Annotated in this window: 112 protein-coding genes, 3 pseudogenes and 1 riboswitch (1 of these 116 cut by a window edge); of the genes and pseudogenes, 55 read left to right on the top strand and 60 right to left on the bottom strand. The window is 54.0% G+C overall.

Translation table 11 applies throughout. The features are described 5' to 3' along the window. Positions 1 to 1,132, bottom strand: partial view of an efflux RND transporter periplasmic adaptor subunit gene (locus tag ACFL9S_RS11700; protein WP_405262072.1) — the 5' portion only. Its footprint begins 215 nt before the window's first position; only the first 1,132 of its 1,347 coding nucleotides appear in the window; its start codon is at positions 1,130 to 1,132; its stop codon lies off the left edge, out of view. A gap of 68 nt (positions 1,133 to 1,200) precedes the next feature. Then, positions 1,201 to 2,583 carry a Cu(I)/Ag(I) efflux RND transporter outer membrane protein gene (locus tag ACFL9S_RS11695; protein ID WP_405262071.1) on the bottom strand — a complete coding sequence of 461 codons (1,383 nt, stop codon included), beginning with the start codon at positions 2,581 to 2,583 and terminating at the stop codon, positions 1,201 to 1,203. Positions 2,584 to 2,765: 182 nt separating this feature from the next. On the opposite strand from ACFL9S_RS11695, the gene ACFL9S_RS11690 reads away from it, so the two are divergent. Together ACFL9S_RS11690 and ACFL9S_RS11685 are read left to right on the top strand one after the other, a co-directional pair. Further along, on the top strand, positions 2,766 to 3,449 hold the full coding sequence (locus tag ACFL9S_RS11690; RefSeq protein WP_405262098.1) for a copper/silver response regulator transcription factor: 684 nt from the start codon (positions 2,766 to 2,768) through the stop codon (positions 3,447 to 3,449). Further along, positions 3,439 to 4,869, top strand: a complete 1,431-nt coding sequence (locus tag ACFL9S_RS11685; protein ID WP_405262070.1) for a Cu(+)/Ag(+) sensor histidine kinase — start codon at positions 3,439 to 3,441, stop codon at positions 4,867 to 4,869. Before ACFL9S_RS11690 ends, ACFL9S_RS11685 begins: the two co-directional genes overlap by 11 nt. 16 nt (positions 4,870 to 4,885) lie before the next feature. Here ACFL9S_RS11685 and ACFL9S_RS11680 read toward each other — a convergent pair whose 3' ends face one another. Both ACFL9S_RS11680 and ACFL9S_RS11675 read right to left on the bottom strand, forming a co-directional pair. After that, the gene (locus ACFL9S_RS11680) at positions 4,886 to 5,203 is read right to left on the bottom strand and encodes a HigA family addiction module antitoxin (protein WP_405262069.1); all 318 of its coding nucleotides are present in this window, start codon (positions 5,201 to 5,203) and stop codon (positions 4,886 to 4,888) included. Further along, positions 5,203 to 5,484, bottom strand: coding sequence for a type II toxin-antitoxin system RelE/ParE family toxin (locus ACFL9S_RS11675; protein WP_405262097.1), 282 nt, complete (start codon positions 5,482 to 5,484; stop codon positions 5,203 to 5,205). The genes ACFL9S_RS11680 and ACFL9S_RS11675 overlap by 1 nt, the downstream gene beginning before the upstream one ends. A 385-nt stretch (positions 5,485 to 5,869) precedes the next feature. On the opposite strand from ACFL9S_RS11675, the gene ACFL9S_RS11670 reads away from it, so the two are divergent. Together ACFL9S_RS11670 and ACFL9S_RS11665 are read left to right on the top strand one after the other, a co-directional pair. Continuing rightward, positions 5,870 to 7,477, top strand: a complete 1,608-nt coding sequence (locus ACFL9S_RS11670; RefSeq protein ID WP_405262068.1) for a methyl-accepting chemotaxis protein — start codon at positions 5,870 to 5,872, stop codon at positions 7,475 to 7,477. A 9-nt stretch (positions 7,478 to 7,486) separates the two neighbouring features. Next, on the top strand, positions 7,487 to 8,488 hold the full coding sequence (locus ACFL9S_RS11665) for a substrate-binding domain-containing protein (RefSeq protein ID WP_405262066.1): 1,002 nt from the start codon (positions 7,487 to 7,489) through the stop codon (positions 8,486 to 8,488). A gap of 54 nt (positions 8,489 to 8,542) precedes the next feature. On the opposite strand, the gene ACFL9S_RS11660 is transcribed toward ACFL9S_RS11665, so the two are convergent. Then, a complete protein-coding gene (locus tag ACFL9S_RS11660) occupies positions 8,543 to 9,613 on the bottom strand; it encodes a LacI family DNA-binding transcriptional regulator (protein WP_405262065.1) in 1,071 nt (356 codons plus the stop codon). 265 nt (positions 9,614 to 9,878) lie between these two features. Between ACFL9S_RS11660 and ACFL9S_RS11655 the strand changes: the two genes are divergently transcribed. Next, positions 9,879 to 11,138: a maltoporin gene (locus ACFL9S_RS11655; protein ID WP_405262064.1), complete on the top strand. Its 1,260-nt coding sequence runs from the start codon at positions 9,879 to 9,881 to the stop codon at positions 11,136 to 11,138. A gap of 80 nt (positions 11,139 to 11,218) precedes the next feature. Here ACFL9S_RS11655 and ACFL9S_RS11650 read toward each other — a convergent pair whose 3' ends face one another. From ACFL9S_RS11650 to ACFL9S_RS11625, 6 genes are read right to left on the bottom strand one after another with little or no spacing between them, the layout of a single operon-like run. Beyond that, positions 11,219 to 11,533 carry a glucose PTS transporter subunit EIIB gene (locus ACFL9S_RS11650; protein WP_405262063.1) on the bottom strand — a complete coding sequence of 105 codons (315 nt, stop codon included), beginning with the start codon at positions 11,531 to 11,533 and terminating at the stop codon, positions 11,219 to 11,221. A 57-nt stretch (positions 11,534 to 11,590) separates the two neighbouring features. Beyond that, positions 11,591 to 13,648, bottom strand: a complete 2,058-nt coding sequence (locus ACFL9S_RS11645; RefSeq protein WP_405262062.1) for a beta-galactosidase — start codon at positions 13,646 to 13,648, stop codon at positions 11,591 to 11,593. Between the two features lie 47 nt (positions 13,649 to 13,695). After that, the gene (locus ACFL9S_RS11640) at positions 13,696 to 14,856 is read right to left on the bottom strand and encodes an arabinogalactan endo-beta-1,4-galactanase (RefSeq protein WP_405262096.1); all 1,161 of its coding nucleotides are present in this window, start codon (positions 14,854 to 14,856) and stop codon (positions 13,696 to 13,698) included. A 36-nt stretch (positions 14,857 to 14,892) separates the two neighbouring features. Beyond that, positions 14,893 to 15,744 carry a sugar ABC transporter permease gene (locus ACFL9S_RS11635; protein WP_405262061.1) on the bottom strand — a complete coding sequence of 284 codons (852 nt, stop codon included), beginning with the start codon at positions 15,742 to 15,744 and terminating at the stop codon, positions 14,893 to 14,895. A 10-nt stretch (positions 15,745 to 15,754) separates the two neighbouring features. Beyond that, positions 15,755 to 17,059 carry an ABC transporter permease subunit gene (locus ACFL9S_RS11630; protein WP_405262095.1) on the bottom strand — a complete coding sequence of 435 codons (1,305 nt, stop codon included), beginning with the start codon at positions 17,057 to 17,059 and terminating at the stop codon, positions 15,755 to 15,757. Positions 17,060 to 17,103: 44 nt separating this feature from the next. After that, entirely contained in the window at positions 17,104 to 18,324 is a 1,221-nt protein-coding gene (locus ACFL9S_RS11625) for an extracellular solute-binding protein (protein ID WP_405262060.1), read from the bottom strand. Positions 18,325 to 18,651: 327 nt separating this feature from the next. Between ACFL9S_RS11625 and ACFL9S_RS11620 the strand changes: the two genes are divergently transcribed. Then, positions 18,652 to 19,779, top strand: a complete 1,128-nt coding sequence (locus ACFL9S_RS11620) for an ABC transporter ATP-binding protein (protein ID WP_405262059.1) — start codon at positions 18,652 to 18,654, stop codon at positions 19,777 to 19,779. Positions 19,780 to 20,106: 327 nt separating this feature from the next. On the opposite strand, the gene ACFL9S_RS11615 is transcribed toward ACFL9S_RS11620, so the two are convergent. The 5 genes from ACFL9S_RS11615 to ACFL9S_RS11595 all read right to left on the bottom strand — a co-directional run bounded on the left by ACFL9S_RS11615 (position 20,107) and on the right by ACFL9S_RS11595 (position 25,120). Then, positions 20,107 to 21,534 carry a carbohydrate porin gene (locus ACFL9S_RS11615; RefSeq protein ID WP_405262058.1) on the bottom strand — a complete coding sequence of 476 codons (1,428 nt, stop codon included), beginning with the start codon at positions 21,532 to 21,534 and terminating at the stop codon, positions 20,107 to 20,109. A 212-nt stretch (positions 21,535 to 21,746) separates the two neighbouring features. Next, the gene (locus tag ACFL9S_RS11610) at positions 21,747 to 22,049 is read right to left on the bottom strand and encodes a PTS lactose/cellobiose transporter subunit IIA (RefSeq protein ID WP_405262057.1); all 303 of its coding nucleotides are present in this window, start codon (positions 22,047 to 22,049) and stop codon (positions 21,747 to 21,749) included. Then, on the bottom strand, positions 22,042 to 23,445 hold the full coding sequence (locus tag ACFL9S_RS11605) for a glycoside hydrolase family 1 protein (protein ID WP_405262056.1): 1,404 nt from the start codon (positions 23,443 to 23,445) through the stop codon (positions 22,042 to 22,044). Before ACFL9S_RS11605 ends, ACFL9S_RS11610 begins: the two co-directional genes overlap by 8 nt. A 20-nt stretch (positions 23,446 to 23,465) precedes the next feature. After that, on the bottom strand, positions 23,466 to 24,794 hold the full coding sequence (locus ACFL9S_RS11600) for a PTS sugar transporter subunit IIC (RefSeq protein WP_405262055.1): 1,329 nt from the start codon (positions 24,792 to 24,794) through the stop codon (positions 23,466 to 23,468). 11 nt (positions 24,795 to 24,805) lie between these two features. Then, positions 24,806 to 25,120: a PTS sugar transporter subunit IIB gene (locus ACFL9S_RS11595; RefSeq protein WP_405262054.1), complete on the bottom strand. Its 315-nt coding sequence runs from the start codon at positions 25,118 to 25,120 to the stop codon at positions 24,806 to 24,808. A 292-nt stretch (positions 25,121 to 25,412) separates the two neighbouring features. Here ACFL9S_RS11595 and ACFL9S_RS11590 point away from each other — a divergent pair, with 292 nt between their 5' ends. Beyond that, on the top strand, positions 25,413 to 26,366 hold the full coding sequence (locus ACFL9S_RS11590) for a LacI family DNA-binding transcriptional regulator (RefSeq protein ID WP_405262053.1): 954 nt from the start codon (positions 25,413 to 25,415) through the stop codon (positions 26,364 to 26,366). A 678-nt stretch (positions 26,367 to 27,044) separates the two neighbouring features. Continuing rightward, positions 27,045 to 28,841 carry a methyl-accepting chemotaxis protein gene (locus tag ACFL9S_RS11585; protein WP_405262051.1) on the top strand — a complete coding sequence of 599 codons (1,797 nt, stop codon included), beginning with the start codon at positions 27,045 to 27,047 and terminating at the stop codon, positions 28,839 to 28,841. Positions 28,842 to 28,911: 70 nt separating this feature from the next. Here the strand turns inward: ACFL9S_RS11585 and ACFL9S_RS11580 are convergent, their stop codons facing one another. Further along, complete coding sequence (locus ACFL9S_RS11580; protein WP_405262050.1) at positions 28,912 to 29,937, bottom strand: LLM class flavin-dependent oxidoreductase; 1,026 nt, start codon at positions 29,935 to 29,937, stop codon at positions 28,912 to 28,914. Positions 29,938 to 30,139: 202 nt separating this feature from the next. Continuing rightward, a riboswitch (TPP riboswitch) is annotated at positions 30,140 to 30,242 on the top strand. 66 nt (positions 30,243 to 30,308) lie between these two features. On the opposite strand from ACFL9S_RS11580, the gene ACFL9S_RS11575 reads away from it, so the two are divergent. The 7 genes and pseudogenes from ACFL9S_RS11575 to ACFL9S_RS11545 all read left to right on the top strand — a co-directional run. Continuing rightward, positions 30,309 to 30,998, top strand: a complete 690-nt coding sequence (locus ACFL9S_RS11575) for a TenA family protein (RefSeq protein ID WP_405262094.1) — start codon at positions 30,309 to 30,311, stop codon at positions 30,996 to 30,998. Beyond that, positions 30,995 to 31,723, top strand: coding sequence for an ABC transporter ATP-binding protein (locus ACFL9S_RS11570; RefSeq protein WP_405262049.1), 729 nt, complete (start codon positions 30,995 to 30,997; stop codon positions 31,721 to 31,723). Before ACFL9S_RS11575 ends, ACFL9S_RS11570 begins: the two co-directional genes overlap by 4 nt. Continuing rightward, positions 31,720 to 32,469, top strand: a complete 750-nt coding sequence (locus tag ACFL9S_RS11565; RefSeq protein ID WP_405262047.1) for an ABC transporter permease — start codon at positions 31,720 to 31,722, stop codon at positions 32,467 to 32,469. Before ACFL9S_RS11570 ends, ACFL9S_RS11565 begins: the two co-directional genes overlap by 4 nt. A gap of 35 nt (positions 32,470 to 32,504) precedes the next feature. Beyond that, on the top strand, positions 32,505 to 33,440 hold the full coding sequence (locus ACFL9S_RS11560; protein ID WP_405262045.1) for an ABC transporter substrate-binding protein: 936 nt from the start codon (positions 32,505 to 32,507) through the stop codon (positions 33,438 to 33,440). Between the two features lie 292 nt (positions 33,441 to 33,732). Beyond that, positions 33,733 to 34,947 (top strand): FAD-dependent oxidoreductase, encoded by a 1,215-nt coding sequence (locus ACFL9S_RS11555; RefSeq protein WP_405262043.1) that lies wholly within the window; start codon positions 33,733 to 33,735, stop codon positions 34,945 to 34,947. Positions 34,948 to 35,064: 117 nt separating this feature from the next. After that, positions 35,065 to 36,186: an ABC transporter substrate-binding protein gene (locus ACFL9S_RS11550; protein ID WP_405262042.1), complete on the top strand. Its 1,122-nt coding sequence runs from the start codon at positions 35,065 to 35,067 to the stop codon at positions 36,184 to 36,186. A gap of 81 nt (positions 36,187 to 36,267) precedes the next feature. Continuing rightward, a pseudogene (locus ACFL9S_RS11545) lies at positions 36,268 to 36,441 on the top strand (DNA-binding protein); the annotation flags it as partial. A gap of 72 nt (positions 36,442 to 36,513) precedes the next feature. Here ACFL9S_RS11545 and ACFL9S_RS11540 read toward each other — a convergent pair. Next, positions 36,514 to 37,416, bottom strand: a complete 903-nt coding sequence (locus ACFL9S_RS11540; protein WP_405262041.1) for a LysR family transcriptional regulator — start codon at positions 37,414 to 37,416, stop codon at positions 36,514 to 36,516. 127 nt (positions 37,417 to 37,543) lie between these two features. On the opposite strand from ACFL9S_RS11540, the gene ACFL9S_RS11535 reads away from it, so the two are divergent. The 3 genes from ACFL9S_RS11535 to ACFL9S_RS11525 all read left to right on the top strand — a co-directional run bounded on the left by ACFL9S_RS11535 (position 37,544) and on the right by ACFL9S_RS11525 (position 38,765). After that, entirely contained in the window at positions 37,544 to 37,807 is a 264-nt protein-coding gene (locus ACFL9S_RS11535; RefSeq protein ID WP_405262040.1) for a DUF2798 domain-containing protein, read from the top strand. 125 nt (positions 37,808 to 37,932) lie between these two features. Beyond that, positions 37,933 to 38,334 (top strand): VOC family protein, encoded by a 402-nt coding sequence (locus ACFL9S_RS11530; RefSeq protein WP_405262038.1) that lies wholly within the window; start codon positions 37,933 to 37,935, stop codon positions 38,332 to 38,334. Positions 38,335 to 38,360: 26 nt separating this feature from the next. Next, positions 38,361 to 38,765: a cell envelope integrity TolA C-terminal domain-containing protein gene (locus tag ACFL9S_RS11525; RefSeq protein WP_405262037.1), complete on the top strand. Its 405-nt coding sequence runs from the start codon at positions 38,361 to 38,363 to the stop codon at positions 38,763 to 38,765. A 185-nt stretch (positions 38,766 to 38,950) separates the two neighbouring features. Here ACFL9S_RS11525 and ACFL9S_RS11520 read toward each other — a convergent pair whose 3' ends face one another. The 6 genes from ACFL9S_RS11520 to ACFL9S_RS11495 form a co-directional block, all read right to left on the bottom strand. Further along, positions 38,951 to 40,120: a DUF6602 domain-containing protein gene (locus tag ACFL9S_RS11520; RefSeq protein ID WP_405262035.1), complete on the bottom strand. Its 1,170-nt coding sequence runs from the start codon at positions 40,118 to 40,120 to the stop codon at positions 38,951 to 38,953. A 392-nt stretch (positions 40,121 to 40,512) separates the two neighbouring features. Beyond that, a complete protein-coding gene (locus ACFL9S_RS11515) occupies positions 40,513 to 40,842 on the bottom strand; it encodes an NIPSNAP family protein (RefSeq protein ID WP_405262034.1) in 330 nt (109 codons plus the stop codon). A 159-nt stretch (positions 40,843 to 41,001) separates the two neighbouring features. Further along, the gene (locus tag ACFL9S_RS11510) at positions 41,002 to 41,475 is read right to left on the bottom strand and encodes an NUDIX hydrolase (protein WP_405262033.1); all 474 of its coding nucleotides are present in this window, start codon (positions 41,473 to 41,475) and stop codon (positions 41,002 to 41,004) included. Between the two features lie 182 nt (positions 41,476 to 41,657). Beyond that, entirely contained in the window at positions 41,658 to 42,185 is a 528-nt protein-coding gene (locus ACFL9S_RS11505; RefSeq protein ID WP_405262032.1) for a rhodanese family protein, read from the bottom strand. Next, complete coding sequence (locus tag ACFL9S_RS11500; RefSeq protein ID WP_405262031.1) at positions 42,182 to 42,499, bottom strand: ArsR/SmtB family transcription factor; 318 nt, start codon at positions 42,497 to 42,499, stop codon at positions 42,182 to 42,184. Before ACFL9S_RS11500 ends, ACFL9S_RS11505 begins: the two co-directional genes overlap by 4 nt. 222 nt (positions 42,500 to 42,721) lie before the next feature. Continuing rightward, a complete protein-coding gene (locus tag ACFL9S_RS11495) occupies positions 42,722 to 43,033 on the bottom strand; it encodes a hypothetical protein (RefSeq protein ID WP_405262029.1) in 312 nt (103 codons plus the stop codon). Between the two features lie 220 nt (positions 43,034 to 43,253). Here ACFL9S_RS11495 and ACFL9S_RS11490 point away from each other — a divergent pair. The 3 genes and pseudogenes from ACFL9S_RS11490 to ACFL9S_RS11480 all read left to right on the top strand — a co-directional run bounded on the left by ACFL9S_RS11490 (position 43,254) and on the right by ACFL9S_RS11480 (position 44,603). Then, positions 43,254 to 43,707 (top strand): annotated as a pseudogene (locus ACFL9S_RS11490) (GNAT family N-acetyltransferase). A 121-nt stretch (positions 43,708 to 43,828) separates the two neighbouring features. After that, a complete protein-coding gene (locus ACFL9S_RS11485; protein ID WP_405262028.1) occupies positions 43,829 to 44,281 on the top strand; it encodes a GNAT family N-acetyltransferase in 453 nt (150 codons plus the stop codon). Positions 44,282 to 44,387: 106 nt separating this feature from the next. Then, positions 44,388 to 44,603, top strand: coding sequence for a DUF6434 domain-containing protein (locus tag ACFL9S_RS11480; protein ID WP_405262027.1), 216 nt, complete (start codon positions 44,388 to 44,390; stop codon positions 44,601 to 44,603). 47 nt (positions 44,604 to 44,650) lie between these two features. Here the strand turns inward: ACFL9S_RS11480 and ACFL9S_RS11475 are convergent, their stop codons facing one another. Next, on the bottom strand, positions 44,651 to 45,061 hold the full coding sequence (locus tag ACFL9S_RS11475; RefSeq protein ID WP_405262026.1) for an ASCH domain-containing protein: 411 nt from the start codon (positions 45,059 to 45,061) through the stop codon (positions 44,651 to 44,653). Positions 45,062 to 45,166: 105 nt separating this feature from the next. Here ACFL9S_RS11475 and ACFL9S_RS11470 point away from each other — a divergent pair, with 105 nt between their 5' ends. After that, a complete protein-coding gene (locus tag ACFL9S_RS11470; RefSeq protein ID WP_405262024.1) occupies positions 45,167 to 45,649 on the top strand; it encodes a GNAT family N-acetyltransferase in 483 nt (160 codons plus the stop codon). Positions 45,650 to 45,730: 81 nt separating this feature from the next. Here the strand turns inward: ACFL9S_RS11470 and ACFL9S_RS11465 are convergent, their stop codons facing one another. From ACFL9S_RS11465 to ACFL9S_RS11440, 6 genes are all read right to left on the bottom strand, one after another. After that, positions 45,731 to 47,137 carry an ABC transporter ATP-binding protein gene (locus ACFL9S_RS11465; RefSeq protein WP_405262023.1) on the bottom strand — a complete coding sequence of 469 codons (1,407 nt, stop codon included), beginning with the start codon at positions 47,135 to 47,137 and terminating at the stop codon, positions 45,731 to 45,733. Then, a complete protein-coding gene (locus ACFL9S_RS11460; protein ID WP_405262093.1) occupies positions 47,134 to 47,934 on the bottom strand; it encodes an ABC transporter permease in 801 nt (266 codons plus the stop codon). The genes ACFL9S_RS11465 and ACFL9S_RS11460 overlap by 4 nt, the downstream gene beginning before the upstream one ends. Next, on the bottom strand, positions 47,934 to 48,869 hold the full coding sequence (locus ACFL9S_RS11455; RefSeq protein ID WP_405262021.1) for an ABC transporter permease: 936 nt from the start codon (positions 48,867 to 48,869) through the stop codon (positions 47,934 to 47,936). Before ACFL9S_RS11455 ends, ACFL9S_RS11460 begins: the two co-directional genes overlap by 1 nt. After that, positions 48,866 to 50,389, bottom strand: a complete 1,524-nt coding sequence (locus ACFL9S_RS11450; protein WP_405262020.1) for an ABC transporter substrate-binding protein — start codon at positions 50,387 to 50,389, stop codon at positions 48,866 to 48,868. Before ACFL9S_RS11450 ends, ACFL9S_RS11455 begins: the two co-directional genes overlap by 4 nt. 764 nt (positions 50,390 to 51,153) lie before the next feature. Next, positions 51,154 to 52,608, bottom strand: coding sequence for a melibiose:sodium transporter MelB (gene melB, locus ACFL9S_RS11445; protein ID WP_405262019.1), 1,455 nt, complete (start codon positions 52,606 to 52,608; stop codon positions 51,154 to 51,156). An 84-nt stretch (positions 52,609 to 52,692) separates the two neighbouring features. After that, complete coding sequence (locus ACFL9S_RS11440) at positions 52,693 to 53,997, bottom strand: alpha-glucosidase/alpha-galactosidase (RefSeq protein ID WP_405262018.1); 1,305 nt, start codon at positions 53,995 to 53,997, stop codon at positions 52,693 to 52,695. 246 nt (positions 53,998 to 54,243) lie between these two features. Here ACFL9S_RS11440 and ACFL9S_RS11435 point away from each other — a divergent pair, with 246 nt between their 5' ends. The 3 genes from ACFL9S_RS11435 to ACFL9S_RS11425 all read left to right on the top strand — a co-directional run bounded on the left by ACFL9S_RS11435 (position 54,244) and on the right by ACFL9S_RS11425 (position 56,735). Then, entirely contained in the window at positions 54,244 to 55,071 is an 828-nt protein-coding gene (locus ACFL9S_RS11435) for an AraC family transcriptional regulator (RefSeq protein WP_405262017.1), read from the top strand. Between the two features lie 76 nt (positions 55,072 to 55,147). Next, entirely contained in the window at positions 55,148 to 55,912 is a 765-nt protein-coding gene (locus tag ACFL9S_RS11430) for a hypothetical protein (RefSeq protein WP_405262016.1), read from the top strand. A gap of 184 nt (positions 55,913 to 56,096) precedes the next feature. After that, on the top strand, positions 56,097 to 56,735 hold the full coding sequence (locus ACFL9S_RS11425) for a TetR/AcrR family transcriptional regulator (RefSeq protein ID WP_405262015.1): 639 nt from the start codon (positions 56,097 to 56,099) through the stop codon (positions 56,733 to 56,735). 82 nt (positions 56,736 to 56,817) lie between these two features. On the opposite strand, the gene phnE (ACFL9S_RS11420) is transcribed toward ACFL9S_RS11425, so the two are convergent. The 4 genes and pseudogenes from phnE (ACFL9S_RS11420) to phnC form a co-directional block, all read right to left on the bottom strand. Then, the gene (phnE, locus tag ACFL9S_RS11420) at positions 56,818 to 57,702 is read right to left on the bottom strand and encodes a phosphonate ABC transporter, permease protein PhnE (RefSeq protein ID WP_405262014.1); all 885 of its coding nucleotides are present in this window, start codon (positions 57,700 to 57,702) and stop codon (positions 56,818 to 56,820) included. Next, a pseudogene (phnE, locus tag ACFL9S_RS11415) lies at positions 57,699 to 58,568 on the bottom strand (phosphonate ABC transporter, permease protein PhnE). The gene phnE (ACFL9S_RS11420) and the pseudogene phnE (ACFL9S_RS11415) overlap by 4 nt, the downstream one beginning before the upstream one ends. A 63-nt stretch (positions 58,569 to 58,631) precedes the next feature. Further along, positions 58,632 to 59,555 carry a phosphonate ABC transporter substrate-binding protein gene (gene phnD, locus ACFL9S_RS11410; protein ID WP_133842968.1) on the bottom strand — a complete coding sequence of 308 codons (924 nt, stop codon included), beginning with the start codon at positions 59,553 to 59,555 and terminating at the stop codon, positions 58,632 to 58,634. 57 nt (positions 59,556 to 59,612) lie between these two features. After that, the gene (gene phnC, locus ACFL9S_RS11405) at positions 59,613 to 60,461 is read right to left on the bottom strand and encodes a phosphonate ABC transporter ATP-binding protein (RefSeq protein WP_405262013.1); all 849 of its coding nucleotides are present in this window, start codon (positions 60,459 to 60,461) and stop codon (positions 59,613 to 59,615) included. A gap of 409 nt (positions 60,462 to 60,870) precedes the next feature. Here phnC and ACFL9S_RS11400 point away from each other — a divergent pair, with 409 nt between their 5' ends. From ACFL9S_RS11400 to ACFL9S_RS11360, 9 genes are all read left to right on the top strand, one after another. Next, positions 60,871 to 61,356: a MarR family winged helix-turn-helix transcriptional regulator gene (locus ACFL9S_RS11400; protein WP_405262012.1), complete on the top strand. Its 486-nt coding sequence runs from the start codon at positions 60,871 to 60,873 to the stop codon at positions 61,354 to 61,356. A gap of 26 nt (positions 61,357 to 61,382) precedes the next feature. Continuing rightward, positions 61,383 to 62,228, top strand: a complete 846-nt coding sequence (locus ACFL9S_RS11395; RefSeq protein ID WP_405262011.1) for a GNAT family N-acetyltransferase — start codon at positions 61,383 to 61,385, stop codon at positions 62,226 to 62,228. A 92-nt stretch (positions 62,229 to 62,320) separates the two neighbouring features. Further along, positions 62,321 to 63,097, top strand: coding sequence for a class I SAM-dependent methyltransferase (locus ACFL9S_RS11390; RefSeq protein ID WP_405262010.1), 777 nt, complete (start codon positions 62,321 to 62,323; stop codon positions 63,095 to 63,097). Further along, positions 63,094 to 64,638: an FAD-binding oxidoreductase gene (locus ACFL9S_RS11385; protein WP_405262009.1), complete on the top strand. Its 1,545-nt coding sequence runs from the start codon at positions 63,094 to 63,096 to the stop codon at positions 64,636 to 64,638. The genes ACFL9S_RS11390 and ACFL9S_RS11385 overlap by 4 nt, the downstream gene beginning before the upstream one ends. Then, positions 64,638 to 65,405 (top strand): DNA alkylation repair protein, encoded by a 768-nt coding sequence (locus ACFL9S_RS11380; RefSeq protein WP_405262008.1) that lies wholly within the window; start codon positions 64,638 to 64,640, stop codon positions 65,403 to 65,405. Before ACFL9S_RS11385 ends, ACFL9S_RS11380 begins: the two co-directional genes overlap by 1 nt. A 12-nt stretch (positions 65,406 to 65,417) precedes the next feature. Then, positions 65,418 to 66,053: a peroxiredoxin-like family protein gene (locus ACFL9S_RS11375; protein ID WP_405262007.1), complete on the top strand. Its 636-nt coding sequence runs from the start codon at positions 65,418 to 65,420 to the stop codon at positions 66,051 to 66,053. A gap of 50 nt (positions 66,054 to 66,103) precedes the next feature. After that, positions 66,104 to 67,804 carry a tryptophan 7-halogenase gene (locus tag ACFL9S_RS11370; RefSeq protein ID WP_405262006.1) on the top strand — a complete coding sequence of 567 codons (1,701 nt, stop codon included), beginning with the start codon at positions 66,104 to 66,106 and terminating at the stop codon, positions 67,802 to 67,804. A gap of 27 nt (positions 67,805 to 67,831) precedes the next feature. Further along, complete coding sequence (locus tag ACFL9S_RS11365) at positions 67,832 to 69,271, top strand: amidase (RefSeq protein ID WP_405262005.1); 1,440 nt, start codon at positions 67,832 to 67,834, stop codon at positions 69,269 to 69,271. A gap of 18 nt (positions 69,272 to 69,289) precedes the next feature. Continuing rightward, positions 69,290 to 70,591, top strand: coding sequence for a cation:proton antiporter (locus tag ACFL9S_RS11360; protein ID WP_405262004.1), 1,302 nt, complete (start codon positions 69,290 to 69,292; stop codon positions 70,589 to 70,591). A 98-nt stretch (positions 70,592 to 70,689) separates the two neighbouring features. Here the strand turns inward: ACFL9S_RS11360 and phnN are convergent, their stop codons facing one another. Genes phnN through phnF form a run of 9 tightly spaced genes read right to left on the bottom strand, consistent with a single transcriptional unit; the run spans position 70,690 to position 77,488 of the window. Next, positions 70,690 to 71,229: a ribose 1,5-bisphosphokinase gene (phnN, locus tag ACFL9S_RS11355; protein ID WP_405262003.1), complete on the bottom strand. Its 540-nt coding sequence runs from the start codon at positions 71,227 to 71,229 to the stop codon at positions 70,690 to 70,692. Beyond that, entirely contained in the window at positions 71,229 to 72,365 is a 1,137-nt protein-coding gene (gene phnM / locus ACFL9S_RS11350; RefSeq protein WP_405262002.1) for an alpha-D-ribose 1-methylphosphonate 5-triphosphate diphosphatase, read from the bottom strand. The genes phnN and phnM overlap by 1 nt, the downstream gene beginning before the upstream one ends. Beyond that, positions 72,362 to 73,066 carry a phosphonate C-P lyase system protein PhnL gene (gene phnL, locus ACFL9S_RS11345; RefSeq protein WP_405262001.1) on the bottom strand — a complete coding sequence of 235 codons (705 nt, stop codon included), beginning with the start codon at positions 73,064 to 73,066 and terminating at the stop codon, positions 72,362 to 72,364. The genes phnM and phnL overlap by 4 nt, the downstream gene beginning before the upstream one ends. Before the next feature lie 20 nt (positions 73,067 to 73,086). Continuing rightward, complete coding sequence (gene phnK / locus ACFL9S_RS11340; protein WP_405262000.1) at positions 73,087 to 73,845, bottom strand: phosphonate C-P lyase system protein PhnK; 759 nt, start codon at positions 73,843 to 73,845, stop codon at positions 73,087 to 73,089. Continuing rightward, positions 73,842 to 74,684, bottom strand: a complete 843-nt coding sequence (locus tag ACFL9S_RS11335) for an alpha-D-ribose 1-methylphosphonate 5-phosphate C-P-lyase PhnJ (RefSeq protein ID WP_405261998.1) — start codon at positions 74,682 to 74,684, stop codon at positions 73,842 to 73,844. Before ACFL9S_RS11335 ends, phnK begins: the two co-directional genes overlap by 4 nt. Beyond that, positions 74,677 to 75,753, bottom strand: a complete 1,077-nt coding sequence (locus tag ACFL9S_RS11330) for a carbon-phosphorus lyase complex subunit PhnI (protein ID WP_405261997.1) — start codon at positions 75,751 to 75,753, stop codon at positions 74,677 to 74,679. The genes ACFL9S_RS11335 and ACFL9S_RS11330 overlap by 8 nt, the downstream gene beginning before the upstream one ends. Continuing rightward, the gene (gene phnH, locus ACFL9S_RS11325; RefSeq protein WP_405261996.1) at positions 75,753 to 76,328 is read right to left on the bottom strand and encodes a phosphonate C-P lyase system protein PhnH; all 576 of its coding nucleotides are present in this window, start codon (positions 76,326 to 76,328) and stop codon (positions 75,753 to 75,755) included. Before phnH ends, ACFL9S_RS11330 begins: the two co-directional genes overlap by 1 nt. Further along, entirely contained in the window at positions 76,325 to 76,768 is a 444-nt protein-coding gene (gene phnG / locus ACFL9S_RS11320; RefSeq protein ID WP_405261995.1) for a phosphonate C-P lyase system protein PhnG, read from the bottom strand. Before phnG ends, phnH begins: the two co-directional genes overlap by 4 nt. After that, positions 76,769 to 77,488: a phosphonate metabolism transcriptional regulator PhnF gene (gene phnF, locus ACFL9S_RS11315; protein ID WP_405261994.1), complete on the bottom strand. Its 720-nt coding sequence runs from the start codon at positions 77,486 to 77,488 to the stop codon at positions 76,769 to 76,771. 182 nt (positions 77,489 to 77,670) lie between these two features. On the opposite strand from phnF, the gene ACFL9S_RS11310 reads away from it, so the two are divergent. The 3 genes from ACFL9S_RS11310 (at position 77,671) to ACFL9S_RS11300 (ending at position 80,272) form a co-directional block, all read left to right on the top strand. After that, positions 77,671 to 78,339: an autoinducer binding domain-containing protein gene (locus ACFL9S_RS11310; protein WP_405261993.1), complete on the top strand. Its 669-nt coding sequence runs from the start codon at positions 77,671 to 77,673 to the stop codon at positions 78,337 to 78,339. A gap of 67 nt (positions 78,340 to 78,406) precedes the next feature. Further along, positions 78,407 to 79,582 (top strand): MFS transporter, encoded by a 1,176-nt coding sequence (locus tag ACFL9S_RS11305; RefSeq protein WP_405261992.1) that lies wholly within the window; start codon positions 78,407 to 78,409, stop codon positions 79,580 to 79,582. A gap of 237 nt (positions 79,583 to 79,819) precedes the next feature. After that, positions 79,820 to 80,272 (top strand): transposase, encoded by a 453-nt coding sequence (locus tag ACFL9S_RS11300; RefSeq protein ID WP_405261991.1) that lies wholly within the window; start codon positions 79,820 to 79,822, stop codon positions 80,270 to 80,272. Positions 80,273 to 80,423: 151 nt separating this feature from the next. On the opposite strand, the gene pepT is transcribed toward ACFL9S_RS11300, so the two are convergent. Continuing rightward, positions 80,424 to 81,662: a peptidase T gene (gene pepT / locus ACFL9S_RS11295; protein WP_405261990.1), complete on the bottom strand. Its 1,239-nt coding sequence runs from the start codon at positions 81,660 to 81,662 to the stop codon at positions 80,424 to 80,426. An 89-nt stretch (positions 81,663 to 81,751) separates the two neighbouring features. After that, positions 81,752 to 82,306 carry a helix-turn-helix domain-containing protein gene (locus ACFL9S_RS11290; protein WP_405261989.1) on the bottom strand — a complete coding sequence of 185 codons (555 nt, stop codon included), beginning with the start codon at positions 82,304 to 82,306 and terminating at the stop codon, positions 81,752 to 81,754. Positions 82,307 to 82,412: 106 nt separating this feature from the next. Between ACFL9S_RS11290 and ACFL9S_RS11285 the strand changes: the two genes are divergently transcribed. Then, a complete protein-coding gene (locus tag ACFL9S_RS11285; protein WP_405261988.1) occupies positions 82,413 to 83,585 on the top strand; it encodes a benzoate/H(+) symporter BenE family transporter in 1,173 nt (390 codons plus the stop codon). Here ACFL9S_RS11285 and cobB read toward each other — a convergent pair. The 4 genes from cobB to lolC all read right to left on the bottom strand — a co-directional run bounded on the left by cobB (position 83,535) and on the right by lolC (position 87,754). Beyond that, a complete protein-coding gene (cobB, locus tag ACFL9S_RS11280; RefSeq protein WP_405262092.1) occupies positions 83,535 to 84,443 on the bottom strand; it encodes a Sir2 family NAD+-dependent deacetylase in 909 nt (302 codons plus the stop codon). The two genes, ACFL9S_RS11285 and cobB, sit on opposite strands and share 51 nt — an antisense overlap. Before the next feature lie 170 nt (positions 84,444 to 84,613). After that, positions 84,614 to 85,858, bottom strand: coding sequence for a lipoprotein-releasing ABC transporter permease subunit LolE (gene lolE, locus ACFL9S_RS11275; protein ID WP_405261987.1), 1,245 nt, complete (start codon positions 85,856 to 85,858; stop codon positions 84,614 to 84,616). Continuing rightward, a complete protein-coding gene (gene lolD, locus ACFL9S_RS11270) occupies positions 85,858 to 86,562 on the bottom strand; it encodes a lipoprotein-releasing ABC transporter ATP-binding protein LolD (RefSeq protein WP_405261986.1) in 705 nt (234 codons plus the stop codon). The genes lolE and lolD overlap by 1 nt, the downstream gene beginning before the upstream one ends. Continuing rightward, a complete protein-coding gene (gene lolC / locus ACFL9S_RS11265; protein ID WP_405261984.1) occupies positions 86,555 to 87,754 on the bottom strand; it encodes a lipoprotein-releasing ABC transporter permease subunit LolC in 1,200 nt (399 codons plus the stop codon). Before lolC ends, lolD begins: the two co-directional genes overlap by 8 nt. A gap of 631 nt (positions 87,755 to 88,385) precedes the next feature. Here lolC and ACFL9S_RS11260 point away from each other — a divergent pair. Beyond that, on the top strand, positions 88,386 to 89,783 hold the full coding sequence (locus tag ACFL9S_RS11260) for a diguanylate cyclase (protein ID WP_405261983.1): 1,398 nt from the start codon (positions 88,386 to 88,388) through the stop codon (positions 89,781 to 89,783). Positions 89,784 to 89,849: 66 nt separating this feature from the next. Here the strand turns inward: ACFL9S_RS11260 and ACFL9S_RS11255 are convergent, their stop codons facing one another. The 7 genes from ACFL9S_RS11255 to ACFL9S_RS11225 form a co-directional block, all read right to left on the bottom strand. After that, entirely contained in the window at positions 89,850 to 90,113 is a 264-nt protein-coding gene (locus ACFL9S_RS11255; RefSeq protein WP_405261982.1) for a hypothetical protein, read from the bottom strand. A 134-nt stretch (positions 90,114 to 90,247) separates the two neighbouring features. Beyond that, entirely contained in the window at positions 90,248 to 91,993 is a 1,746-nt protein-coding gene (locus ACFL9S_RS11250) for an amylovoran biosynthesis protein AmsF (protein WP_405261980.1), read from the bottom strand. Positions 91,994 to 92,261: 268 nt separating this feature from the next. Then, the gene (locus tag ACFL9S_RS11245) at positions 92,262 to 92,564 is read right to left on the bottom strand and encodes a hypothetical protein (RefSeq protein WP_405261979.1); all 303 of its coding nucleotides are present in this window, start codon (positions 92,562 to 92,564) and stop codon (positions 92,262 to 92,264) included. Next, a complete protein-coding gene (locus tag ACFL9S_RS11240) occupies positions 92,561 to 92,884 on the bottom strand; it encodes a hypothetical protein (RefSeq protein WP_405262091.1) in 324 nt (107 codons plus the stop codon). The genes ACFL9S_RS11245 and ACFL9S_RS11240 overlap by 4 nt, the downstream gene beginning before the upstream one ends. Positions 92,885 to 92,904: 20 nt before the next feature. Beyond that, a complete protein-coding gene (locus tag ACFL9S_RS11235; protein ID WP_405261978.1) occupies positions 92,905 to 93,372 on the bottom strand; it encodes a glycoside hydrolase family protein in 468 nt (155 codons plus the stop codon). 235 nt (positions 93,373 to 93,607) lie between these two features. Further along, complete coding sequence (locus ACFL9S_RS11230; RefSeq protein WP_405261977.1) at positions 93,608 to 93,970, bottom strand: antiterminator Q family protein; 363 nt, start codon at positions 93,968 to 93,970, stop codon at positions 93,608 to 93,610. A 45-nt stretch (positions 93,971 to 94,015) separates the two neighbouring features. Next, positions 94,016 to 94,294: a hypothetical protein gene (locus ACFL9S_RS11225; protein WP_405261976.1), complete on the bottom strand. Its 279-nt coding sequence runs from the start codon at positions 94,292 to 94,294 to the stop codon at positions 94,016 to 94,018. A 210-nt stretch (positions 94,295 to 94,504) separates the two neighbouring features. On the opposite strand from ACFL9S_RS11225, the gene ACFL9S_RS11220 reads away from it, so the two are divergent. Further along, positions 94,505 to 95,074 carry a helix-turn-helix domain-containing protein gene (locus ACFL9S_RS11220; protein ID WP_405261975.1) on the top strand — a complete coding sequence of 190 codons (570 nt, stop codon included), beginning with the start codon at positions 94,505 to 94,507 and terminating at the stop codon, positions 95,072 to 95,074. A gap of 706 nt (positions 95,075 to 95,780) precedes the next feature. Here the strand turns inward: ACFL9S_RS11220 and ACFL9S_RS11215 are convergent. The 3 genes from ACFL9S_RS11215 to fliE form a co-directional block, all read right to left on the bottom strand. Continuing rightward, a complete protein-coding gene (locus tag ACFL9S_RS11215) occupies positions 95,781 to 95,969 on the bottom strand; it encodes a hypothetical protein (RefSeq protein ID WP_405261974.1) in 189 nt (62 codons plus the stop codon). 342 nt (positions 95,970 to 96,311) lie between these two features. After that, a complete protein-coding gene (locus ACFL9S_RS11210; RefSeq protein WP_405261973.1) occupies positions 96,312 to 97,268 on the bottom strand; it encodes a chemotaxis protein in 957 nt (318 codons plus the stop codon). 348 nt (positions 97,269 to 97,616) lie between these two features. Continuing rightward, a complete protein-coding gene (gene fliE / locus ACFL9S_RS11205; protein ID WP_405261972.1) occupies positions 97,617 to 97,931 on the bottom strand; it encodes a flagellar hook-basal body complex protein FliE in 315 nt (104 codons plus the stop codon). Between the two features lie 240 nt (positions 97,932 to 98,171). On the opposite strand from fliE, the gene fliF reads away from it, so the two are divergent. The 15 genes from fliF to ACFL9S_RS11130 all read left to right on the top strand — a co-directional run bounded on the left by fliF (position 98,172) and on the right by ACFL9S_RS11130 (position 112,172). After that, complete coding sequence (gene fliF / locus ACFL9S_RS11200; protein WP_405261971.1) at positions 98,172 to 99,923, top strand: flagellar basal-body MS-ring/collar protein FliF; 1,752 nt, start codon at positions 98,172 to 98,174, stop codon at positions 99,921 to 99,923. Beyond that, positions 99,920 to 100,912: a flagellar motor switch protein FliG gene (gene fliG / locus ACFL9S_RS11195; RefSeq protein WP_405261970.1), complete on the top strand. Its 993-nt coding sequence runs from the start codon at positions 99,920 to 99,922 to the stop codon at positions 100,910 to 100,912. Before fliF ends, fliG begins: the two co-directional genes overlap by 4 nt. Continuing rightward, complete coding sequence (gene fliH / locus ACFL9S_RS11190) at positions 100,905 to 101,600, top strand: flagellar assembly protein FliH (protein WP_405261969.1); 696 nt, start codon at positions 100,905 to 100,907, stop codon at positions 101,598 to 101,600. Before fliG ends, fliH begins: the two co-directional genes overlap by 8 nt. Beyond that, the gene (gene fliI / locus ACFL9S_RS11185; RefSeq protein ID WP_405261968.1) at positions 101,600 to 102,961 is read left to right on the top strand and encodes a flagellar protein export ATPase FliI; all 1,362 of its coding nucleotides are present in this window, start codon (positions 101,600 to 101,602) and stop codon (positions 102,959 to 102,961) included. Before fliH ends, fliI begins: the two co-directional genes overlap by 1 nt. A gap of 58 nt (positions 102,962 to 103,019) precedes the next feature. Then, a complete protein-coding gene (fliJ, locus tag ACFL9S_RS11180; protein WP_405261967.1) occupies positions 103,020 to 103,466 on the top strand; it encodes a flagellar export protein FliJ in 447 nt (148 codons plus the stop codon). Further along, positions 103,463 to 104,773: a flagellar hook-length control protein FliK gene (locus ACFL9S_RS11175; protein WP_405261966.1), complete on the top strand. Its 1,311-nt coding sequence runs from the start codon at positions 103,463 to 103,465 to the stop codon at positions 104,771 to 104,773. Before fliJ ends, ACFL9S_RS11175 begins: the two co-directional genes overlap by 4 nt. A gap of 148 nt (positions 104,774 to 104,921) precedes the next feature. Continuing rightward, positions 104,922 to 105,404: a flagellar basal body-associated protein FliL gene (fliL, locus tag ACFL9S_RS11170; protein ID WP_405261965.1), complete on the top strand. Its 483-nt coding sequence runs from the start codon at positions 104,922 to 104,924 to the stop codon at positions 105,402 to 105,404. Positions 105,405 to 105,413: 9 nt separating this feature from the next. Beyond that, positions 105,414 to 106,421, top strand: a complete 1,008-nt coding sequence (fliM, locus tag ACFL9S_RS11165) for a flagellar motor switch protein FliM (RefSeq protein ID WP_405261963.1) — start codon at positions 105,414 to 105,416, stop codon at positions 106,419 to 106,421. Beyond that, the gene (gene fliN, locus ACFL9S_RS11160; RefSeq protein WP_405261962.1) at positions 106,414 to 106,815 is read left to right on the top strand and encodes a flagellar motor switch protein FliN; all 402 of its coding nucleotides are present in this window, start codon (positions 106,414 to 106,416) and stop codon (positions 106,813 to 106,815) included. The genes fliM and fliN overlap by 8 nt, the downstream gene beginning before the upstream one ends. Continuing rightward, positions 106,816 to 107,205: a flagellar biosynthetic protein FliO gene (gene fliO, locus ACFL9S_RS11155; RefSeq protein WP_405261961.1), complete on the top strand. Its 390-nt coding sequence runs from the start codon at positions 106,816 to 106,818 to the stop codon at positions 107,203 to 107,205. Next, positions 107,202 to 107,939, top strand: a complete 738-nt coding sequence (gene fliP / locus ACFL9S_RS11150; protein ID WP_405261960.1) for a flagellar type III secretion system pore protein FliP — start codon at positions 107,202 to 107,204, stop codon at positions 107,937 to 107,939. The genes fliO and fliP overlap by 4 nt, the downstream gene beginning before the upstream one ends. Positions 107,940 to 107,954: 15 nt before the next feature. Further along, positions 107,955 to 108,224 carry a flagellar biosynthesis protein FliQ gene (fliQ, locus tag ACFL9S_RS11145; protein WP_133842882.1) on the top strand — a complete coding sequence of 90 codons (270 nt, stop codon included), beginning with the start codon at positions 107,955 to 107,957 and terminating at the stop codon, positions 108,222 to 108,224. Continuing rightward, positions 108,224 to 109,009, top strand: a complete 786-nt coding sequence (gene fliR, locus ACFL9S_RS11140) for a flagellar biosynthetic protein FliR (RefSeq protein WP_405261958.1) — start codon at positions 108,224 to 108,226, stop codon at positions 109,007 to 109,009. The genes fliQ and fliR overlap by 1 nt, the downstream gene beginning before the upstream one ends. Positions 109,010 to 109,662: 653 nt before the next feature. Then, positions 109,663 to 110,298 carry a transcriptional regulator RcsA gene (gene rcsA / locus ACFL9S_RS11135; protein ID WP_167864396.1) on the top strand — a complete coding sequence of 212 codons (636 nt, stop codon included), beginning with the start codon at positions 109,663 to 109,665 and terminating at the stop codon, positions 110,296 to 110,298. Between the two features lie 167 nt (positions 110,299 to 110,465). Continuing rightward, a complete protein-coding gene (locus ACFL9S_RS11130; RefSeq protein WP_405261957.1) occupies positions 110,466 to 112,172 on the top strand; it encodes a methyl-accepting chemotaxis protein in 1,707 nt (568 codons plus the stop codon). Positions 112,173 to 112,279: the final 107 nt, after the last annotated feature.

Raw genomic sequence — 112,279 nt, 5'->3', positions numbered from 1 at the left:
CAGCCAGGCCTGCGCTGATGCCGGTCTGCTGTTGTGATTCATGCAGTACGCTGACGGTTTTGGGCACAAAGCGCCCCTCGTCATCCACGGTAATCACCCGCTGTTCACTGCCGCTGTCGATCACCGCCTGAGAAGGGATCAACAGCATCGGCTGGCTGCGGGTGGTCAACGTCAGGTAGGCGTTCATCCCCGGCTTGAGTAATGCGGCGTTATTCTCCACCTGTAAACGCACGACGAGCGTGCGCGTGGCCGGGTCAACGCCGGGCAGCACGTTCCATTTTTCGATGGTAAACGGGGTAGCCGGGTAAGCGGGCAGCGCGAGAGTAAACTGCGTCGTCTCCTGCAACAGCCAGGACAGCGAGGCCGGAAGCGCCGCGCCGATCCACACCGGGTCCATCCCCTGAATACGCGCCACCACGCTCTCTTTGGAAATATTCATCCCGCTGCGCAGATCAAACGCGGTGATCACGCCATCAATAGGCGCGGTGATGGTAAAGCGCGTCTGGATCTGGCGGGTCTGGCGTAAACGCTGAATATCCGCTTCCGGCATTCCGCCCAGCCGCAGGCGCTCCAGCACGCCTTTCAGCGCGATGGCCGAACCGCCCGTGGTTGAAAGCAGCAGGTATTCACTTTGCGCCTCAACCCAGTCCGGCAGGGTCACCTCGGCCAGCGGAGTGCCTTTTCTGACGCTATCCCCCACCGTCAGCGGGAACACTTTCTCCACAAAGCCCGCCGTCCGCGCCTGCACAATGACAAACTGGTAGTCGTTAAAGCTGACGGTGGCAGGCAGCGTCTGCGTCCAGGTCAGCGGTGCGCGACGGACTTTTTCCGTTTTCACCCCGAGGTTTTGTACCTGGGTCGGGTCGATTCGGATGCCCGGATGATTGTCCGCGTTCGCGTCATCGGCATATTTCGGCACCAGATCCATCGCCATAAACGGGGAGCGCCCGGGTTTATCGAAGCGGGTATCCGGCTTCATCGGGTCATACCAGTACAGCACCTTGCGCGCGGCGGGCGCGCTATCCGTGGGATGCGCCGCAAAAAACGCCGAGTACACTGCCACGGAGAGCAGCCCGCCCAGCAGCAGGCCAGCCATCACCAGCGCCGTCACTTTCACTTTTACAGAAACCATATGTCCTTCCACTGAACAGAGTGAAACCGGGGAAATGTGGCGGCAACGGCCGTCACAGCGATAACTGTTTACTCGGCCCAGCCACCGCCGAGGGCCGTATACAGCGCGACCTCATTGACGTCACGGGCGTAAATCAGATCCAGCAGGTTTTGCCGCGTGGCAAACAGCGATCGTTGCGCGTCCAGCACCTCGAGATAGCTGCCCGAGCCGCTGGCATATAAGGCGCTGGCCCGACGCTGCGTGATGTTGAGCGAGTCGAGATAACGTTGCTGGGCGATCAGCTGCCCGTTAAGGCTTTCCCGCTGTGCCAGCGCATCCACCACCTGTTTAAACGCGGTCTGAATTTTTTGCTCGTAGGTGACCACCGCCTGCTGCTGGCGCACCTCTGCCAGCTGGAGGTTGGCCTGGTTGCGCCCGGCGTTAAACAACGGAATATCAATCTGGGGGACAAAGCGCCACAGGCCGCTCCCGGCAGTGAACAGGTCTGACAGCGCCGTGCTGGTAGTGGAAAGTCCCCCGGTCAGCGAGATAGAGGGGAAAAAGGCGGCTCTGGCAGCGCCGATGCTGGCCTCTGCCCCCCTGAGCTGGTGTTCAGCCGCCAGAATATCCGGCCGTTGCAGCAGGATGTCCGACGACAGCCCCGCAGGCAGCACCACCGGGTTGAGAACCTTTTCCGCCTCGGCGGCGGCGGGCAGCGCAGCATAGCGACCGACCACTAACTGCAGCGCGCTGTTCGCCAGCGCCTGCTCCCCTTCACGTTTGGCGATTTCTGTCTGAATACTGTTGATGGCGCCCCGCGCCTGTTCCACGGCCAGAAGCGTGGTGCTGCCCGTGACCAGCTGTTGCCCGACAAACGCATACGACTGCTGGTAGTTTTTCAGCGCTTCACGGGCGATACGCAGCTGTCCGTCCGCCAGCCGCTGGCTGAAATAACGCTGTGAGACATCAGCAATCAGCAGAATATGCACCGCCCGCTGCGTTTCTTCGCTGGCAAGCACCGTCTCGCGCTCCGCCTCGCTCATATTTTTCAAGCGGCCAAAAAAGTCCAGATCCACGCTGAGTTCGCTGCCTGCCGTCATCTCGCGGCGGGTATCGCGTGGCGCGCTGGGTCCACCTTGCCAGGTGACGCCAGAAGAAGCGTTCAACTGCGGGTAGCGGTCGGCATCGGTTACGCGGTATCGGGCGCGGGCTTCCTGGAGGTTCAGCGCCGCCATTTTCACATCGCGGTTATAGCGCAGCGCCTCCTCGATCAGGATCTGCACCTGGTGATCGACAAAGAAACGCCGCCAGCCGCTCTCCTGCTCGCCCCCGGTGACCGCCACCAGCGCGTTGTGTGAACGTGAAAACTGCTGCGGCACCGGGCGCTCTGGGCGCGGGTAAACCGGGGCGAGAGAGGAGCACCCCGCCAGAAGAAGCGCGGTGCCAAGCGTGAGCTGTTTTAGGGTCAACATAGTGCTTTGCATCCAGAAAAATCGGCCAGCCAGGGTGACATGAGATAAGGGACAGGTTAACGGAGTGACGCTGTTTGGCGGGTGACCGCTTAATGACAAAACGGTCATTTTGGCGGTAATGCGTTGATCTCCCCTGGCGGGCCACTAGAATGGCAACACTGTTTCGCTGTTCCCGAGGGCGCGTGAAAATACTGATCGTCGAAGATGAGCTGAAAACCGGTGAATATCTGTGTAAGGGATTGACGGAGGCAGGGTTTATCGTCGATCTGGCTGACAATGGGCTGAACGGTTATCACCTGGCGATGACGGCCGATTACGACCTGATTGTGCTGGATATCATGCTGCCCGATATGAACGGCTGGGATATCGTGACGTTGCTGCGGGCCGCCAACAAGGGGATGCCGGTCTTGCTGCTGTCGGCGCTGGGCACTATCGAACAGCGGGTGAAAGGCCTGGAGCTGGGCGCGGATGATTATCTGGTCAAACCCTTCGCTTTTGCGGAGCTGCTGGCCCGGGTGAGAACCCTGCTGCGCCGGGGCACCACGGTGATTGCCGAGAGCCAGTTTCAGGTAGCGGATTTATCGCTGGATCGCGTGTCGCGCCGGGTCAGCCGCCAGGGCAGGCGCATCACACTGACCAGCAAAGAGTTCACCCTGCTGGAGTTCTTTATTCGCCACCGGGGCGAGGTGCTGCCGCGCTCGCTGATTGCCTCGCAGGTGTGGGATATGAACTTCGACAGCGATACCAACGCCATTGATGTGGCGGTGAAGCGCCTGCGCGCCAAAATGGATAACGATTTCGAACCCAAATTGATTCACACCGTGCGCGGCGTCGGCTACGTGCTTGAGGTGCCGGATGAAGATTAGCGGGCAGCACCGCCCTTTTTCGCTGGCCACCCGCCTCACTGTCTTTATCAGTCTGTCGACCACCTTCGCCTTTATCGCCTTTACCTGGATCATGCTGCACTCGGTTGAGCAGCATTTTGCCGAGCAGGACGTCAGCGATCTGCAACAGGTCAGCATGACGCTGGCCAACATCCTGAAAACCCCGGACGAAACCGAGGCGCAAAAAGTCGAACGGCTCAGCAACGCCCTAAAAAGCTACCGGAATATCGGGGTACGGGTGAGAAAACCCGATCGGCAGGTGCTGTACCAGTCACCCAATGGGCCGGACTTACTCAGCGAACCCACCGCTGCGCCTGCGGCAGAAGACCGGGTATTTCTCTGGTCTGACACGCGCGATCATCATGCGGGGCACGACGGAAAACCTGCCAGCTGGCGGCTGATCAACAGCACGGTTACCGGCAGCGAAAGCAGTAATCCGCCCCGCTACCAGTTACAGATCGCCCTCTCCATCGATTTTCATCTGCACTATATCAATCAGCTGAAACGCAATCTGATGCTGACCGCTGCCGCGATCAGCCTGCTGATTATTGTGATTGTGTTATTCGCCGTGCGTAAGGGCCACCAGCCGTTACGCAATGTCAGCCTGAAGATTAAAAATATCACCTCGGACAACCTTGATGTCCGGCTCGACCCGAGGCGGGTGCCGATTGAGCTGGAGCAGCTGGTGATCTCCTTTAATCAGATGATTGAACGCATCGAAGAGGTGTTTACCCGGCAGGCCAATTTTTCCGCCGATATCGCCCATGAGATCAGAACGCCCGTCACCAATCTGGTGACACAGACCGAGATTGTCCTGAGCCAGCACCGTCCGGTCAAAGAGCTGGAGGATGTGCTCTACTCCAATCTGGAGGAGTATCAGCGGATGGCAAACATGGTCAGCGATATGCTGTTCATCGCGCAGGCCGACAATAACCAGCTGATCCCGGAACGGACAGCGCTGGACCCCAGTGCCGAGGCCCTGAAGGTCTTCGAGTTTTTTGAAGCCTGGGCAGAAGAGCAGGAAGTGAGCCTCAGCCTGACGGGCAGCCCGGCGCTGATGGAGGGCGACCCGCTGATGCTGCGGCGGGTGATGAATAATCTGTTGTCCAATGCCATCCGCCACACACCGCGCGGCATGACGGTCAGCGTCCGCGTGGTGCCACGCGATGCATGGGTTGATCTGGTGGTGGCGAATCCCGGCACGCCGATCCCAGCGGAACACCTGCCACGGCTGTTTGACCGTTTCTATCGCATTGACCCGTCACGGCAGAGAAGCAGTGAAGGCAGCGGTATCGGCCTGGCGATTGTGAAATCAATTGTGACGGCACATCAGGGAACCATCAGCGTGGCCTCCGATGCCGAATCAACACGCTTTACGTTGTCGTTTCCACGGCAGCAATAAGGCCGGATTGAGGTCATCACCCACCGTTTTTTACTGGCTGACCCTCCATATCACCGTAACGGGCGGGCACAACCTGCGTAATGTCGATCGTTTCACGAACCCGGCTGATGTCATACGTTGCCTGCATCGACAGCCAGAGACGAGCCGCAATGCCCAGTCCGGCTTCCAGTCGTACCGCCATTTCAGGGGTAATAGCGGTTTTGCCTGCCGCGGCTTTGCTCAAGGCCGAGGGGGATACCCCGAGGTTTCCGGCCAGCGTCCGCAGGCTGACGTTATAGTCCTCAAGATACTCGGTAATCAGGCTGCCCGGATGCGGTGGGGTCATCATAGTCATTAGTGGTAATCCTCCAGATTGAGTATGTAAGCATCACCGTCTCTGAACTCGAAAGTGATACGCCAGTTGGCACGAACAGTAATGGCGTAAAGATACTGCCTGTCGCCTTTCAGCGGATGGAACCTGAAGCCAGGGTAGTTTCTGAATTCGTCTACCGACAGGGCTTCGTCAAGAACCAGCAGACGCGTTCTGATCCGTTCGGCATCTTTGGCCTGCACACCACTGGGATTTCCTGTTTCGAACAGTTTTTGCAATCCCTTATGCTTCCAGCTTTTGATCACGGCTAACACTCCTTGTTTCCTTCCGGGAAACAGTATAACAATTGTTTCCCGAAAGGAAACAACTATCCCGGTTCGACCGCCAGCATTTTATCGCGTGCAAGCCTGGCCATCGCCAGGCTACCGATAAGGCGATTCTCATCACACTTTTCACAAAAAAACCGCCCCGCCTGCGTCGAGCCGTCAAGTTTCCCCCCTGCACGCCGTTAATCCGATCAGAGCTTTAAAGATTCTCCCCACAGTCTGAATGACATCTCACTCACCCTTTATCCGGGATGCCGCCAGATCTGACAGCTGAATCGATTCATTATCATTCTATTTTCTGAACCATTCCGGTTTCCTGGGCAGCTGGCTGACTTTTCGTCGCCATTTTAGGGGTGTACCTTCTATGCAATTCAAAAATACCACTGTTCGAACCCAACTGACGCTGGGGTTCGGCGTGCTCGTTGTGATTGTGCTTGCCGTCGTTATCCTCGCGATGAATTCCCTCAGCAACGCTAACAACCGATTCAAAACCCATGTCCAGCAGGTGGCGGCGCGTGAATCCTCGGTCAACCTTATTCTCAGCGGCGTTAAAGACAGCTCGCTCAGTCTTTACGGTCTGGTACTGGTCAGTGAGGCCGCCGACATTGACGCCGGCAAAAAACAGGTCGCGGCAGCAGAAGAGAAAACGGCTGCAGCGCTGACTCAGCTGCAGGCGGCTATCAAACAGCACGCCGATGTCACAGACCAGGATCGGCAGTTTGTTACCGCCATTGCTAATGCTGAGGAGGGGTATCGCCCCATTGCTCACCACATTGTTGAGTTAGCCCTGGCGGAAAAAAAGGCGGAAGCCATTGACCGCATGAACCGCGAATTACGCCCTCAGCTCACCACGTTATTGACCGCGGCCAATCAGTACCTGAAATACAGTACCGAACGTGCAGCGGAGAGCCTGAGCACCGCCGAAAGCGCCTATCAGCAAACCCGGATTATTTTCATCGTTATCAGCCTGCTGGCGCTGAGCCTGGCGGTCATTCTGGGTGCGATGATTATCCGCTCCCTGTTCCGTGCCTTAGGCGAAGAGCCTGCCGTGTTAGGCCAGGTGGTTCAGCGCATTGCTCAGGGCGACCTGAGCCAGGTCAACGGTGCCGTCACTGCCCCGGCGGGCAGCGTACTGGCCGCACTCGGTGAGATGCAGGAGAAATTGCATCACTTAATCAGCCAGGTGGCGAACTCTGCTGAGAGCATTGTTTCCGCCTCAGGTGAAATTACCCTGGGCAACGAAGATTTAAGCCGCCGCACCGAAGCGCAGGCCTCGTCACTGGAGCAGACCTCTGCCAGCATGGAGCAGTTAACCGCCACCGTGAAACACAACGCCGACAACGCTCATCAGGGCAATCTGATGGCCACCAGCGCCTCTCAGGTCGCACAGCGTGGCGGCAATGTGGTTGAACGCGTGGTCAGCACCATGCATGACATTGCCGGCAGTTCAGGCAAAATCACCCAGATTATTACCGTCATTGAAGGGATTGCTTTCCAGACCAACATTCTGGCGCTTAATGCCGCCGTGGAAGCCGCTCGCGCCGGTGAGCAGGGTCGTGGATTTGCCGTGGTCGCCGGGGAAGTGCGCATCCTTGCCCAACGCAGTGCAACGGCTGCGAGGGAAATCAAAAATCTGATCGATGAGTCAGTAGAACGAATCAATACCGGTTCTAAGCTGGTGGATGAGGCGGGCAGCACCATGCAGGAAGTGGTCAATGCGGTTAAGGGGGTTAACAGCCTGATGGCCGAAATCACCCTCGCCTCCAGCGAGCAGCACACGGGTATCGATCAGGTGAATAAAGCGGTGGTCAATATGGACGAAGCGACGCAGCAAAACGCCGCGCTGGTTGAGGAAAGTGCGGCTGCGGCTGCCAGCCTCAGACAGCAGGCCCACCTGTTGCTGGAAGGTATCTCTGCGTTTGATATCTCACGAGCGGGCCGTCTTAACGATACAACAGCAGCGATTCGCTAAGGGGCTGAGATGAAAATAACCTGTGCTTTTGCTCTCGCCGCGATGGTCAGTTCAGCGGCGTATGCCAGCAACGACAGCATCACCATTGGCCTGATTACCAAAACTGAAACCAACCCCTTTTTCCTGAAGATGAAAGAAGGGGCGATGCTGGGTGCCACCGTGCATGGGGTGAAACTCCTGACTGCGGCAGGCAAAGAAGACGGCGATTATCCGGCGCAAATTCAGGCCATCCAGGAGATGGTGGCCGCAGGGGCCACCACGCTGCTGATCACCCCGAGCGATGCCAAAGCCATTGTGCCCGCTCTGGATGAGGTGCGGGCCAAAGGGGTGCAGGTTATCGCACTGGACTCCCCGACGGATCCGATGACGGCGGTGGATGCGCTGTTTGGTACTGACAACTATAAAGCCGGGCAGCTGATTGGCGAATATGCCAAAGCGGCCATGCCGTTAAAATTTGCCGGACAGCCACTGAAGATTGCCATGCTGGATTTATCGCCCGGACATTTAGTCGGGGCAAGACGCCATAATGGTTTTATGAGCGGGCTGGGATTAGCGGCCGCAGGCGCCGACTCCAGTGAGCTGTCGGTCACCGCTGAAACCGTCTGTGCCGGTTTTTCTCAAGGCGCCGAAAAGGAAGGCTATGAGGTGATGGCCAGCTGCCTGAAAAGCCATCCGGATATCAACCTGGTGTATACCATCAACGAACCGGCTGCTGCCGGGGCATACAAGGCCTTACAGGAAGCCGGTAAAGAGGCGATGATCGTCTCGGTCGATGGCGGCTGTGCCGGGGTGAACAACGTGCGGGCAGGCAAGATTGCGGCCACGGCGCAGCAATATCCCTTAACCATGGCGGCGATGGGCGTTGATGCGGCGGTGGCTTACGCCCGACACGGTAAGAAAGTGTCCGGGTATGTGGATACCGGCGTCACGCTGATCGCAGATAAACCGATGCCCGGCCTGGCAAGTAAGGATACCCAGGCAGGACTGAATGCCTGCTTTGGGGCAAAATAGTGCGATAGCTTCCCGGCGGCCATCGCTCAATGGGAAGCCATCACCGTTCAGCCGTCATCCCAGACGGCTGGCAATCAGGCGCAGCTGTTCGGCAATCTGTTTTAAATCCTGCTGCTGCTGACCTGCCGCTGACGTTGAGCTGCGCACCACCAGACGGGCGGGCAGGATCGAGGATGAGCGGCTGTGGTCATCATCGCTGGCCTGCAAAATACGCTGCACCGCCTCTTTCCCCTGTAAATCCAGATCCAGCGACACCGTGGTCAGCGACGGATGGAAAAACGCGCTCTCATACGTATCATCATAGCCCACCACAGACACCTGCCCCGGCACCGTCACGCCCTGCTGATGCAGCGCACTCAGCACGCCTAAAGCCATCTGATCGTTCCCCACCAGCAGCGCACTGAAGTGCGGGGTTTCACGCAGCAGCTGTAAGATGCCGCTGTAACCGCTTTGCGCATCCCAGTTACCGTGGATGACGCTCACCGGGGCCAGCCGGTAGCTCTCCAGCGTCTCCAGCCAGCTCCTGAGCCGCAGCCGCGCCGAGACGGAATGCTCTGGCCCCGCCAGCAGCGCAAACTCACGGTGCCCCTGCTCGTAGAGGTATTTCACGCTGGCCCGGGTGCCATCCGCCGGGTTAAACGACACGTTAAACACCGAACAGAAAGGGTCGACATCGAGGAACAGACAAATAATGTCCTGGTTCTCTTCGACGATCCGCTCGGCACAGGCGGTATCCAGCGGAACGTTAATAATCACTTTATCGACCAGCTGCGATTTCAGCTCGTTGATCGACTCCTGCAAACTTTGATTGACGTTCTCACCGATCATGGCGATCAGCACCTGATACTCCGCCGCATTGGCGTAGCGCTTAATCGCCGCCGCCACCTGAGAAGGGGCATGGAGGGCCAGGGAAGTGGTCACCAGGCCGAGCGTGGTGCTCTGTTTCCCCACCAGCTGTTGCGCCAGCCGGTTTGGCACATAGCGCAGTTCCTCTATCGCCTTGGTTACCTTGCTGCGCGTCCCTTCCGAAACGTTCGCAGACTTATTCAGCACCCGGGAAACCGTTTGATAAGACACCCCAGCGCGACGGGCGACATCTTCCAAGGTGGCACTCTTTGATTTCATGGCTCACTTTCCTGTTTACAGATGGCCGGATTGTATCACAGTGAAAATGACGTTCAGGTTAAGTCGGTCACACTGTCAAAAACCCACTACAAAGTCAGACGTTCACATTACAAATTCGGTGATCAAGTTCACCAATCGTTACAAATAACGGGCAAATACTTGCACTAAATCACACAATTTCGTTACTCCAATTGCTTCATGTTCACCCCGAGGAGTTTACTGTCGCCATCGTGTGAACGTATGACAAATATAAACAGAGGGTGACATGAACACAAGATTAACAGCGACCGCTGTAGCACTTGCCGCAGCACTGACTTCTCCTGCATTCGCAGCCATCGACAACATTGATTTCCACGGCTATCTGCGCGGCGGTGTGGGTGTTTCACGTGACGGAGGCATCGAAGAGTGGCAAAAAAATAAGATTGGTCGTCTCGGTAACGAAGCTGATACCTACGGTGAAATCGAACTGGGCAGCGAAGTGTACAAAAAAGATGACGTCAGTTTCTATGTCGACTCCATGGTCAGCATGTTTTCTGACGGCTCTAACGATAATGAAACCACCTTCGGCGATGACGCCCAGTTCGGTCTGCGTCAGCTCAACCTGCAAATCAAAGGCCTGATCCCCGGCGATAAAAACGCCGTCATCTGGGGCGGTAAACGCTACTACCAGCGCCATGACCTGCATATCATTGATACCAAATACTGGAATATCTCCGGCTCCGGTGCCGGTATTGAAAACTACACCTTTGGCCCTGGCGCTGTCTCCGTCGCCTGGATACGGGGTGATGCCAACGATGTTGACTACCGCGCCGACGGCGATAACGACGTTAATATCAACTACCTCGACGTGCGTTACGCTGGCTGGAAACCGTGGAGCGGCGCATGGACAGAGTTCGGGGTGGACTACGCCATGCCGAACCCGACCAACAAGCAGGAAGAGTACGGCGGTCTGTATGAAGCAGATAACGGCGTTATGGTCACCGGAGAAGTCAGCCAGGACATGTGGGGCGGCTATCAGAAGCTGGTGCTGCAATATGCCAACAAAGGGCTGGCGCAGAATATGATCTCCCAGGGCGGCGGCTGGTATGACATGTGGAACGATACCCGTGATGCTAAAGGCTATCGCGTGATCAACACCGGCCTGCTGCCGATCACTGACCGCCTGTCGCTGAATCAGGTCGTGACCTGGGGCTCCGCCGATAACATCACCGCGTTCACCGATAAAAGTACCCTGCTCTCCGTGGTCGGGCGCGCTCAGTACCAGTTTACCGACTACGTGCGCGGTATCGGTGAAGCCGGTACGTTTGTACAGAAAGATCAGAACAAAGACGGCAGTGATTACAAACAGGCCGGGCAGAAATATACCCTCGCGCTGGGTCTGGCTGCAGGCCCGGAATTTATGTCACGCCCGGAACTGCGTATCTTCACCTCTTACCTGAACGACTCCGAACAGGGGCACAGCTTCCAGGACGGCACGGCCAGCAACACCTGGAACTTTGGTGTGCAGGTTGAAGCCTGGTGGTAATGTCCTGATCAACGCCTTCATCATCATTGGATAAGCACTGGATCGTTAATTTGGATAACCGTCACCGGTTATCCATTTTTTTATGGCTGACGGAAATAGTGTGCTTCCATCAGCTGACGCAGCCGGTCAGATCGCATGCCAAAAATAGCATGCACCTCATGGCCCAGAATCACCACTCCCGTTGCCCCTGCCTGCTGTAACCCGCTGGCATTCACCGCCGCCACCGACGTTACCGTGACGCGCAACCGTGTGAGGCAGGCATCCACCTGCACGATATTTTCGCGCCCACCAAAGCAGCCCATTAACTGATCCAGCAGCGCACACTCTGCCGCATCGGCTTCCTCCGGGGTTTCCTGCCGGCTGAAGTAATGCTTAAACGATTTCAGACTGACCATATACCTCTCCTTTCAGACATAAAAAAAGCGGGCTTGCGCCCGCTGGTGAACAGCTGTTTACAGCGGCGCGCGCAGCACGCGGCAGCCCCACGGCGGCAGGGTCTGCGCACCGGAGAACGGCGCACCGTCAATCAGATCGCTGATCCCCGCAGGCAGCGTGACCGGCTGCTCCTGCGCCGTGAAGTTTTGCAGGAAGATAAAGCTGAACTCGCCATCAGTGCGGCGATGCGCGGTAACGCCCGGAGGCAGGTCCACCGCCAGCGCGCGTGGCAGCGCCAGCCTGGCGATCAGCGCACCGTAGAAATCCCGATGGAAAGCCTGGTCATTACGTGAAGCAATATACCAGGCCTGCCCTGCGCCCACGGCGTTAACGGTGACCGCCGGTTGACCGGCATAGAAGTCACTGGCGTAAACGGCCAGCGCGGTTGCGCCTTCCAGATGAATACGTTCGCACAGCTCACGGGCCTGATAGCTGCCGCGCAGGCCCAGCATGTTGCCTTCGACAGCGCAGACGCCGTTGGTTTCGTCGTCCGCCAGGCTGTCGATCTCTTCCGCCCAGATCCCCAGCAGCGGCCGCAGCGGCCCAGGGAAACCGCCCAGATGGCAGAGGTCGCTCTCATTGACCACGCCCGTCCAGTAGCTGGCGACAAACTGCCCGCCCTGGCGCAGATGCTGCTCCACGCGGGCGGCAAAGCCGTCGCGCACCATATACAGCATCGGCGCGATCACCAGCGAATAGCCGCTGAGGTCAACATCGGCGTTGATCACGTCCACCGCCACGCCCTGCTCCCAGAACGTGCGGTAGTGTTCGGCTACCGTGCGCTCATAGTGCAGGCCGATATTGCGTGGCCCCTGGGCATTGTCCATCGCCCAGCGGCTTTCCCAGTCGAAAATGATCGCCACTTTCGCTTCAACGCGGCTGCCCTGCACCGGACTCATGGCGGCCATCATCCGGCCCAGCTCGCTGACTTCGCGGCCAATACGCGTATCCAGATGCCCGACGTGGTCAATCACCGCGCCGTGGAATTTCTCCACCGAGCCACGGCTTTTACGCCACTGGAAATACTGCACCGCATCTGCCCCGTGGGCCACGGCCTGCAATGAGGAGAGAATATGCATCCCCGGTTTTTTCAGCTTGCTGGTGGGCTGCCAGTTGGTCGCCCCCGGCGTTGACTCCATCAGTACAAACGGCTGCCCCTGTTTCAGGGTGCGCATCAGGTCGTGATACATGGCGGTATAACAGGCCAGCGTGGTGTCATCCTGCTCGTTATGCCAGGTCGGGTAGCTGTCCCAGGAGATAAAATCGAGCGGCTGCGACAGCTTCCAGTAATCGTAGTCGTAGAAATACTCCATAAAGTTGGTAGTAGCAGGCAGGTCCGGGTTGGCTGCTTTCAGCGGTTTGATCTCTTCGCTACAGAAGTCGGTAACCTGGTCGGTCATAAAGCGCCGCCAGTCGAGGTTCAGCCCGTGAATCGACATTTCACCCTGCGGCGCAGGGGACACCACCTGCGACCAGTCACTGTAGGTATGGCTCCAGAAATCACTCCACCAGGCGAGATTAAGCTGCTCCAGGGTGCCGTAGCGGCGCTGCAACCAGCCACGAAACGCCTGCTGGCACTGTTCGCAGTGGCACTCGCCGCCGTATTCGTTGGAAATATGCCAGCCGATCACCGCCGGATGGTGCGCATAGCGCTCCGCCAGCTGGCTGTTGATCGCCCGCACTTTTTGCCGGTAGAGCGGCGAGGTCATGCAGTGATTATGCCGCCCGCCGTGCAGCGCAGGCACGCGATCGCGCCCGGTGCGCAGCACTTCCGGGTACTTTTGCGACATCCACGCCGGGCGCGCGCCGCTTGGCGTGGCCAGAAACACCCGAATCGAGCGCTGATGCAGTTTTTCAATGACGTTATCCAGCCAGCCGAAGTCATAGCGCCCTTCTTCCGGCTCCAGTTTCGCCCAGCTGAAGATGCCAACCGACATCACATTACAGTTCGCCTGCTGCATCATCTCGACGTCATCATCAATGATGCCCGGGGTATGTTGCCACTGTTCCGGGTTGTAATCCGCGCCGTGCAGCAGCGTGGTGACCCCGGCAAAGAGCGGTGGAAATTTAGTCATTGCGGTTCCTCTGAGGTGTCAGTGACACCGGCCCTCAGGCCTGTAAATTAATGAAATGCCTGAATGGAGGGCAGCACGTTGCCCTGGCAGTCAAACAGCGCCTGGTTTTCACGGGCGTTGCCCTGCTTCCACTCATCGTGGATATACTTCATGCCTTCCGGCGTTGCCCAGGTGTTACCCGGTACGGCAATCCACGTGGGTTCCCAGTAGACCACGCCCTTGCCACGGTGATTCGGCACCGCCAGCACCGCCTGCATCAGGTCGTGCAGGTAGGCCGCCTGCCCCTCAACGGTGGCCGGGTAGCCGCCATCTTTCTCTTCCTTCGCCTGGAAACTGTTTTCGGCGCTGTCGCAGTTTTTCAGCGTGTATGCGTAGGCCGCCTCCACCACCATCACGTCTTTCTGATAGCGCTGGCTGATGTCGTCCATATTGGCTTTCAGGGCGCTGATCGGGCCGTTCCAGTAGGTGTACATCGACAGGCCAATCACATCGAACGGCACCTGACGGCGGGTAATTTCATCGAACCACCAGCGGAACATGTCATTTTTGGTGCCTTCCGCCAGGTGCAACATAATTTTGACCTGGCCCGGATCGCTGAGGTTTTCCCGCAGGCCCGCGATACCCGCTTTCAGCAGGCCCGCCAGACGGTCAAACTCGCCGCCGTTCTGCCCCCAGCTTTTCCCTTCCGGCCACAGCATGCCGCCGTTCAGCTCGTTGCCGATTTGCACGATATCCGGCAGGACGCCCTCAGCTTTAAAGCGGGCAATGGTGTCGCGGGTGTAGTCATGCACGCGTGTTTCCAGCTGCGGGAAGGTCAGTTTTTCCCAGGCTTTCGGTTTGAACTGCTTACCCGGATCGGTCCAGAAATCGCTGTAGTGGAAGTCCAGCAGGATCTGCATCCCGGCGGCTTTGGCACGTTTCGCCAGCGCCAGGGTCGTTGGCAGATCGTTAGTGCCACCGCCGTAGGCTTTACCGTTGCTGTCATACGGGTCAACCCACAGGCGCAGGCGAATGGTGTTGATGCCGTTGGCTTTCAGGATGGCAATCGGGTCCTGTAGCTGGTGCTGAGCGTTGTAAAATTTCACCCCCTGCTTTTCCAGTTCCGGCAGCGTGGAGATATCAGCCCCTTTAACAAAATCGGCCGGCACCGGGCCGATGGGGCGAATAACCGCCGGATTTGCGGCGAACAGAGGCGTCGCCCAGGCCATTGCCAGGGCGAGTAACAGCGTTTTAGGTGTCATGGTTTATCCCTTTGTACTTCCTGAGGTCAGGCCGGAAACGAAGTATTTTTGCAGCGCCAGATAGAGCACGGCGACCGGTACAGCAATCAGCACCGCCCCGGCGGCGTAAGTGGTATAGCTGGCCCCCATTTTCTGCGAGACCAGGTTGTACAGCCCAATGGGCAGCGTGAACTGATCCGGGCTGCGCAGGATGGTGCTGGAAAGAATGAAGTCCCCCAGCGGGCCGGTGAAGGAGAACAGCGCCACCACCGCCAGAATCGGCTTCGACAGCGGCATGATGATCTCGATAAAGATGCGGAAATTCCCTGCCCCGTCCATGCGCGCCGACTCATCCAGGTCCTTTGGAATCGCGTCCAGGTAACCCTTCATCAGATAGGTGTTCATCGGGATCATGCCGCCAACGTAGATCAGCACCAGCGCCAGGTGGCTGTTGATTAAACCCAGCAGCTGCGACAGCACAAAGATGGCAATCAGCGCCGAGAACTGCGGGATCATCTGCAACAGCAGAAACAGCATCAGACCGTTCTGCCGCCCTTTAAAGCGAAAACGCGAGAACGCATACGCGGTGCAGCTCACGCTGACCAGGGTCAGCACCATCGTAAAGAAACTGATTTTCATCGAGTTCCAGTACCACGTCAGGTACGGCACCGTGCCGTTAAACAGATCGCGGTAGTGCTGTAACGATGCGCTCTCAGGAATAATCGAACTGCTCAACAGGCTGTTGCCCGCATTCAGCGACGCCCCGACCGTCCACACCAGCGGGTAGATAATGATGGTCGACACCACCAGTACCACCAGCCAGGTGAGCGACAGACGCAGCCATTTTTCACGTTTAATACTGACTGACTTCGCCATAACGGTTCCCTTACGCCATCTCATCTTGTTTAAACGATTTGGTGGCGCGGAACTGCCACAGCGCCAGACCGACCACAAAGATCGACAGCAAAATCGTAATGGTTGCGGCAATCGCATACTGCGATGACGACATGGTCAGCTTGTAGATCCACGACACCAGAATGTCGGTGCCGCCTGCGTTTGACCCCGCCACCGCCGGACCGCCGTTGTTAAACAGGTAGATAATGTTGAAGTTGTTAAAGTTGAAGGTGTACTGCGTGATGATGATGGGCGCAATGGCGTACATCACCAGCGGCAGCGTGATAGTTTTCAGGCGCGTCCAGGGTCCGGCCCCGTCCATCATCGCCGCTTCATACAGATCGTCCGGGATCGCCTGCAATACGCCGGTCGTCATGGCGAACACAAACGGGAAGCCCAGCCAGGTCTGCATCATAATCAGCGCGGTTTTGGTCCAGAACGGGTCGGTCATCCATGCTTTCGGCGCAATGCCGAAGAAGTCGAGGATCGCATTGTTAATCACGCCAAAACTGTCGTTAAACATGCCCGCAAACACCAGGATAGTGACGAACCCCGGCACCGCCCACGGCAGAATAAAAATAGTGCGGATCAGCGGCTTAAAACGCAGGTCTTTCTGATTCACCAGAATCGCCAGCATCACGCCTACTGAACATTGCAGCGTGGTGGCCAGCAGCGTCCAGACCACGGTCCATTGCAGCACGTCGAAGAAGGTCGATCGCCAGATCGACAGGGTGAAGATATTGACGAAGTTCTTCAGCCCCACCCAATCCACCAGCTTCGCGGGCGGCGTGTGATAGAGGTTATAGTTGGTAAAGGCGATGGCGAACCCAAACAGGATCGGGAACACCACCACAAACACCAGCAGGAAAAATCCCGGCGTGATCATCAGGTACGGGAACCCCTCCCGCAGCAGCAGTTGATACTGCTTACGCACCCCGTGCAGCGGTTTGCCTTCGTCACGACGGCAGCCGTTCAGCCAGGCATCGCGCAGCGACAGCCCCCATATCGTCAGGCCAAAGGCGATAATCAGGACGCTGATAATGCCTTCTGCCAGCAAAAAGATGGAGTTGTCGCGGGGGACTTCTTCCCCCAGCGTTGCCAGCCCCCACAGCCCGTGCTGCAGGAAGTTATGAAACACGCCGTAAAAGCTGGTCAGCAGGATCAGATAACACAGCCCTTTTGCCCACTGGCGATGGTAGAACTGGCCGAAACCGGGTAACAGCGCCAGCAGCACGCCTGCCAGAGCGTGCTGGCGTGGGCGCTTGTGCAGCGTCAGTTGTTCACTGGGGGAAATCATCACAGCCTCTTCCTTATTTATTCAAACCGCCGGGCGGCAGGAGCTTACTGATTGCTGGCCTGCATCGCTTCAATCTGCATAACAATCTGCTTCACCGCATTATCCAGGGCGACCTTTGGTTCCTGCTTGCCCGTCACGCTCAGTTCCAGTGCCGCATTGGCCGGCCCCCACACTTCCTGCATCTCCGGCACGCCCGGCATCGCAACAGCCCGTGCCGCCTGTACCGCCACCGCATTGGCCTTCTCATCGTTTTTAATCAACGGGTCATTCATCAGGGCGATGACCGGCGGAATTTCCTGCGTTTTCTGGAAGCGCTCTTTCACATACTGCGGCTGGTTAATAAACTGGATAAACTGCTGCGCCAGCGTTTTATCTTTGCTCCAGGTGGAAACCACATAGCCTTTTACGCCGAGGAAGGAGCTCATGGGCTTGCCGTTAGGTAGCTCTGGCAATGGCGCGACGCCATAGTTGATGCCTGCCGCCTGGTAAGGCTGGAATGCCCAGGGACCGTTGATCACCGCCGCCGCTTTTTTCTCGGTAAACAGGGAGTCGATGGCGTTCAGACCGTTATCACCCAGGATGCCGGTAGGCAGCAGACCCTGGGTGAAGAAACTCTTGAGGTAGGTGACGGCGGCTACGCTGCCCGGCGTGTTCAGCCCGATGTCGAGGGTGTTAAGCCCGCCCTTGCCGTCCTTGCCAAAGATATAACCGCCCATTGGCGCAATCGCCCCCCAGCTGTAATAAATCTGGTCAAATTTTGCCAGCAGACCATACTGCTTCGCCTCGCGCTGTTTCTGCGAGAAAGCGCGGTACTCATCCAGCGTTTTCAACGGATGCGGCAGCAGATCTTTGTTATAAATCAGCACCAGGGTTTCGACGGCTTTTGGCACGCCATACACCACTTTATTCTGAATAAACGCGGCCATCGCTGATGGGGTATAGGCCGCCTGCTGTGCCGCGTCGACGGACAGCGGTGACAGCAGTCCCTGCACCACCGCACTGCCCAGCTGATCATTCGGGATCACCAGCACATCCGGGCCAATCCCCGCCGGGCCGTCAAGCCGCAGCTTCTCTATCTGCTGGGCAAAGGGCATTTCCTGCACGTTGACTTCAACGTTGTATTGCTTCTGGAAATCGGCAATCGCCGTTTTGATACCTTCGGATTTTTTAATATCTTCCCAGACGGTAAGTTGCTGCGCTGCATGTGCAGCCTGCCCCAGAGCCAGGACAGACAGAAGCAGAGTGATGCCGGTTTTGACTTTCATTGCTGACCTCATGTGAAGGTATAACATTTAACTGATTTTCAATCCGCTGAATTTCTGACCTACACATCGCAAGGCCCATATAACGTAACTTGCAGAAGGGAGAGTGTCACAGCGCGTCGATGTCATACGCTACGCGGAACAGCGTAACTCCTCTACCCTGTTGTCGCTAATATGTGATCAATATTACAGAAATCAAAATCGACTCTAGGGCGCTCTGCATCAGGGGTTTATAGTCACGCCAGACGCCACAAGGGTTAGCGTGTCACAACATAAATTGTAATACGTAATACATTTATGATTTAAATTCCCCTTTCGATGAGGTTCCGCATGTCCAGCATCAGACTGAGAAACGTGTCCAAGCGTTTTGGTAAAACAGAAACGCTCAATAATATTCATCTGGATATTGAAGACGGTGAGTTCACCGTCTTCGTCGGTCCCTCTGGCTGTGGTAAGTCTACCCTTCTGCGGTTGATTGCCGGGCTGGAAGAGGTCAGCGACGGCGAGATCCTGATTGGTGATGAGCTGATGAACGACGTGGCTCCCGCCCATCGCGGTGTGGCGATGGTGTTTCAGTCCTATGCACTTTATCCGCATATGACGGTGGCCGAAAATATGGGTTACGGACTGAAAGTGAACGGGGTGGCGAAAGAGAAGATCCGCCATCAGGTGGAGATGGTGTCGAAAACCCTGCAACTCTCCCATCTGCTTGAACGCAAACCCAAAGAGCTTTCCGGTGGCCAGCGCCAGCGCGTGGCGATTGGACGGGCCATCGTGCGTAATCCGCAGGTCTTTATGTTTGATGAGCCGTTGTCAAACCTGGACGCCGAGCTGCGCGTCGATATGCGTCTGCATATCGCCAAACTGCACCAGGAGCTGAAAACCACCATGGTGTATGTCACCCACGACCAGATTGAGGCGATGACGCTGGCGGATAAAATCGTGGTGATGAACTACGGCAAGCTGGAGCAGGTAGGGTCGCCCATGGAACTTTATTACAACCCGGTGAACCGCTTTGTCGCCGGTTTTATCGGTTCGCCCAAGATGAATTTTTTGCCCGCATGCGTGCAGCACTGTAGCGATCAGGGGCTGATCGTCACGGTGAATGAGGGGGCGAACACGCTGACGCTGCCTGTACCGGCCCGCCAGTTGCAGCCTGGAGAGGAACTGACGCTGGGTATTCGCCCGGAGCATCTGCGTATCAACAGCGATGCGCCGTTACAGCTGGACTTTCATTGTGAGGTGGTTGAACGGCTGGGCAACAATACCTATCTGTTCGGGCAAATTTATGGCTATGACGGCTTTAAGATGCTGCTGCCGGGCGATGTGCATTTCCGCCCTTATCAGATGCTGCGTCCCGCGTTCTATCCGCACCAGTGCATGGTGTTTGATGGCGACGGGCTGCGTATCAGCGCCGATATCCCCTTACCGCAGGACCAGGCGGCTATCGCGGGGTGACCGGAAAAATGAATGGCTGGCAGTCTGGCCCCCTCCCCGCAAAACCGTTGCTCGTTGTGAGTTTTAAAACCCGACGCCATTGCGATCGGGTGTAGGGGGCGATCATCTTTTCCGATCGCCCCGTAACTCCAGGTCGGCACCCTGCTCAACATCACGGGCAGACCGGAAAAAAGGGTCTGCCCCTACGCGCCCTGAGTTGTTTTCGGGTTGGGTGTTGACCTGGCTTTTGACGTTGAGGCGGCATTCAGCATCACTGGTCGACCGCTCGTCATGCCGGTCTTACTTTATCAGTGGCCGACCCTTTGTTCCGGCCTCATCCGCTGACAATCAGAACCAGGCTTCCCACATGGCGCCGACGTTAAAGGAGTCGAGCTGGGTATTATCATCGTTGCCGTTGATCCGTGCGGTACGCTTGTTATCCACTTCGCCACCGGTCACGTAGAAGCGCAGCATCGGACGGAACTCCGGTCCCATATCAATCGACACGTTCTGCGACAGCGTCACCTTCCAGCCGTGGTTATCGCCACCCTGGTCGTAAACCACGCGCTGGTAACCCGCTTCCAGCCAGGTGGAGTGCACATCGTTCCACCAGTACATCGGGCGCACGATGGCGCCGTAGTTGCGGCGGTCGTCGGTGTTATCGGCTTTATTCGCGTAGTCGTGGAAGGCCAGCAGATATTCTACCTGCGCCTGCTGAGTGAACTTGTAGTTCCCTTCAAAGCTGGCATAGATCGCCGTCAGCTCATCGGTTTTGTTAAACACGCTGTTATCAGCGTTGTTGGAGTAGCGGGTGATCACTTTATTCACGCCGTTTTCGCCGGTATGGCTCAGGACGACACCGCCCTGCCAGGCTTTCTGACGCTCTTTACTTTCCACCGCTTTGGAGTCAAAGCCGTAGTTGGCGTACAGCTCCAGATCCAGCGGGCCAACCTTCATGCCGTGGATTTTGGAGGTCACCGCATAGTTACCTTTATCACCGGTGCCCGACCCGCCGGTACAGCTGATGCGTGACGGGTTGCCATCTTCGTCCATCACTTGCGGGTTACAAGATTCCACTGCCGCCACTGTCGCGACATCAAACTTCACGCCGCCGATATCGAAGTTTTTCACCCCGGCGCCCTGCCCGTCATGGTTCATCCAGAAGTAATCGTTAATGCCCTGCTGTGGACGCTGGTGGAAATCACGCCCGGCCCACAGATACGCATTGGGGTTCGACTCGAACAGATTGGTGACGCCCGCATAGGCTTTTTTGAGGTTCACCTCATCGCCCCAGTGATCGATCATCACGTTTACGTCCCAGATCGCACCGTTATCGCCTTTAAAGGCTTTGGAAAGCTGGAACTCGCCGCCATTGCCTTCGTTGCCCAGGCGGCCAATCGCCGAGGAGCCGTTATAGGAACCGTCGACGCCGACAAACTTCTGATCGCCCCCCTGGAACTGCGCACCGTAACGCGCGTAACCGGTGAACTGTATGCCAAACGGGATCGCTTTGTCCGGCGACTGCGCGGCGGTTTGTGGTTCGGTGATCACATCCGCTTTTTTCGCCACGGCGCTGTCGGCTTTGGCCTGTCGCTCCGCCAGGGCTTTATCCACCGCGTGGTCGATCTTGACCTGGCGTTCAGCTAACGCTTTATCCACGGCTTTCGCCACAATGGCATCGAGCTGGGCCTGAGTAAATTCTTGTGCGACGACTGATCCAGAACAAAGGGCTGCCATGACCGCCAGCGTCACTGGCAATTTTTTAAATATTTTCATAATTATCTCAATATTACCCACACATCTTCTTGGCGCGTCACCATGCCGCGCAAAGAAGTGTGCGTGAGCGATGTTATTTTGGATAATAACCGTCTTGTTATGGTTTGCGTAATACCAACCCCATCACCAAAACAAGCGATTCTTTATAATAGACAGAGGTAAAGATGGATTAATATATTCTGGTAATTAACTCCTTCGCTAATATTGATATTCTATCGCTGATAGAGGTGGATAATTTCTTCGGATAATTCGCGGGCCAGTAATGAGGTCATCAGATGATCCTGCGCATGCACCATAATTAAGGTCATCGGCTGCCGGGCTTCCCCGGCATCCTGCTCGATCAGTTTGGTCTGCATCTGATGCGCCTGGCGCGAAAAGCCATCGGCCTCCTGCAACAGGGCTTTTGCCTTAGCCACATCCCCGCCACGCGCCGCGTGCAGGGCTTCAAAGCACAGGCTGCGTGACTGTCCGGCATTGACAATGATCTCCATCACCGCCTCTTCTAATTCAATCATTATTGTCCCCTTGTTGATTAAATCCATTGCTGGCGGCGGTGCGGGCAAACCACTCTCCGCTTTTTTTCACCGTCCGCTGCTGCGTGTCTAAATCGAGCTGTACAAAGCCGTAACGATTTTTATAGCCGTTGCACCACGACCAGTTATCAATAAAGGTCCACATGTGATAACCGAGGCAATGACTTCCTTCACTGATCCCTTTATGCAGCCACTTCAGATGCTCTGAAACAAATTCAATACGGTATTGGTCATTAATCTGGTCATCTTCAACAAAGCGTTGTTCATTTTCCACCCCCATGCCGTTCTCGGAAATAAAGCAGCGCGGGTTATCATAATTCACACGTAAGTTGGTCAGAATGTCGTAAATACCCGGCTCGTAGATTTCCCAGCCGCGATACGGATTCATTTTACGTCCAGGCATCTCGTAATTATCAAATAACCACTCTGGCATAAACGGCGATTGCAGATTCACCGCGCTGTCGCGGCACTTCACCCGACGCGGCTGGTAATAGTTAATCCCCAGCAGGTCGATCTTACCGTCAGCGATTAACGCCCGGTCCTCCGGCTGGCAAACCGGGAGCTGATCGTAGCTTTGCAGCAGCACCATCAGATCGGCCGGATACTCACCGCGCAGCACCGGGTCAAGGAAGCTGCGGTTAAACAGCAGGTCTGCATGGTGCGCCGCTTTCACATCCGCCGGATTCTGCGAGCGCGGATAGGAAGGCGTCAGGTTCAGCACAATGCCGATTTCCCCTTTGTACTGCCCGGCACGAAACGCCCGTACCGCCTGAGCGTGGGCCAGCACCGTGTGGTACGCGGCGGTGGCTGCGCGTTTAAAATCCACCACGTTCGGGTAATGGAAATCGTAAAGATAACCGCCTTCCACCGGGACAATCGGCTCGTTGAAGGTGAACCAGTGCAGCACGCGGTCACCGAACAACTCAAAGCACAGGTTGGCATAGCGGCTAAAGGCAGCCACCACATCACGGCTTTCCCAGCCGCCCTGCTGCTGCATCGCCATCGGCATATCAAAATGGAACAGCGTGATAAACGGCTGGATCCCCTGCGCCAGCAGCTCATCAATCACGTTGTTATAGAACGCCACCGCTTCCGGGTTAACCTCGCCTGTGCCGTCCGGGATCAGGCGGGACCAGCTCAATGAGGTACGGAAACTGTTGTGGTTGAGCTGCTTCAGCAGCGCAATATCGTCACGCCAGTGCTGGTAAAAGGTCGAGGTATCCTGCGGCCCCACCTGCTGGTGAAAGCGCGTCGGCTGCTGACGGTACCAGGCATCCCAGGTGGTTTCCCCACGGGCGCCAGGCTGGCTTTCCCCTTCGGTTTGCAGCGCAGAACTGGCGCTGCCCCACCAGAAGTCTTTGGGAAATTGATATTTCATCGTTGTGTTCTCCATGATGTTCAGTTGCTGCTGACGGTGCCGCTTAACGGTGCGGTGGCCTGGGCTTTCTGCTCTTCGGTTTTCATTAACGAGCGCTCATAGGCACGCAGGAACGGCAGGTACATCAGGGCCGACATCACCATACAAATCAAACACATCACCACCGGACTGAAGGCCCAGTTAGCCGCCCAGGATGCCCCGATTGGCGCGGGTGTGGTCCACGGAGTCAGCGAGACAACCTGCGCCAGCCAGCCCAGTTTGGTGGCACCATACGCCAGGCAGGCATTGATCATCGGCACGCAGATAAACGGCAGGAACAGCATCGGGTTCATGATGATCGGTGCGCCAAACAGGATCGGTTCATTAATATTGAAGAAGCTTGGCACCACGCCCATTTTGCCGATGGTACGCAGATGCGCCACGCGGCTGCGCAACAGCAGGAAAGCCAGAGGCAGGGTTGAACCCACGCCGCCGATCAGCAGATAGTGATCCCAGAAACCCTGTAAATAGATATGCGGTAACGCCGATCCGGCGGCCAGCGCGGCCTGGTTGGCCGACAGGTTTGCCATCCAGAAGGGGTTCATAATGCCGGTGACAATCAGGGCGCCGTGGATCCCGGCGAACCAGAAAATCTGGCACAGCAGCACCGACAGTAAGATCGCAGGCAATGAATCCGATGCCGACACCAGCGGCTCCAGCAAATGCATAATCGCCTGCGGCATGATCATGCCGGTTTGCGCTTCAATAAACAGATTCAGCGGATGCAGCGTGCCCATCACCACCACCACCGGGATGAGGATTTCAAAGGAGCGCGCCACCCCGGTCGGGACCTCTTTCGGCAGACGGATGGTAATATTGTTCTGCTTCAGCCAGGCATACACCCGCGTCGAGTAGATCGCGGTGATCAATGCGGTGAAAATGCCCTGCCCGGAGAGATACTGCGTGGAGATATGGCCATCTGAATAAGGCGCCGCCACCAGCAGAAATGCCATAAACGCCAGCAGACCGGACATCACCGGGTCAAGATTAAACTGCCGCCCGAGGCTGGCACCAATCCCGACAGAGATGAAGAAGGTCATCACTCCCATACTGAGGTTAAACGGCAGCATCAGCTGCTCGCGGTAGGTCAGGGAAAAATCCAGCCAGCCACGGGCAAAACTGTTGGTACTGTCCGCCGAGAACGGCGGGAAGATAAACACCAGCATAAACGAGCCGATGATCATAAACGGCAGCGCGGCGGTAAACCCATCGCGGATGGCGATAACATATTTTTGCTGGCCCAGACGCCCCGCCAGCGGGGTGATGGATTGCTCGATAACGGCAATCATTGACTGATAGAGCGAACTCATAAGAGCACCTTTTAGTGTACCGCGTTAATAAGCGAAATCGCGTAGTCCAGCACCTTGTCACCGCGCTGCATTCCGTAGTCCATCGGATCAATGGCCTGAACGGGAATGCCCTGAGTGGCAGCCTTTTCTGATAATGACTTGAGCATATATTTAACCTGTGGTCCCAACAGCACCACCTGGTAACGGGGAAATTGTGTATCGAATTCAGCCACACCATACGCCTCAATCTCGACGGCGATCCCTCTTTCATTGGCTGCTTCGACCATTTTCCTGACCAGCATGCTGGTCGACATCCCGGCAGAGCAGCACAGCATAATCTTGACCATCGACTGTCGTCCTCAAAATGTAATGAAACGTGAACACGGAAACGATTGGACACCATACGGAAACCGTTTTCCATTTAAGGAAAACAAAAATGTGATACTCATCATAAACGCACGGGTTAAAGGGTTTTTTCCTGGATTAGCGTCACAAAAATCAGGCCGATATGGATACTTTTGAGGTGATATGGAAAATCGGTTTCCATGAAAATGCAAAGCCGCTATACTGGCGATGGCGATTTTCTGCGCCATTATTGGTGATTTTTTGTGGTGCGTTAAGCGGTATCAGGGGAGAGAAATGTCAACAATCAACGATGTATCGCGTTTAGCTGGGGTGTCCAAAGCCACAGTCTCACGGGTGTTGAGTGGATCGCGCGGAGTGAAAGAAGCCAGCCGCCTCGCGGTGCTGAAAGCAGCGGAAGAACTCAGCTACCGGCCGAATGTGATCGCGCAGTCATTACTGTCGCAGTCGACGGGATGCATTGGCGTGATTTGCGCTCAGGAAAATATCAACCAGACCACCGGTTATCTTTATGCCCTGGAAAAACACCTCAGCCAGCATCAGAAGCATCTGCTGTTGCGTTTTGCCAACAGCAAAACGGGCGTGATGAATGCGCTGGACGAACTCTCCTGCGGTCTCTGCGATGATGTGTTGATTATCGGCGCACGCTTCCCGCTGAATATTACGGATGACAACGTGATCCTGATTGACTGCGTTGATGCCGACACGCCAAACAGCATCCAGTTTGATCATGCGTTTGCTGCCGAAACCGCCTGTAATTATCTGATCAGCCAGGGAAGACGCCAGATCGCTCTGATCCACCCGGAAGCGAGCGGTCACACCGACCAGGTGCTGCTGGGCTATAAGCTGGCGCTGGAAAACAACTTTTTGCCGTTTAACCGCAATCTGGTGTTTATGGATTCCACCACCTCATCCGTGGCGGTGCAGGTGCTGCTGAATAACGCCACCACGGTGAATTTCAACGCCCTGCTGGTCGCTGACGAGCAGGAAGCACAGCGGGTGATCGGCCAGTTGCAGGCATTTAATAAAACCGTACCGGGCGACATTATGATCTTCAGCCTCGCCGGTTCGCTGGATCTGCCGGGCATTCCCTCCATTCCCTCCATTGAATACTCTATGGACGCGATGGCGGCACGGATTGTCAGCTGGCTGACGGAGAAAACCCGCGACATGCTCGGTGCCTGCGTGCTGCGCGGGGATTTGATTATTCCGGACGGGCGGAAACGGTGAGTGGCGCTATCCGCTAAAAAGGCAGGAAACAGATGCCCCTGCGGGCATCTGTTATTGATCATTCACCATCGCCTTCCGACTCTTTCGTCATGTCATGCAAGGTTTTGTTATTGTCTCCCACCCTGTGCTGGGCCTGGGTTAACCCTGCCATTGACCTGTTTATATTGCGAGGAATTCCGGAGAAAACCCGCGTCCTGCACAAGCAAAAAACAACACATTAAGACAAGAAAAATAAAAAAAGACATAAATAAGATTGAATATTAAATTATATTCAGCCTCATTAACATAAGTGACAAATGCATTATAAGCACCCAAAAAGAACAAAAAATGCGTTATTTACCCCAATGCAACAGTCATTTTTCAGGTTATTTTTTGCAAAGAAATAGAAAACAACATGAAAAACAACAGAGTACCGAACCGCTCACCTTATTTACTCTTAATTAATGAAAACCCTCGCCTTGCCGATATACATCCTGAAGCAAAATCATTGCCAAAAATAGCAACGATTTCCTTGAATATCATTATTATTTAAAAAACGGACTTAATATGATTAATTTCAAATTCAATGACTTACCTATAGGTAAGAAGCTTTTTTCAGGATTTACACTGTTAATTCTTATCATTATTTTCATATCAGGTTTCAGCATCTATGAGTTAAAAACAATAGAACGAAACTCAGTGAAAACCACACTAACCAGTAATATTGGGAATTTTCTGGATACCGCCAGGCAAAGCAGGCTGATTTATATGCATACCGGTGATGATAAAATATTGCAGAAAAATGACGACGCAATACAGTCAATGCATGCGTTGATCAATGATGCCAGCAAATTTACCTGGCATGGAAAAACCCAGGAAGGATTCGAACAGCTGGTCGTGAGCCTTCAACGCTATGACCAGTTAAGAACGGATTATTACAATAAAAACCGCTACAGCCTTCAACTGGCTAAAAATCTGCACCAGAGCAATGATAAGCATTTCCTGACCGAACTGCATCATGACCTGCTGAATACGATTCCTGATGAGTCGCAGAAACAGATGGTTGATTTACTCTCGTCATTTTTGCGCCTCAGTCGGGCTGGCAGCATGCTGATGACACGCTATACCCCCGAAAATGCGTCAGACTTTGATGCGATATACGGTGAATCTTATTCACTCTATAAAGCCAGCATGGCTCAGTTGCCGGAGGCCGCAAAAGCGTTGTTAATACCTGCCTGGAATCGCTATGAGGATTTTCACGTTAGTGCAGAAAAGTATTTATCTGCCGCCAGGGAAACCCAGTTATCAGCTGACCTCATAAGCGCGGGGGGGGATAGCCTGAAAAAGGCCACCACCAGATTGATAGAGATGCAGGATGAGTATAACAATCAGCTGATTGCCAGCACGATAATGCTGATTAGTGTCCTTTCCTTGCTGGCCGTCATTATCGGCCTGGTGACGGCCTGGACGATTACACGCAAGATTACGCGCCCGGTGAGTGAAAACCTTGCGCTGGCTCAGCGTATCTCCAGTGGCGATCTGACCGCCCATATTACCCCGACCTCAAAAGATGAGCTGGGTGAGCTGACGGAAACCATGGAGGTGATGAACACACAGTTATGCGATATGATCTCTGGCATACGTGAAAGTGTCAGCCACTTAGCCAGTGCTTCCTCACAGATTGCGGCAGGTAATACGGATTTAGCCTCCAGAACGGAGCAACAGTCCGCTGCCGTAGTAGAAACCGCCGCCAGCATGGAAGAACTAACCTCAACGGTGCATCTCAACGCAGAGAATACTTTGCAGGCCAGCAAAATTGCTGCCAGCGCCAGCAATCATGCCAGTAAAGGAGGGCAGATCGTCAGTGAGGTTATCAGCACCATGAATGGTATTGCCGCCAGCTCACAGGAAATTACTGAAATTATCAGTGTGATTAACGGCATTGCTTTCCAGACCAATATCCTGGCGTTGAATGCCGCCGTCGAAGCCGCCAGAGCCGGTGAGCAGGGACGAGGTTTTGCCGTGGTGGCCGGTGAAGTCAGAACGCTGGCGCAGCGCAGTGCGGATGCGGCAAAACAGATAGCATCACTGATCAACGAGTCCGTCACGCGTATCAGCATTGGCACTGATTTGGTCAGCAAAGCGGGTGAAAGCATGGAAGATATCGTCACTTCCGTCAGTCATGTCAGCCAGATTATGGATGAGATTTCTACCGCCTCGAACGAACAACGTCAGGGCATAGAACAGATCAGCGTCGCGATAACAGAGATGGACTCAACCACCCAAAAGAACACCTCTCTGGTTCAGGAATCCTCCGCCGCAGCCCTTTCTCTTGAGCGGCAGGCGCAGAAGCTGAGTGAAATGGTTGCCATCTTTAAGATCAACGCCAGCGCGGTGCATAATGGGCAGGTCGTTGTCGAAACGGAAAGTGAAAGGCACCTCCTCACTCCGGCCAAAAAAACTAAAGCCGCTGAGGAAGAGTGGATAGCGTTTTAACGCTGACTGGCAGAGAGCATAAACAAGGCTCACCCGGATAATGGGTGAGCCTTTTCATTTCATTGCCCGACTATTCGCGCCAGCCCAGGCCCGGTGCTACATGCTTGAGGATCGCCTCAATAGTGTGCGCACAGTAATCCACGCCCAACTGGTTCGGCACGGTTAACACTAGCGTGTCGGCTTCAGCAATCGCTTCATCCTGCGCCAGTTGCTTGATCAGCTGGTCCGGCTCGGCGGCATAGCTGCGGCCAAAGATGGCGCGGGTTTTCTCATCGAGGTAACCCACTTTGTCCCCTTCTTTGCCGCTGTTGCCAAAGTAAGCACGGTCCATATCATTCACCAGCGCAAAAATACTGCGGCTCACCGAAACGCGCGGGGTGCGCGTATGCCCGGCGGCTTTCCAGGCTTCGCGGTAGGCGCGGATCTGAGCCGCCTGCTGGATATGGAAGGGTTCACCGGTTTCATCATCTTTCAGGGTTGAACTTTGCAGGTTCATACCCAGCTTCGCTGCCCAGACGGCGGTGGCATTGGAACCCGCTCCCCACCAGATGCGGTCGCGCAGCCCTTCAGAGAACGGCTCCACGCGCAGCATGCCCGGCGGGTTCGGGAACATCGGCTGCGGGTTCGGTTTGGCAAACCCTTCGCCACGCAGCATATCCAGCAGCACTTCGGTGTGGCGGCGCGCCATATCAGACTCGTTCTCACCTTCCGCTGGCTGGTAGCCAAAATAGCGCCAGCCGTCGATCACCTGCTCAGGGGAACCCCGGCTGATCCCCAGCTGTAAACGCCCACCGGAGATCAGATCCGCAGAACCGGCATCTTCCGCCATATACATCGGGTTCTCGTAGCGCATATCGATCACCCCGGTGCCGATCTCAATACGGCTGGTTTTTGCCCCGACGGCGGCCAGCAGCGGGAACGGTGAGCTTAACTGGCGGGCAAAGTGGTGCACGCGGAAATAGGCACCGTCTGCGCCGAGTTCTTCAGCGGCAACCGCCAGATCAATCGACTGCAACAGCGCATCGGCAGCCGAACGGGTACCGGACTGCGGCGACGGCGTCCAGTGGCCGAAAGAGAGAAATCCAATACTTTTCATGGGGTTTTCCTGTGGGGTGAAACAAATGACGATTGATTAGCAGTATATACCCAAAATAATTCGAGGTGCAGGAAGGCGGCAAGTCCGCAAGTCCCCAGGAGCATAGATGACTATGTGACTGGGGTGAGCGGGTGCAGCCAACGCATCTGCGGCTCGAAGTATGGCGGGTGGATTGTAATGAAAAATGAAATCCCGTATAAAAGAGCCCTCCGAGGGGTGTCCTGTAACGGGCTGAGATGGTGAAAACCGAACCCTTTGAACCTGATCTGGGTCATGCCAGCGAAGGGACGGGTTGGCAGTGACTTCTGCCCTGTTCACACCTCCGCGTGCCCGGATCTCCACTTAAGTGAGGGGATTCAGTGTCTAAAACCATTCAGTCAGTTGATTTCAGCCAGGGTCTGTACGGCCGTTTACGCCAGCAGGCGGGGAACGACTGGCAGGACTATGTTGCGCACCCGTTTATTCAACAACTCTCACGCGGCACATTGCCCGAAAACGCCTTTCGTCGTTATCTGACGCAGGACTATCTGTTCCTGATCCACTTTGCCCGCGCTTATGCGCTGTTGGTAAGCAAGCTGCGCACGCTGCCGGAAATGCGTGCCGCGACCGCCTCGCTGAATGCCATCGTGGCAGAGCTGCCGCTGCATGTCGGTTACTGCGAAAACTGGGGGCTGAGCGAAGCGCAGATGATGCAGGAGCCGGAGGCGGCGGAGACCATGAATTACACCCGTTACGTGCTGGATATCGGTCACTCGGGCGATGCGCTGGATCTGCTGGTGGCGCTGCTGCCGTGCGTGGCGGGTTACGCGGAGATTGGCCTGCGCCTGCTCAATGCCCCTGACACGGTGCTGGAAGGCAGCCCTTACGCGTCGTGGATCCGCAACTACGGCGATCCTGATTATCTGAACGGCGTTCGCGCTGCCCTCAGTTTACTGGAAACCGTCGGTCAGCAGCGCGGTGCCGAAAGCCGCTTCAGCGAACTGTCGGCGATCTTCACCACTGCCACGCGCCTGGAGTCGGCGTTCTGGCAGATGGGGCTGAATGCGGTACAAAGCGCATGAACCCTCCCGGCATTGAGGTGCGCGATCTGACGCTGTGCTTCGGCCCGCGCCAGATTTTCGACCGCCTCAGTTTTGATATCCCGGCCGGGCGCTTTGTTGCCCTGCTGGGGACCAGCGGCAGCGGCAAGACCAGCCTGCTGAAGATTATCGCCGGGCTGGCAGCACCAACGTCCGGCAGCGTCTGCGGCAGCGATGGTCTGCCACTGCCTGGGCGCATCGCCTATATGGGGCAGAAAGACCTGCTCTATCCGTGGCTGTCGATCAGCGACAACATCACGCTGGGGGCGCGTCTGCGCGGGGAGAAGGTGGATGCCGCCTGGGCCGATTATCTGCTGGAACGCGTCGGGCTGCACGGGCACGGCAACGATCGCCCTGCGGCGCTCTCCGGCGGTATGCGCCAGCGTGCAGCCATTGCCCGCACGCTGTATGAAAGACGCCCCATTGTCCTGATGGATGAGCCGTTCTCCGCGCTGGATACGCTGACGCGGGCAAAAATACAGACGCTGGCCGCCGAACTGCTGGCCGATCACACCGTGTTGCTGATCACCCATGACCCGATGGAAGCCTGCCGTCTGAGTCATCACCTGCTGGTGCTGTCGGGTTATCCTGCCGGGATCGATGACAGTCATACGATTGGTGGCCAGCCGCCCCGCGCCCCGGACGATGCCGACCTGCTGAAAAGCCAGGCCGACCTGTTGCAGCAGCTGCTGAGGGCCGCAGGATGAACGGAAAAATAGCCACCAGCCTGCGCGGCGTAATCATTTTTCTCGGGCTGCTGCTGCTGTGGTGGCTGGCGACCCTGAGCAATATTCCCGCTTTTCTGCTGCCGTCACCTGCCGCCGTCGCCCGCGCGCTGTGGGATGGCCGCGACTTCCTCGCATATCACAGCCTGATTACCGCCTCGGAAGTGTTAATCGGGCTGGTGCTGGGCGTATTGCTGGGGTCGCTGCTGGCCATCGCGATGATCTTCTCCCCCCGCCTGCAACGCTGGCTGATGCCGCTGGTGCTGACCAGCCAGGCCATTCCGGTGTTTGCCCTCGCGCCGCTGCTGGTGCTGTGGTTTGGCTTTGGCATCAGCGCCAAAGTGGCAATGGCCGTATTGGTGATTTTCTTCCCGGTCACCTCCGCCTTCTTTGACGGGCTGCGGCGGGTGAATCAGGACTATCTGGACCTTGCCCGCACGATGGGCGCTTCACGCTGGGCGCAGCTGCGCCATATCCGCTTGATGGCGGCGCTGCCCGCTTTTGGCTCCGGCCTGCGTATGGCGGCTGCCGTGGCACCGATTGGCGCGATTATCGGCGAATGGGTGGGATCGGCCGAAGGGCTGGGTTACGTGATGCTGAATGCCAATGCGCGTATGCAAACCGATCAGTGTTTTGCCGCGTTGTTTATCCTGGTGCTGATGACCGTCTTACTCTGGGTGGCGGTCGACGCCCTGCTCCATCGCCTGATCAACTGGGCACCCGAATAATGCTTAATCACGTAAAAAATAAGAAGGAATACAGCATGATGAAGAAAACCTGGGCCGCGCTGCTGTTCAGCGGCGCCTGCTCCACCAGCGCCATCGCCAACGAGCCACTGACGCTGGTGCTCGACTGGTATATCAACCCGGACCACGCACCGATTATGGTCGCGGAGCAGATTGGGGCTTTTAAAGCGGAAGGACTGGACGTGAAGATTGTGCCCCCGTCCGATCCCTCCCTGCCGCCGCGCCTCGTGGCAGCGAAGCAGGCGGATCTCGCCATTACCTATCAGCCGCAGCTGCACTTTTTCGCCGATGAAGGCCTGCCGCTGGTGCGCGTGGGCACGCTGATCAATACCCCGCTGAATACGGTGATAACGCTCGATAAAAGCATCACCTCCCCGATAAAGCTGAAAGGCAAGACGGTGGGATATTCCGTCAGCGGCATTGAACAGGCCACGCTGGCCACCATGCTGAAGCAGCAGAACGGCAGCCTGAAAGAGATTAAGCTGGTCAACGTGAACTTCCAGCTGACCAGCGCCCTGCTGGCCGGGCAGGTGGATGCGGTGATTGGCGGTTACCGCAATATTGAAGCGCAGGAGCTGAAGCTGCAGGGCAAAGATCCGGTGGTGTTCAACGTTGAGGATTATGGCGTTCCGGCCTACGACGAGCTGGTGATTGTGGCGAACCGCGACAGCGTCAATGAGCCGAAAGTGAAGAAATTCCTCGCCGCGCTGAAGAAAGGCAATGACTATTTGCAGGCCCACCCGGAAGAGAGCTGGCAGGCGTTCGCCAAAGCGCACCCGGAGCTGAATACCGAGCTGAACCATGTGGCGTGGCAGAAAACCCTGCCGTTGTTCGCCAACGATCCGGCGGCGCTGGATGTGAAGCGTTACGACGCTTATGAGCAGTTTTTGTTGAAGAATAAGCTGATTAAGAAGATCACGCCGGTTGCGCAGTATGCGGTAGAACTGCACTAGCAGCAGCCCTTCGTCGTACAACACGGGTCGATCGGAAAAGATGATCGCCCCCTACGCGCACGTGGATCAGTCGTGCGCACCATCAGCACGGTTCGACCGAAAAAAAAGGTCGAACCCTACACAGACAGCGATCCGTAGTGGCTGACCTTCTGTTTCGGTCAGCCAGCACAGCCGATCATCTTTTTCGATCGGCCAGTTGCACCAAACCTCACCGAACTCCCCCAAATCACCCCTCGCCAGAGATAATGATAACCATTATCATGAAATCCGCTATCACCCACCCGGAGTCAATATGAACGCAACGTCCCCTGAACGCATCACCACTGACTGCTGCATCGTAGGTGGCGGCCCGGCCGGACTGATGCTGGGTTATCTGCTGGCCCGTGCAGGCGTGCAGGTGACCGTGATTGAAAAGCACGGCGATTTTCTGCGCGACTTCCGGGGTGACACCATTCATCCTTCCACGCTGCAAATCATGCATCATCTTGGTCTGCTGGATGAGTTGCTCAGCCTCCCTCATCAGCGAGCACCGCGTTTACAGGCAGAAGTGGGGGGTGAAGAGGTCACGCTGGCCGATTTTTCCCGCCTGCCGGTGAAATGCCGCTTTATAGCGTTTATGCCACAGTGGGACTTCCTCAATTTCCTGGCGGCGAAAGCCTCTGCCCTGCCCGCCTTTACCCTGCGCCAGTCCACCGCGTTCAGCGAATTACTGTATGACAACGGCAGCGTGTGCGGCGTGCGTGCCACCCGCGGTAACGACACCTTAGAAATCCATGCCCAGCTGGTGATCGGCTGCGACGGACGCCACTCGCAGGTGCGGCAGCAGGCCGGGCTGACCGGGCGCTCATTTGGTACCCCACGCGATGTGCTGTGGTTCCCGCTGGATAAACGCGATGACGATCCCGAATGGAATATGGGCCACAAAGGGCCGAAGCAGAACTTTATCATGCTCGATCGCGGCACTTTCTGGCAGTGCGGCTACTCCATTACCAAAGGTGAGTTCGGGCCGATAAAGGCGGCAGGACTCGAGGCGTTTAAACAGCAGGTTGCCGCCGTGGCACCCTTTCCGGCCGCAAGGCTGGCAGAGATGACAGACTGGCAGCAGGTCCGGCTGCTTGATATCCGCATCGACAGGCTGGATGCGTGGATGAAGCCCGGCGTGCTGTGCATCGGGGATGCCGCCCACGCGATGTCACCTATTGGCGGCGTCGGTGTGAACCTCGCCATTCAGGATGCGGTTGCCAGCGCCAATATCCTGACGCCCGCGTTACTGCGCGGGAACGTCAGCCTGCGTCTGCTGCAAAAAGTGCAGAAACGCCGCCATTTCCCGACCTGCGCCACGCAATTTATCCAGATCAAAATGAGCGGAAAAAAGCGCAAAGAGGGCGAATCCAGCCCGCTGCCGCGCATCATTAAACGCTTCCCCTTCCTGCCTTACGTCTTCGGTTGGATCATCGGGCTGGGATTCCGTCGTGAGAAACCACGCCGCTTTAAAACCCCATCCTGACAAATCCCGTCACGATTTTCTGGTTCGCGGTCTACATACCGTTTAACCTGCGTTTACTATACGGCTAACAATAATGATAACAATTATCATTTCTTAACTGACCGGGATATTTGTACCATGACAACGCTGAAAACCTTACCCGCTCTGCTGTTGGCGACATTGCCTTCACTGGCATTCGCCACCACTTACCCGCTGACCGTGACCGATATGGACGGGCAAAAAGTGGTGATCAACCATGAACCACAGCGGGTGATCCTCCAGGACGGACGTGAAATCCTCAGTCTGGCCTTGCTTGACCGCGACAACCCTTTTCAGCGCGTCGTCTCCTGGAACAACCTGATGAAAAAGCAGGATACCGGTAGCTGGGACCTGCTGAAAAAACGCTGGCCTGAAGCGGAAAAAATTCTCGATATGGGCTTTTCTGACCAGGGTGAGGTTAACCTTGAAACGGTGATCGCCAAAAAACCGGATCTGATGATTGCCCAGCTGCGCGCCAAACCCGCGCTGAAGCAGACCGGCGTCCTGACTCAGCTGAGCGCCCTGAATATTCCGGTGCTGTTTGTTGATGATGAGCTACACCCGGTACAGAACACCGCAGCCAGCGTCACCCTGCTGGGCAAAGTGTTGAATAAAGAAGACAACGCCCACGCCTATACCGATTTTTATACCCAAAAGCTGAATGCCATTCAGGCCACGGTCAAAAACGTCTCCCCCAAACCGACCGTGTTTGTTGAGCCGATTGCCGGGATCGGCGGCGGCGGTGAGTGCTGCTTTACCCACGGCCATAACGGCTGGGGCGCGCTGGTTGAAGCCACCGGCGCTAAAAATATCGGTTCCGATCTGCTGCCCGGCACCAGCGGCACCATCGAGGTGGAAAAAGTCATCAGCCTGAACCCGGATTACTACGTAATGAGTGGTTCAAAACGCGGCGGTAAAAGCAGCCCGGTTATTCCGCTGGGTTACAACACCGACGTGAGCGAGATTAAAGCCAGCTTCGATCATCTGCGTGATCGTACCGGGGTGAAGGATATCCCGGCGGTGAAAGCAGGCAAAGTCGCGGCGGTGTATCACCACTTCTATAACCATCCGTACAACATCATCGGCATTGAGATGCTGGCGAAGGACTTCTACCCGCAGCAGTTCAGCCATGTTGATCCGACCGCTGACTATCACCACATTATCCGCACCTTTACTAAGCTGCCGGATGAGCCGATCAATATCGAATATCACCCGCAGTAAACTGCCTGCTCTGAACACCCAATCGCGCTGAATTTTGGCGCGATTTTTTTTGTTTTTATTTCAATAAAAACAATTATTTACGTGGTCAACGCCCGAGATGGCATCGGTAAAATTGCGGCAAAGTCCGGGCTGTCCCGTGAGCAGCTTTACCGCACGCTTTCCGAAAAAGGGAACCCGACCATCAAAACACTCACAGCGATCACCCGTGCGGCAGACGTGCGTCTGTTTGCCAACGCGGCGGGTCACGCAGGTTAAATCTGAAACCAGGGTGCTCAGCTGCTTATTTCAGGCTAGCGTTACATCGACCTGTTGAATTCATCCATCCCCTTACATCGCATCTTCCAGAAACGCTATAAATGCCCTCACCTTCGCATTCAGTGCCGAACGTTCGTTGACGCAGGCATAAATATTCATCGGTGAAGACGCTATGGTGTTCTCATCACCGTGGTCTGAGCTGAACAAAGGTGTGAGTCGTCCTGTCTCTATCAACGGCTGGGCAATAAAGCTTGCCAGACGGGCAATGCCGCCGCCGTTTTCTGCTATTTTCGCAATGATATCAATATCATCACTGATAAATTCGGGATTAAGCTTCGCGTTAACCGATTGTCCATCGACGATAAACGCCCAGGGGAGAAAACGCCCATCGGTGGGATAGCGGAACACCAGGCAGGCGTGCTGGCTTAGTTCTTCAGGCGTTCGGGGCGTGCCCGCACGCTCAAGATAAGTGGGGGATGCGCAGACTATAAAAGGTAGCGAGGCGATTTTTTTGGCAATTAGCTGATCGTTCAGCTGTGCCTCAATGCGAATACTGACGTCGACGCCTTCCAGTCGATGGTCGACGTTGCGATCGGTACTGATCAGTTCGATATCAATATCGGGGAACGATGCTTTGAACGCGGGCATCAGTGGCGCGATAACGTAGCGGCCAAAGGCGGCCGTGGTCGCGATGCAAAGTGGCCCCTGCGGCCGGGTTTCAATCGCAGCAGCCTGCGAGGCAAGGTCGATATCCTGTGGAATATGACGGACTTTCTCGAAATAACGTTTACCGCTTTCGGTTAAGGTCATGCTCCGCGTGGTGCGCGAGAGCAGACGCACGCCCAGATGCGCCTCCAGCCGGGAAAGGCTCTGGCTCACCGCTGCGGGACTCATCCCTTTAGCGCGTGCCGCCGCGGCGATGCTGCCGTTCTCCACCACGCGGATAAAATTCCCAATCAACCCCAACAGATCCATATTGTCCCCAATGCTCGATTCGTCACTTTTATTTAATAATGATTAAAGCATAACCGCTCTACCGCAGTCCTGATTCGCTTGTTAGGTTAGTGCCCGTTTCGCCACCTGCTAATAAAAGGATAACCTGATGACTGATACTATCGTAAAGACTACCGCACGTAATCGCCTGCCAAAGCGAGCGTCTCCCTACATCTTCGCGCTTTATATGGCGACCATTATGGCGTTTCTGATGAGCCTGGTTATCACTCTGGCGGAATTTGGCATGGGGCCAGATTACATGACAAATGTGATGAATGCCTACAAGGTTACCCTGCCTGCGGCCTTTGTTTGCATACTGGTTGTACGTCCGATTGTTATCCGCCTGGTTGGATTAACGGTTCACGGTCACTGAGTCTTTTATTATCCCCATTTCGTCTTTCCAACAACGGCCAGAGTAAGGAGTGCTCTGGCAATAAGGGATTTCTGTGATAAAAAAGCGTACCGGGCCGCGATGCCTAAAACCTGATGGAGCAGAAAATGAGAACGCAAAAGCGATGCATAGGTTATGTGGCGGTGGCGGTCGACGACTACGACCGTGCGATTGAGTATTACACGGATAAACTGGGCTTTACCCTCGTTGAAGATACGCCACAGCCAGGAAAGCGCTGGGTGGTGGTGACACCGAACCCTGAAAGCGACTGCAATATTCTGCTGGCCCGCGCCTCCAATGAACGTCAGGAAGGCTTTATCGGTAACCAGTGTGGCGGCAGGGTTTTCCTGTTCCTGCAAACCGATGATTTCTGGCGCGACTATAACGCTATGAAGGCAAAAGGCGTGCATTTCTGCCAGGAACCGCGTGAAGAAGAGTATGGGACGGTGGTGGTGTTTGAAGATCTCTACGGCAACCGCTGGGATCTCTACCAGAATACGCAAGACTAAATAAAATGGCTTAAACGGATTTAGAAATGACGAAAATATTGATGATGCTGGTACTTACGACAGCAGTTGCAGGCTGTGCTCCGTTGATACCGAAAGACTGTAAGAAGAATAGCGCCCTTGAATCTTGTACCTACAATCGTTCCGGTAAGGTATCAGATAAAGACATATTTGGTGAGCAGGCCTCATCGATCAAAAAAGCCCTGGATACAGCCTTAACCGAGCCACATGCCTGGGAGGGTAAACGATGCAATGCGCACCTCGATTTCAATATCGATGGTACTTTACAGAATTTCATCATTAAGGGGGGTGATGAAGGTTATTGTCATGCTTTAGCAGAAGCGGCCAAACGTGCTAAATTCCCGCCATTTAAAGATCAGCATGTCTACGACATCATGGGTTCATCACGCTGGGATATGCACGGGCAGCCCTGAGCGGTGAGTGCGGGGGGTTTGTGCTTATACAGTGTGCGCTGTATGACAGAGTTCGTGTTTTGCACTTAGTTGTCTGATCGACTTACAAAGGCTGCTTTGTGCCAAAAGCAGACCTTGGTAACGCCGAAACATTGAGATTTCGGCATTTGTGATTAATAATTTCAACTAGTTGCGCTTGCTAAGTATTAATGTGACATTAGTTCGTTAACTGTGAAATCAGGGTTTTCCTCAAAGTCATCATCAGTAATACTATTACCATCAATGGCATATTTATTTCCGTCTATCTCAATATGAAGTGGCTGAAAGGTATTTACATCACCAATAGGATGTCCATTGTCATCCCTCTGAATTTGTAATGGCGGTTTGTTTTTAGGGTTATATTCATATATATAACTGGATAGATCATATATTTTTCCCGCCCCTGAGGGTAAAACACCAATATGGTTTATAAAGTGCTGTTCAAGTGTAACTATTTTTGAGTTTTTAACGATTTTATTAATGGCTGAAAGTGTAAGGCGCTTAACAGAAGCCTCCTCCTCACCATTAAATTTGACAATTAACTTATCATGTTTTTTTACCTTATATTCACCTACTATCGAAGGCATATCGAAATATGAATGAAGATCGAGTTTTGGCTGGGTTATCGAATTCAACTCATCAAGAAATTGCATATAAAACCGAAGAAGTGTATGTCTACCAGTTGCTCTTGACAATGATAGTTTGTCAGGGTCTGATGGTAGATTATAAGTATTAAAATTATTCCTTATCCGCCCATTAGGACCGATAATTCCCAGCCCAAGAACAACAACAAAATCTGGTCTTAAGTTAATATTAGACATTTTTTTATCTAAGTCATTAACTTGTTTGGCAATCGCCTCAAGACTTCTATTTGTTGCATAAGAAAATATTGCAGTTACAGGGACTACAGGGTTTAATCCCGTACTCATCCCTGGTGTGAGTGAGTTAGTAAAACCTTGCGTAGAAATTATTTTTTTTAAACTAGCAATGTTATTGTACGCATCCTTTAATTCCGCACTATCAAGGTGTGATTTCATGCTAATAGCGCCAAATACGCTTTCTCTTGGATATAAAGAGTGAGAGTCGGATTTTAAAAAAAGAGGGCAATGATCTTTGTCGAAGATGACAATATCCAATTCACCGCTAATTTCATTTTCAGGTGAAATAACCTCACCCCGACCTATGCCATATTTATTTGGCAGATATTCTTTAAGAAAGTCTACGAAAGCATTTTCTCTATTATCTCCTTTCCCACCATTATGTTTTATTTGCATGGTTTTTTGGAATTTTGCCGATAACTCCACACTTATAGCTTCAAATATTTTACGTATATCCACGCTGACCTCTAATGATAATTATCAAGAATTAAGTAATGCTTATTTTAACATAGCCTATCACTAGCTTTAATTTTTTCGAGCATATGTAAATTTGATTTTTTACATTAAAAATAAATATCTTATAACTACCACGCTCAATATAAAACAATGAATAAGGTCGTTTAAAACATATCACCGCACACGAAAAAATAAATATTAGCTATTGTATAGTAGTATATCTCATAATCAGAAAATTGGTTCCAACATTATTTTCTATGTGAGAAGTAATTGTCTACTCCCCGCTCTAAGCTGCCGTTAAGACACCTCATATCACCAGATGAACGGCTCAGGAATACATCAACAGTTCAACTTAAAGATTTTGCTGTGATGGGCAGTCCGCCCACGCTTAACAATCAGCTGGATCTTAAACTCTCGATTGCATTGTTGCTAAGCATGAGCACGGATTTAACACTGACGCTGATTCTATCGATAATGGCCTGCCGGGGTCCAAGACGCCACTCTTCGCTGTTATAAAAAGATTCCTGAGAGAATTTCACCTGAGAGAGGTTGTCATAAGCTCTGATCAAATAGTAAGCATCGTCGTCATGGGCTGATATACCAAAAGAAATAATATCCATGCCTGCTAAACGGTGAAGTGGAGCACTTTCCTCCGTCATTATCCTGTGGAAGTCTTTCCCGGTACCTGGTTTTAGGGTGTACATCAAAAATTCGACTGTTTTCATCTTCTATATCCTGTTCATTTTTATCATCATAGCGAATTATTACACCGTGGAAGCATGAGGCTTACCAGAACTGGCTTAGCGCCCTGATTGATATTAGTTCTTTCCTCACCATGCTGGGCCTGAGCGGCTTCTGAGTGCCAGAATCGAACGTTAAGGATATCATGATTCAGTTAACATCGAAGATGCGGCTGACTTGCTTTCAAGTATGTTAATGATTAAATCGCGTGGAAAAATTGTCTCATCAGTGTGTATCATTTCTTCTATTGTCCACCAATGATGATCGCGAATGACTTCCTTTTCATTGCTACTCCATCCTGAGCGGTCGAAATCTACTGTATTTGCATTAATCATAAAGAAACACTCTTCAGCAAGTACCGTCTCCCCACTTGGTAGCATCATTGTGAAGGTCCGGGACGCTATTTGTGGTCCTGTTAATGTTCTCGTCAAACCCGTTTCTTCAAATAATTCGCGTATAGCGGCCTGCTCGAACGATTCATTTTTTTCAAGCCCTCCGCCCGGATTTGCCCAGTATGTTTTTCCTCTCAGAGCACCATCTTTATGACAGAACCTAAAGAGCAGGACGTGATTTTCAGGCGAAAAAATGATCAATCGAGATAATGGTCGAATCCGCACGTATCCACCTTAAAAAAGCTAAAATACTAATTCTCGATATTTATCTAAATATAAATTGGAGCCTGAATCGGCCTATAGGTCTGCTTTTTCTTACAGCTTTAATCACACTCAACGTCCGCTTTTCGCTCGGAGCGGACATAGCAGCTCTTCCCTAAACTTATCAAATAGATTTCAATTAACATTTATTTATCAGGCCTGTTCCATGGCATTTTTAACAATAAATTCGCAATCCCACATAAACCGCTTACTCCTGCAAAGAGTAATCCTGCACCTACAAAGCCTGAAAGCAAAAAAAACCGGCTATCTGTGGTGTATCCCATTACAACGCCGATAAGAATCAGTGTGCCCGCAACAATCTGAACCTGCCTCATGATAGGCAACGGCCGTTTTTTGTCTTTAATAGTCGGGAGGTTGGCGCTCTTCCATGCGTTTATGCCCCCAGCCATCAGTAAAGTCGGCACAGGGCTTGCTGCTTTCAATAGCGCATTGGCATTCTGAGCCGTGCGGCCCCCTGACAAACAATGAAAAATAACGGGTTGTCTATCTGTACCCTCCACCGTTTTACCTGCCGTAATATCGCTAAGAGGGAGTGAGCGTGCGTTCGGTATATGCTCACGCTGGTATTCAGTGAGGTCTCGAATATCAATGAGCACAGCCCCTTGATCAATAAGTCTTTTGGCTTCTTGCGGTGATACTGATTCTGGCGTCATTTGAAATCCTCCGGACAGTAAATGTCTTTTAACGTGGAAATAACTTTTTTCACCGAGTCGTTTTTGATGAAATAGTTCACTTTTTGCGCCACCCTTTCAGACTCAATCAAACCGTCTTCTTTCATTTTTGACAGGTGCTGAGAGGTTGCTGAAGGCGTTAAGCCGGTCAATTGCCCCAAATCACCTGACGATGTGCCGGGTTTATCAATGAGAATACAGAGGATCAACAGTCGATTGCTGTTGCTCATCGACTTAAGCAGCGTTGTTGCCAACGAGGCACTTTCCTGTAACTGGAACAGATGAGTCTCTTTCATTTTGTTATTTAGCATTTCCTAAATTTAGAAAACTCTAAATTAAATGATACTCACACGCAATCAAAAAAACTCTAAGGGCGGCAGAATGTCTGCTTTTCGCTCATAGCAGACCTTACCGCTTTTCAGCTTCCCGCTCAGTGCCAGGAGCAGACCTTAGCGCGTTGAACAAGTATGGATATTATGCAAAACCCAGGTAACCAACAGGCTACCCGGGAAACGAAGCTAAAGCGGCGCAACGTTTTCCACGACATGCTGGAAAACGTAGGGATCGGAAAGTAGTTCAAATTCTTCGTCATCTGGGTAAGTCACTGCGACTTGATAGCTTTCTCCGGCAAATGTCTTAACCGATTGCAGATCTTGCCAGTAAGTAGCCAGAAAAAAATGCTCCCAGCCACCCTGGGTCTCTCTGCGCACAAAAGCGCCTCTGTTCCCAGATATGCTCTTTGAATGTTCTACACCTGTTTTCTCAAGGTGTTTCGCAAAAGCTTCAGCATGTTTTAGTGGAACACAACCGTGCCAGGTCCTTACAATCATTCGTGTTTCCCCTTTTAGTGGTAAGAATATAACCATAGCATCGGAAGTCACTTTATGGCGTATTTTCCAAATAACATGTCTTGTAACTCAAACACTTATTATTGGTATCAGCCAGCTTCACTTACAACTCCTCCCCCCACTTCCTGAATTTTCCCCCAGCCCTTCCGCCCCATGATAAGGTTGAAATCACGCAAACTGTCACAGGATAAACAGGCAAAAAATGGGCGAAAACGCGATACATGAGTGGCACAGCAACGCTTACCTGATTCAGCACCGACCGTGAAAAGTTAGACACCGTGGCAATACACCAGTATCTGACCCGATCAACATGGGCTGCCGGAATCGATAAGGAAACCGTGATGGCCGCGATCCATCACAGCCTTAACTTTGGCCTTTATCATCACGGGGCACAGGTCGGGTTTGCCCGGCTTATCACGGATTACGCCACCTTTGCCTACCTCTGTGACGTCTACGTGCTGGAAGAACATCAGGGGCAGGGACTGGCAAAATGGCTGATGCAATGCATCCACAATCACCCGGTTTTTGTCCGGCTCCGCAGGATCATGCTGTTCACCACCACTGCGCCCTGGCTGTATGAAAAGTTCGGCTATGAGCCTGTCAATAAACCGAATTATGCATGGGCGATAACCCGGCCTGATATCTATCGTGCTTAACACGTGTTTTCTGCAAAAAAGCGAGTGCATAATCCACTGTATGAACAACGTCCGTAGATGAACGTGATAACCCCTTTAAACCTCGTGACAGAAGAGCAAAAAAGTGCACATTAAAAGGCTTATGGACAACCCTGATTATCTTGCTCAAACCACAGACTTACTGTTTAAGGAGTGGTCCTGCCTGCCTTTATGGTCAGATGCTCAACAAATTCGGGCACGGCTCATTGAGCGTAATTCCGCTGATAACTGGCAGATTACCCTGGTGGTGATTGATGCAGAAAATAATGTTGTCGCGGCAGGTAGCCTGATTTGCTATGAGCTAAATGATAATCCTCAGCGGATGCACTGGCTGGGAGAAGTGATTACCCGGCCTTCACATCGTGGCAAAGGAATAGGAACCACACTGGTTAAACGTTTGATTAAATATGCATATGAGAAAAATATTGCTGAACTGTGGCTTTACACTCCGGACATGCAGCCTTTATATCGCAAACTCGGATGGGTAGATGAAGAGACCCGGATCGTGGCCGAAGAATCTGTTACGGTGATGGTTTTAAATATTAATAATCAATAAATTAACTAAATTTCGCTTGCGTTTGAATTGCCACTGTACGGCAGTCGTCCGTAAAGCCGGATCCCCTGATTCATGAACCTTTATTCATTAATGAGGAGCAGGAAAAATGAAAATCGACTGGCACAGTGCATTACTTTCACGAACGACTGTCGTGGATAAAAATTACAGAAACACGCAAAATGTTCGTCGTTTCATGGCAGAACAGTGCGGGGAGAAATTTCGATTCGACCGTGACTTTATGGCCTGGATACGCAATGAGGTGCCAAAAACCCTGGGCGATGTGGTCGATGAGTGGCAACGCAGGCATTCATCGGCGAAGTGAATGCCGATCGGTTGCCTTCAAACGCGACGTTGCCCAACAACCGTCTGCTACACGGCGTCGACCAGCTCGAACTCTTCCGCAACCAGCTCCATATCCTCCTGGTATGAACCTTCTCTTGAGAAGAAACCTTTATGCTCTTCCCGCCAGTATGTCAGGCTGAGATCCCCTTCACCCTCCTTCCTGGCAAGATCTTCACCGACATCGCAGAAGCGAACGATACGCAGCGAAATTGTCCTGATAACGCATACCGGTTCGCCTTGGCCGTTAAGGATGATGCTGTAACCGCCAATGGTGGGTGATTCCTCTTCATTTTTAAACGACGATAGCGATCCACACGACGCCGTCTTTTTCCCTATGATCACCAACCCGGCAAGCTCATCGGCCATTTCTGGCGAGTCCCCAAATGCCCATGCGGTCGCGCCAGGATACTTAACTTTTAATTCCTCAATCTTGCTCATCACTTCATCCTTTTAAAACAGGTAAATAATATTGGTGCTCCACATTCATTAGCGCTATTAATATCGCTCTATTTTTTAAGTACATCCAGCACTAAGGAGCCGGAGATGATCGCGTTTCGTTCAATGCATGAAGATGAGTATCTGGCTTATCTTGACTATTTTATTCCTGATTATGCCGCAGAGATTGGCTCGAACTACGGGTTAACTCAACAAGATGCTCTGGCAAGAGCAAAGCAGGAAATCTCTGAGTCGCTTCCTGACGGCGTGAACACGCAGGGGCAAGCGTTAATGTGCCTGATGGCACAATCAGGTGAGCGTGACAAACATGTCGGCTATCTCTGGTACAAGCCAGATACGCTGATGCGCACCGTGTTCATCTACGATTTTCATATATTCAGTGCCTGCCAGGGCCAGGGTCTGGGCAAAGAGACGCTCCGCGCATTTGAACACTATGTGCAGGAGAAAGGTTTTGAACAGATCAGACTGCGCGTTGCGGGGGACAATGCCCGTGCACGGCATATCTACGAGAGCAGCGGTTTTGGCGTGACGGGAATCAATATGAGCAAGACGATCAAAGGTTGCTCGTAGCGGCCGACCCTCTGTTTCGGTCGGCCAGCAACACGGGTCGATCGGAAAAGATGATCGACCCCTACGTGACGCAGGCAGGCATTAACCTACAGCGGTGCCCTCCTCGCCAAAACGAATGCGCCGATGGCTGATATGGTCAATCAGCGCCTCATCGTGGCTGACCACCAGCAGCGCACAGTTCTGCTCTGCGGCGACCTCGACCAGCAGCTCAATGGTCTGTTGCTGGGTCAGCAGATCCAGGCGCGAGGTGGGTTCATCGGCAAACAGAAACACCGGGTCCAGCAGCAGCACGCGCAGCAGGGCAAAACGTTGCAGTTCACCGCCGGAAATCTCACCGGGATAGCGATCCAGCAGCAGCGGGCGCAGCTTCAGGCGTGCCATCAAGGGTGCAATGCGTGCGCCGTCCAGGTGATGACGTTTCACCACATCACTTAATGCCTGGCGCAGCGTAACGCGCGGGGCAAAGGCGGACGGCGGGTCCTGGAAAATCTTCTGGTATTTCACTGCGGCTAACTGGCGGTCGCGCACCACGTCCCCGCTGTCGGCGGCCAGCAGCCCGAGCAGGATATCGCCGAAGCTGCTTTTACCGCAGCCGCTGGGACCGGTAATGCCAATCACCTCCCCGGCATGCACCCGCAGCGACTGGCCGCTGAACAGCTGACGGCCACCGCGCGTGATGCTCAGGTTGTGGGCTTCCAGTACCACATCGCGCCCATGCCCGGCAGGCGTTCGGGCGGCCCAGCGTGCAGGATCGGCGGCCAGCAGCGCCCGGGTATAAGGATGCTGCGGCTGCGTCAGTACCTGCTCTGCACTGCCGCGCTCGATGATTTCACCGCGCAGCATCACCGCCACTTCACCGCCGATCTGGCGCGCCAGCTCAATGTCGTGAGTAATAGTGAGCAAACCACCGCCTGCGCGCACTTCCTGCAACAGCAAGGCGATCACTTCATCGCGCCGCGCCACATCCAGCCCTTTGGTCGGTTCATCGGCAACAATAATGTTCGCCCCGCCCGCCCGCGCTGCGGCAAACGCCACGCGCTGAGCCATCCCGCCGGACAATTCCTGGGGCAGGCGGTCGGCGGCAGCGGCCACGCCCAGCGCATCCAGATCGCGCAGGGCAGCCTCACGGGCCGGTTGCGCTTTCATGCCGCGCAGAAAACGGTAGCTCTCGGCGACCTGCTCACCTGCTCGCATGGTCGGGTCGAGCGCCAGCCACGGCTCCTGCGGCAGAATACCCAGCCGATGCCCCCAGAAGGCCCGCGCCGGATGGGATGCCAGCGGCAGCGCCTGGCCATCAACGTGCAGCGTGCCGCTGGCAGTCAGTCCGGCAGGCAATGTGCCGATCACCGCCTGTGCCAGCAGGCTTTTACCCGATCCCGTTTCCCCTAACAGGGTAAACGGCTGTCCGGCACGCAGCGTAAACGACAGCGGCTGCACCGGTAAATCGCCGCCGCTGACGGCCGCCTGTTCAATATCCATCAGGATCATACTTTCTCCCTGCCTGCCAGCAGCAGCAGGCTTAACACCAGTAAAAACACCACCACTACAGGCTGCAACAGCGCATACGGCGCTTCTTCATAATACGGCAGCAGTTCGGTCATCATCAGCCCCAGCTCCGGAGTCGGCGGGCGCACGCCCACGCTAACAAAGCCCAGTGCGGCAATCGCCATAATCGCGCTGGCTGCGCCAAACGCCGCCACGGTCAGCACCACGGGCGCCATCTCCGGCCATAAATGACGGCGGAAAATCAGCCACGGACTCAGGCCCAGCAGGCGCGATGCCTGCACGGCGGGTGAACTCAGCAGCGGGCGCGCAATGGCACGACTGATGCGGAAATACTCCACCCACAGCAGCAGGGAGATGCCGACATACAGCATCATGGCCGAGTCCGGCACCAGCGCGGTGAGCAATAGCACCAGCAGCAGGCCGGGCAGCGCGAGAAACGCATCGGCCAGCAGCGAGACGCCACGATCGACCAGGCCACCCCGCCAGGCTGCCAGCACACCCAGCAGAATGCCGGGGATCATCGCACTCAGCACGCTGACAAAGGCCAGCCCCAGCGACAGGCGGATCGCCGCCGTCAGACGGGCAAACAGCGAGCGCCCCAGATGGTCGTAACCGAAGGGCGCGCTGAGGTCAGGCCATTGCAGTGCCAGCATCAGCTTCTGCCGCACCGGATCCTGCGGCCACAGCAGCGGCAGCACAAATGCAAACACCACCAGCAGCAGTAACAGCGCAGCCCCGGTCCGTTGCGCCAGCGAACTGCGGCGCACTATCGTCATCATCATGCGGTTTTCCTTCGCGGATCGAGCCAGTAACACAGCCCGTCACTGAGCGCGTTGAGCAGCACAAACATCAGCCCCATCATCAGCGCCGTGCCCTGAATCATCGGCACATCGCGAGCGAATATCGCATGCACCAGTGCATGACCAATGCCCGGCCAGGCAAACAGCGTCTCCACCACGATCACACCTTCAATCAGGTAGATAAACTGTACGCTGAGGTACGTCACCAGCGGCACGCTGACGTTGCGCAGGCCGTGCCGCCAGAACAGCGTGCCCTCTTTCAGCCCTTTGGTGCGGCCAAACTGATACCAGGCCGAGTCGGTCACCTGACGCATGGCGTTGCGTGCCACCCGGCTTGATACCGCCGCCAGCCCGAGGGCCAGCGTCAGCGCGGGCAACAGCACATGCTGCACATCGCCATAACCGGCGGCGGGCAGCAGGCGCAGATTGAGCGCAAAGATCACCACCAGAATCAGCCCCAGCACAAAGTGCGGCAGCGCGCGCAGCGAAGTGGAGACCGCCAGCAGCGCCCGATCCAGCTTCCCGCCGGGGGACAGACCGGCCAGAATGCCCAGCGGCGGGCCGAGCAGCAGTGACAGCAACAGCGCCACCGCCGCCAGCAGCAGCGTCTGCCCCAGCTGATGACCAATCTCTTCCATCACCGGCGCACCGGACACCAGCGAGTTGCCGGGATTAAAGTGCAGCAGCTGCACAAACCAGTCGGCCAGCGCCTGCCAGGCCGGGCGATCCAGCCCCAGCTCCTGCTGAACCGCGCTGGCTGCCGCCGCATCAACCCGATCGTAGCCATAACGCCCGGCCGCGATGCGGTAAGCAATATCGCCCGGCAGTGAACGCATCAGCACAAAGGTCAGGCCGCCGACCAGCAGCGCCACCAGCCCGGCCTGCAACAGACGGTAGCCCAGCATGCGTATCATTCAGCCCACCTCATTTTTTCCAGTCCGAAGGTGCGCTCAAACGGGTCAAGCGAGGCACCGCTCAGGCGTTTAGAAACAGCGGCGGTCTGCTGATACCAGGCCACCGGAATGGTCGGCAGATCGGTTTGCAGAATGCGCGTTAACCGCTGGCGTTCCGCCTGGCTTTTCGCCGGGTCGCGGCCCTGTACCAGGTCGGCCAGGGTCTGATTGAACGTGGCGTTGGTCCAGTTCATCGCGCCCCACTCGCCGCCCTGTGGCGCATAATCCTGTAACAGCGTGCCCAGTGGGTCCGGCGTCAGCGCGAAGTTACGCGCCACCAGCGCCAGTTCCAGCGTGCCGTCATGATGCTTCGCGGCAATTTCCCCGGAGTTGGTGGCGTTGATGGCGACCTGCACGCCCGCTTCACGCAGCTGCTGCTGGATGGCCGCGGCAATCAGTGGCAGCTCCGGGCGGTCAGGATAGGTGGTCAGCGTCAGGGAGAACGGCTTGCCGTCACGTTGCAGAATACCGTCTGCGCCCGGTTTCCAGCCAAGCTCGGCCAACAGCGCCTGGGCCTGCTGCGGCTGATTTGTCAGAGGCGTCAGGCTGGCGTTGTGCCACTGCGCCACGGAAGGCGGAAACAGCTGATCGGCCGCCGCCGGATAACGCAGGATGGCACGCGCAATACCCTGACGATCGAGCGCCATGCTGAGTGCCTGACGCACGCGCACATCATTCAGCAGCGGATGCCCGGCATTCACCTTCAGCAGTACGCTACGCGGGATGGAGACGGACAGCAGCTGCACGTTACGGTTATTTTTCAGGCGGCTGCGGCTGGCAGGATCGAGGTTCAACACCATATCGGCATTGCCACTTTCGGCCAGCAGGGCACGGGTTTCCGCGCGACCGACCGCCATGTAGCTGGCCTGCTCAATGGCCGGGGCTTTGCCCCAGTAGTCGTGGAAACGGGTGACGGTCAGCTTCTGCGGCGCCTGTAATGAGGCCATCCGGTACGGACCGCTACCGATAATTTGCACCACTTTATGCGCGGCATCGTAGGAGGCGGGTGCAAGGATCTGAGCGCGGTTTTCCGCCAGCATACTGAGCAGCGGCGTAAACGGCTGGCTGAGTGCAATCACCACCTGCCCGGCTTCAGCACGGATGGCGGTGACCGGGGCTTTATCCAGCAGGCCGGGTTTGCTGCGTGAAACTTCCAGCGCATTCACTACGCTCTCTGCGGTCAGCGCACTGCCGTCATGGAATTTCACACCGGGGCGCAGGGTAAAGCGCCACAGCAGGCCATCGTCGGATACGGTCCAGCTTGTCGCCAGGCCAGGCAGCGGCTGCCCGGCGGTATCCGCATTGACCAGGGTTTCGACAATCGACATTTTTAAGAAGATATCGCCAGACAGCGTTGGGTCGGTGCCTTTGATTTCGAAGGGGGCGACCAGCGCGGCGACCCGCTCAGGGGCGGCACTGGCCGGGGCGGCAACGGCGGCCAGCATCAGAGCCAGCAGCGGCGAGCGTATAAATGTGTGCATCAGGCTATCAATCCTTTATCCAGAGAAAGGGAACAACGCAGGCTGACGCCCGCGCTGCGGATGATAACTGTTACTTTATAACATTACAATTGGCAATCTGTGGTTACAATTCCCCTCATTAGTCATTTTTGTGGCTAACAATATGGCTTCAGGTCTGAGGCCAGTTTGAGCACGCCGGATCGGCAACACCCGCCTCTCTGCGGGCCTCGGCAGGCGACGTCCGGCTTACCTCGAACTGGCCCCATCCCCGCAGAACCGTTGCTCGCTGTGAATGTTAAAACCCCGACGCCATTGCGATCTTGCGTAGGGGGCGATCATCTTTTCCGATCGCCCCGTAAAACAGGGACTGCACCCTGCTCAACATCACGGGCGGACCGAAACAGAAGGTCCGCCCCTACGCGTCCTGAGTTGTTTTCGGGTTGGGTCTTGACCTGGATTTTGACGTTGAGGCGGCATTCAGCAGCGCTGAGGAAGCACAGTGAACCAGGACGAACCGCCAGGACGGCGGTGAGAGGGAGAGCCGGCACAGGGATGTGCCGTCACGACCAGTCCGTCGGTGAACGACGCTTGCGAAGGTATCCACGCAGTGGACGCAGCGCCAGCCGCAAGCCCGGGTCCCCAGGGTGGGGGCGACTGCCCACCCTGGGTCGCTCAGCCCGCGCAGCGGGAAAGCGAAACGCCCTTGACGTTGACATTGACCCGGACCTTGACCTGCACCATCGGCAGACCATTACCACGGAGCGACCGGAGAAAATGGTTACCCCCTACGGTTTAAGGTGACCCGGATTCAACGTCTCAGATGCATATCTGCCCTCAGTGTCACTCTCCAGCGGTCTCACCGGGGCCGTCATCACGCCCTGTCCTTCGCCATACTTATGCTGTAAGGCACGCTGCATTTCATGCAGGATTTCGCCATCCAGCTTGTAGTGGCGCAGGTAGATCCACAGGGTGAGAATAAAGAACACCAGCGGCAGGCCAATCATAATGACCTGCATCCCCATGATGGTGCTGGCTGACTGCTGCGCCCCCGGCACATAATCCACCACACCCAGCATCACGCCAATCAGCAACCCGGCAAAGGCAGCACCGGCTTTCACCACCATTGTCTGCACCGAGAAGGCGATACTTTCTATGCGCACGCCGAGCGCATAGTCGCCGTAATCCACGGTATCCGCGACCATAATCACCAGCATCACCCAGAAGAAAGCCCCGCCAATGTTGACCAGAATCCCGGACAGTGAAATCAGCGTGGCGCTCTGTGGCGCATACATACCCACTACCAGCAGCAGCAGACAGCTCATCACCGGCAGCACCGAGGCACTGATCCAGATCGCCCGCCGTGAGAAGCGCGCCACCAGTTTCGGGAAGCAGAGGATGGCGATCAGGTTGGCGATCCCGGCATACATCATGTACCACGGGAACAGCTCTGCCCGGCCCACCACATAGGTGAAGTAGTAGATGGCAAATGCGGTGATCACGTTATGCGCCAGGTTCCAGGCCAGCGCCATCAGCAGCAGTGCAAACAGCGGACGGTTGCGGAAAATCATGCTGAGTACGGCTTTAATCGTGGTTTGTTCCGCCGTATTCGGCACGGCAGAGGAAGAGTATTTCTCTTCGATATTACGCAGCGTGATGATCGCCGAGAGGATAAAGAACACCACCAGGATCAGCGAGAACAGCATAAACCCCTGCCCTTTGTTGCCGTCACCCAGGTAGTTCACCAGCGGCAGGCCAATCACCCCGGTGGTGTAACCCGCCAGGCTGGCAAAGAAGCGAGGCCAGGGGATCAGTGCTTCACGTTCCCGCTTGTCGAGGGTAATGCAGGGCACCAGTGACCAGAACGGCACATCCATCAGGGTGTAGGTAAAGCCCCACAGCAGATAGGTCGCCCAGATCCACGCGATCAGCGCACCGCCTTCAAAGTTATGCGCGCAGAAAACCGACACCAGCACCACCGAATTGCTCAGCGTGCCAATCAAAATCCAGGGTTTAAACTTGCCCCAGCGAGTGCGGGTGCGTTCGACAATCCAGCCCATCACCGGGTCAAAGAAGGCATCAAGAATACGTGCCACCAGGAACAGTGAGGCCACCATGCTGACCGACACCCCCACCACATCGGTGTAGTAGTACATCAGGTACATATAGATAATGCCGATGGCAAAATCCTTACCGAATGCCCCCAACCCGTAGCTGACTTTTGTTTTTAGCGAAACCGTCATCGTGATTAATCCCTGCCAGTGTCATCGTAAATGGCGGCGATGAAAACGCCGCCACGAGCCAAAGCGCTGTCCCCGTTTCAGGGATTATCGGTAAGTGGGTAACCAGCCAGCATGGGCGGCGATCAGTTCGTCGCATAGCTTCACCGTGTCATCAATCGACAGTTCAGCAGAGGTGTGCGGGTCGAGCAGCGCAGCATGGTAGATATGCTCTTTCTTATGGCTGATTGCGGCCTCAATAGTCAGCAGCTGGGTATTAATATTGGTACGGTTAAGCGCCGCCAGCTGTGGCGGCAGGTCGCCTACATAGCAAGGTGTCACGCCCTGCCCGTCCACCAGGCACGGCACTTCCACGCAGGCTTGTGACGGCAGATTGGTGATCAGGCCGTGATTCAGGACGTTGCCGCCAATTTTATACGGCACATCCGTTTCCATCGCTTCAATCATCCACGAGGCGTATTCGTGGCTGCGGGTATGACTGAGATTTTCGTTTTGCGTCAGCTTATCGCGCTGCTGATGCCAGCGGTCGATCTGCTCAATACAACGACGCGGGTATTCATCCAGCGGAATATTAAAACGTTCAATTAATTCAGGATAGTGACGCTTGATCCAGTACGGCATATATTCCGCATTGTGCTCGGAGGACTCAGTGACGTAATAGCCAAAGACGCGCATGATCTCGTGGCGCACCATATCGTCATGCTTATCGGTCAGGGCCAGCGCACGGCGTTTGATCTCCGGGTAAATATCTTCACCATCACGGGTAATATTCAGCAGCCACGCCATATGGTTGATACCGGCAATCTGCCACTTCACGCCATCCATCGGCATATCCACAGACTTCAGCAGCGTCTCAGCACAGACCTGCACGCTGTGGCACAGCCCGACGGTTTTGATCCCCGTGTGTTGCAGCATGGCACCGGTCAGCGACGCCATCGGGTTGGTGTAGTTCAGCAGCCAGGCATCCGGGCAGACCGCTTCCATATCGCGGGCGAAATCCAGCATCACCGGGATGGTGCGCAACGCACGGAAAATGCCGCCAATCCCGAGGGTATCGGCGATGGTCTGGCGCAGACCGTACTTTTTCGCGATCTCAAAGTCCGTGATGGTGCAGGGATCGTAGCCGCCCACCTGGATGGCGTTAATCACATAGCTGGCCCCCTGCAATGCCTGACGGCGCTGCTCCACGCCAACGTATTTCTCAATGCGCGCTTTGCCCTGGCACAGATTGGCATTGAGATTATTCAGCATCAGCCAGGAGTCGTTAAGGCGTTCAGCGTCAATGTCATACAGGGCGATTTCCACCTGCTGCAACGCAGGGGTTGCCAGAATATCCCCCAGTACATTCTTCGCAAATACCGTACTGCCTGCCCCGAGAAACGTAATTTTCATTGTTGTGCCCTTTTGAATCCATGAAGTGAAGTTGCACTCACTCTAGGCAGCAGGAGCACGGCTGCCTATGTCATTTTTTGACATTGATATGGTGAAAAACGACCGCCAAATCGAACTGTGATCTGGCGCGCTAATTATCGCCCCCCACGGACAAAATAACGGTGCAATGTCACAATCCGGGTTTATCTCACGCAATCTTCTGACGATTCACTGCTGTAATGACCTGAATAAACACAGGAAGATAGCATGCAGAAAGATATTCACCCCGATGACATTGCCCAGTTTGGTCTGAACATTTATCAGTACGGGCATGAAGTCTGTGCCAGCCAGCACAGCTATGGCCCGGCAGTGCGCCAGCACTATCTTTTACATTATGTGATACGCGGTGGTGGAACGCTGTTTAGCGGCGATCGCCGCTGGTCCGTACGCCAGGGAGAAGCGTTTCTTATCCATCCGCACGAGATCACCACCTACACCGCCGATAAACAGCGGCCGTGGGAATATATGTGGGTGGAGCTGGATGGGTTGATTGCCTTGCGCAGTCTGGAAAAATGCGGGTTACGCCGCGATATGCCACTGTACCGGCCAAAAGAGACGCTGTCCCCCTGCCCGGCCTATCCGTTTTTGCAACAACTGGTGGCACAGGACCCGGTACATTCGCTGCGTATCGTCGGGTTAACCTGTCTGTTTCTTGACGCGTTAATCGCCAACGCGCACCACGAAGGGGGTGAGGAAACCGGCTGTGGAAATAAACACCTGGACAGTGCCATTCAGTTTATTGAGTGCCACTACCACCGTCACCTCGCGATTGGCGAGGTGGCAGACTACTGCAATATCGATCGTAGCTATCTCAGCCGCCTGTTTCAGCAGCAGTTTGGCTATGGTCCGAAACAGTATCTGTTATTACTGCGAATGGAGGTGGCCACTTCGCTGCTCTCTGACCCAAACCTGCCAATAAAAGTCATTGCCTATTCATTGGGTTACACCAGCCAGATGCAGTTTGCCAAAGTATTCCAGCAACATTTTCACTGTTCCCCCACCCAGTGGCGGCGCGAGAAAGCACGCCCCGTCTGATGGGTGGCTGAGATTCTGCCATACTCTGTGGCACTGCCCGGCTACGGGCCGGATTACCATCACCGTGAGGCGCCCGATGAATACTGAACTCAGCCCATCCCCTGCCTACGGCCAACTGCACAGCGCCCTGCTGGAACAACGTTCCCAGGTGCAGTCAGCAGAGGTGATTCATACCATTAATCGCGCGTTACTGGCCGGAGAACGGGTCAGCGCGGCATTTTACGATCTCAGCCAGCTTAAGCTCCTGCAACAGCGCAAAATTCTGCCGCTGATCACCCCGGAAACGGAGGCGGAAGTGGCTGCCTTTATGGCGACACTCAGCCCGGTGGTGCCCGCCGCGCTGGTGGATGAAGCCCAGTTTTGCGAACTGCAGCAGCGCGTCAGTCATCTGAGTGAGCATTTTCGCTGGCAGCATGCCAGCCTGCTGCTGGTGCAAAATGCGCTGTTTATCCGCACCTGGCACCACTGGCAGCAAACGCTGGAGACCCTGTTCAGCGCAGGCGATAATGCCGCCGTGTTTACCCGGCTTGAGCAGGTGTTGAATGACTCCAGCGGTAAGATCCCGGTGCTGGGCGAGGCCCGCGAACTGTACCGGGCGCTGGAGGGATTGCTGGTGAGTTGCCGCCAGAAAGCGGAAGAGAACAGCGGCGAGCAGGATGCGCTGGCCGGGTATGTTGCCGCAGCCGATATCGCCACGCGGGGGATTATCACCTTCGGCGCCACCGCTGAAGCGGTGTTACGCGGCCGCCCGCTCCCCTCCGAAGCACAGCTAAAAACCCGCATTAAAGAGCATCACGCCAGCGTTACCGAGCGTATGCATCCGTGGTTTTCAACGATGTAAGCTTCGCGCCTGACGCGCTCAGTCTGGCTTAAGGCCTGTTACTGCACGTTCAACGATGAAAAATACTTTCGCTTTTCACAGGCTATTTACTGACGGTAATTTTGCGAGGCGCTATTTGTAAATCAGCGCCTCAGGCGCTACTCTGGCGGCGGTTTCCACTGAGAATGATGGATATAGACTCACTATGTCAGCCCCCGCCAAACGTAAAAACGATCCGGAAGGGTTAAAGAAACGGATCCTCGCCAGTGCGCTCACCACCTTTGCCGAATTTGGCTTGCAGGGTGCGCGTATGGAGCAGATTGCCGAGGATGCACAAACCACCAAACGTATGGTGGTTTACCACTTCACGAATAAAGAACAGCTGTATATCGAGGTTCTGCACCTGGTGTATCGCGAGATCCGCCAGCATGAGACGGGTTTGAATCTGACCGAGATGTCGCCAGGCATGGCGATTGCCCGACTGGCTGAAGCCAGCTTCGACTATCACATTTCGCACCCCGATTTTATGCGACTGATCTGCAGTGAGAACCTGATGCGTGGCCGCTATATCCGCCAGTCAGAAACGATCAAAACGCTCAATCAAAGCGCGCTGGATGTGCTGGATTCGGTACTGATACGCGGGAAACAGAGCGGCGAGTTTGATCCGCATATCACTACCGTAGATGTTCACCGCCTGATCAGCAGCATCAGCTTCCACAACGTCGGTAACCATTACACCTTCCATGCGCTGTTTGGCGGCAATGAAACCGAACAGCAAAGCCTGGCGCGTAACCGCCGCTTAGTGGTGGATGCCACCCTGCGTTATCTGCGCCCTGAGCGCTAATCGGTACAACCTGTTTAAACGGGCAACACTAAATCACCCCGCTATGCCGTTATAGCGGGGTGATTTAGTGTTGCCCGGTAAATTATTTTTCCGGTGCAAACAGCGGCACGGGCTGGCCGCTGATATAGCGTTTGCGCAGTTTGGCCGAGAGATGGTCCATGATCATCACGATCACCACCATAATCAGGGTGATAAACATCACCACATCCCAGTTCCACAGGCGCATGTTTTCGGCGTAGACCAGCCCGATACCGCCCGCGCCGACAAAGCCCAGTACCGCCGCCGAACGGGTATTCGACTCAATCTGATACAGACTCAGCGCCAGAAAAGCCGGGAATGACTGGGTAAAAATACCGTAACGGTGTTTTTGCAGGCTGTTGGCCCCCACCGCATTTAACCCGCGCCCCGGTGAACGTTCCACGGCTTCATGCCCTTCGGCATACAGTTTCCCCAACAATCCAACGTCCTGCATGATAATCGCCAGCACCCCGGCCAGCGGTCCCATGCCGACGGCACGCACGAAAATCAGCCCCCAGATCGCCATATCAATCCCGCGCAGGATATCCAGCAGACGACGCACAACCAGCGCCACCGGACGCAGCACCGGCGTGGCCATCACATTACGTGCCGCAAGGAATGACAGCGGTAACGCCAGCAGCGTGGCGGTGATGGTTCCGGCGAAGACAATCGCCAGGGTGATAAAGATCTGACTGAAATAGTAGGCAAACGGCCAGTTCGCCACATCATGCCAGACAAACATACGCATAAAATAGTGCGCCAGCTGGCCTAAACCGATGGTGAGCTGCTGCCAGCTGATGCCAAACTGGGTGAAGAAAAACACGTAGTAGAGCAGGATAGCCGCCGCAATCAGCCCGATACGCTTCAGGTAGCTGCGCTGAATGGCAAACAGCGCCTGGTGCTGCTGCTTCATGCCTTCCAGTTTGTCATTGCCGATTAATCCAATCATGAGCGGTTCCCTTCCACAACGCGCTGACGTACCCGCCCGGACAGCATATCCAGCAGCGAGACCACCACGATAATCAGTATCAGCGTCATGCTGACCTGGTCATAACGGTCCAGTTTGATGTTGGTCATCAGCTCCTGGCCGATGCCCCCCGCCCCCACCAGTCCGAGGATGGTCGACTGACGGAAATTCACCTCAAAACGCATAAAACCATACGAGAGAAACACCGGCTTGACCTACGGCCAGAGCGCAAAACGCATACGCTGCAACGACGATGCCCCACAGGACGCCAGGCCGCGCACCGGTTTATCGGATGCGCTTTCAATCGCTTCATAAAACAGTTTGGTCAGGCTGCCAATGGTGTGCAGCGCCAGCGCCAGAAAGCCCGGGATCACGCCAATGCCAAATGCCATCACAAACATCACTGCCCACGCCAGTTCCGGCATGGTACGCAGAAAGGCCACGCAGGTACGGATGGCAAAACTCACGCCGCGCGGCGTCTGGGTGTTGCTGGCTGCGAAAAAGGCCAGCACGCCCGCCACCATCACCGATGCCAGAGTCGCAGCCAGCGCCAGTTGCAGCGTTTCCCAAATCAGCGGCAGCTGAATAGGCAGACGATAGCCCCAGTAAGCCAGGGAGCCTTCTGTATGACTGTCGGCAAACAACCGGGAGGCGTTCAGCGTTGGCACGGTTTCCGCGAGGTAATCGAAAAAGTGCGGCAACGACACCCAGATGGTATGCAGATTAAATTCAGCCATCTGGCCGGAGGCAAGATAGAGCACCAGCAACGTCAGGGACCACAGCAGCGTGTCGCGCTTCTGCTTACCGCGGATCTGCTGGTAATAGCGTTCAAAATCGGGATGTGTCATGCGGATACCTGAGTGAAGGGTCGACGGCTGCCGACCCTTATCAGCGGAGATGCGAGCGGGTGATTAACGGGCTTTGGTCAGCGCACGTTTCATATCGATGATCGCCTGATAGTCAGCCACCGTCGCCGGGCCGATATGCTGGGCGCCACCCACGGCTTTGACGAAGCAGCTGTGATGCTCGGTATCCAGCTTTTTGATAGCAGTCACCAGCTTCGCTTTGAAATCAGCAGGCAGTTTATTGCTGACCAGCACCGGGCCGTTCGGGATCAGCGGTGACTGCCAGATGATACGGATTTTTTTCATCAGGTCCGGGTTACCGGCACGGATCATACGGGTGAATGCACCGCTGGTGTAACCGGTGTTGTAATCACCGATCATCGAAGCCCAGGTCACTGCGCCTTCGAACTGGCCGTTCAGCACGCCCAGAACATCCTGCTCGTGGCCACCGGAGAAGGTCACGCTGGAGAAGTGGCCTTTGTATTTGTCATCCACCGAACCGCCAAACTCTTTCTTGAAGCTTTCGTTCGGGATCAGGAAGCCAGAGGTGGAATCCGGATCGGCCATACCGAATGATTTGCCTTTCAGGTCAGCCAGTGTTTTGTACGGGCTGTCGGCTTTCACCACCACGACGGAGTGATAACCGCGTGATTTATCGGCATCATCCACCACAATTCCAACCACATCGACGGCTTTCGGGTCGTTGATGTAGACCGAGGCATACGACGACGGTGACATGCTCAGCACCATATCCACCTTGCCGCCGATCAGGCCCTGGATCACGCCAGAATAGTCAGACGAATTACGCAGTTTGGTATCAACATTCAGCTCTTTGTCGAAGAAGTCTTTCACGCACTGGTTATCACCAATCTGCTGCGTGGCATTCTGACCGCCGAGGATACCTAAATTCAGTTCTTTTGGTGCGTCAGCGGCAGAGACGTTCGCTGCCATCACACTGCCAATTACCGCTGCGAGAATCATTTTTTTCATTGCTGAGTTCCGTGTCCCATAAAAGTGTTATTGCCCATCATTCCTGTGGTGAAACCGTCAGGCGTGGTGAGCATCGTTAAGTTCAGAGTTTTCGTCGCCATACAACACATGCAAAAGATCATCGGTCAGTTCTGACGGATGGCCGTCAAACACAATGCGGCCCTTAGCGACGCCAATGGCACGCGTACAGTATTCTTTCACCAGCTCCACCGAGTGCAGGTTTACCATCACGCTGATGCCGTTTTCACTCACCTGACGCAGCACATCCATAATGCGGCGGGTGTTTTTCGGGTCGAGCGAGGCAACTGGCTCATCGGCCAGCAGGATTTTCGGGTTCTGCATCAGCGCACGGCAGATCGCTACGCGCTGCATCTGTCCACCGGAGAGATTTTCCGCACGCTGCAAGGCCTGAGGCAGCATGTTCAGCCACTCCAGCAGGCCAATGGCGCGGGCGCGGTCGGCATCAGGGAAGATTTTAAAGAAGGATTTCAGCGTCGAGGTCTGGCTCAGGCGGCCCAGCAGGACATTGGTCAGCACATCCAGCCGCGGCACCAGGCAGAAATCCTGGAAGATCATGCCGCATTCGCTGCGCCACTGGCGCATCTGCCGGGTGTTCAGCTCAACAATGTTCTGTTGTTTGCCATTGTCATTAAAGTGAAGGATGGCCCCTTCGCTGGCCGGGATGGTGCCGTTCAGCACGTGCAGCAGCGTTGATTTTCCTGCGCCGCTGCGGCCAATCACGGCCACCAGTTCTCCTGCGTGCAGGTCAAAGTTGATGTCCTGCAATACGCGCGTCTGTGTGCCGTAAGATTTTCCGAGTCCATTAACTGCCAGCACTTTTGCACGACGCTCCACGTGGGGGATCGCCTGCTGCTGGGGGGCAATTTTTAACAGTGCCTGTGCCATGTGTTGTCCATTATCAGGTTGCGCGTTATCCGCTGTGCGCCCTATTAACCACATGTGCGATGAAAGTTTAATGACAAAGGGGTGATGGAAGCGTGACAGGCAGTGACCCGGTGGGTACTCACGCTCAGTGTTTTTAAGATAAAAATATTTGCGTGATCCCTGCATTAACGTAATGGGTTTTCTGCCAGATTGTCACGCCATTATGGTTTTATACTCGGCTTCCTATTCTGGTTCTAAACGTATCGTATAGCGTTATTATTGGTAAGTTCACCAGTAAAATTGTTCACGTCCCTGCCTGCAAGTATTCATGTAAATACTTATAAAGCATTTCTTGACATATAATGAAACTTTCAGCTACCCTTCTTGTTAGCCGCCTAACTAGTTTGAATCACCCAAAGAGATCTTTAACGTGAAGTTGGAAAAAAAATATAGCTCGCTAACCAATATAATAAAAAAGCGAGGAGTGATAGATATCGACGCCGTGAATGCCTGTTTTAAACTTCTTTCCGCCGGGAACAGAATTGACAAGGAATGTGCTCAGCGTTTAGGGCTTCACCAGCTATCTGAAGGTCGTTTTATGGTGCTCGCCTTGCTGTCCGAGTATGAGGTGTTATCACCATTAGAAATAGCCAATTTCAGTGGCGTGACAAAACCCACTATCACATCGTTAATCGCCTCGCTGGAAAGAGAGTGCCTGATAAAAAGAAACAATGTGCCTACCGATGGCCGGAAAATTGAAATATCGTTAACTGGAGAAGGCAGTGACTTAATCAATAAAATATTCGAGGAGCATAGCCACTGGATTGTTAACATAACGAAAAACTTAACAGAGTCAGAGATGAAAACGTTAGTCAGCATCCTGGATAAAATGTTTATGAATACCTCTGACGACTAATTTTTTTGGAAATTAAGGATGATTACATGTACAAGGACAGAAAGCACCAACAACTATCCATACCATTGAATAAAATAGTCAACCCAGATGAAAAGATAAAAATAAAATTTGCCACCACATCTGAAGAGTTTATTGAAGCAATGCAGTTAATACATTGCGCATATGCAAAAAAGGGACTCATTACCAGCGATAAGAGGCAGCCCTACTTCTCACCTCATCTTGTTTTACCGAATAACAGACTTATCATTGCGACCAGAAGTGACTGTATCATTGGTACAATATCGCTAATTGAAGACTCTCCGATTGGCGTACCAATGGATAATATTCATGCAGCTGAAACGGCAGCACTGCGCAAGCAATGCACTAAATTTGCAGAAATAGGCTCATTCGCCATTACTCCAGAATTTCAGCATCACGGAATAAACCTGATACTCTACAAGGCTATTTTTATTTACGTTTGCAAGCATAGAAATATCGAATCAATCCTGATTGCGGTTCACCCAAGAGTGGCAGAGATCTATAAAGTTCTGTTTAAATTTGAGCAGATCGGTGCGATTCAGGAATACTCGACACTCAATAATGCAAAATCGATGCCCTTGAGAATAAACACTCACGATGCGATCGCTGCAATCAATAAGAATAACATTTTCCGTCAACATCGCAGCGATGAATGCATTGAATACCTGCTTGATCGAAACGATGAAATCGAACGTCAACATTATAAAAACAATCACAAAGGAGACCTGAAATACATTCCAATGTGGCAAGAACACCATATAAAAAAATACTTTGACGAATGCAGTATAAAAATTAAAAACCTTCCTGAAAAACAAAGAGTAATTATTAGCTGGTTATATCCAGCACTCAATTAACAAAAGGATTTGTTATGTTACTTCGTCTACTACCTTGCATCGCGAGGGAATTACTCCTGAGCCCAAATTTTATACGGGAACCAGAACCAGAGATGTTGATGGAAGATCGCCTCGGTGCTGCTGCCTATGATTTTGAAGGGAAAGAAGGCGTATTGCCTGGTGTCTATTATTACCAAATAATACAAATGTGTGGCCTGATTAAGGCGGGTGATACAGTAATGGATCTTGGTTGCGGCCCGTGCAATCTGCTTTGCATTCTCGCGCAGCTTAACCCTGAAAGTCAGTTTATTGGTGTGGACTTATCTGACGAGATGCTCGATATAGCGAGAAAAAATATAAAAGAAAAAAGAATCAGTAACATCACACTAATAAAAAATGATATAACCGACATCAAATCTGTTGCAAGTGGAAGTATAGATATAGCTATCTCGTCAATGGCCATCCATCATTTGCCAGACATTGACTCACTCAGAACATTATTTAAAGAGATAGAACGAATATTAACACCCGAAAAACGTGTTTATCTCTACGATTTTGGAAAAACCAAAAGAACAGAAACAATCGATTTCTTTCTGAGTACGGTCACAAATGATTTCGTGAGAGAAGATTACCGTAATTCCTTAAAAGCGGCATTCTCCCTGAATGATTTCAGAACCCTGACGCAACAGTATCTGGGTAAAAAGGCGCAGGTCTTCTCTACACGCATTGTCCCCATTATTGTCGTGATCAAAAGTCGATCACATGAGCTTACGGATGAACAAAAATGGCGACTTCGGACAATGATTGAAGCACTTAATGCTCAACAAAGAAACGATTTTAATATGCTTAAACTGTTTCTGCGCATGAGCGGAATGCGGAGTCTATTATGACAGAATTCATTGAGCAAACCAGGATGGCGCTCAGGACTGTCCTGCCAGAACATTGCATACTGACTGACAGGCATGAAACTGCGCCGTTTACTGTTGATACCTCATCTACTGTACAAAAAATAATTCTGGTGCTGCGCCCGGAAAATAAGGATCAGGTGCAGCAACTCGTCATTCTGGCAAACAGCATCAACTTACCGCTTTATCCCGTCAGCACAGGAAACAACTGGGGATATGGCACCAGTCAGCCGCCAAAACCAGATTGCGCGCTGGTGCTTTTAGATCAGCTAAAGGGAATAGATCTTGATGAAGAACTCAGCTTATTAACCGTTGAACCTGGCGTCACACAGGCTGATTTATATGACTATTTTCGCTCGCGCAACCTTGATTATATGGTGCCAACAACCGGTGCCGGCCCAAACTGCAGTATTGTTGGTAATGCGCTTGAGCGAGGATACGGCATCACTCCTGTAGCCGACCATTTTGCAGCAGTGACAGGGTTGGAAGCTGTCATGCCTGATGGTGAGATCTATCGTTCTCCTTTAATAGCATGCAATGTTTCTCCCTTATTGAAATGGGGAGTGGGTCCCTATCTGGATGGTATGTTTAGCCAGGGAAATATTGGGATAGTCACATCGGTCACACTTGTCGTTGAAAATAGACCTGAATCGATACAGATGCTCATCGCCAGGGTTAAATATGAACGACTGCCTCAGGCGATAACATCCATTCGTGTTTTATTAGCCAAAGCAAGAGGAAATATCGGTGGGATAAACGTCATGAATTCTGAGCGTGTCGCCATTATGAGTGAGACTGGCAGCCAGGATTCAACCAGTAAGAAGAGACGTCATCGTGAATCAGACTGGCTGATCATCGGCACCATTTACGGAACGAAACATCATGCCAGAGCCACGCGGAATTTAATTAAAAAAGAGCTTTCCGCTTTTAGTGAAAAGACATTCTTTATCTCGCCACAAAAAGCCGATTTAATACGAAAAATATCCTCAATCATCCCTGGTAAATTTCGAAAAATCAAAAAAAACATGTGTAGCCTATCTCATGTTTTGGGGTTATTCACAGGAATACCGTCTGATATCTCACTGCAACTGGCTTACTATAATCACCGTCACCAGGAGAAATGCGGCAACGTGAATCCTGCCAGAGATAACTGCGGGTTGCTATGGTATTCACCGCTTGTTCCGATGAAAGCTTTAGATTTTGAAATATACATCGATTTTATCTATTCCATTTGCAAAAAACATAACATTGAACCGGCGATTACACTCACGTCGTTGTCGAAGAATGCCTTCGATAGCACGCTACCTCTGATTTTCACCCCCGGCACATCAGAGGAATCAAGCGCCTATGATTGCTACCGTGAGTTGCTTCATACGGGCAAACAGTTAGGTTTTGTGCCTTATCGGCTACATTCTGCCTTTATGGACGCTCATTTTTCCAGAGACACTGTTCATGCCCGTTTCGCCAGGAAGATTAAGAACACCATCGATCCCAACAATATTATGTCCCCAGGCAGGTATGAATAATGGAGCGATTAGAAAGCTTAAATAGTGGCCTTGTTCCGACAACAAACTTAAATGAATGTATAAAGTTAGATCAGGATAAATTATTCAAGGCAGTTATTGGCCCTCTGTGCAGTGAAAGTCTGCTGAACGTTATGTTGAAGTCTATAGCAGACAACCATTCGTCCGGTATCTTGCCCCGCATGAAGATAACAGGGAGTGTACTGGCTGAGACGTTTAGTGAAACCCACTCGCTTAAAAGCGTCTATACGGCATTATCCCAGCATGTTTCTGATACGGCCAGAGGCTGGGCATGTTTTATCCTCCCTCACTGGTTGCCAGAACTTTCTTTGCCGGAATTACTGACCCGAATCAAGCCGCACGCAAAAGATGCGCATTTTGGTGTAAGAGAATGGGCCTGGCTGGCTGTTCGGGGAAAGCTGGAATTAGATCTGGCCTATTCAATTGAGCTTCTCTCTCACTGGGCAGTTGACCCGGAGCCATTTATTCGTCGTTTCGCCGTCGAATGCCTCCGGCCACGCGGGGTCTGGTGCAAACATATCGGCAGATTAAAAGAGCAACCGGCAATAGCACTCCCTTTGCTTGAACTAATGAAAAATGAACCTGAAATCTATGTTCAGGATTCTGTTGCCAACTGGTTAAACGATGCCAGTAAATCCCAACCTCAGTGGGTTTCTGGTGTATGTGAAAAGTGGTTAATGGAAAGTGATTCGAAATCAACACAGCGGATCGTCAAACGGGCATTACGCTCAATCAACAAGTGTAAATAAGGAAAAGTGATTATGAAACTGCAAGAAAAATTACAGCATATACAGCATGGTATGGCTCAACAAATGCCAGAGAACATTTTAACAGCATTCTCTCAGTCACTTGGGGAGCTGATGGAGCAGGATTTAGAGGCACGCGCACTCAACGTTGGCGATATTGCACCTGATTTTACATTACCGTCTTCTGACGGCAAATCAGTCTCACTCTATGAGGTGCTCAGGAACCATAATGTCATTCTCAGCTTTTTCCGTGGCAACTGGTGTCCGTTTTGTATGGCCGAACTGAGCCACTATCAGGATGCCATAAACAAAAAGACCGTTGAGAGTGCTAAAATTATTGCTATTTCCCCACAGCGCGTTGAATTTAACTCTGCGGCAACGAAAGAAAATGGACTTAACTTTAACGTTCTGTCTGATCAAGGAAATAAAATCGCAAAACAGTATGGTTTAGTGTTCACACTACAAGAAAGCATGCGTGATACTTACAAAAAACTCGGTGCAGATCTTGAAATGTTTAATGGTGATACTACCTATCAGTTACCCATCCCAGCCACATTCATTATAGGGAAAGATAAAAAAATCACATTCGCCTCCGTAAACACCAACTATATGGAACGAACGGATATTTGTGACATAACTGCCAAACTGTAATTAACGCAAGGTTAATTCATACTGCTCTGCTTATTACTGAAGGGATTCATATGGACAAGAACAAACTCGTTATCATTGGCAATGGAATCGTCGGGAATCTGGCTGCTTTATACCTTTCCCAAAAACTGCCTGAACTGGAAATAACCATCATTGGCAAAAGCGATCAACGCCGGGCAATTGTTGGCGAATCTACGGTTGAATTGTCTACTCACTTCTTCGAAGGGCTTGGATTGGGAAAGATTCTCGAAGATAAGCATTATCACAAGTATGGATTAACCTATTATTTTAAGGTAAACAATGACCCGGATGATACCCGCTACGTCGTGCATGAAGCACCAGGTGTTATTCGTATGCCCGCCTATAATTTAAATCGATTCACCTTCGATAAGGATTTACGTGAAACAAATTCAAGAAGAAATATAAAAGTCATAGAAGGCGTTGTTAATGACGTATTATTAAAGACGCCAGAGCAACACCGACATATTCTTAGCGTAAAGATGACCAATGGTGAGATGACCTCACCAGAGGCAGATTGGTTTATAGACTGTTCTGGAACACGACGTTTTCTGGTTAAGAAACTCGGTTTAGAAAAATCACCTCCGTACCAAAGAAGCAGCTTCTGGTTCCGTTTAAAGAAATTTGACAGAGATATTTTTGATAAAATAAATGTGATTAAAAAAGAGCATCACTGTTATGACCCCTACTATGTGACTCATCATTTTTACGGTAAAGGCTATTGGATCTGGATGATACCGATGCGCAGCCCCGACGGTGAAACCATGATGAGTATCGGTTATACCTATCGGCCAGAACTGGGAAGCGAGATTGTCAAAAATTATGACGACTTTATTTCTGCGGTTGGTCAAGACCATCCCACTATCGTAGAGTTAGTAGAAAGTGGGGAAATACATAGATTACCGGGAAATCTACCCGATATTACCGGTTATCGAGACTATATGTATGAATCCAAAAAATACTATTCAAAAGACGGCTGGTTTATTATCGGCGATGCGGCATTCCTGTTCGATCCGATCAACAGCCTGGGGCTTTCTTATGTATCTCATATGATTTGTCAGGTTGCTGCAATAATCAGCAAGGATCGAACTCATAGCCTGACAGATTCATACATAAAATGCCACGAACAACATATTCAATCTATCCTGTCACTGCATGACTCCTGGGGGAAATGGTACGAATTTATGCATGACCCGGTAAAAATGTCGTGGACATTGCTGATGAATAATATGTCTTATTTTAACGTCCTGCTACCCGCTTTTATCAATGGTGGTTTTCTTGACGGTCGTCATATTAACGTTTTTTCCGAACTATTTAAAAGGCAACCTGTTGAAATGCACCAGGCTGCCTATCCTTTCCCAAAACTGTTAGACATCTTGTCTGAACAGGTTGATGAAATCGATCTGTTCAGTACGCCAAATCTTTACGCTAAGAATATTCCTTTCGAGCTTTATCGGGCTGATGAAAAATTACGCAAAAAATTACTGGTCCGTTACTTTTTCAAGTTAATCATGCTGAGAACATCCTTAATAAGGCGCATAAAATGGAAACTAAATAAACACCATATGAACGTTTTATTTTCAGCATTGGGGGATAATCTGACAGATATGTTAAGGATGGTGTCCGTCCGTCTTTTTTCTCATGACATGGTTAAATATCATAAATCTGGCAGCCCGGATGCGACGCCTTTTGGTCAGGACGGTGAGTTTATGAAATTTATTAAAAAAATCGATTAATCAGGTAACGCAATGATAAAAGAGTGTATGAAAATGAGCGCGATAGAGATATCGCGTCTTATTATCGAACGAAAAATCTCGGTACACGAAGTCGTTTCCAGCCATATTGAACAAGCCCAACTCGTCAACGGAAATATCAATGCAATCGTCGGTCAGCGTTATGAAGAAGCATTAGAGCAGGCTAAAAAACTTGACCGTTCAGGCGCTGTAAAACATGACAAACCGCTGTTCGGCGTTCCCTTTACGGTAAAAGAAAGTATCGCCGTTCACGGGCTTCCCAACACTTACGGTTCTTACTCCCGGCGAAACGACATTGCTGACAAACATGCCACGACGGTTGAGCGCCTGTTAAAAGCAGGCGCCATCCTTATTGGTCAAACAAATCTGTCTGAATTAGCTTTATGGCCGGAATGCGATAATGTTATATATGGCAAAACATCAAATCCGCATAATATACAGTATACATCGGGTGGCAGCAGCGGTGGAGATGCCGCAATAGTAAGCGCTGGAGGTGTTCCTTTTGCACTCGGAACTGATGGTGGTGGCTCCATTAGAATTCCTGCTGCACATTGCGGTGTTTTTGGCCATAAACCCTCCAGTAAATTTGTACCCATGACGGGACATTTTCCACTTGACCGTTATTTCGGCCAGCGCCCATCAGCACAGTTCATTTCACGTTTTTTTGCCATGGGACCGATATGCAGAAAAGCAGAGGACTTGTTGCCATTATTAAAAGTAATAAGCGGGCCTGATAATATAGATAAAAACATCACCAGAAATTTTAACGAACATCAGTATATTGACTCGCTAAAGGGACTCAAAATATACCTTCCACAAGGCCGGTTATACCCGTTTCTGAAACCAGTCGAAAAAAATATCACCAGGCACATCAATTTCATCGCCTCTGTGTTAGAGAAGGAAGGGGCTGAAATCATCCCCATAAAGCTCCCTTTCCTTTCAGATGCCTGCGATTTATGGTTCGACATCATTTCAACCGCTAAGGACATCACGTTAAATTCTGTTGTAAACCTAAACCACTCTTTACTCTCAGAAGCCTTTCACAGGGCATCCGGTAAAAAAAACATCATGCTCAGCACATGGTTTTTGCTCTTTATGGAAAAAATAGCCATCTCAAACAGGAAAAATTACCTCCATTTCTTGTATTGTAAAAACAAAATAAGTGCGCAGTTAAATCAGCATCTTGATCATAAAAGCGTACTTTTATTGGCTACATACCCATCTACGGCCATTAAACACAGTCGAAGCTTCTTCTCGCCATTTGATTTTTTATACAGTGCGATATTTAATGTTCTGGAGCTACCTGCAACAAGTGTTCCCGTTTCAATGTCAAAAGACAACCTTCCTGTATCTATTCAACTGGCAGCAGCTCATGGGTGCGATCATATACCGATAACGCTAGCCTGCTATTTAGAAAAAACATTAGAGGTTGGAAATCATCTTATTTAATATTAATGGATTACTATTATGAACTCAGAAAACTTAACCTCATTAGGGTCTCATGCGGAGCATGTTATCTTTTTTATACTCATTCAAATTATCACCATTCTGGCATTTTCTAAAGCCGTGAGTGTTCTGGCAAGAAAATTATTAGGGCAAACTAACGTTGCGGGAGAAATACTTGCCGGTATATTGCTTGGACCGAGTTTTTTAGCTTCATTATTTCCCGGGGTTTTTAGCATTATTTTTACCAGTGATACCTCTATCGCTTTTATCGGGCTTTCTCAAATAGGCCTCATTTTCCTGATGTTCCAGATTGGAATGGAGTTCGACTTTTCACGCCAGTTGAAAGGTGAGAAGAAGGCATTTTTACTCATTAGTGCCGCTGGTATTATCGTCCCATTTATCATAGGATTTTTCACTGCCAACTATTTTTGGTCGCTATTACCAGACCCCAAACCTGACCTGTTAGGGTTTAAACTGTTTTTTGCCGTTGCTATGTCGATCACTGCGATTCCAATTTTGGGTAGAATTTTTATGGAGCTTAACTATTCGGGCACCAGAATAGCCACCCTTATTATTAGTGCTGCGGCGATTGACGATGTTATCGGCTGGTTATTATTGGGCACCATCACCGCATTAGTGACGTCAAGCTTTAATGGTTTTATCGTCATTCAAAACATTTCATTGCTGCTGTTATTTAGCCTTGCCGTCTTTTTTATCGGCAGTCGCCTGATATCCCCTTATATTAACTTGCAACTAAAGCTGAGTGGCAGAATTAATTCAACCACCATTTTTTATGTCATATCAGGTCTTCTTTGCAGCGCAATTATAACCAGCCTGTTAGGCGTATATGCGATTCTCGGCGGCTTTATTTTTGGCTTAAGCTTACATAAAAACAGAGGTTTTGTTCATGCATGGAACACCACCATCGGGCGTTTTGTGAATGTGTTTTTCCTGCCACTATTTTTTGCTTATACCGGATTAAAAACCAATGTTGGTTTACTTTCGTCACCGTCGGATATTTTGTTATGTTTAATAATATTGTTACTTTCATTCGTTGGTAAATTTGGTGGTACTTATCTCGCCAGCCGATTTGTGGGTGAAACACATAGAAACTCGCTGATTATTGGCTTTTCCATGAATACGCGAGCCTTAATGGAGTTGATTGTTCTCAATGTGGGCTACGACCTGGGCCTGCTACCACAAAAAATATTCACCATGCTGGTTATCATGGCGGTTATCAGTACCTTCATGATTACACCTATTCTCAAGGTACTGTTGCGAAATAAAGACGATAAATCGCAGGTGGTGCAACTTCCCTCATAGTTCGGGAAGGCCACCGCCCTCACCCTCTGCGGGTCCCTATCGCGCTCAATGCCGTTCGGATACCTGGTGAGCATATTCCTGCGGTAGGGCGGTGGCAGTTAACGACTACGCTGCGCTAATAGCGCTGAAAAATCTGCCAGCGTGCGGCTCAGCTCGCCATCATTACTCAGCGTTACGCAGCCCTCCGCTACCGGCTCTGCCGCACGCTGCAACCGCTGCGCAATCGCCGCTTCATCCTCGCGGCCGCGCTGGCGCAGGCGCCCGGCGAGGGTCTCCGCCGATACCTGCAAACACACCGGCAACAGTTGCTCACCGTAACGCTGACGCGCCGCCGCCAGATGCAGCCGTGAACCGTTCACCACGACGTCCAGCCCGTTAGCCAGCCACTGATCGATCTCAATGCCCAGCCCGTAGTAAAACTGGTGCGCCTGCCAGTTGAGGGCAAACAGACCGTATTCACGCCGCCTGCGGAATTCATGCTCGCTGAGGGCAACATGGTTTTCGCCCCCGGCGCTGGCGCTGCGGGTGATATAGCGATGCGCCACAATCACCCGCTCCGGTGCGCATTCGCGCAGCGCCAGTAGCAGGCTGTCTTTGCCTGAGCCGGAAGGGCCCATCAGCCAGATCAGCCGCCCCATCAGAACACCTTCCTGCCCTGCGCCCAGACCGACGAAACATAGACCTGCTCGCGGTGCGCCCGCACCAGCACCAGATCGGCGCGTTTGCCTTCATCAATCACACCGCGATCGTCCAGACCAATCGAACGGGCCGGGTTGCGCGTCACTAACGCGATGGCCGCAGGCAGCGTCATGCTGTTACGCTCATCGGCGGCAAGGCGGAATGCCGCATCCAGCAGGCTGGCGGGATAGTAATCCGACGAGAGAATATCCAGCAGGCCCCGCTGTGCCAGCTCGCTGGCCGCCACGTTACCGGAGTGCGAACCGCCGCGCACAATATTCGGCGCGCCCATCAGTATCTGTAAGCCCATTTCCCGTGAAGCGCATGCGGCCTCTTCGGTGGTCGGGAACTCAGCGATAACGCTGCCGACCCCTTTCGATTCCACCACATGTTCATAGGTGGCGTCATCGTGGCTGGCCAGCGGAATATGATACTGACGGCACCAGGCGGAGATCGCTTCACGGTTCGGCGTTGACCAGCGGGCCGCCAGGCGCAGCTGATCGGCCTCGTACTCATCAAGCTGCTGGTCGCTAAGCTGATATTTGCCGCCAAAATAGGTGCGCCACGCCGCCATCGAGACATACTGGCGCTGACCCGGTGAGTGATCCATCAGGGATACCAGCGACAGCGCCGGGTTACACATCAGCTGTTCAAACAGCGGCAGCGTCGAGTTATGGGGCAGCTCGCAGCGCAGATGCAGACGATGCTCGGCACGGTTCAGGCCGTGCTTCTGCGCATGGCGAATGGCATCGATCATCTTGTTCAGATTCTCCATGCGGTGGCCGCCATCGCGCACATCGCCCACGCCAATCGCATCCAGCACCGTGGTAATGCCGCTGGCGACAATCAGCGCATCATGGCTGCTCATGGCGGAGTGCGCAGGCCAGTCCACCTTCGGGCGCGGGGTAAAGAACTTGTCCAGATTATCGGTATGCAGCTCGACCATGCCGGGCATCAGCCAGCCACCCTCGCCGTCAATCGCCGCCGGTAGCTGGCTTTGCGTGTCCGAGAAGGCGCGGATCACGCCATTTTCACAGGCCAGCGATCCCTCGACCACTTCATTTTCGAGGATCAGTTTGACGTTATTGATGATCATTCAGCGTGCTCCAGAGCAACAGGTTGCATCACATGCAGACGGTCTGCGATGCGATCGCGCACCGCGTTATCATGAAAAATGCCCACAATGGCCGCACCGCGCTGGCGCGCTTCTTCAATCAGCGCCACCACGGCAGCACTGTTGGCCGTATCGAGAGAGGCGGTTGGCTCATCCAGTAGCAGGATCGGCGAGTCGGCAATAAAGCCGCGCGCAATATTGACGCGCTGCTGCTCACCGCCGGAAAACGTCGACGGTGCCAGCGCCCACAGCCGCGACGGTACGTTAAGGCGACCCAGCAGCGCTTTGGCGCGCTCTTCGCTTTCGGTGCGTGGTACACCGCGTTCCAGCAGCGGCTGCATCACCACCTCAAGCGTGGAAATACGCGGGATGACGCGCAGAAACTGGCTGACCCAGCCAATGGTGTCGCGGCGAATGCTGAGGATCTGGCGCGCCGGGGCGCTGACGAGGTCAACCCACTGCTGCTGATGATCCACCCAGATATGCCCGCTGTCCGGCAGATAGTTGGCATACAGCGAACGCAGCAACGTGGATTTCCCGCTGCCCGAATGACCGTGCAGCACCACGCACTCCCCGGCGGCCACCTGCAAGGAGGCGTTACGCAACACCGCCAGTTCTGCCCCCTGCTGGTTATGCATCACAAAGGTTTTTGACAGATTGTCGACACGCAGTTTCAGGTTCATTTTTATTCCCGTAGGGGTGTTTAAACAATGGAGGAGACCAGCAGCTGGGTATACGGATGATGCGGATCGTCCAGCACCCGGTCGGTCAGGCCACTCTCCACCACTTTCCCCTCTTTCATCACCAGCAAGCGGTGAGCCAGCAGACGCGCCACGCCGAGATCGTGGGTGACAATCACCACCGCCAGATTCAGATCGCGTACCAGGCTGCGCAGCAGATCGAGCAATCGGGCCTGTACCGACACGTCCAGCCCGCCGGTGGGTTCATCCATAAACACCAGCGTCGGATGTGTCACCAGATTGCGGGCGATTTGCAGACGCTGCTGCATGCCGCCGGAGAAGGTGCCCGGCAGATCGTCAATGCGCGACAGCGGGATCTCCACATCCTGCAACCACTTCCCGGCGGTTGCGCGGATCTGGCCGTAGTTGCGCTGCCCGACGGCCATCAGGCGTTCGCCGATGTTGCCCCCGGCAGAGACCTGCGCCCGCAGGCCATCCATCGGGTACTGATGCACCACGCCCCATTCGGTGCGCAGCAGGCGGCGGCGTTCGCTTTCACTCAGGGCATAGAGATCCTGACCCTGATAAATAATCTCGCCGTGCTGCGGTGCCAGCCGGGCAGAAATCGACTTCAGCAGCGTGGTCTTACCGGAACCGGATTCTCCGACAATCCCCAGCACTTCACCCGGATAGAGTTCAAACGACACGTCACTGAACCCTTTCCCCGGTGCGTAAAGATGCGTTAACTGATTGACCGCCAGCAGCGGTGTTTCGCGCGTCATGATGGATTCTCTTGTTGCTGATGGCAGTAGTCGGTATCGGAGCAGACAAACAGGCGCGTGCCCTGGTCGTCCAGCACCACTTCATCCAGATAGCTGTCGCGTGATCCGCACAGCGCGCAGGGTTCATCCCACTGCTGCACGGTAAAAGGATGATCGTCAAAATCGAGGCTTTCCACTTTGGTATAGGGCGGCAGCGCATAAATACGCTTCTCGCGTCCGGCACCAAACAGCTGAAGCGCAGGCATCATGTCCATCTTCGGGTTGTCGAATTTCGGGATCGGTGACGGGTCCATCACGTAGCGGTCGTTGACCTTGACCGGATAGGCGTAGGTGGTGGCGATATGCCCGTAACGGGCGATATCTTCATACAGTTTGACCTGCATGATGCCGTACTCTTCCAGCGCGTGCATGGTGCGGGTTTCGGTTTCACGCGGCTCGATAAAGCGCAGCGGTTCCGGGATCGGCACCTGATAAATCAGGATCTGATCTTCCGTCAGCGGCGTTTCAGGAATGCGGTGACGCGTCTGGATCAGCGTGGCGTCAACGGTGCGTTCCGTGGTGGCCGCGCCGCTGACGCGCTGGAAGAAGCGACGGATAGAGACGGCGTTGGTGGTATCGTCCGCCCCCTGGTCGATCACTTTCAGCACGTCATGCTCGCCAATCACGCTGGCGGTGAGCTGAATACCGCCGGTGCCCCATCCGTAAGGCATCGGCATCTCGCGCCCGCCAAACGGCACCTGATAACCGGGGATCGCCACCGCCTTGAGAATGGCGCGGCGGATGGTGCGTTTACTCTGTTCGTCCAGATAACCGGGGTTATAACCGCTTAGTTCAGTCACGCTGCTTCTCCTGGTATTCCGCCCGCAGGCGTTTCAGCAGTTCCAGTTCGGCCTGGAAATCGACGTAATGCGGCAGCTTCAGGTGAGAGACAAATCCCGCCGCCTCCACGTTATCCGCATGCGACAGCACAAACTCTTCGTCCTGCGCCGGGCTGGTAATACGTTCATCGTGTTCGTCGGTTTGCAGGGCGCGGTCCACCAGCGCCATCGCCATCGCTTTACGTTCCGCACGGCCAAACACCAGCCCGTAACCGCGGGTAAAGTGCGGCGCACTGTCGGCCGGAGTGGTAAAGCCGTTAACCATTTCGCACTCGGTCAGCATCACTTCGCCAATCTCCAGCGCAAAACCCAGCTCTTCAGGGACGATCTCGACGGTCACCGACCCGGTACGAATTTCCCCGGCAAACGGGTGGGTGCGCCCGTAGCCGCGCTGCGTGGAGTAGCCCAGCGCCAGCAGAAACCCTTCGTCACCGCGCACCAGCTGTTGCAGACGCGCCGAACGCGGCATCGGATAAGACGGCGCATCGCGGGTGATATCCAGCGGCTCGCTGCCATCGTCTTCTTCGCGCAGCGCCAGCCCTTCCCGCGTCATCAGGTCAAACATATGCGGGCATTCTGCCGCCAGCGGCTGTTCCGCACGCGGCGTGACGGGCGCTTTGCCTTCGGCCAGCAGGGTAAAATCCAGCAGGCGGTGGGTGTAATCATAGGTTGGTCCCAGCAGTTGCCCGCCGGGCAGATCTTTGTACACCGCCGAGATACGGCGTTCGACGCGCATCGCGCCGCTATCCAGCGGCAGGCTATCGGCCAGTCGTGGCAGCGTGGTGCGGTAGGCGCGCAGCAGAAAAATCGCTTCCACCAGGTCGCCACTGGCCTGCTTAATCGCCAGCGCGGCCAGCTCGCGGTCGTGAATTCCCCCTTCGGTCATCACGCGGTCGACGGCCAGGCCCAGCTGCTGATCAATCTGCGTGCAGGTCAGTTCCGGCTGGTCATCCGCGCCACGGCGCAGGCTTTCCTGAAGCTGATGGGCGGCGGCTATCGCCTTCTCGCCCCCTTTCACCGCGACATACATCAGCAGACCTCCACGTCAGTACTGCGCGGCAGCGCCATCATGTTTTCACCGCAGGTGAAGATCAGGTCGATGCCCTGCGGGAAGCGGTGGCTGCGATCGCGCAGGTAGCTCAGCACGCTTTCCGGCAGCTGTGGGGCAATGGCGCGACGCTCCTGCAAGCCCGGGCCGCGCAGGCGCAGCGTCAGGCCGCCGCTCAGGGCCGGTACGTCAATAATCAGCGTGCTGCTTTTTTCCGGTGACACATTGTCGCCGGGGGAGAAACGGTCAATGCTGGTGCCGGATTTGGCATGCAGCAGGGCAAACGGGGCATCGGTGCTGTCGGTGATCGGTGCGCCGGTGTGGAAACGCAGGTTGCTGAGCAGGGCATCATCGCGCAGCGCATCGTCGATCCACAGCGGCGTTTCGCGATCCACCAGCGTCATCATCACGGCGGTAGCGGCACAGGAGGCGTTGCCCCAGGCTGGCAGCTTCGGCAGCGACACCATCACGCCAGGCTCGCTCATCGCTTTAAGAATACGGCGGAAGGCGCGCTGGGCATCAGCAACGGGATGGCTAAAACTGGCCAGTAAGGTCATGCGTTATCTCCGCGAACGAGGGTAAAGAAGTCGACCCGGCTGCTGGCCACTTCGCGCGAACGCAGCGCCAGCTGCTCTGCACGCAGGGCCGCCAGCGGGGCGATAATCTGCTGATATAAATGCTGTGAGCTGTCACCCTGCAACAGGGCATCCAGCAGCGCACAGCGTTCGGCGTGGGCTTTGTCACGCCCGAGAATGTAGCTGTAACCACAGCGTCCGTTTGCCAGGCGCACCACGGCGCGCGTCACGGTGGTATCCCCGAGAATAAAGCGGCGACCGGTGCCGCCCATCCGCGCCTGCAAACGGGTCAGCCCGGTTTCCGCCGGGCGCAGCAGCTGGTAGTCGGTGGGGAGATCGGCGGGGCAATGCGCCAGCAGCTGCTGCGGCTGGCTGTGAGCCAGCACGGAGAGCCAGTGCTGACGTGCCTTATGTGCTTCCATTTAGTGCTCCAGCGTCAGTTCAATCATATCGGCACGCGTCAGGCTGACGGAGTATTCCGCCATCCGGCCGTTGTCGGTACAGGTATTCAGGGTGCGTACGCACAGCAGCGGCGCATGCAGGGAAACTTCAAGCAGACCGCTCTCTTTCGCCTGCGCACGGCGGGCGGTAATGCGTGTCTGCTTACGCGTCAGCCCGGCGGTCAGCTGCTGACGGATAAAATCGTGCAGTGAGCCATTGCTGAACTGCTGCAAGTGCGGCCACCACGTCAGGTTGGGCAGATAATGGTTGATCACGCAGACCGGCACGCCGTTAACCCGGCGCAGGGTGCGCAGATGAATCACCGTGTCGCCTTCGTTGCAGGCCAGTGCGGCCGCCACTTCGGCATTGCACGGGCGCAACACCGCCAGCAGTCGCTCACTGGTGGGATGGCTCCCCTGCTCCATCAGGTTCTGACTGAAGCGGGCCTGGGCATGAAGCGGATAGTTATACGGCCGCATCAGCACCAGGATACCCACGCCCTGACGGCGCTGCACCAGCCCTTTATCCACCAGCTCATCCACCGCACGGCGCAGGGTGTGACGGTTAACGGCATAGTGCGCCGCCAGCTGTTTCTCGGAGGGCAGATACTCACCACAGCGGTAACGGCTGCGCAGTTCGTCTTCCAGCTGCGCGGCAATGGCCTGATATAAAGTGGTCGGATGTCTGGATAAGTTGAGCATAAAAAAAATCTCCACAGAACAAAGCCGGTTAGCGGGACAATTTGCATTAAGGTTCCTGCTCCTGATGGCAGTTACATTGACCGGATTTTGTGACAGTGCGGTTAACGCCAGATGAAGGTTTTTAAAAAGTGCGGAGAGTGTGTCAGGATAAGCGACGTCAGAGTCAGCCAAAGGGAAACAGCATGGATAACGACAGCGAGATCGTGCAGGCCGGGGCCGTATTGAGCCAGCGGCTGGCTGAGCTGGGCGAGGTGGATTTTTTGTATCTGCGCCAGAATAAGCGCGCCCCGGCAGAGGCGCTGGTGCTCTCCAGCCATTCTGATGAGTGGATCGCCGACTATCGCGATCGTCGCCGCTATCTGAACGATCCGGTGGCGCTGGCCGCCCGGCAGCGTATCTCCCCCTTTAACTGGCAGGATTGCACGCGCCCCAATGTCGGGCTGTGCGAGGCAGGCAGCCACTGCCAGCGGGTGAAGGGGTTTACCTTTGCGGTACACGATGAGCAGCAGCAGATGTCACTGCTGAGTGTGATACGCCGCGACGACAATCTGACGTTTTCCCAGGATGTGATTGCCCGGCTGGCGGATTTGCAGATGCTGTTGATCCTGCTGCATGAAAAAACCCACCTGCGGCCTGAAAACAGCCCGGCGCTGTCGCCGCGTGAGCAGGAGGTGTTGCTGTGGAGCAGTCGGGGTAAAACCTACGGGGAGATCGCCATTATCCTCGGTATTCAGCTCAGCACCGTGAAGTTTCATATTGCCAATGCCACGCGCAAGCTGGGCGTCAGCAATGGGAAGCATGCGATTCGCCGGGCGCTCGAAATGAACTATCTGCCCTCCCCCCTGTACTAAAGGCTAGCTGGACGCAGCGGCCTCAGGCTCTACACTCATCTTCACTTCTCTTTTTTCAGGAAACGTTATGTCGTCGTCTCCCTCCCGTCTTCCCGCTGCCGTTTATACGCTCGGCTTTGGTGTTTTTGCGCTGGTAACCAGTGAGTTTCAGGTTGCCGCGCTGATGAATATTATGACCACCGATCTGCATATCAGCCTGCCGATGACTGGCTATCTGATCACCGTGTATGCGCTGGCGATGGCGATTGGCGGCCCGCTGCTCGCCCTGCTGTTGCTGAAACACCCGCCGCGCCGCAGCCTGTTGATCCTGCTGACGCTGTTTATTGCCAGTCAGGCGCTGGGTGCAATGGCGGGCAGCTATCTGCCGCTGGTGATTGCACGCATTCTGACCGGGGCCGTCGCCGGAGCTTATATTGGCTGTGCGGTCAGTACCGGCGTGAAGCTGGTGCCGGAGCAGCAGATCCCGGCGGCCATTACCGTGGTGCTGGGTGGGCTGATGATCGGCACGGTGATTGGCCTGCCGCTGGCCAGCTTTATCGGTAACCTGGCGGGCTGGCGCATCAGCTTCTGGTCGGTGGTGGTGATTACGCTGCTGGCACTGTGGCTGACGCATAAAACGCTGCCCTCCTCGCTGGCCCCGGATGATATCAATCTGAAAGAGGAGCTGCGGGCGCTGAAAAACCCAACGCTGTGGCGGGCTTACTCCACCAGCCTGCTGATTATTGGCGCGACTTTTGCGGGCTTCAGCTACTTTACGCCGATCCTGAGCGCACAAACCGGCTTCAGCAGCGGTCAGGTCACCGGATTGCTGCTGGTGTATGGCATGGCAACGGTGCTGGGAAATGCGGTGGTGGGTCGCCTGGCCGGGCGTTATGCGTTGCCGGTGATTGCCTGTGGTTTACTGGCGCTGGTGGGCTTTTTTGCGCTGTTTGCCAGTTTTATTCAGCTGCCGTCGGTGGCGATAGCCTGCGTTGTTGGCGTGGGCCTGTTCGGGGTGACGATGAACCCGGCGATGGTGACGCGCGTGATGAGTGCAGCAGGCAATCGCCAGTTGGTGAATACGCTGCATACCTCGATGGTGACGTTCGGGCTGATGCTGGGGTCGTTGCTGGGTGGGCTGAGTATTGAGTATGGTTTCGGTCTGAGCGCCCCGCTGTGGATCGGTGCCGGGATGGCACTGTGCGGCCTGTTAACGCTGCTGCCGGATGTGAAAACCCCGCAGCCTGAAGTGTGCAGCGAGTGATGTTTTGTTGGGGCGAGCTGTGGTGCAACCCCCTGGCACGGGCCGATCGGAAAAGATGATCAACCCTACAGAATGCGGACACCTGACATGTAGGGGCTGACCTTCTGTTTCGGTCAGCCCGTTTACACGTTATCTCCCTTGTGCAGCGAAAATTTACGCGCCGTCTCTGAAATTCAACAGCCCTGTTTTACCTGCAAATCGCTTGCGTCTACGCTGGCGGTTTAAAGGAGGAATATCATGCTGAAACGGAAATCACTGCGCCTCGCTCATTACAATTACCACCATCCCGCAGCGTATTTCGTTACGCTGGTCACCCACCGCCGCCGCCACTATTTCGGTGCAATCACGGCGGGCATTTTTTATCCCAACCCGATAGCCAGCACCGTATTACGCTGCTGGCAGGAACTGGCAGACAGGTTCAGTTCTGTCCAGGTCGGTGAACTTGTCGTTATGCCCAACCATCTGCACGGGATCCTCTGGATAACCCAGGGGGATGGCCCGGCGCTGAGCACGCTTGTCGCCCTGTTTAAAGGCAGCCTGAGTAAACAGGTTCGCACGCCCTGCCCGCTGTGGCAGCGCGGATATTATGACCGGGTGATCCGCGATAGTACGGAGTTGAGTAACGTCCGGGCTTATATTCGCGATAACCCGTTAAAGTGGGAGTTGGACAGGTTGAACCGTTCCGGGTAGCGGTGTTGATTTTGTCAGTCGGTGAGTTGGGTGCAAACCCCTGGCACGGGTCGATCGGAAAAGATGATCGACCCCTACGGGATGTGGTGCAAATTATTGATATGGTAGATGTTACATAGGGGCTGACCCTCTTTTTCGGTCAGCCCGTTTGTCAGCTCGCCGGTTTTGCCTGCTCGGCGGTGAGGGCCGCAATCCGGGTGATCACCCGCACTGCCTGCTCCATATTATCCAGCGAGGCAAACTCATGCCTGCCGTGATAGTTATAGCCACCGGTAAACAGATTCGGACAAGGTAATCCCATAAACGACAGCTGCGCACCGTCCGTGCCGCCACGAATCGGTTTCACATGTGGGGTGATGTCGCAATCGCGCATCGCCTGAAGGGCCAGTTCGATGCTTTGCGGGCAAGCCTCAACCTGTTCACGCATATTGTAGTAGCTGTCTTCCACCACCAGCTCAATCGCCGTTGGGGCAGGCAGCGTTTTCTCTAAACGCCGGGCGATCTCTGCCAGTAACTGTTTACGCTCGTCAAAGCCGTTGCGGGCAAAATCGCGCACGATATAGTGCAACTCGGCGCGATCCACACTGCCTTTGATGCCATGCAGGTGGTAAAAACCTTCGTAACCGGACGTTTTTTCCGGTACCTGGTCTTCCGGCACTTCGCGGTGGAAACGCATCGCCACATCCAGCGCATTGACCATCACGCCTTTTGCCGTTCCCGGATGGACGTTATTGCCGGTGATTTTTACGGTGACCGAGGCCGCGTTGAAGTTTTCGTATTCAAACTCCCCCATGCCTCCGCCATCGACGGTATATGCCCAGTCGGCAGCAAAGGCGGCGACATCAAAGTGCTGGATACCCCGGCCAATTTCTTCATCCGGCGTAAAGGCAACGCGCACTTCGCCATGCGCCACTTCACCCGAGGTCAGATGCGCGAGTGCCGTCATGATCTCGGCAATACCGGCTTTATCGTCCGCGCCCAGCAGCGTTTTACCGTCGGTGGTGATCAGCGTGTGTCCGGTCAGCTCATGCAGTACCGGAAACATCACCGGCGACAAAATTTCATCGCCAATACCGAGAGCAATATCACCACCGCGATAATTCTCAATCACCTGCGGGTTAACATTTTTTGCGGTGAAATCCGGGGACGTGTCCATATGGGAAATGAAACCGATGACCGGCGTCGGCCAGTTTACGTTTGACGGCAGCGTGGCCATCACAATACCGCGTGGGCTGCAGCCAACATCGCTCAGCCCCAGCGCACGTAACTCATCGCACAATCTTTGCGCCAGGCGGAGTTGTCCTTCAGTACTGGGAACCTGACGAACGTTACCTTTAGATTGCGTATCAAAAGACACATAGTTTAAGAAGCGATCAAGTAAGTTATTCATCTGTCTTCCCTTTGGATGCCAGTGCTTATTATGGATAGCGGAACAATGTTAAATATTGTTTCAGGTCAGTTTAGTGCGTTGGCGCGAGATTAACGTGGCGGATAATGGATGAGATCATGAAAACGCACCGGTTTCGTGCCCGCATTGCGGTAAGCATGGGCACAGTCAGCCTGAAAACGCACCCCTTCCCCCGCAGCAAGACGCTGCCACTGCCCCTCAACCTGCAACTCCAGCTCGCCCTCAATCACAATTACATGTTCGATCACGCCGCGTTCATGGGCGGCGGAGGCACTGGATGCCCCGGCGGCCAGCTCAATCACCAGCATTTCAAAATTCAGTGCAGCATCGAAAGGAAACAGCGGAAACACCTGCATAGCGCTGTCAAAGGCAGAGTAGCCCTGCTGCTGCCGTCGTGGTGTTGCACTGTCAACGGCGGGCGGTTCAATAAAAACAGAGAACGGCAGGTTAAAACCGGTAGCAATTTTCCACAGCGTCGCCACCGTCGGGCTGGATTCGGCGCGCTCGATTTGCCCGAGCATCGCTTTGCTCACGCCCGTCGCCTCTGCGGCCTGAGTCAGGCTCCAGCCACGTGCGCTGCGCTGAGTTTTCAGGGTGTGTGCCAGATGGTGTTGCAGACTGTCCACGTTGTGATCTCCTTTAAGCATCAAACGAGTATAACGCCTTGTGCGCTATAACGCACGGTGCTACCTTGAGCGTTATAACGGTCAACTTCCTGCTGTGGAACTCGCTATGCGCCCACCTCTTACGTTAAGTCACCTGACATTTCCCGCCATTGTCGCCGGGTTTGTTGCCGTGCTCGTCGGCTATACCAGCTCCGCAGCGATTATTTTTCAGGCCGCAGCGGCTGCCGGGGCGACGGCGTCGCAAACCGGTGGCTGGCTGACCATGCTCGGGCTGGCGATGGGCGTGACCACGCTCGGCCTCTCGCTGTGGTATCGCACGCCGGTGCTCACCGCCTGGTCAACGCCGGGCGCGGCATTGCTGGTGACCAGCCTGCCCGGCACCTCACTCAATGAGGCGGTGGGCGTGTTTGTTTTCGCCTCGGCGCTGATCTTTCTTTGTGGTATTAGCGGGCTGTTTGCCCGCCTGATGAATGCGATACCGCAGGCGATCTCTGCCGCGATGCTGGCCGGGATTTTACTGCGCTTTGGCGTGGATGCGTTTGCCGCACTCCAGGTCAACTTTGCCCTGAGCGGCAGCATGTGCCTGGTGTATCTGCTGGCGCGCCGCCTGCTGCCGCGCTATGCGATTATCCTCACCTTGCTGGCCGGATTAGCCGTGGCGGCGCTCCAGGGAGGAATTCATGCCACGCAGACGCAGAGCCTGGTGATGCCGGAGTTTATCCTGCCGCACTTCACGCTGGAAACGCTGCTGGGCATCGGCGTGCCGTTTTTTGTGGTCACTATGGCATCGCAGAATGCTCCCGGTATCGCCACCCTGAAAGCGCACGGTTATACGCTTCCGGTGTCACCGCTGATCGCCTGGACCGGGCTGGTTGCGCTGCTGTTGGCCCCTTTTGGTGGCTTTACGGTGTGTATTGCCGCGATTACGGCAGCCATTTGTATGGGACCGGAAGTACACAGCGATCCGCAGCGTCGTTACTGGGCCGCAGCCGCAGCCGGGGTGTTTTATTTGCTGGCGGGGATTTTCGGTGGGGCGATTAGCGGACTGTTTACGGCGCTGCCGCTGGCATTCATCCACACCATTGCCGGGCTGGCCTTGCTGGGCACCATCGCCGGGAGTCTGCAACGGGCATTAAGTGATGAGAAACAGCGAGATGCGGCGGTGATCACTTTTCTGATCACCGCCTCGGGCGTCACCCTGCTTGGCGTGGGTGCCGCGTTCTGGGGGTTAATCGGCGGAGTTATCGCCCACCTGGTCTTTTCGCTGACCAAACGCTGACGGCGCGTCGGCGCCTGTCAGTACCGGTACGGCCATGTTTTCCAGCAGGTCGTGAACCCATTCCGGGACCACTTCGCTGGCCAGGCCGTACTGTTTTTCTTCAAACTCGCTGCCCACCTGGCTCGGTTCCAGGTTCAGCTCCACGGTGTGAGCCCCCTCCAGACGGGCTTCATGGACGAAGCCTGCCGCCGGATAAACGTGCCCGGAGGTGCCAATTGCCACAAAATAGTCGGCCTGTGCCAGCGCCTGGTAGATCTCATCCATCTGCAACGGCATTTCGCCAAACCACACCACGTGCGGGCGCAAGACGGACGGGAACTGACAGCAATGGCAACGATCGTCGGGTTTCACATCCTCAGTCCATTGCAGGATCTGACCGCTGCTGGCGCAACGCACCTTTAACAGCTCACCGTGCATATGGATCACGTTACGGTTTCCGGCGCGTTCATGCAGGTTGTCGATATTCTGCGTCACCAGCAGGAAGCGTTCGCCCAATGCAGCTTCCAGCTCGGCCAGTGCCAGATGCGCCGCATTCGGCTGGATATCATCCTGCTGTAGCTGACGTCGGCGGGCATTGTAGAAATCCTGCACCTGCTGAGGGTTGCGGGCAAAACCTTCCGGCGTGGCGACATCTTCGACTTTGTGCTCTTCCCACAGGCCATCGGCTGCGCGGAAAGTACGGATACCGGACTCAGCGGAAATCCCGGCCCCGGTCAGCACCACCACACGCGGCAGCGGATGACGGGCAATTTCGATATTGCGGTCACGTTCGAAAATGCGCTGACGAAAACGCTGGTGAACCTGGCGTCGGGTCTTCTTATAGCGTGCCAGCCTTAGGCGGCGACGGGGTGTGCGCATCATCAAATCCTCTAATCCTCAATCTGCAGGGATGCCGCACCGCGCGGTGCGGAACATACCCCTGATAATAACGGGTGATTAACCCGGGTGCACTGAGAGTGTGCTGATAAACGTGCTACCTGCGCCAGGAAAATCCGCATCCTGTGAGCCCCCTCAATACATCCGCATTTTCACTGCCCACTCAGTACCCGTGCCGGGTCAATACGGCTGGCGCGGCGGGCCGGATACCAGCTTGCCAGCAGGCTGAGCAGCAGCGATGTGACCAGCACGATGCCGACATCACGCCAGTGCAGCTCTGACGGCAGGAAATCAATAAAGTAGATATCCCCGGAAAGGAAATGGTAACCGGTCAGCGCTTCAATCCCATGAATGATCGGTGTCAGATTGAACGCAGCCAGCACACCGACCACCACGCCGCTCACGCTACCCACCAGCCCGGCCAGCAGGCCATACCAGACAAAGATAGCGCGGATCAGCCCGTCTTTCGCCCCAAGGGTGCGCAGAACGGCAATGTCGCTGCTTTTATCTTTCACCGCCATCACCAGGGTGGAGACGATATTGAAGCAGGCCACGCCGATCACCAGCACCATCGCCAGATACATAATCGCGCGGATCATCTGGATATCGCGGTACATATATCCGTAGGTGCCTACCCAGCTGCGAATATAGACATACGCGTGGGTGATTTCGCCCGCCTGACGCACCAGGCTGACCGCATTGAACGGGTCAGTGGCTTTGATGGCGATGCCGGTTACACTTTCGCCCATGCCCAGCAGTTGCTGTGCATCGGCCAGCGGCACCAGCGCCAGGCTGTGATCGAGCATTCCGCTTAATTTCAGGATACCGATCACCTGTAAGCGAACACGCTTCGGCTGCAACAGTTTGTTCCCGGCATCGCTGTTCGGGATCATAATGGTCAGCCAGTCGCCCTGTTTCACTTTCAGGCTGTTGGCGACCCCCTGCCCCAGCAGGATCTGCTGCTTGCCCGCGCCAAAGTTTTGCCAGGCATCACCCTGCACATAGGAAGGCAGCGCACTGAGGCGGCTCTCCTGCTGCGGGTCAACGCCCTTGACCTGAACGGCCTGTAGCTTGCTGCCGCTTTCAATCAGCCCGGTGAAATTAATATAAGGTGCCGCCGCCGCAATGCCGGGAACCTGTTCCATTTTCGGCACCAGCCCCTGCCAGCCGGTGAACGGCTGGTTGACCGGCTCAATTTCTCCGTGCGGCACCACGGCCAGAACGCGGTTATTCAGTTCACGTTCAAAGCCGTTCATCGCGCTCAGACCGACAATCAGCACTGCCACGCCCAGCGCAATCCCGACCGTAGAGATCACGGAAATCAGCGAGACCATGCCCCCGCGCCGACGGCCACGGCTGAAGCGCAGGCCGAGCAGAAGAGAGAGAGATCCCGCCATCAGAGGCTACCCGCCAGTTTCACCTGGTCACTGAGCTGCCCGTCGCGCATTTCCATCTGACGACGCATACGTTTTGCCAGATGCAGGTCGTGGGTGACGACAAGGAAAGCCGTACCCTGACGCTGGTTCAGCTCGTTGAGCAGATCAAAGATGGCATCGGCGTTACGCGCATCGAGGTTACCCGTCGGTTCATCGGCCAGCACCAGGCGCGGGTTGTTGACCAGCGCACGCGCAATCGCTACACGCTGGCGTTCACCACCGGACAACTCTGACGGACGGTGCGCGGCACGGTGATCCAGCCCGACCGCTTTCAGCATATCAATGGCTCTCTGCTGCGCTTCGGCTTTGGCGGTCTGACCAATCAGCAGCGGCATCGCGACGTTTTCCAGCGCGCTGAAGTCCGGCAGCAGATGGTGGAACTGATAGATAAAGCCCAGCTCGCGGTTACGCAACCCGGCTTTGGCCGCCGAGGACATGCTGTTCAGCGACTGACCGTCAAACACCACTTCCCCTGAGGTCGGTGTATCCAGCCCGCCCATCAGGTGCATCAGGGTACTTTTCCCGGAACCCGAGCTGCCAACAATCGCCATCATTTCACCCGGCTCTACGCTGAAGGTAACGTTGCGCAGGACATCGGTCTGCACGCTGCCTTCCTGATAGCGTTTACACAGGTTGTCGCACTGCAACAGGATCTTGTTACTCATAACGTAAAGCCTCAGCGGGTTGAACGGCGGCCGCGCGCCAGGAAGGGTAAAGCGTTGACAACAGTGCCACGACAATCGCCGTCAGGGTGATGGTGGCGACCTGAGTCAGGGAAATGTCAACCGGTAAGGCAGCGCCATCAAGGAAGGCACCAATCACCGGCATCAGGTTATTTAACTGGCTGGCTAGCAGCACACCAAGCAGTGCGCCGAGCAGTGCGCCGACAATACCGGCCGTTGCCCCCTGCACCATAAACACCGCCACAATTTGACGGCGCGTCAGCCCCTGGGTTTGCAGGATCGCCACTTCACCCTGCTTTTCCATAATCAGCAGGCCCAGCGAGGTGACAATATTAAATGCAGCGACGGCGACAATCAGGCTGAGCAACAGGCCCATCATGTTTTTCTCCATCTTCACCGCCTGGAACAGTTCGCCTTTACGCTCACGCCAGTCTTTCCACACCAGCCCTTGCGGCAGGGTTTGCTGGCTCACGCTGTCCACCTGTAACGGTTTGTCCAGCCATAAACGCCAGCCCGTGATATTCCCGGCCGGGTAACGCATCAGACGCGAGGCATCCTGCTGGTTAACGAGGATTTGATAACCGTCGACATCGCTGTTGGAAGCAAAGGTGCCAATAATGGTGAAGAGACGCTGACTGGGAATACGCCCCATCGGGGTGAACTGGCTGGCTGACGGCACCATCAGACGCACCTGATCGCCACGTTTTACGCCAAGCTGCCCCGCCAGTTGCTCACCGAGGATCACATTGTACTTGCCTGATTCCAGCTGCTGCTGGCGCACGCTCACCAGGTACGGTGTTAACGGATCGGCTTCATCGGGATTAATGCCCAGCATCACGCCCACGCCGACGCTGCGCGCACTTTGCATCACCACTTCGCCGGTCGTCAGCGGTGTAACACGACTGACTCCGGAAAGATGCAGGCCGCTGGCAGGCAGCTGTTGCGGGTTAATCGACCCGGTGTCGCTGGTGATCAGCGCCTGCGGCATCAGGCCAAGGGTATTTTTTTCCAGCTCGTGCTCAAGGCCGTTCATCACCGACAACACGGTAACCAGCGCCATCACACCCAGCGTAATCCCGATAGCGGAAAGCCAGGAAACAAACCGCCCGAAGCGATCTGAAGCACGCCCGCGCATGTAGCGCAGGCCTATAAATAAGGCGACAGGTTGATACATGACATCCGTCTTTCTTATGGCAGTAAACAATTGGGAAGGATAATAAAGGTTAGCACTGCGTTATGGAACCACTAAGCCCCTGAGTCTGCACATTGTTTTGTCAATGGCTGAAACACTTTGCGCCTCACTGTGCCGGGGTAAGGTTCTCCGTCCCCTGCTGCAAACCGCTTACCTGCTGGCGTACTTAAGCCCACCCATTATCTGTGTTTAAGCGGGCTGACATCCCTGTGGATAGTGCGATGCTCAGGACACCCCCTTTCTTTTATGATTAAGCTCAGTGAGTTAGCATCACCAGGATTTTTCCCAAACCGCGTGACTGTGCATTTTTTTGTTCGATCACGGCTGGTTTTTGCGCTATATGTGGCATCACATAACGGCACTGGCCAGGAAACAGATTAAAAAGGCTTAACTGATTGAGTAGCGCAGATGATTGTCAGACCGTCCTGAAGCATTCTGCTAATAGCAATACCAGGAATAGTCTCAAGGAATTGCTTTCATCCGGGTTGTCACGTATGTTGTGGGCGCGTCATTTCGTGCCTATCCCCTGATGTCGATCTGTTATCTACCTGCAGCCAGCCAGTAAACTCGACCGTCTCGAGAGTGACCCGTTTTAACCGTCCTGAGCCTAAAGATGCCAAACTATAAATATAACCTGAACCGGGCCATCATCTTATTTGCCCTCGCGATGCTGTTATCCACAATTGGCCTGGAATCACGCGATTTAGCATCGCTGTCTTTGTTCTGGCCGAGTAACGCCATTCTTCTGGGCCTGCTGATCCGCTTCCCGTCGCTGGACAAACCCAGCACGCTGGTGGTGCTCTACCTTGGCATGCTCAGTGCTGATATCCTTTATGGCACCCAGGTGATCATTGCTGTCGGTCTGGATATCGCCAATATTCTGTTTATCGCCACCGCCCGCTGGGTGTTGCTCAGTAACCATTTCTTCACACGTGGGCATCCCCGCCGCTTGCAGGCACTGCTACACGTGTTTCCTGCCTCACTGCTGGGAGCAGCGGTCTGCGCACTGGTCGGCGCTGTCGTGAGCGAGCGCTACTTCAACGACGAGCTGTTTAAAGCCTGGTTCTCGTGGTTCTCCGAGCAGATGTCGACATCTATTCTGTTACTACCGCTGGTGATCAGCCTGCCGCGACGCGATGAACTGGTGCATCTGGCTGCCGCTCTGCGCGACAGCACCGTGCTACCGTTACTGGCGCTGGTGCTGACCACGATCGCCGGTATTTGGATCGGTGGCGGCGGCAGTCTGTTGTTCCCGTTACCCGCGCTGTTGTGGTGTGCGATCAGCTACCCACTGTTTATTACCTGTTTCCTGACGCTGTTTACCGGCATCAGCGAGATTATTCTGGTTGCGGGCAACGTGCTGAATATTCAGGGCAAAGACGATCTGTTCCGTATTGATAGTTTGTCATCCGCGCGCCTGGGGGTGGCAGCCATGCTGATCAGCCCCCTGATTGTGGCACTGAGTACCGCGTCAAACCGCAAGCTGGTGGCGCGGATTACCAAGCGTGCCGATTATGATTTCCTCACCGGGGCGCTGACACGCAGCGGTCTGGCCTCCAAACTGGAAACGCTGGTCACCCCGCGTAACCGCCCGCAGGGCTTTTTTGGCGCCGTGTTTGTGATTGATATTGATCGCTTTAAGAACATTAATGATACCTATGGCCATGCCAGCGGCGATTTTGTGCTGGCAAAGACGGTGGAGTGTATTCGTCAGGGATTACCCACGTCGGCGATGGTGTGCAGGATGGGGGGCGAGGAGTTTTTGGTATTAATAGAAGGAATTTCTCAGCCGCGCGCTTTTCTGTTAGCAAATCGCCTGCGCCACAGTATTGAAGAGAACCAGATCCTGCTTGAAGGCAATGATCTGAGTGTGACGGCCAGCATCGGTATCAGCGCGCTGAATATCAATAATGTGAACAGTCTGGACGAGTCGATTACTCAGGCCGATGAACAGCTCTATATCGCCAAGAGCAGCGGACGCAATCAGGTTCGCCCGGAGTTTATATTGTAGAAACCGGCCTTGCGAGGCCTGATGCGAATAAATAAAGGGCCGACCTGAAAAGGCCGGCTTTTTGCGTTACGCTTCGTTTTCGATGCGGTTTGCTTCGATTTCAAAATCCTGGATGGTGGTATCCAGCTCATCCAGCAGGCTGCCTTGCTGAGTCAGTAACTGGTTAATCTTCTCTGCAAAGCCTGTGTCTTTGTGCTCCCCCTGATCGAACGCCAGCCACTGTGATGACAGCGTTTCAGTATTACTCTGAGCATAATGGCGCATTTCTTTTAGCTGCGAAGTCACGTCACGTAAGTGGTCAGTCTGCGTTTTGCTTTCGTTATCACTCATGGATATTTCCTTTCATCGTTAAAAGAAGCCTACCCCTTTTGTGACCGGGTGAGGCGGTGAAAGTTCATAACCATTTTCTAACAACCGCCAAAGCGACAAAAAAAGGCCGGGTCACCCCGGCCTTAAGTTGTTGATTAGTAATACGCAATTTTTCTGTCGGTGCCGTTGACGTTCACCGTGATATAACCGGCAACGGTGGTGGTCGGCGCTGTTGCCACCGCTGTCGCCACCGTCAGAACCCCTTTCTCATTCGCCCCGACGCCCGCCAGCCCATTATGCAGGCTCATCCGTGCCGCCGGAGAGACAGTGCCGATCGTCGTGGCGTCCGTGACTTCACTCAGGTCAGGGGTAAACAGAGAACAGGAGCCTGATTCAAAGCGCGTTGGCCCGGTGGATTTCAGGTTAAACATGGTGTCGCCGCTGGCGGCTTTCAGTTTTACCCAAATCTCCGAAGTGGTTACTCCGATGCGGTTGAACTTGATATCCAGTACTGCCGGAGAACCATGATGCCGGATATCGCCATAGATCGCTGTGGCGCAGCGGGAGATGGCCAGATAACTGGTGCCGGACGACATCGCGATGATCGGGCTTCCTGCCGTCCCGGTCACCGCATCGTTCGCTGACTTACCGATCATCTCAATGATCCACTGCTGGTTGTCATTCGGCATAAAGACTTTACCCAGCTTGTACCATTTGTCGCTGGTAGACGTATTCGTGATTTTATAACCACTGTACCAGCCAGCCCGCATCGTTCCGCTCATCTGGGTCCCGAAACTTTCATCCCGACGCCAGCCGGTTTCATAGCCTGACAGCCAGCGTCCGGCGGCCGCGTTCAGGCTGACAGCCCCACCCGATTGCAGGTTTAGCTGGCGGATCTGCACGCGGGCATTGTCCATATTCAACGGATTAGTACAATCTTCCAGACTCAGTGCATCAACCAGCCACTGCCCGTTGTTGAGATCTCCGGGGAAGCGCGTGTGCTCGATCCACACGTTGCGTATCAGCCCCTGGCCTACGCGTGGCATCATCAGCGTCGCATCACCATATCCGTTCTGGAAGTTGGCGTTCGACAGTTCAATCGCCGTGGAGTGATCCCACACACCTGCGACGGTATCGGACCAGCCGACGTCAAAGACACGCGCATAGGTATTGAGCGAGTAGATTTGGTCGAACTTAGTATCCATCGTATCCAGCAGTTTGATGGCGGTTCCGCCAATATTCTGAGCGCGGAAGCAACTGATGAACACCGTCTCCCCCGCCACCATAATGTTTTCAAAGAAGGGCTGCTGGTTGGTACACATCTCGGCGGTGACAGCAGCTTTATTGGCAGTAATATCCGCCGAGGCCTGACCATTCCAGCAAATGCCTTTGATGGTGGTACGCCGGGCATTGACTTTGAATACCGGGGTGGTTGATTTATCCGAGACAATCGTGGTGCGCGGCATCCCCCCCTGCGGATTATCATCACCATAGAGATAGAAGAACGGTATCTCACTGGCGGAGAGATCGATCGGGTTGATCAGGAACTTCCCGCCGGGAAAACGGACCCCGAGATTCCTACTGCTGGTATTCACATTCTGCGCCCAGTTCAGCATCAGCCTGAACGCCCCGCTGTCGTCGGTGACGCCGTCGCCCTTGCCCCCGAAGTGATAGATGTTCAGCTCATCCTGGCTGTTCACCACGCGTTTCCAGAAAAAGCCCGTACCGACAGCGTAAGTACCGCTGTCATCCACGGGCAGCGCCGTCGTCACGAAACCAGCAAAGGTGCCGCCTCCACGAAATGTGGAGTCTTTATCGTAATAACGTTTTAATAATGCCATTTCGCCAGATTTTGATGGCGCAGTGGTACGTAATTCAGCAAAGGAGTTAACTTCAATCATAATAACCTCCAGGCAGCGCACAGCTATCAGCCGCCTTATTCAGGATAAATTAATGGGGTTGAGTGAAACAGAGGAAATAACAAACTTCGCAACACCTCCTAAATAAAATAATGCAGACGAGGTCTACTTGTTTTTACTGGCGCAAAGTGATGCCCAGAGATCGTTATGGGCATTAATTTGCCTGACGGTTCTGATATCCATTAACTGTGCATCCTGACCATGCGTATAAATAGGTGAGAAGATGGTGCAGGAAGAGTCGCTAATTAACTCACTTGCTATCGTCGGTGTTGAAGGGTGACTGCTGCAACTTGCGACGAGCGTCAGCATCATCAATAACAGCATTGATCGTTTGTACACGTTTTGCCTCCTCACTGTTATCTGCCTGTTTTTTTGCCACGACGACAATCTGAGCGGCACTTTTCTGCGCCTCGGCGATCTGGGCTTCCGCACGCTGCTGGCTTTTACCTACCTGCTTACCGCCGAACCAGGCCGCGATAAAGGCCCCGGCAACGGCAACGATCGCCAGCAGGCCATGCCCGCTACTGCTGAGTAGTGAAAGCAGCATGCTCATACCTTGCCCCCATTCAGCGCATCACGCTGTTTACTCAGGTTTTTCTGTTTAATAAACTGCGCCATAACGGCCATTGCCACCATAAAGGCACCCGTCATCCCGAGGAAGTTATGCGGCAGATACGACTTAATATCCTCAGGTAATGAACTCCAGGCTGTCAGCGCGGCATCGGGAAACGACTGCACCCACGCGGTCAGCGCCGAACCCACTGACGCCAGCCAGACAGACCAGGTTTTAAACAACAGGCGCGCATGATTGACCACCGCCACCCGCCCATAATGGACTAACAGCCAGATTGCCAGTGACGTCACAGCCACCAGCGAAACAAACAGGGTAAATTTCACAGGACCTCCTCGTATTGCGTATACGTTCCGCTGCGCATCACGTCAGCATGGCGCCGGGCGCGTTGGGGGGTTTGTCGTGCCCAGAGGCTGGCCAGCATCGCTTCCGCTGCACCGCTGAAATTCCCCGCCGCAATCAGCAACAGGGTATTTTTGAAAGCGGACAGCCCGTCAACGCCCAGCTGATACGCCATGCTGTACAGCACATCGGCGCGCGCCGGGTTGCACTGACGTAGCGCTGCCAGCATCGAAGGCCGCCGGTTAATCTCCTGCGCCTGGCCGTTCAGCATCTCCTGTAGCCAGACTTCGGCCACCGTTCGCGGCAGGCTGAAAATATAATTATCGAGTGCCGCACCTTTAGGTCCGATCTTAATTCCGCAGCCTACCGTCGGATATCCTTCCGTATCCCGGTAAGGCTTCTCCTGATACCCTTCCTCATACATTAAAATCTGAATGACTTTACTCATAGGTCACCTCACTAACAGGCAATAAAAAAGGATTACCACCGCAACCCTGAAGCGTGAACGTAATGAATAACACCGCGCCTCCCTGCACATAAAAAATAACACCCTCTCGCGGAGCGTTATTTAAAAAGTGGAATAGTAAAAGTCTGGATCAGAAATTGCGTACGCAATCACTGAGAGGGAAATATTTTTTATAGAGAGGATAATTAAAAAGGTTTTCATCGTGTTATCAGGCTGATTATTCACATTCCAGTTCACACTCCAGCGCACTTAATACGCCGGTGACAAAACCTTCCGCCGTCTGGATTTGTTTACGAATGGTGCCATCTGCGCAGCGGCGGCGGCGGGCAATTGAACGTAGCGAAATTTGATAGAGATAGTGCGCTACCAGAATATCGTGCTGCTCTTTATTCACAGTGATCAGCCGACTGATGCAGCCATCAAGGATAGCTCCGTCATGATCGCTACAGCTTAACCGCGTCATGCCGCGCGCAGTGACCAACCCTCTGAACCCTGCCGCAACCGAGGAGTAACCCAGGCCGCGCTCACCGCTCGCCGCCCATCCACCCCATCGCTCAAGTAACATTTTGATATCTCGCATAGCGTGCTCCTCTTTCCCGTCATACTTGCCGGATAACGTCACTTTTCATCGCATCCTGGCAACGACGCTGAATGTCGAAACGATATCTTTGCCGCATGCCACGATGTCAGAGTCGCCACTTGCGTTGCCGATACCCGAGAAGGCGGCAGTATTGCCACCGAAAAGAATGAGCCAGCGATTAGGCTGGACAGGCGAATTGATAAAGAGCGGTAAAAAACATCTGGCAATAGCGTGAAAGTCGCCCTTCAGGGACCACAACGTCTGATAATGTTGTGTTAAAAATGGCCCTGATTTGTTGTGACAAAATCGATCGGTCAGCGCCATACTGTACACAAGCCTGTTTCGCTCGCTGCCGCATGAAACACGCCCTGTTACGGCAGATGAATGGAAGCACTCATACCTATAGGTATAGAATCAATCACAATAATAGCAAATAGTATTAAGTTAGATTATAACAAAGCGTGTTTGACGAAAAATACGCGTCGCTATAAATTCTGGTATATGAAACCGAATACACTCGCCTGGCGACTGAACATGGCTATGACCATGATGGGAATTACACAGGGTGCTTTGGCAAAAGCATCGGGCGTATCACAGCCAACAATCTGGCGTCTGACAAAGGGTGAAGCAGAAGGGTCACGTAAGCTGGTCGACATTGCCAGAGCGCTGGATATCAACGTGGAATGGCTGGCAAATGGCGCAGGAGAGATGCGCGGAGCAGCAGCGGCGGGACAGGCAGACAAAGTTAAAAATGGCACCACTGTACCGCTCTGGGATGCCAACGGTAAAACCAGCGAACTGGTCAGCGTGCCCACCGGCGTGAAGGCGAAAAAGAGCTGGCGTGCCTATGTTCTTGACCGCAACAGTGGCTGTGCTGAGGCCACCGCAGGGAGCATTGTCATTATCGACAGCGATGTACCAGTAGAATCTGGAGATTTAGTCATTGCGCTGATGAACGCTCGCATCTCTGTCTATCGTTATCTGGAAGGCCCTTCAAACGGTTTCTTAACCGTCGATGACCCGCGACTCCCCGCCGTTGAGCTGTCGGATGACGTCCGTCTTATCGGCGTAGCCATCTTCCTGATCCGTGACTTACGGCGGTAGTCGCTCACATCCTGCTCCGGCAGGATGGTCTCTTCGTAGTAACCGCCAGACACCCTGAACAACACAGATACCATCAGTTTTTCCTCGCGGTAAACCATCAATGCCCCTCACTTCATGAGCCTGACAGTGTTCATCTATCGATATAACTGAATAGATTAGTAAAGCTTTTGACATCTTAACGAACAAACTGGCAATTAATGAAAATTAAATATTAAAAATCAATAATTTCAATAAAATACACCAATAGCCAAGGTTATTTAACTCATAACTATTGATATTAATAATAACTATAGCTATCGTTTTTAAGAGCACAAAACATCAGTGGTGCTTAGGGGAAGTTTTCCGAAGAGAACCCAGGGGAGCAGAAGCCTGTTTCCTGCATCGGAGGTCTGTATGACAACGATATTCTGGAAAACGGCGAGGCCATTCGGTACTTGTCGTAGTCGTTACAAAACACGGCGTGCCGCCGCCGTCGCTGCGCGTCAGCGTGAAAAAAGGCTACTGCGTAGAATTAGTGATTTGCTGGGTCAGGAGGAGAGCGTGACGTTAAGCGAGACAATGCGCTGTGCATTCCCCGGCAGACAGTGCTGCCCACAGTGTGGCTTACCGGGGCCAGGAAGCCGGCCATCCTGTTCATTTTGCTCAGTTGCCGATCAGCCAGTGCCGGACAGATAAAAAAAGGCCGCACGATGGCGGCCTGCTTGTCTTAGCGATCGGTATCGCTTTCGTCGTCCTCACTGAGTAAGGACTTAATAAAGCTTCGCTGCGCGGGTGTTAACACCCAACCTTCCAGATCCACGGTGACCGGGTGAGCATCATCAGTGCTGTCCGGTAGAGGATCCGCAGGCGCTTCCGTCTGAAGATCGACGGGTGGGTTATGACTGTCTTTATCCATAAGTTCTGATGAAGGAACCTCAGTAAGAAAGCGCACCAGCCAGATCACGCCAAATCGACGTAACAGGCCCTGTATGTTATCTCCCTTACTCCTTCAGTCTCCTTTTAATGATGCCCAGTTTTATTCTAGGATTTTTCAGACAAGTGATAAATGAATTATTCTGATGTGTGAATTAGCGCAATGATTGTCGCTATGTTGCAGGGTCGTTGCACGGAGAAGTGAGAGCAGGCAGGACAGGCATAGCCTGTCTTCCCTGCCTGATAAAAATGATGTCCCCGGCGAATAACGCACCCACGGTGTCACACTGGCGATAGTTCGGATGAATGTCCTGAACTCAGGCAATCAGTGGGTGGCGTCTTCCAGCACCTGGTGGATCACCGCTGAAAGCTGGTTGATTTCGAATTTCGCCACATAGCCATTCGCCCCAACTTTACGGACGTGATCTTCGTTAGCACTGCCGGAAAGTGAAGAGTGGATCACCACAGGAAGATCCTTCAGATTGTGATCGCTTTTGATGTTACGCGTCAGCGTAAAGCCATCCATCTCCGGCATTTCGAGGTCGGTTAATACCAGGGCGATCTTGTCATGGATAGAGGTGCCCTCTTCCTGCGCTTCCTTGTAGAGCTTTTTAATTTTTTCCCAGGCTTCGAGGCCAGTGGTATGCATCTCGGCAGGTATACCCATCGCTTTCAAGCCCTGCTCCAACATCTGACGGGCAACCTTCGAGTCTTCCGCCACAATCGCTATCGCGCCCGGTTTCAGCTTGAAGGTTTTTATCTTGATATCGCCTTCTTTCACTTCACGAACGGAAGGAATGACATCATGCAGGATCTGCTCAACATCCAGCACCATTGCCATGTTGTTGTTGTTATCCAGGCAGGCAATGCTGGTAATGTTACGGGTGCTGACGCCGGATTCCGCTGCATGGACCTGGCTCCAGTCAAGGCGCACGATATCCTCGACAGATTCCACTGCAAACGCCTGAGTGCTGCGCGCGTATTCAGTGACCAGCAACAGATTGAGGCCCGTCGCCGGGATACAGCCCGCCACCGCAGGCAGATCGATCACCGGGATTAACTGCCCGCGAATATTTGCCATACCCAGCAGCGGTGACTTCATACCCGCCGCACGGGTGATGTTGGTCATCGGCACAATTTCACGCAGTTTAAAAACGTTGATGCCGAACAGTTCAGGCTTATCGTCCTGATGAGCAGACCCCAGGCGGAATAACAAAAGTTCGAACTTATTCGATAATGCGAGATTCGCTCTCTCATCGATCTCTTTTTGAAAGTTATCCATGTCTACCTCAGGTTATTATTCATTGTTGTTAGTCGGTGCAGAAAAACAGCACGCGCTCAGGATCGCTGTTGAAGGTTATCGGCAGTGACGAAGAAAAATACAGGGCAGATTGCAGGGTTTTTGAACGAGGGCGAGAAAAAGATGAGTGTAACATACCCCTTCCGGCGCTTATCTCCGGCACTCAATGGTGTTAGCTCTGTGAGGGGCGCAAGAATGATACAAGCCAGGAGTATTCCTAACAAGTTAAATGATATTAAGTATCATTCTCATGAGGATTTACACTGTCTGATGGAGCACATATGGCAGGGCTGATGAATTCCAGCCCTGTTGAAGTAACACTGCCAGCGGCTAAACCTGCATATTCATAATGTCACTGTACGCGCTGACCAGTTTGTTACGCACCTGGATGCCCATCTGCATTGAGACGCTGGATTTTTGCATATCCACCATCACGTCATTCAGTGAGACACCTTCTTTACCCATCTGGAAGTCCTGCGCCTGAGCACGAGATTCCGTCTGCGTTTCACTGATCTTGTTTAGCGCGGCTTTCATCTCAGCGCCAAAATCTGCATGCGATGCACTGTCTGCACCTTTACCGCCAGCGGCCTGCATTGCTGTGGTTTGCAGCGCCTGCATCACACTCTCAATACCCTGAATAGCCATGTTTTCTCCCGGAAGAACGATGTGGTGATTACGATTGCAGACAAACTTAACACAATGTCAATAAGACAAAGCCCGTAAATAGCCGCATAAATCACAGCTTATCCAGCCATCGAATTTCTCATTTCAGAAAATAATGGCAGTCCATTGAGGTGGAAATTTTTTAAGCCAGCGCATCAGGGAGTCAGTTTTGTTACGACACTACACGCAACAGTCCGGTCAACTGTCAGGCAGGAACGAGTCATGAATGCAACTGTCACACAGGATAATCCAGAGAAGAAAGGTTTGAATGACCTGTTCGCTCGCCTACGCGCTAACCCCCGCATCCCTATTGTTGTTGCGGCGGCCGCGGTTATTGCCGTCGTTATTGCGATGGCACTGTGGGCCAGGCAGCCAGATTATCGCGTCCTTTTTAGCAACCTCAGTAATGAGGATGGCGGCACCATCGTCACGCAGCTGACCCAGATGAACGTACCGTATAAGTTCGACGATCAGGGTGGCGCGCTGTTGGTTCCCGCTGCACAGGTGCATGAGTTGCGCCTGCGCCTCGCTTCACAGGGGTTACCGAAAGGTGGCTCTGTGGGGTTCGAGCTGCTGGATAAAGAGAAATTCGGTATCAGCCAGTTCAGCGAGCAGGTGAACTACCAGCGTGCGCTGGAAGGTGAGCTGGCACGCACCATTGAAACACTCGGCCCGGTTAAGGGTGCACGCGTGCATCTGGCGATGCCAAAACCAACGCTGTTTGTCCGTGAGCAGAAATCACCGTCCGCGTCGGTGACCCTGGCATTGCAGCCGGGTCGTGCGCTGGATGAAGGCCAGATCAACGCCGTTGTCCACATGGTGTCCAGCAGCGTCGCGGGTATGCCACCGGGTAACGTGACCGTCGTTGACCAGGCGGGCCGTCTGCTGACTCAGAATGATCCAACCGGGCGTGACCTCAATGACACCCAGTTAAAATATGCCAGCGATGTCGAAGCGCGTTTCCAGCAGCGTATCGAAGCCATCCTGGGTCCTATCGTTGGCAACGGCAATGTCCATGCGCAGGTGACCGCGCAGATCGACTTTAACACCCGTGAGCAGACCGACGAGCAGTACAAACCGAACAGCAATCCTGACCAGCAAGCCATTCGCTCACGCCAGACCAGCAACAGCGAACAACTCGGTGGCCAGTATCCTGGTGGTGTTCCGGGTGCCCTGTCGAACCAACCGGCACCGGCAAACGCAGGTCCGATTACGACGCCAGCTAACGGCGCCGCAGGTGCCAATGGCGCAGCAGGTGCAGCTGGCGCTAACGGCGCAGCAGGTGCTAATGCGAATAATGCGGCGGCCAATGCAGCCACCAGCAGCGCTCAGAAAATCGTGCCGTCGAATACCCGTAACGATGACACCACGAACTATGAAGTGAATCGCACCATCCTGCATACCAAGATGAATGTCGGTGAAGTTCAGCGTCTGTCCGTTGCGGTGGTAGTGAACTACCGTACCGATGCCGCCGGTAAGCCGATTGCGCTAAATGACGCACAGCTCAAGCAGATTGAAAACCTGACCCGCGAAGCAATGGGCTTCTCGGAGCAGCGTGGTGACAGCCTGAACGTCGTTAACTCTCCGTTCACGGAAAACAGTGACCTTGGCGCTGAACTGCCATTCTGGAAACAGCCTGCGTTTATCGAGCAGATGCTGGAAGCCGGACGCTGGTTACTGGTGCTGATTGTGGCTTACATCCTCTACCGCAAACTGGTTCGTCCGCAGCTGCGTCGTAAAGCAGAGCAGGAGAAAGTTGCACTCGAGGCCGCAGCTGTTGCAGCAGCCCGTCAGTCTGAAGATGAAGAGTCAGGTATCTCCGTCAAGCTGTCGAAAGATGAACTTGACCAGGAACGTAAATCTCAGCACCGCATGAGTGCTGAGGTCATGAGCCAGCGTATTCGTGAGATGTCAGAAAATGACCCACGCGTAGTGGCTCTGGTTATTCGCCAGTGGATGAAGGACGAACTATGAGTCTCACCGGTACTGAAAAAAGCGCCATTCTGATGATGACGATTGGCGAAGATCGCGCGGCCGAGGTGTTTAAACACCTCGACTCCCGCGAGGTGCAGCATCTTAGCTCTGCCATCTCCAATATGCGTCAGGTGTCTCATAAGCAGCTTACCGATGTGTTGCGCGAGTTCGAGATTGATGCGGAGCAGTATGCGGCGCTGAGCCTCAACTCTAACGACTACCTGCGTTCCGTGCTGATTAAGGCGCTGGGCGAAGAGAAAGCCTCTACCCTGCTGGAAGATATTCTCGAAACACGCGAAACCACCTCCGGGATGGATACGCTCAACTTTATGGAACCACAGTCGGCTGCCGACCTGATCCGCGACGAACATCCGCAGATCATCGCCACCATCCTGGTCCACCTGAAGCGTGGCCAGGCGGCCGACATTCTGGCGCAGTTCGACGAACGTTTGCGTCACGATGTCATGCTGCGTATTGCCACCTTCGGCGGCGTACAGCCAGCCGCGCTGGCAGAACTGACCGAGGTGCTCAACGGCCTGCTGGATGGTCAGAATCTCAAGCGTGCGAAGATGGGTGGTGTTCGTACCGCGGCAGAGATTATCAACCTGATGAAAACTCAGCAGGAAGAAGCGGTTATCGAAGCGGTTCGCGAGTTCGACGGCGAGCTGGCACAGAAAATCATCGACGAAATGTTCCTGTTCGAAAACCTCATCGAAGTGGACGATCGCAGCATCCAGCGCCTGTTGCAGGAAGTGGAATCCGAATCGCTGCTGGTGGCTCTGAAAGGTTCCGAGCAGCCATTGCGCGAGAAGTTCCTGCGCAACATGTCGCAGCGTGCGGCCGACATCCTGCGCGACGACCTCGCCAACCGTGGTCCAATGCGTATGTCTGCAGTGGAAAACGAACAGAAAGCGATTCTGTTGATTGTCCGTCGTCTGGCCGAGACCGGCGAGATGGTGATTGGTGGTGGCGAGGAAACCTATGTCTGATAACGCGTCCCTGCCCTGGCAGCGCTGGCAGCCGAACGATCTGGCACGCCTCGATCGCCCGCTGATCGAAGAGCTGGTATTACCTGAAGTCACAGATGCTGATGATCCGATTGCTCAACAACAGTTTCAGTTAGAACAGTTACAGGCGCAGGTCCGTAACGAAGCCCAGGGTCTGGGTTACGCAGAAGGACAGCAACGCGGCTTTTCTGAAGGTCAGAAATCCGGCTATGACGCCGGTTTTCAGCAGGGACTGGCAGAAGCACAGCAGCAGCAGGCGCCGTTACAGGCGCGTATGCAGCAGCTGGTTTCCGAGTTTCACCATACGCTGGAAGCCCTGGACAGTGTGATTGCCTCACGTCTGATGCAGCTGGCTCTGGAAGCGGCCCGTCAGGTGATTGGCCAGGCTCCTCACGTCGACGGTACCGCCCTGCTGCGTCAGATTCAGGGCATGTTGCAACAGGAACCGATGTTCAGCGGCAAACCCACGCTGCGCGTGCATCCCGATGATTTGCCGCGCGTGGAAACCACGCTGGGCGCGACGCTCAGTCTGCACGGCTGGCGCCTGCTCGGGGACAGCACCATTCATCCGGGTGGCTGCAAGGTCAGCGCGGAAGATGGCGATCTGGATGCCAGTATTGCCACACGCTGGCATGAACTCTGCCGCCTGGCTGCACCGGGAGAATTGTAATGACAACTCGCCTGTCGCGCTGGCTTGGCGCACTCGACAACTTTGAAGAACGTCTGGCCCAGGTGCCGGACGTCCGTCGTTATGGTCGTCTGATCCGCGCTACGGGTCTGGTACTGGAAGCGACCGGGCTGCAACTGCCGCTGGGTGCCACCTGCGTGATTGAACGTCACGACAGCCAGGGCGTCAGCGAAGTAGAAAGTGAAGTGGTGGGTTTTAACGGCCAGAAGCTGCTGCTGATGCCGCTGGAAGATGTTGAAGGTGTTCTGCCTGGGGCTCGCGTGTACGCGCGTATCGCAGGCGACAAACAGAATAGCGGTAAGCAGATGATGCTTGGCCCTGAACTGCTGGGTCGCGTGCTGGACGGCAGCGGACGTCCGCTGGACGGATTGCCTGCGCCAGAAACCGGCTATCGCGCACCGCTGAACACCCCGCCTTTTAACCCATTACAACGTACGCCGATTACCGATGTGCTGGATACCGGCGTGCGGGCGATTAACGCCCTGCTCACCGTTGGACGCGGCCAGCGTATGGGCCTGTTTGCGGGTTCCGGTGTGGGTAAAAGTGTGCTGCTGGGCATGATGGCGCGTTATACCAAGGCCGATGTGATTGTTGTTGGTCTGATTGGTGAGCGTGGTCGCGAAGTTAAAGACTTTATTGAGAATATACTGGGTACAGAAGGACGTGCGCGTTCGGTAGTGATCGCCGCCCCGGCTGACGTTTCTCCCCTGCTGCGTATGCAGGGTGCATCCTACGCCACCCGTATCGCCGAAGATTTTCGTGACCGTGGCCAGCACGTGCTGTTGATCATGGATTCCCTGACGCGTTATGCCATGGCTCAGCGTGAAATTGCCCTGGCCATCGGTGAACCGCCTGCGACCAAAGGCTATCCGCCTTCCGTCTTCGCTAAATTACCGGCGCTGGTAGAACGTGCCGGTAATGGCATCGACGGCGGCGGTTCCATTACCGCTTTCTATACCGTACTGACCGAAGGGGATGACCAGCAGGATCCGATCGCTGACTCAGCGCGTGCCATTCTTGATGGTCATATTGTTCTGTCACGCCGCCTGGCGGAATCGGGCCACTATCCGGCCATCGATGTTGAAGCCTCCATCAGCCGCGTGATGGCACACCTGATCGATGAAACCCATTACGCCCGTGTGCGTCAGTTTAAACAGCTGCTGTCGAGCTATCAGCGCAACCGTGATTTGGTCAGCGTGGGCGCCTATGCGGCGGGAACCGACCCGACACTGGATAAAGCGATCAAACTCTACCCTGAACTGGAAGCGTTCCTGCAACAGGGCATGTTTGAGCGCAGTACTTTCGACGATGCCAGCCTGCATTTGCAGGCGATTTTTGGTTAAGTTTCATCTGAAGTCGCATCACGCCCTCTCGCGTGATGCCGCCTGACTGGAGGGCTTTATGACAAAGACAGTCTCAGCCATCGATACGCTGCGCGATCTGGCGCATAAAGATGTGGAAAAAGCCGCCATTCAGTTAGGTGACGTGCGTCGAGCGCAAAAACAGGCCGATGAGCAGCTCGACATGCTGCTCAATTATCAGGATGAATACCGCAAGAATCTCAACAACACCATGAGCGAAGGGATAGCCAGTACCCGTTGGTACAACTATCACCAGTTTATTCAGACGCTGGAAAACGCGATTGAGCAACATCGCCAGCAGCTGCTGCACTGGAATACGCGCGTGGAAAATGCATTGCGCCTGTGGCGCGACAAACAACAACGGCTGCACGCCTACGAGACCCTTCAGTCACGCGCGCTGGCTACCGCTCTATTACAAGAAAACCGTCTCGATCAGAAACGGATGGATGAATTTGCCCAACGGGCATCATTGAGGAAAGGCGAATGATAACCTTACCAACTGCGGTCACGACGACGGCAACCCCTGGCAGCGCGAAAGCCAGCAGCACTGGCGTCAGCAGCGACAGCACCCTTGGCAGCACCGGCAGTGAATCAACAGTGGGTGGGGAGGCCTCGCAGCAGGGATTCCTGACTCTTTTAGGCAACCGCCTGCTCTCTCTGGCCCAACAGGGTGGTACGGGCGTGGCCGTCGATGGCACCGACGTCGCCGCCAGTGATGAGGGTAAAGCAGCAAAAAAACCCGGCATCAGTGACCTGTTAGCCGCGCTGGACAAGCCCGATACGCTGACCGCTCTCTTGCAGCCGCAGCAGGCCAAAACCGAGTCCAAAGACGATGTGACGACGGATGAGAAAGAAGCCCCGGCGGTGACACTTAGCGACAGCGATCTCCAGGCATTGCAGGCGCTTTATGCCATGCTGCCGAACAACGCTGCCGTTCCTGTTGCCAGCACTGCGGCAAAAAGCAGCGATCTGCTCACCAATGGCCTGAATAAAAGCGATAAACAATCGACGCTGAATGCCCTGAGTGCGGCGCTGGGTAAAGTGACCACCGAAGAAGGTGATGCCACTGGCGCTGACGCTAAAAACAGCAATAGTCCTCTTTTGGTTCCAGTTAATGCAAAATCTTCTGACGCCAGCGGCACCGGCAAAGGCTCCGTAAACCCAGGCGCTGTGACTATCGACCCGGCTTTTCAGCAGGTTATGAGCAACGTTAGCAAAGATATCGATAAAGAAAATTCAAGTTCTGCCCCTAACGCGACGATAACCAATAATGTGATCAGTACCGCGTCTTCATTGCTTACCCCGACATCAACCTCGATGGTAAGTGCACCGGCAACCCCTCTGCTGAATTCTCAGCTGGGGAGTCCGGAATGGCAGCAGGCACTGGGACAACAGATCCTGATGTTCAGTCGCAACGGGCAGCAGACCGCCGAGTTGCATCTGCATCCGCAGGACCTGGGCAGTATCCAGATTAGCCTGAAACTGGATAATGACCAGGCCCAGCTGAGTATGGTGTCAAATCAGAGCCAGGTCCGGGCCGCACTGGAGGCAGCATTGCCTCAACTGCGCGCCTCTCTGGCTGAGAGTGGCATCAACCTGGGTCAAAGTAATGTCAGTAGCGATGCGTTCCAGCAAGGTCAGTCCTTTACTGGTCAGCAGGAACAGCAGCGCAATAACAACGGAAGCCCGTTTAGTCTTGCTACAGAAAATGACAGTGATGTGACGCCAATTGCCGTTCCTGCCGCCCTGCAGGCGCGCGCAGCCGGCTCCAATGCTGTTGATATTTTCGCCTGACGGCAACAAACGCGTAAGCTGATGGCAAAACTCGCGTCTTTTCTGCCTATTGTTTGGCGCAAGACGCGGGATAATTTGTCATAACGCCGTGGGACAGTGGATTACGTGGCACCGCCCCCGAAAATAATCACAGGAAGTTACAGCTAATATGACTGATAACGCTAAAGCCAAAAGCGGCAAACGTAAGCTCCTGATACCGGTGTTAATCATTGTGACCCTGGTCGCTTGCAGCGTGGCGGGCTATACAGTCTGGCGCATGATGAAAACTCCGGCTGATGCCGCTGCGGCAGCAAAGCCGGAGCCGCCACCTGCGCCGGTGTTTTTTGCTCTGGATACTTTTACGGTAAATTTGATCAATCCAGATAACGACCCGGATCGTGTGCTTTACGTGGGCTTTACGCTGCGTTTACCAGACGAAGAATCGCGTCGTCGTATGAATGATTATCTGCCGGAAGTCCGCAGTCGTCTGCTGCTGTTGCTTTCACGTCAAAGTGCCTCGGCGTTAGCGAATGAACAAGGCAAGCAGGCATTAGTAGAACAGATAAAACAGGTACTGGCACCTCCGCTGGTGCAGGGACAACCACAGCAGGTCGTGACAGATGTCCTCTTCACGGCCTTCATTCTGCGGTGATGGAAATTTATGGGCGATAGCATTCTTTCTCAGGCAGAAATTGACGCACTACTCAATGGCGACAGCGATAGTGCGACAGAAGATAAGGTCAGTAGCGGCGGCGATAACGATATTCGCCCCTATGATCCCAATACCCAGCGCCGCGTAGTTCGTGAGCGTCTGCAGGCACTGGAGATCATTAACGAACGTTTTGCGCGTTCTTATCGTATGGCGCTGTTCAATCTGCTGCGCCGCAGCCCGGATATTTCGGTCGGCGCGATCAAGATTCAGCCATACCATGAGTTTGCCCGCAATTTGCCGGTGCCAACTAACCTTAACCTTATCCACCTCAAGCCGCTGCGTGGCACGGCGCTGGTGGTTTTCTCGCCAAGTTTGGTGTTTATCGCCGTAGATAACCTGTTTGGTGGTGATGGCCGTTTCCCAACGAAAGTTGAGGGACGCGAATTCACCCATACCGAACAACGCGTCATCCGTCGCATGCTGAAGCTGGCACTTGACGGGTATAGCGATGCCTGGAAGCCAATTTATCCGCTGGAAGTCGAGTACGTTCGTTCAGAGATGCAGGTGAAGTTCACCAACATCACCACCTCACCTAACGATATCGTGGTGACCACGCCGTTCCAGGTCGAGATTGGCAACCTGACCGGTGAGTTCAATATCTGTATTCCATTCAGCATGATCGAACCGCTGCGTGAAACGCTGGTGAACCCACCGCTGGAAAACTCGCGCAGCGAAGATGAAAACTGGCGTGACACGCTGGTGAAGCAGGTTCAGCACTCTGAGCTGGAGCTGGTGGCAAATTTTGCCGAAGTCTCGATGAGAATTTCACGTCTGCTGGCTTTAAAACCTGGCGACGTATTACCGATTGAAAAACCGGACCGCATTATTGCCCATGTGGATGGCGTGCCGGTGTTGACCAGCCAGTACGGAACGCTGAATAAGCAGTACGCTCTGCGCGTGGAACACCTGATCAACCCGATTTTGAATTCGCTGAATGAGGAACAGCCCGATGAGTGATACGAATAAGCCGTCCGATGACGACATCTCTGCGGACGACCTGTGGGCTGACGCAATGAATGAACAGGTAAAATCATCTCCTACCGACAGCGTGTTTAAATCGCTGGATATAGGGGATGTGTCCGGTGCTTCGCAAGATATCGATATGATTATGGATATCCCGGTCAAACTGACCGTTGAACTGGGTCGCACCAAAATGACGATCAAAGAGCTGCTGCGTCTGTCGCAGGGTTCGGTGGTCGCACTGGATGGATTAGCGGGTGAGCCACTGGATATCCTGATTAACGGTTATCTGATTGCTCAGGGTGAAGTGGTGGTGGTCGCCGATAAGTATGGCGTGCGCATTACCGACATCATTACCCCGTCTGAACGTATGCGTCGCCTGAGTCGCTAAATGAATACCACGCAGCAGCAGCCAGTCATCCCACAGCCGGCCATTTCAACCGGCTCCATGCTCACTCAGGTGAGTGGTGTGCTGGCGGCAATTATTATTCTTATTCTCGCCTGTGCCTGGGTGGCAAAACGCTTTGGTTTTGCTTCACGGCGCAGCGGCAGCCAGACACTGAATATCAGTGCAAGCTGCTCGCTGGGTCAACGTGAACGCGTGGTCATTGTCGACGTTGATGATGCGCGTCTGGTGCTGGGTGTCACTGCCCAGCAAATTACCCATCTGCACACGCTGCCTGCCAAACCTCAGCCAGAGACAACCGACGCTGCGGAGCCAAAGCCCGATTTTCGTCAGGTACTCCAGTCATTAATGAAAAGCGCCGGGAAGAAAAAATGAAACGCACCCTTCCACTGCTGCTGCTCGGCCTGCTGATGCTGGCACCTGATGTTTATGCCCAGTTACCCGGTCTGATCAGCAAACCGATGGCCAATGGCGGCCAGAGCTGGTCACTGCCGGTTCAGACGCTGGTGTTTATTACCTCGCTGACCTTCCTGCCAGCCATCATCCTGATGATGACCAGCTTCACGCGCATCATTATTGTTTTTGGCCTGCTGCGAAGTGCTCTCGGTACCCCGTCTGCGCCACCCAATCAGGTGTTACTCGGTTTGGCGCTGTTTTTGACCTTCTTTATTATGGGCCCGGTGTTCGACAAGATTTATACCGATGCCTATCAGCCGTTCAGTGAAGACAAAATCAGCATGCAGGAAGCGATTGAGAAAGGCGCACAGCCGCTGCGTGAGTTTATGCTGCGTCAGACACGTGAAGGTGACCTGGCGCTGTTTGCGCGCTTAGCCAACACGCCGCCGATTGCCGGACCTGAAGCCGTGCCAATGCGTATTTTGCTGCCCGCTTACGTCACCAGCGAACTGAAAACGGCTTTCCAGATTGGTTTTACCGTCTTTATCCCGTTCCTGATTATCGATCTGGTGGTCGCCAGCGTATTGATGGCCCTCGGGATGATGATGGTGCCCCCGGCGACCATATCGCTACCCTTTAAGCTGATGCTGTTTGTGCTGGTCGATGGCTGGCAGTTGCTGGTCGGTTCGCTGGCCCAAAGTTTCTATTCCTAACGCGGAGCCACGACAATGACACCTGAATCGGTAATGGTACTGGGGCATGATGCCATGTTGATTGCGCTGGCGTTGGCGGCCCCGCTGCTGCTGGCTGCGCTGGTCAGTGGTTTTCTCATCAGCCTGTTACAGGCGGCAACCCAGATCAACGAACAAACGCTTTCCTTTATTCCTAAGATCCTGGCGGTTGTCACCACTATCGTGATTGCCGGTCCGTGGATGCTGAATCTGGTGCTCGACTATATGCGCACCCTGTTCAGTAACCTGCCGTACATGATCGGATAATGATTCTTTTTGACAGTAGTCAACTCCTGTTCTGGATAAGTCAGCTATTTTGGCCCCTCGCCCGCGTGCTGGCTTTGATCATGTCTGCGCCATTGCTGAATGAAAAATCCATCAGCCGTAAAGTCAAAATCGGGCTGGGCGTGATGATTACCTGGGTACTGGTGCCTTCCTTACCGCCCACTGACGTTACGCTGTTCTCCGTGGGGGGGTTCTGGCTGCTGATTCAGCAAATACTGATCGGCGTGTCGATTGGCTTCACCATGCAGTTTGCTTTCGCCGCCGTGCGCACAGCTGGTGAAGTAATAGGTTTGCAGATGGGGTTATCCTTTGCCACCTTCTTCGATCCGAGCAGTCGACTGAATATGCCGGTACTGGCACGCTTTCTGGATATGCTGGCCATGCTGCTGTTTCTGTCGTTCAACGGTCATCTGTGGCTGATCTCGATGGTGGCTGACAGTTTTCATACTTTGCCCATTGGGGGGGAACCGCTTAACGGCAATGCGTTCATGGCCCTGACCAAAGCGGCGGGTCTGATTTTCCTTAATGGCATGAGATTAGCGCTACCGTTAATCACACTGTTACTCACCTTAAACCTGGCACTGGGTTTGTTAAACCGCGTTTCACCTCAACTCTCCGTTTTCGCTATCGGTTTCCCCGTCACCTTATCAATCGGTATGGTGTTCATTAGCCTGATGATGCCGCTTCTCGCACCTTTCTGTGAACATTTGTTCAGTGAAGTGTTCGACTTGCTAGCAACCTTGCTCAGCGAATTACCCGGTAAGTAAACTTACCTATTCTCATTTTTGTGCAAAGTTATTGTTAAGCGCTGAAAATACATCAGTGTATTTTTTGCACCGTTATTTGCAGAATTTCCTTAAGGAAATTCTGATAAATGCACTAGCACGATGAAAATCATTCTTATTAAAACGCACTTAGCGTATTTTATCCCCTCAAACCGATGATTTGTTGCGAAAGAGCTAACGGTTAAAAAACACTCAACCAACTGTTTTTTATGGATATTTTATTTTTCTCGGTTTTTCTTGTTTTAAAATACATTTTCCGGCATTGTCAATCACTCCGCGGGCATACACTTTCGGAGAATGAATGTTTTTAAGAATCGTCCTATCAGAGTTTTCTGTTTTCTGCGCGATAGTGTGTCGAAGCGGGCAGAAAGCTGCATCAAATGCTGTGTAAAGTCAGATTGCTGAGCGGAACCTCTGCTTTGGCACTGACCCTGGTAATAAGACAGGTTTTCACCTCGTCAAAACTCAAACTACCTGTCAGCAAGGATGAATTAATTGCCCTCGCCATCACTGGCAAGCTTTGCTAACGCTGGGTAAATATAACAAGACCGTGAAACAGAACTCTTGCTCTCGTACCGAACGCGCGTAATTCATCGTTGATTTAAACGGATAACAAATTGGTGAGGGTCGCTATTATGCCAACGATTATTATGGATTCATGTAACTATACACGGCTAGGTTTAACTGACTATATGGCAGTTAAAGGGGTTAAAAAGAAAAATATAACCTCAGTTAACGATATCGAACAATTACAAATAAAATGCCAACAGCTTCAACCCGGCGTAGTATTTATTAATGAAGATTGTTTCATCCATGAATCCGATGCAAGCCAACGAATCAGAAATATTATTATGCAGCATCCTGATACGTTGTTTTTCATTTTTATGGCCATCTCCAATATCCATTTTGAGGAATACCTCTACGTTCGTAAGAACTTGATTATTACATCAAAATCGATAAAGCCGTCGACCCTGGATTCATTACTAAGCACGTACTTTCAAAAGAAACTTAATCTGTCACCTCGCTATTCTTCGGGCTTCGACGTACATCCACTGACGCTCAGTCAGACGGAGTCAAACATGCTGAAGATGTGGATGTCAGGTCACGACACCATTCAGATTTCAGATAAAATGCAAATAAAAGCGAAAACGGTGTCATCGCACAAAGGTAATATCAAACGAAAAATAAAAACACATAACAAGCAGGTTATTTATCATGTGGTTCGTTTAACTGATAACGTTACCAGCGGCATTTATGTCAACGTAAGATAGTCTATCAAGGGGAGGCGGGTGCTCGCCGGCTTCCCCGCCCCACATCAGATAATGCTCATTTTGTGAGCCTGCTCCCACTTACAGTCCTAATCCTTTTCGTCCGTATGCCGATGTTTTGTAGACGACCGGAGTGTTACTTCGTCCCTATCTGACAGAGAGCAATGGATATGAAATCACAACTACAATCTAACGAACATCAGGCTATCAGCTTCTGGCAACACCTGCGTCTGGTTCCATTGTTCGCCGCCATTCTTGGTGGAATTTTGCTACTTTTTGCCCTGTGTATCGGCCTCGCCAGCTATTTTTTGATTCAGAGTAATCAGTCATTGAATGATGTGACGAAAGAGATCCAGATACGCTCCGCTATCTCAAACAGCTCTAACCATTTGCGTACCGCGCGCCTGACGGTGATCCACGCCGGGGCTTCAGCACGTATCGGCGAAATGGATGAGTTCAAGGCCAACCTCGATAAAACCGAAGCGCGGATTAAGTCAGCACGCGAAAACTTTGATTTCTATCTGAATCGTCCGGTCAAGACGGCAGAAGGCGAAGCGTTGGACGTAGAACTGAAAAAACGATTTGAAGCCTATATTACTCAGGGCGTCATGCCGATGGTTAAAAGCGCTTCCGATGGGAGCTTTGAGGGGGTTATCGCTCAGGAAACGGATTACACCCGTAAGCTCGATGACGCCTATAATGAAGTGCTGTTTAAAGCCATTAAAATTCGTACTGAACGAGCTGACGGCCTGAATAAAGCCGCCCAGGCCCAGACCCATCTCGGATTTATCATGATGGCTGGCGCATTTGGCCTTGCCCTGTTACTCACCCTGGCAACCTTTATCTTCCTGCGCCGCGTGGTCATTACCCCATTACGCCAGGCAGTAGAACGCATTGAACATATTTCCCGTGGTGATTTGACCGCGCCACTGCAAAATTGGGGACGCAGTGAAATCGGCAGTCTGGGGAATAACCTGCAACTGATGCAGCAGGCTTTAGTGAAAACCGTTGGCACCGTCCGTGAAGGGGCCGTGGCGATCTATCAGGGTTCCAGCGAAATATCGGCAGGTAACACTGACCTCTCTTCCCGTACTGAGCAGCAGGCCTCGGCGCTGGAACAGACCGCCGCGAGTATGGAAGAACTGACAGCGACGGTGAAACAGAACGCAGAAAACGCCCATCACGCCAGCCAGCTCGCTTCTGATGCATCCGGTAAAGCCCGTCAGGGTGGCGATATCGTCACTGGCGTGGTGAATACCATGAACAATATTTCCACCAGTTCGAAGAAAATTGCCGAAATCACCACGGTGATTAACAGCATCGCTTTCCAGACCAATATTCTGGCACTGAACGCCGCCGTTGAAGCCGCCCGCGCGGGTGAACAGGGCCGTGGTTTTGCCGTGGTAGCCAGCGAAGTGCGCAATCTGGCGCAGCGCAGCGCCGGGGCGGCGAAAGAGATCGAAGGGCTGATTGCGGAGTCGGTGGATTTGATCGGCAAAGGGTCGGCGCAGGTTGGCCAGGCCGGTAATACCATGGGTGATATTGTTGATGCCGTCCGTCGGGTGACTGACATTATGGCGGAGATTGCTGCGGCCTCTGACGAACAGAGTAAAGGTATTCAGCAGGTCAGCATGGCGGTGACCGAGATGGATAACGTGACCCAGCAGAACGCCTCACTGGTAGAAGAAGCTTCTTCTGCGGCGGCGTCTCTGGAAGAGCAGGCCGCGCGCCTGACGCAGGCGGTATCGGCATTTAAACTGAATGGCGACGCTGTCACCACGGTGAAAACCAGCAGTACAGGCAGTAAACCTAAGGGATTAGCTGCCCCACGGCCAGTACTGGCATCCACCAGCAATGAGCATTGGGAAACGTTCTGATCGCTTCATTTCTCCCGTAGGGGTCGATCACTGAGGTATCCCCATAAAGTCAGACCGGCATGACGAGCGGTAGACCGGTGACGCTGGTCTGCACGATTGTCCAGGTC

The organism is Erwinia sp. AnSW2-5 (assembly GCF_045107195.1).
Taxonomy (GTDB): domain Bacteria; phylum Pseudomonadota; class Gammaproteobacteria; order Enterobacterales; family Enterobacteriaceae; genus Erwinia.
This window is presented reverse-complemented; position numbering and strand designations above follow the sequence as displayed.

What these genes read in the sequence shown, in the direction of transcription:
- ACFL9S_RS11695 (WP_405262071.1), bottom strand. Translation starts at nt 2,583, where the DNA reads ATGTTGACCCTAAAACAGCTCACGCTTGGCACCGCGCTTCTTCTGGCG.
- ACFL9S_RS11685 (WP_405262070.1), top strand. Translation starts at nt 3,439, where the DNA reads ATGAAGATTAGCGGGCAGCACCGCCCTTTTTCGCTGGCCACCCGCCTC.
- ACFL9S_RS11680 (WP_405262069.1), bottom strand. Translation starts at nt 5,203, where the DNA reads ATGACTATGATGACCCCACCGCATCCGGGCAGCCTGATTACCGAGTAT.
- ACFL9S_RS11670 (WP_405262068.1), top strand. Translation starts at nt 5,870, where the DNA reads ATGCAATTCAAAAATACCACTGTTCGAACCCAACTGACGCTGGGGTTC.
- ACFL9S_RS11665 (WP_405262066.1), top strand. Translation starts at nt 7,487, where the DNA reads ATGAAAATAACCTGTGCTTTTGCTCTCGCCGCGATGGTCAGTTCAGCG.
- ACFL9S_RS11660 (WP_405262065.1), bottom strand. Translation starts at nt 9,613, where the DNA reads ATGAAATCAAAGAGTGCCACCTTGGAAGATGTCGCCCGTCGCGCTGGG.
- ACFL9S_RS11655 (WP_405262064.1), top strand. Translation starts at nt 9,879, where the DNA reads ATGAACACAAGATTAACAGCGACCGCTGTAGCACTTGCCGCAGCACTG.
- ACFL9S_RS11650 (WP_405262063.1), bottom strand. Translation starts at nt 11,533, where the DNA reads ATGGTCAGTCTGAAATCGTTTAAGCATTACTTCAGCCGGCAGGAAACC.
- ACFL9S_RS11645 (WP_405262062.1), bottom strand. Translation starts at nt 13,648, where the DNA reads ATGACTAAATTTCCACCGCTCTTTGCCGGGGTCACCACGCTGCTGCAC.
- ACFL9S_RS11640 (WP_405262096.1), bottom strand. Translation starts at nt 14,856, where the DNA reads ATGGCCTGGGCGACGCCTCTGTTCGCCGCAAATCCGGCGGTTATTCGC.
- ACFL9S_RS11635 (WP_405262061.1), bottom strand. Translation starts at nt 15,744, where the DNA reads ATGGCGAAGTCAGTCAGTATTAAACGTGAAAAATGGCTGCGTCTGTCG.
- ACFL9S_RS11630 (WP_405262095.1), bottom strand. Translation starts at nt 17,059, where the DNA reads ATGATTTCCCCCAGTGAACAACTGACGCTGCACAAGCGCCCACGCCAG.
- ACFL9S_RS11625 (WP_405262060.1), bottom strand. Translation starts at nt 18,324, where the DNA reads ATGAAAGTCAAAACCGGCATCACTCTGCTTCTGTCTGTCCTGGCTCTG.
- ACFL9S_RS11620 (WP_405262059.1), top strand. Translation starts at nt 18,652, where the DNA reads ATGTCCAGCATCAGACTGAGAAACGTGTCCAAGCGTTTTGGTAAAACA.
- ACFL9S_RS11615 (WP_405262058.1), bottom strand. Translation starts at nt 21,534, where the DNA reads ATGAAAATATTTAAAAAATTGCCAGTGACGCTGGCGGTCATGGCAGCC.
- ACFL9S_RS11610 (WP_405262057.1), bottom strand. Translation starts at nt 22,049, where the DNA reads ATGATTGAATTAGAAGAGGCGGTGATGGAGATCATTGTCAATGCCGGA.
- ACFL9S_RS11605 (WP_405262056.1), bottom strand. Translation starts at nt 23,445, where the DNA reads ATGAAATATCAATTTCCCAAAGACTTCTGGTGGGGCAGCGCCAGTTCT.
- ACFL9S_RS11600 (WP_405262055.1), bottom strand. Translation starts at nt 24,794, where the DNA reads ATGAGTTCGCTCTATCAGTCAATGATTGCCGTTATCGAGCAATCCATC.
- ACFL9S_RS11595 (WP_405262054.1), bottom strand. Translation starts at nt 25,120, where the DNA reads ATGGTCAAGATTATGCTGTGCTGCTCTGCCGGGATGTCGACCAGCATG.
- ACFL9S_RS11590 (WP_405262053.1), top strand. Translation starts at nt 25,413, where the DNA reads ATGTCAACAATCAACGATGTATCGCGTTTAGCTGGGGTGTCCAAAGCC.
- ACFL9S_RS11580 (WP_405262050.1), bottom strand. Translation starts at nt 29,937, where the DNA reads ATGAAAAGTATTGGATTTCTCTCTTTCGGCCACTGGACGCCGTCGCCG.
- ACFL9S_RS11570 (WP_405262049.1), top strand. Translation starts at nt 30,995, where the DNA reads ATGAACCCTCCCGGCATTGAGGTGCGCGATCTGACGCTGTGCTTCGGC.
- ACFL9S_RS11565 (WP_405262047.1), top strand. Translation starts at nt 31,720, where the DNA reads ATGAACGGAAAAATAGCCACCAGCCTGCGCGGCGTAATCATTTTTCTC.
- ACFL9S_RS11560 (WP_405262045.1), top strand. Translation starts at nt 32,505, where the DNA reads ATGATGAAGAAAACCTGGGCCGCGCTGCTGTTCAGCGGCGCCTGCTCC.
- ACFL9S_RS11555 (WP_405262043.1), top strand. Translation starts at nt 33,733, where the DNA reads ATGAACGCAACGTCCCCTGAACGCATCACCACTGACTGCTGCATCGTA.
- ACFL9S_RS11550 (WP_405262042.1), top strand. Translation starts at nt 35,065, where the DNA reads ATGACAACGCTGAAAACCTTACCCGCTCTGCTGTTGGCGACATTGCCT.
- ACFL9S_RS11540 (WP_405262041.1), bottom strand. Translation starts at nt 37,416, where the DNA reads ATGGATCTGTTGGGGTTGATTGGGAATTTTATCCGCGTGGTGGAGAAC.
- ACFL9S_RS11535 (WP_405262040.1), top strand. Translation starts at nt 37,544, where the DNA reads ATGACTGATACTATCGTAAAGACTACCGCACGTAATCGCCTGCCAAAG.
- ACFL9S_RS11530 (WP_405262038.1), top strand. Translation starts at nt 37,933, where the DNA reads ATGAGAACGCAAAAGCGATGCATAGGTTATGTGGCGGTGGCGGTCGAC.
- ACFL9S_RS11525 (WP_405262037.1), top strand. Translation starts at nt 38,361, where the DNA reads ATGACGAAAATATTGATGATGCTGGTACTTACGACAGCAGTTGCAGGC.
- ACFL9S_RS11515 (WP_405262034.1), bottom strand. Translation starts at nt 40,842, where the DNA reads ATGAAAACAGTCGAATTTTTGATGTACACCCTAAAACCAGGTACCGGG.
- ACFL9S_RS11505 (WP_405262032.1), bottom strand. Translation starts at nt 42,185, where the DNA reads ATGACGCCAGAATCAGTATCACCGCAAGAAGCCAAAAGACTTATTGAT.
- ACFL9S_RS11500 (WP_405262031.1), bottom strand. Translation starts at nt 42,499, where the DNA reads ATGAAAGAGACTCATCTGTTCCAGTTACAGGAAAGTGCCTCGTTGGCA.
- ACFL9S_RS11495 (WP_405262029.1), bottom strand. Translation starts at nt 43,033, where the DNA reads ATGATTGTAAGGACCTGGCACGGTTGTGTTCCACTAAAACATGCTGAA.
- ACFL9S_RS11485 (WP_405262028.1), top strand. Translation starts at nt 43,829, where the DNA reads ATGGACAACCCTGATTATCTTGCTCAAACCACAGACTTACTGTTTAAG.
- ACFL9S_RS11480 (WP_405262027.1), top strand. Translation starts at nt 44,388, where the DNA reads ATGAAAATCGACTGGCACAGTGCATTACTTTCACGAACGACTGTCGTG.
- ACFL9S_RS11475 (WP_405262026.1), bottom strand. Translation starts at nt 45,061, where the DNA reads ATGAGCAAGATTGAGGAATTAAAAGTTAAGTATCCTGGCGCGACCGCA.
- ACFL9S_RS11470 (WP_405262024.1), top strand. Translation starts at nt 45,167, where the DNA reads ATGATCGCGTTTCGTTCAATGCATGAAGATGAGTATCTGGCTTATCTT.
- ACFL9S_RS11465 (WP_405262023.1), bottom strand. Translation starts at nt 47,137, where the DNA reads ATGATCCTGATGGATATTGAACAGGCGGCCGTCAGCGGCGGCGATTTA.
- ACFL9S_RS11460 (WP_405262093.1), bottom strand. Translation starts at nt 47,934, where the DNA reads ATGATGACGATAGTGCGCCGCAGTTCGCTGGCGCAACGGACCGGGGCT.
- ACFL9S_RS11455 (WP_405262021.1), bottom strand. Translation starts at nt 48,869, where the DNA reads ATGATACGCATGCTGGGCTACCGTCTGTTGCAGGCCGGGCTGGTGGCG.
- ACFL9S_RS11450 (WP_405262020.1), bottom strand. Translation starts at nt 50,389, where the DNA reads ATGCACACATTTATACGCTCGCCGCTGCTGGCTCTGATGCTGGCCGCC.
- melB (WP_405262019.1), bottom strand. Translation starts at nt 52,608, where the DNA reads ATGACGGTTTCGCTAAAAACAAAAGTCAGCTACGGGTTGGGGGCATTC.
- ACFL9S_RS11440 (WP_405262018.1), bottom strand. Translation starts at nt 53,997, where the DNA reads ATGAAAATTACGTTTCTCGGGGCAGGCAGTACGGTATTTGCGAAGAAT.
- ACFL9S_RS11435 (WP_405262017.1), top strand. Translation starts at nt 54,244, where the DNA reads ATGCAGAAAGATATTCACCCCGATGACATTGCCCAGTTTGGTCTGAAC.
- ACFL9S_RS11430 (WP_405262016.1), top strand. Translation starts at nt 55,148, where the DNA reads ATGAATACTGAACTCAGCCCATCCCCTGCCTACGGCCAACTGCACAGC.
- ACFL9S_RS11425 (WP_405262015.1), top strand. Translation starts at nt 56,097, where the DNA reads ATGTCAGCCCCCGCCAAACGTAAAAACGATCCGGAAGGGTTAAAGAAA.
- phnE (WP_405262014.1), bottom strand. Translation starts at nt 57,702, where the DNA reads ATGATTGGATTAATCGGCAATGACAAACTGGAAGGCATGAAGCAGCAG.
- phnD (WP_133842968.1), bottom strand. Translation starts at nt 59,555, where the DNA reads ATGAAAAAAATGATTCTCGCAGCGGTAATTGGCAGTGTGATGGCAGCG.
- phnC (WP_405262013.1), bottom strand. Translation starts at nt 60,461, where the DNA reads ATGGCACAGGCACTGTTAAAAATTGCCCCCCAGCAGCAGGCGATCCCC.
- ACFL9S_RS11395 (WP_405262011.1), top strand. Translation starts at nt 61,383, where the DNA reads ATGTACAAGGACAGAAAGCACCAACAACTATCCATACCATTGAATAAA.
- ACFL9S_RS11390 (WP_405262010.1), top strand. Translation starts at nt 62,321, where the DNA reads ATGTTGATGGAAGATCGCCTCGGTGCTGCTGCCTATGATTTTGAAGGG.
- ACFL9S_RS11385 (WP_405262009.1), top strand. Translation starts at nt 63,094, where the DNA reads ATGACAGAATTCATTGAGCAAACCAGGATGGCGCTCAGGACTGTCCTG.
- ACFL9S_RS11380 (WP_405262008.1), top strand. Translation starts at nt 64,638, where the DNA reads ATGGAGCGATTAGAAAGCTTAAATAGTGGCCTTGTTCCGACAACAAAC.
- ACFL9S_RS11375 (WP_405262007.1), top strand. Translation starts at nt 65,418, where the DNA reads ATGAAACTGCAAGAAAAATTACAGCATATACAGCATGGTATGGCTCAA.
- ACFL9S_RS11370 (WP_405262006.1), top strand. Translation starts at nt 66,104, where the DNA reads ATGGACAAGAACAAACTCGTTATCATTGGCAATGGAATCGTCGGGAAT.
- ACFL9S_RS11365 (WP_405262005.1), top strand. Translation starts at nt 67,832, where the DNA reads ATGAAAATGAGCGCGATAGAGATATCGCGTCTTATTATCGAACGAAAA.
- ACFL9S_RS11360 (WP_405262004.1), top strand. Translation starts at nt 69,290, where the DNA reads ATGAACTCAGAAAACTTAACCTCATTAGGGTCTCATGCGGAGCATGTT.
- phnN (WP_405262003.1), bottom strand. Translation starts at nt 71,229, where the DNA reads ATGGGGCGGCTGATCTGGCTGATGGGCCCTTCCGGCTCAGGCAAAGAC.
- phnM (WP_405262002.1), bottom strand. Translation starts at nt 72,365, where the DNA reads ATGATCATCAATAACGTCAAACTGATCCTCGAAAATGAAGTGGTCGAG.
- phnL (WP_405262001.1), bottom strand. Translation starts at nt 73,066, where the DNA reads ATGAACCTGAAACTGCGTGTCGACAATCTGTCAAAAACCTTTGTGATG.
- phnK (WP_405262000.1), bottom strand. Translation starts at nt 73,845, where the DNA reads ATGACGCGCGAAACACCGCTGCTGGCGGTCAATCAGTTAACGCATCTT.
- ACFL9S_RS11330 (WP_405261997.1), bottom strand. Translation starts at nt 75,753, where the DNA reads ATGTATGTCGCGGTGAAAGGGGGCGAGAAGGCGATAGCCGCCGCCCAT.
- phnH (WP_405261996.1), bottom strand. Translation starts at nt 76,328, where the DNA reads ATGACCTTACTGGCCAGTTTTAGCCATCCCGTTGCTGATGCCCAGCGC.
- phnG (WP_405261995.1), bottom strand. Translation starts at nt 76,768, where the DNA reads ATGGAAGCACATAAGGCACGTCAGCACTGGCTCTCCGTGCTGGCTCAC.
- phnF (WP_405261994.1), bottom strand. Translation starts at nt 77,488, where the DNA reads ATGCTCAACTTATCCAGACATCCGACCACTTTATATCAGGCCATTGCC.
- ACFL9S_RS11310 (WP_405261993.1), top strand. Translation starts at nt 77,671, where the DNA reads ATGGATAACGACAGCGAGATCGTGCAGGCCGGGGCCGTATTGAGCCAG.
- ACFL9S_RS11305 (WP_405261992.1), top strand. Translation starts at nt 78,407, where the DNA reads ATGTCGTCGTCTCCCTCCCGTCTTCCCGCTGCCGTTTATACGCTCGGC.
- ACFL9S_RS11300 (WP_405261991.1), top strand. Translation starts at nt 79,820, where the DNA reads ATGCTGAAACGGAAATCACTGCGCCTCGCTCATTACAATTACCACCAT.
- pepT (WP_405261990.1), bottom strand. Translation starts at nt 81,662, where the DNA reads ATGAATAACTTACTTGATCGCTTCTTAAACTATGTGTCTTTTGATACG.
- ACFL9S_RS11285 (WP_405261988.1), top strand. Translation starts at nt 82,413, where the DNA reads ATGCGCCCACCTCTTACGTTAAGTCACCTGACATTTCCCGCCATTGTC.
- cobB (WP_405262092.1), bottom strand. Translation starts at nt 84,443, where the DNA reads ATGCGCACACCCCGTCGCCGCCTAAGGCTGGCACGCTATAAGAAGACC.
- lolE (WP_405261987.1), bottom strand. Translation starts at nt 85,858, where the DNA reads ATGGCGGGATCTCTCTCTCTTCTGCTCGGCCTGCGCTTCAGCCGTGGC.
- lolD (WP_405261986.1), bottom strand. Translation starts at nt 86,562, where the DNA reads ATGAGTAACAAGATCCTGTTGCAGTGCGACAACCTGTGTAAACGCTAT.
- lolC (WP_405261984.1), bottom strand. Translation starts at nt 87,754, where the DNA reads ATGTATCAACCTGTCGCCTTATTTATAGGCCTGCGCTACATGCGCGGG.
- ACFL9S_RS11260 (WP_405261983.1), top strand. Translation starts at nt 88,386, where the DNA reads ATGCCAAACTATAAATATAACCTGAACCGGGCCATCATCTTATTTGCC.
- ACFL9S_RS11255 (WP_405261982.1), bottom strand. Translation starts at nt 90,113, where the DNA reads ATGAGTGATAACGAAAGCAAAACGCAGACTGACCACTTACGTGACGTG.
- ACFL9S_RS11250 (WP_405261980.1), bottom strand. Translation starts at nt 91,993, where the DNA reads ATGATTGAAGTTAACTCCTTTGCTGAATTACGTACCACTGCGCCATCA.
- ACFL9S_RS11245 (WP_405261979.1), bottom strand. Translation starts at nt 92,564, where the DNA reads ATGAGCATGCTGCTTTCACTACTCAGCAGTAGCGGGCATGGCCTGCTG.
- ACFL9S_RS11235 (WP_405261978.1), bottom strand. Translation starts at nt 93,372, where the DNA reads ATGAGTAAAGTCATTCAGATTTTAATGTATGAGGAAGGGTATCAGGAG.
- ACFL9S_RS11230 (WP_405261977.1), bottom strand. Translation starts at nt 93,970, where the DNA reads ATGCGAGATATCAAAATGTTACTTGAGCGATGGGGTGGATGGGCGGCG.
- ACFL9S_RS11225 (WP_405261976.1), bottom strand. Translation starts at nt 94,294, where the DNA reads ATGGCGCTGACCGATCGATTTTGTCACAACAAATCAGGGCCATTTTTA.
- ACFL9S_RS11220 (WP_405261975.1), top strand. Translation starts at nt 94,505, where the DNA reads ATGGCTATGACCATGATGGGAATTACACAGGGTGCTTTGGCAAAAGCA.
- ACFL9S_RS11215 (WP_405261974.1), bottom strand. Translation starts at nt 95,969, where the DNA reads ATGGATAAAGACAGTCATAACCCACCCGTCGATCTTCAGACGGAAGCG.
- ACFL9S_RS11210 (WP_405261973.1), bottom strand. Translation starts at nt 97,268, where the DNA reads ATGGATAACTTTCAAAAAGAGATCGATGAGAGAGCGAATCTCGCATTA.
- fliE (WP_405261972.1), bottom strand. Translation starts at nt 97,931, where the DNA reads ATGGCTATTCAGGGTATTGAGAGTGTGATGCAGGCGCTGCAAACCACA.
- fliF (WP_405261971.1), top strand. Translation starts at nt 98,172, where the DNA reads ATGAATGCAACTGTCACACAGGATAATCCAGAGAAGAAAGGTTTGAAT.
- fliG (WP_405261970.1), top strand. Translation starts at nt 99,920, where the DNA reads ATGAGTCTCACCGGTACTGAAAAAAGCGCCATTCTGATGATGACGATT.
- fliH (WP_405261969.1), top strand. Translation starts at nt 100,905, where the DNA reads ATGTCTGATAACGCGTCCCTGCCCTGGCAGCGCTGGCAGCCGAACGAT.
- fliI (WP_405261968.1), top strand. Translation starts at nt 101,600, where the DNA reads ATGACAACTCGCCTGTCGCGCTGGCTTGGCGCACTCGACAACTTTGAA.
- fliJ (WP_405261967.1), top strand. Translation starts at nt 103,020, where the DNA reads ATGACAAAGACAGTCTCAGCCATCGATACGCTGCGCGATCTGGCGCAT.
- ACFL9S_RS11175 (WP_405261966.1), top strand. Translation starts at nt 103,463, where the DNA reads ATGATAACCTTACCAACTGCGGTCACGACGACGGCAACCCCTGGCAGC.
- fliL (WP_405261965.1), top strand. Translation starts at nt 104,922, where the DNA reads ATGACTGATAACGCTAAAGCCAAAAGCGGCAAACGTAAGCTCCTGATA.
- fliM (WP_405261963.1), top strand. Translation starts at nt 105,414, where the DNA reads ATGGGCGATAGCATTCTTTCTCAGGCAGAAATTGACGCACTACTCAAT.
- fliN (WP_405261962.1), top strand. Translation starts at nt 106,414, where the DNA reads ATGAGTGATACGAATAAGCCGTCCGATGACGACATCTCTGCGGACGAC.
- fliO (WP_405261961.1), top strand. Translation starts at nt 106,816, where the DNA reads ATGAATACCACGCAGCAGCAGCCAGTCATCCCACAGCCGGCCATTTCA.
- fliP (WP_405261960.1), top strand. Translation starts at nt 107,202, where the DNA reads ATGAAACGCACCCTTCCACTGCTGCTGCTCGGCCTGCTGATGCTGGCA.
- fliQ (WP_133842882.1), top strand. Translation starts at nt 107,955, where the DNA reads ATGACACCTGAATCGGTAATGGTACTGGGGCATGATGCCATGTTGATT.
- fliR (WP_405261958.1), top strand. Translation starts at nt 108,224, where the DNA reads ATGATTCTTTTTGACAGTAGTCAACTCCTGTTCTGGATAAGTCAGCTA.
- rcsA (WP_167864396.1), top strand. Translation starts at nt 109,663, where the DNA reads ATGCCAACGATTATTATGGATTCATGTAACTATACACGGCTAGGTTTA.
- ACFL9S_RS11130 (WP_405261957.1), top strand. Translation starts at nt 110,466, where the DNA reads ATGAAATCACAACTACAATCTAACGAACATCAGGCTATCAGCTTCTGG.